The sequence below is a fragment of the Thiothrix sp. genome, assembly GCF_028714775.1.
Lineage (GTDB): Bacteria > Pseudomonadota > Gammaproteobacteria > Thiotrichales > Thiotrichaceae > Thiothrix.
The window spans coordinates 167800-280826 of the sequence record NZ_JAQTLS010000001.1 but is presented as its reverse complement, the minus strand read 5'-3'; the positions used below and the strand labels follow the sequence as shown (position 1 = coordinate 280826).

The following is a 113027-nucleotide window of genomic DNA, read 5'->3' as shown; positions in this document are numbered from 1 at the left end:
CCACATGGTTCCGACGAACTGAATCCACTGTACGTATCAGATGCCGCTGAGCGAACAGCGTTGCAACAAGAAGCTGAAGGATTGCCATCCATTGTCGTTAGCTCTGCCACTGCTGCGAATGCTGTCATGCTCGCTGGTGGCTACTTCAATCCGCTTACTGGCTACATGAATAAAGCTGATGCATTGTCGGTCGCTAATAATATGCATACCACGTCGGGTCTGTTCTGGCCGACACCCGTTCTCAATCTGGTTGAAGATGCTGGTAGTATCAAAGCAGGCGATCGTATCGCGCTGAGAGACCCCAATGTTAGCGGTAATCCGGTTTTGGCTGTGATGGATGTGGAAGCTGTTGAAGCATTCACCGACGAAGAAATGGCTACCATGACCCAGCAGATTTATCGTCCTGCTGAAGGTGAAGCGCATATCGGCGCGGATACGTTCAATTCCCAAGGCAAGGTTTGCCTGTCAGGGCCGATCAAGGTACTGAACTTCTCCTACTTCCAGAGCGAGTTCCCGGATACTTTCCGTACTGCTGTTGAAATCCGCAACGAAATTGCCGAACGTGGCTGGAAGAAGGTCGTTGCCTTCCAGACCCGTAATCCGATGCACCTAGCGCACGAAGAACTGTGCCACATGGCGATGGATCGTCTCGGCTGTGATGGCTTGGTCATCCACATGCTGTTGGGCAAGCTGAAGAAAGGCGACATTCCTGCCCCGGTACGTGATGCCGCAATCCGCAAGATGGTTGAGCTGTATTTCCCGCCGAACAGCGCGATGGTAACGGGTTACGGTTTCGACATGTTGTATGCGGGTCCAAAAGAAGCTGTATTACATGCCGTATTCCGCCAAAACATGGGGGCGACACATTTCATTATTGGTCGTGACCATGCGGGTGTTGGTGATCATTACGGTGCATTTGATGCTCAGGAAATTTTCGATAAGGAAGTCCCTAAGGATGCCCTTAAGATCGAAATCTTCCGCGCAGACCACACGGCTTACTCCAAAAAGTTGGATAAGGTTGTGATGATGTGTGAAGCACCGGATCATAAGAAGGAAGATTTTGTACTTCTTTCTGGTACTAAAGTTCGTGAAATGCTTGGTCAGGGCATTGCACCACCCAAGGAATTTTCTCGTCCTGAAGTGGCTCAGATCCTGATCGATTATTATCAAAGTGAAAACGGCTAAGATCAAAGTCGAAATTAAAATGTCTGGGCACTCTGCAAAGTAAGTTCCCGACAAGTAGTATCGCTGGTGGTAGCCAGCAGGCTTTTGCTTAAAAGGCTGTCGGCTACCGCCGGTTGAGTTTTAGTAACCGAGTGTAGCAATACAATATTTTTTCAAGGAGTTACGCAATGCCTACGTTTGTACGTACTGACAAATGCGATGGCTGCAAAGGCGGCGACCGCACCGCTTGCATGTACATCTGCCCACACAACCTGATGAAGCTGGACGTTGACGGCTCTTCTACTGGTCACGCGATGAAAGCGTTCAACCAAGAGCCAGACCAGTGCTGGGAATGCTATTCCTGCGTCAAAATCTGCCCTCAGAACGCTATCGAAGCACGTCACTATGCTGACGTTGTTCCACTCGGCGGTTCTGTACAGCCTTTGCGCGGTCAAGATTCCATCATGTGGTCTATCAAATTCCGTAACGGCGTTCAAAAGCGTTTCAAGTTCCCGATCCGCACTACCCCAGAAGGTTCCATTGATTGCTACGGCGGCAAGCCTAAAGCTGATCTGGCTAACTTGGGTAAAGCACTGTTGACCCGCGATGTCATGGGCGGCTACCGCGCTGGCAACCCGGCTGAACTGATCTGCAAGTAATTGACGCTTCGTTATTAACTTTTAAGTATTGAGGAAACACAAATGGCAGGTACATTTGGTAATCCAGAGGTTGTCCAAGAAGAAGTCGACATCCTCATCATCGGTGGCGGTATGGCTGCGTGCGGCGCGGCTTATGAAATCATGCCGTGGATCGGCGCTGCGAAAGACGCTGGCGTTGACATCACTGTTAAGCTGGTTGACAAAGCGGCAATGGACCGTTCCGGTGCAGTTGCACAAGGTCTGTCTGCGATCAACACTTACATCGGTCCAAACCAAGACCCAGCGGACTACGCCCGTATGGTCTCCAACGACCTGATGGGTATCACCCGTGACGACTTGGCTTACGACTTAGGCCGTAACGTTGACGATTCCGTCCACCTGTTTGAAGAATGGGGTCTCCCAATCTGGAAAACAGTCAACGGCGAACGTTTTGACGGTGCTCAGTGGCCGAAAGAAGGCGGCAAGCTGTTGAAAGACGGCGGCGATCCAGTCCGTTCCGGTAAATGGCAGATCATGATCAACGGCGAATCCTACAAATGGATCGTTGCTGAAGCTGCTAAGAAAGCACTGGGTTCTGACAACATTCAAGAACGTGTATTCATCGTTAAGCTCGTCAACGACGCTAACGACAAAAACCGCGTTGCTGGTGCTGTTGGCTTCTCTACCCGTGAAGACAAAGTATTCGTTTACAAATTCAAGGCTTGCCTGCTGGTAGCCGGTGGTTGCGTAAACATCTTCCGTCCACGTTCCGTTGGTGAAGGCCAAGGCCGTGCATGGTATCCAGTATGGAACGCAGGTTCCACCTACACCATGGCTGCTGAAGCCGGTGCAGAACTGACCATGATGGAAAACCGTTTCGTTCCAGCACGTTTCAAAGACGGCTATGGTCCGGTTGGCGCATGGTTCCTGCTGTTCAAAGCTCAAGCGACTAACGCCTACGGCGAAGTCTACATGACCAAGAACAAAGAATTGCTGAACGACTATCCTCCGTATGGTCAAGCAGCAGTTCCAGCATCTTGCTTGCGTAACCACTTGATGCTCAAGGAAATGAAAGAAGGTCGCGGCCCAATCTATATGGACACCGTTACCGCTCTTGCTAAACTGCGTGAAACCCTGACTCCTCGTGAAGTAAAGCACTTGGAAGCAGAAGCGTGGGAAGACTTCCTTGACATGTGTATCGGTCAGTGCGGTATCTGGGTTGGTGAAAACATCGAACCAGAAAAGAAAAACTCTGAACTGATGCCTACCGAACCGTACCTGCTGGGTTCACACTCAGGCTGCTGCGGTATTTGGGCTTCTGGTCCAGATGACGTTGGCGCACCAACGACTGAAGAACATCCAGATAAACACCTGATCCCTGCTCATCTGCCAGAAGGCTGGAACTGGGGCTACCGCTCCATGACTACGGTACGTGGTCTGTTCACAGCGGGTGACGGCGTTGGCGCATCTGGTCACAAGTTCTCTTCCGGTTCACACACTGAAGGCCGTATGTGTGCACAGTCTATGGTTAAGTTCGTTATGGACAACAAAGACTGGGTTCCTACACTGGACACTTCCGTTGAAGACTTGGTTAACGAAATCTATCAACCAGTACGTACTTTCCTTGAGCACAAGGATTACACCACTGCGATTGATGTGAACCCACACTACATCACTCCACGTATGTTGCAGTTCCGTCTGCAAAAAATCATGGACGAATATGTAGCAGGCGTTGCGACTTACTACACCACCAACGGTCACATGTTGGCAGTGGCAGAAGAGAAGCTGGGTATGCTGAAAGAAGACGCGAAGAAGATGCGTGCAAAAGACCTGCACGAACTGCTCCGCGCATGGGAAAACTACCACCGTATCCTGACGGCGGAAGCTCACATGAAGCACATCCAGTTCCGTAAAGAAAGCCGTTACCCTGGTTTCTACTACCGTATGGACTACAACCTAGTAGACGAAGAAAACTGGCATTGCTTCGTAAACTCTGTTTACGACAAAAACACCAAGACTTGGAACGTGTTCAAACGCGCTCACAAAGACCTGGTAGACAAGTCTAAGCTGTTCAAGCCAGCCGCCCACTAATTAAGGGCTTGCTTAGAAATAGCACTAAACCTTAATATCGGGTTTAGGCCAAATCAGGGCATCTCATGATGCCCTGATTTATATCCACAGTAGCAAAGTTTTGGAGAGGAGTTTGCGTATGAAAGTAATCCTATTAGGAGGCCCCGGCGCGGGCAAAGGAACCCAAGCTGGGTTCATCAAAGAAAAATACAACATCCCTCAGATTTCCACAGGCGACATGTTACGTGCCGCCGTTAAAGCGGGCACTGCGATGGGCATTGCCGCGAAAAAAGTGATGGACGCAGGCGGCTTGGTTTCTGATGAAATCATCCTTGGTCTGGTCAAAGAGCGTACTGCGGAAGCAGACTGCGCCAACGGTTTCCTGTTTGACGGTTTCCCACGCACTTTGGCGCAAGCTGAATCGCTGAAAACCCAAGGCGTGGACATCGACGCGGTAGTAGAAATTGCCGTTGATGACGCTGAAATTGTGCGCCGCATGAGCGGTCGCCGTGTGCATGTGGCCTCAGGCCGTACTTACCACGTCGTTTTCAACCCACCGAAAGTTGAAGGCAAAGACGACGAAACTGGTGAAGACCTGATCCAACGTGCGGACGATGCGGAAGAAACCGTATTGAAACGTTTGGAAGTCTATCATGCGCAAACTGCGCCGCTGATCGGCTATTACTCTGCGTGGGCAGCGTCTGGCGAAGCCAAAGCACCGCGTTACATCCGTATTGAAGGTATTGGTTCAGTTGACTCCATCCGCGACAATATTTTCGCGGCATTGGGTTAACCGTTCAGGTTGTCGGGCATTAGTCCGACAACCGCCACCCCAACCATTAGGAACGACAATGACTGCATCTCCCGAAAAAGTGGCTGCTGGTAAAGTAGTCCAGTTCACTTACCGCATTGCTGACCGTCATGGCGACATCATGGAGCAAGTGGATTTGCCCTTGAGCATGGTGTTCATGCGTCATAACCGCTTGTATGACGTGGTAGAAAAAGCCTTGGTCGGTTGCCGCGTGGGCGATGAAGTATCGGTTGACGTTCCGGCTGTCGATGGCGCATGGGGCGAAGCCGATGCTGACCTGATTTTGGTGCAAGACATTGAGCATGTACCGCCACCCTACCGTCGGGTTGGGGCAGAAGCGCAGTTTCAAAGTGAAACTGGCGAAATCAAAACATTCAAAGTGACTAGCGTTACCGATGAAAGCGTAACGCTGGACGCTAACCACCCATTTGCTGGGCAAACCATGACTTTCCACGTCAAGGTTATTGCTATCCGTGATGCGAGCAAAGATGAGTTATTGCATGGCATCGCTTCCGGTGCGCCCGACGTTGGTGGTGCAACCATCCATTAACCGTAAGGCAAGGTAGCAGGCAGCATGGCAATCCCGGATTTTTCTGCATACGAGAAAACAATCATCCAGCAGACTGTTGATGAGCGTTGGGGCAAAGGCAAGGTTACGGTCGAAGAGGTGGAAGTCGAGCTTCGCCTGTACAAAGACGACCGCGACGTAACCCTGTGCCCGGCGATTTATTGGCTGCACGAAGATTGTAACTTCGTCATCGCCAAGGTATTCGAGCGCCAAAGCACCGATGAGCGCCGCTACCGTTCGCAGTTTTTCTATTCCGCCAAAGACCAGTATGGCACTGGTATTGAAGAATATACCGATTTGGGCGACTGCGTGCTTTATCTGCTGCGTTTGCAGGCAGACCACGAAAGTGAGCGCAAACAACATTTTCCCACAAGTTAGTTTGAGTTTTTGAATATAGGAGTTCTGTTATGACCGTCAAGAATGCCTTTTACGCACAGTCGGGTGGTGTTACCGCCGTGATCAATGCTTCGGCCTGCGGTGTGATTGAAACCGCCCGCCAACACAGCGACAAAATCGGCACAGTATATGCCGGGCAAAACGGTATCATCGGTGCGCTGCTGGAAAACCTGATCGACACCAGTAAGGTTTCCGCCGAAGACGTAGCTGCGCTGCGCCATACCCCGTCCGGCGCGTTCGGTTCTTGCCGTTACAAAATGAAAAGCTTGGAAAAGAACAAGCGCGAATATGACCGCCTGATCGAAGTGTTCAAAGCGCACAATATCGGCTATTTCTTCTACAACGGCGGCGGTGACTCCGCAGATACTTGCCTGAAAGTTTCTCAGCTTGCTGATGCAATGGGCTTTCCGATCCAAGCAATCCACGTACCGAAAACTGTGGATAACGACCTGCCAGTGACTGACAACTGCCCTGGTTTCGGTTCCGTTGCCAAGTACATCGCGGTTTCCACCCGTGAAGCCAGCTACGACGTAGCTTCCATGTGTGCGACTTCGACCAAGATTTTCGTTATCGAAGTTATGGGCCGTCACGCAGGTTGGATTGCCGCAGCGGGCGGTTTGGCAGCAGATGCCAACAACGATATTCCGATTGTTATCCTGTTCCCGGAAGTCGAATTCAACCAAGAAAAATTCCTCGCGACGGTTGATGCCAAAGTTAAAAAGCACGGCTACTGCACCATCGTGGTTTCTGAAGGTTGCCATTACCCAGACGGGACATTCTTGGCGGAACAAGGCACTCGTGACTCCTTCGGTCATGCGCAATTGGGTGGTGCGGCTCCGGTTGTTGCCAACATGATCAAAGATGCGCTGGGCTATAAATTCCACTGGGCGGTTGCCGACTACCTGCAACGTGCTGCGCGTCATTTGGCTTCCAAGTCTGACGTTGAACAGGCGTATGCGCTGGGCAAAGCAGCGGTCGAGCTGGCGCTGGAAGGCAAAAACTCCGTCATGCCTGCGGTTATCCGTGATTCCAACAACCCGTACACGTGGCACATTGGCTCTGGTGAGTTGAAAGACATCGCCAACGTCGAAAAAATGATGCCGATGGATTACATCACCGAAGATGGCTACGGTATTACTGACGCTTGCCGTGAATACCTGCAACCACTGATCGAAGGTGAAGATTATCCACCTTACGAAAATGGTATGCCGAAGTATGTCACGCTGAAGCACGAGCTGCTGCCGAAGAAATTGCCTGCATTCGAGCTGTAAGATAGCCCGCTGCCCCTACGAAAGCTGCCTCTGTTTGCGAACAGGGGCAGTTCTTTTTATACTTCCCGTTTTACACAGTACACACCCCGGTAACGATTATCATGGCTGAAAAACTCGACATTCCAGAGGAATTCCAAAGCTCCCTCATTCCTGAACTGCTGACGGATGACACCACCATCCAGTTTAACTGCCACCCCGGTGTTTCCTGTTTCAATATTTGTTGTAAAGCGGCGGATGTAACCCTTGCGCCGTATGACATCCTGCGTTTGAAAAAGCGTTTGGGGATGACTTCCAGCGAGTTTCTCGACAAGCATACCGTGCCGTTTGAAGCGGATGGGCAAGGCACACCCGGCATCAAGCTGCGTACTGACGACAACAAAACTTGCCTGTTTGTGCGCGAAGAAGGGTGCAGCGTGTATGAAGACCGTCCGGCGGCTTGCCGTTATTACGGGCTGGGGCTGCTTTCGCACCGGGCGGAAGGTTCATCCGATGATGTGCAATATTACTTCCGTAACAAGGAAGCCCATTGCCAAGGCTGGAACAGCGAACAGGCAATCACTGTCCGTGATTACCGCCAGCAACAAGGCGTTCCCGAATACGACGAAATCAACCGCGAATGGATGCAGTTGATGCTGAAAAAGAAATCAGCAGGCCCTGCGATTGGTAAGCCAGACCCGCTCAGCTTCCAGTTGTATTTCATGGCGAGTTTCGACATTGACCGTTTCCGCCGCTTTGTGGAAAGTCCGGCGTTTGCCAAAGTCTACATCGTGGGTGACGAAATCAACGCGGCGTTGCAAGATGACGTTGCTTTGCAAAAATTTGCCTTCCGTTTGCTACGCCAAGTGCTGTTTGATGAGCAAACCATCCCGACCCATGCGAATGTGTTGGAAAAACGTTGGGAAGAACGTAAAGACATCATTGAGTTACGTCACAACGCTGCGGTTGAGCTGCATCTGAAAAAGGCTGAGGAAGAACGCCAAGCAGCGTTGGAAAGCGGTGCTGACAAGGGCAATGACCTGTGCGGTTCGGATAACTGCTCAATATAATTGTGTTTATTCTGGGTTGTGGGGTTCCCACCGCCCAGAATACCTGTATACTGGTTCTTTTCATCTATCGTTTCTAACGAGCCTGAAGGCATCCTGCCTGCATCCTCTTAAACGGTTCTCTAAAACCCTTAGGAGGTCATATGAGTACAAAACTTTACGTCGGCAATTTACCGTATTCCATCACTAAACAAGCGCTGCAAGATGCGTTTGGTCAGTGCGGCACTATTGATTCCGTCAACCTAATTACTGACCGTGACACAGGACAAAGCAAAGGTTTTGCTTTCGTCGAAATGTCCAGCAACAGCGAAGCACAAAAAGCTATCCAAGAACTCAATGGGTTCAATATGGATGGTCGTGCGATCAAAGTTAATGAAGCTAAACCACAAGCTCCGCGTGAAAACCGTGGCTTTGGCGGCGGCGGTGGCGGTAGCCGCTGGTAATACCAGCCCTCCTGCTTCGGCATGAATACAAAACCCCGGCCTTGTGTCGGGGTTTTGCTTTTAATTCCCTGAAACTTGCGCATCATCTGACATCACGCGACAATCGCGCCCAAATATAAGCTTTTAGGGTAAACCAATGAACGTTTCTGTTGCCATTATTTCCGATACGCATGGGCATATTGACCCGCGCATTATCGACATTATCCGCGAGTGCGATTACGCCATCCATGCGGGTGATATTTGCGGGGAAGATGTATTAGCTGCCATGCAGCCCAAGAGTTCCATCGTGATTGCGGTGGCGGGGAATAACGAACCACGCTGCATGGTGGATTTCCCCCTGCCGATGGTCAGCGAGTTGGCATTACCGGGCGGTAAAATCTGCATCGAACACGGGCATGAACACGGGCATCACACCCCTTGCCACGATTCGCTGCGCCAGCAACATCCCGATGCGCGGGTCATTGTCTATGGGCATACCCACAAGATGGTGCAAGACCGCAATGGGACGCCGTGGGTGGTGAACCCCGGTGCGGCAGGGCAGACCCGCAACCACGGCGGGCCTTCCTGTTTGGTGCTGAGTGCCAATGATCAGGAATGGAATATTAAGGAAATCCGCTTCGCTGATTAAGGTCGGGCGGGGGCGTTACTTGCCCAACGCCTGCGCGTGCCACGCGATGTGCTCACCAATGAATGTCGCAATGAAGTGGTAACTGTGGTCGTAACCTTCCTGCATCCGTAGTGACAACGGCTGCTTGAGTTGCAAACAAGCGGTTTGGAACACTTCCGGTAGCAATTGTCCCTCAGCGAGGAATTCATCTGCTGTGCCTTGGTCAATCAATATTTCCGGCACATGCGCACCCGCTTGCACCAAGCACGTCGCGTCATACGCTTCCCACAAGTAAGTGTTGTCACCCAGATACGCAGAGAAACAACCCTTTCCCCATGCACCGTTTACCGGATTGCAAATCGGCGCGAAGGCAGAAACCGAGCGGTAAGCGCCCGGATTCTTCAGTGCGCAAATCAATGCGCCATGCCCGCCCATCGAATGCCCACTGATGGATTTCACGCCGGGAGTCAGCGGCAAGTGATTTTCCACCAGTGCAGGCAACTCTTCCGCCACGTAATCGTACATGCGGTAATTTTTCACCCACGGTGATTGAATGGCATTGACATAAAAGCCCGCACCTTGCCCCAGATCGTAGCGGTCTGATACATCCGGCACGGAGTCACCGCGCGGGCTGGTATCGGGGATAATCAGGGCAATGCCGTGTTCGGCGGCGTAACGTTGCGCCCCTGCTTTCACGCGGAAATTGTCATCGGTGCAGGTCAAGCCAGACAACCAATACAAAGCTGGCACATTGCCGTGCGCGGCTTGCGGCGGTAAGTACACCGAAAAGGTCATGGGGCAAGCACACGCTAGTGAATCATGTGTGTAACGGTTGAGGTAGCCGCCAAATTCCTTGATGCTTTCAATCAACTTCATGCCAATACCTGTTAGAAAATAATCACGGAACGGATGCTTTCGCCGCTGTGCATCAAATCAAATGCGCGGTTAATGTCGTCCAGCGGCATGGTGTGTGTAACCATGCTATCCAGCACGATTTCACCGCTCATGTAACGCTCCACGTAACCCGGCAATTCCGTGCGGCCTTTCACACCACCGAAGGCTGAACCTTTCCAAGTACGCCCCACCACGAGGTTGAATGGGCGGGTGGAAATTTCTTGCCCCGCGCCTGCCACCCCAATTACGGTGGAAACGCCCCAACCCATGTGCGTGCATTCCAGTGCATCACGCATGACGTGGACATTACCGATGCACTCGAAGGAGTAATCCACGCCGCCGTTGGTGATTTCCTTGATGTATTCGCTGATGGAGCCGTTCACGTCTTTGGGGTTAACGAAATCGGTAGCGCCCAGTGCTTGCGCCATTGCCCACTTGCCGGGGTTAATGTCGATGGCAATGATGCGTCCAGCTTTTGCCATGACCGCGCCTTGAATGCACGACAGGCCGATGCCGCCCAGCCCGAATACGGCAACGGTGGAACCCGGCTCGACCTTGGCGGTATTCAGCACTGCACCAATCCCCGTGGTGACACCACAACCAAGCAAGCAAACTTTATCCAAGGGTGCGGCAGGGTTGATTTTCGCCAACGCAATTTCCGGCACAACGGTGTATTCCGAGAACGTGGAACAGCCCATGTAGTGGTAAATCGGTTGCCCTTTGCAGGTGAAGCGGCGCGTATGGTCTGGCATGTAACCTGTCCATACGGTCGAGGCGATGGATTGGCACAGGTTGGATTTGGTGGAGTGGCAATATTCGCATTCGCCGCATTCGGGGATGTACAGCGGAATTACGTGGTCGCCGGGTTTGAGGTTTTTCACGCCGGGGCCGCATTCTTCGACAACACAACCACCTTCGTGACCGAGGATGCAGGGAAATGCGCCTTCTGGGTCATCGCCTGAGAGGGTGAAAGCATCAGTGTGGCACACGCCGGAGGCTACTACGCGCAACAGCACTTCGCCTTCGCGGGGTTTTTCGACTTCGATTTCTTCAATCACCAGTGGTTTTTTTGGCTCCCACGCCACGGCTGCACGGCATTTCATACGGCTCTACTCCTGATTTATTTTCCCTTGCTCCCCTCGCCCTTTGAGGGACGCCCCTGCAAGGGGCTGGGGGTGAGGGGTTACTAGACATCAAAAGTAGAATGAATGTTCATTTCTGTCAATTGCTATTTCCTAAGGTATTGGCTAGGCTTGCGTTTATGCCATACCTGAAAAAGTGCCCACCTGTCCCTGAACCGATTGATTGCCGTATCCTCACCGCAGCGTTGGATTTGTTTGTGGAAAACGGCTACCACAATGTTTCCATCCATGAAGTGCAAAAGCGGGCGCAGGTCAGCATCGGCTCGATTTACAACCATTTCGGCGGCAAGGAAGGCGTGGCTCAGGCGCTTTACAAGCACATCCTCAATGAAATGGATGAGTTGGTGGATGCGGTCATCGCGGCACACGCTTCCCCGTGGCAACAGTGCGCCGCCATCATCAGCGAATTGTTTGCCCACACCGAAACCCACCGCAATATCATCGCGTTTGTGTTCCACGCCAAGCACACCGAGTTTATTTCGCAGGAACCGCTGGCGTGCAATTCCGCCCCTTTCACCAAAATGCGTCATATTGTGCTGCAAGGCATTGAATGCGGGGATTTCGTCGCCCTTGACCCGTGGGTGGTGACTTCCAGCGTGTTTGGCGGCGCGATCCGCATGATCCAACTGCGCTTGGATGGTATGATTGAGCGCCCCTTGCCGGAGTATGAGGCGATGTTGCTGCAAACTATCCGTGCAGGTGTAATCCGTACTGCGTGACTTCCGCGATCGAAGGAGCTTAACCATGTGCCTTGGCATTCCCGGCCAAATTACCGAAATTATCGACGCTGACAACCTGATCGCTAAGGTCGATGTCGGCGGGGTGAAACGCGAAGTCAACATTGCCTGCATCGTCGATGATACACACACGGTGGCAGATTGCGTGGGCGATTGGGTGCTGGTACACGTCGGTTTCGCCATGAGCCGCTTGGATGAGGAAGAAGCCGCCCGCACGCTAGCCTTACTGGCAGAACTCGGCGACATGCAAGCCGAACTCGACATGATGCGCCAAATGGAAAGCGGTACGGAGAGCGCCGTATGAAATACATCGACGAATTCCGCGACCCCGCCACTGCCCGCAAGTTAGTCGAGGAAATCAAACGCCTTGCCCCCGTCGCTCGTGGGCAACGCGAGATGCCGCTGCAAATCATGGAATTCTGCGGTGGTCATACCCACACCTTGTTCAAATATGGCATCGAATCCATGCTGCCTGCCGACATCGAAATGGTGCATGGTCCCGGCTGCCCGGTGTGCGTATTGCCGATGGCGCGGGTGGATGATTGCGTAGCGATTGCGGAACAACCCGGCGTGATCTTCACCACCTTTGGCGATGCAATGCGTGTCCCCGGTACGCGCAAAAGCCTGCTGCAAGCCAAGGCTGATGGCTGCGACGTGCGCATGGTGTATTCGCCGATGGATGCGCTGGCACTTGCCCGCAAAAATCCCGACCGCGAAGTGGTATTTTTCGCACTGGGATTTGAAACCACCATGCCCAGCACCGCGCTCACCCTATTGCAGGCGTACCGCGAAGGGCTGCAAAACTTTTCGCTGTTCTGCAATCACATCACCACACCTGCGACCATGCGGGCAATCCTCACTGACCCAGATTTGCGGCTGGATGGTTTCCTCGCACCCGGACACGTCAGCATGGTGATTGGCGCACAGCCGTATGATTTCGTGACCCGCGATTACCACAAGCCGTTGGTGATTACTGGCTTTGAACCACTCGATATTTTGCACGCCATGTGGATGTTGATGAAGCAGCTTGCGGAAGGCCGTTGTGAAGTTGAAAACCAGTATGCGCGGATAGTGCCGCAAGCGGGCAATGTCGCGGGTCTGAAAGCCATCAACGAAGTCTACGAAACGCGGGAACACAGCGAGTTTCGCGGCTTGGGGAATATTGGCGATGCGGGGATACAGATTCGGGAAACGTATGCGGCTTACGATGCGGAGAAGAAGTTTAAGCTGCAAGCTGCCGTCAGTACCCACGACCCGGAACACCTCAAATGTGCGGATGTGTTGCGTGGGGTGATGAAACCGTGGGAATGTCCGGCGTTTGCTAAGACCTGTAACCCGCAGACGCCGCTGGGGGCGCTGATGGTGTCGCCGGAAGGTTCGTGTGCAGCGTATTATGCGTATGGCAAACTGGCAAAACGTTCTTGAACTAGGATTTTTGGGATGGACAGGATTGGGGAATGCAGATGGGCAGGGCATCTGTTTCCTGACGATCCTTTAATCTTGTAAATCCCAGTTCAGACAAAAAACGGATTAGACAAGCAGCATAAAAACCCCTATAAAAACAGAATCCATTGCTCTAACGATTGCGAGCCAAAATCATGCCGAAAACCATCCTGTTTCTCGCCGCCAGCCCGACTGATCAGGCCAAGCTGCGGTTAGATGTGGAAGAGCGGGAAATTGGCGAAGGTTTACAGCGTTCCCGACTTCGCGATGAATTCATTCTCGTTAATAAACCTGCTACCCGCCCCAAAGATATGCTCCGCGCCCTGATGGAACACAAGCCGTGGATCGCTCACTTCAGCGGTCATGGTGGCGGTGATGAAGGTTTGGTCTTGGAAAATGACGACGGTCATTCCAGTAAAGTCCGGGGTGATTCCGAAGCTGCCCGCAGTCTGGGCATTGATACCTCCGCCCCGTTCGCCAGTCATAGCAAGCAATCCGCGCTGGACGAGATTTTCAGCCTGCTGGGCGGCAAAGTGGAATGCGTGTTGCTGAATGCCTGCTATTCTGAAGTGCAGGCGCGGGTCATCGCACAACACATTCCCTGTGTGATTGGGATGAAACAGGCTGTGGCGGATACGGCAGCGATCACTTTTTCAGCGGCGTTTTACGATGCGCTGGGCAGCGGTGAAAACCTAGAACAGGCGTTTTACTGGGCGAAAGCAGCGGTGCACATGGAACACGGTTCCGGGGCAGACATTCCGGTGATGTTTCTGCGTGGACAGATGGTGACGCAAGAGCCTGCTTCTGCCGAGTTACTGCCTGCCGATGCGACTACGCGGAGTGGTGGGGCGAAACAGCCTGCACCCGATTTCCAGTACGATGTTTTCATCAGCTACCGTTTCACTCAGCGCGATTGGGCGGAGGCGCTGGCGCACAATCTGGTGGCGCAAGGCTATAAGGTGTTTATTGATGCGTGGGAGTTATACGGCGGGCAGCATTTCACCCAAGTGATCGAACAGGCGTTGAAGGCTTCGCGCTGCGCCATCCTGATTGCCACGCCGGAAGCGGCGGATTCGGGTTGGGTGCAGCATGAATACGAAATGATGTTTAGCCTTGAGAAAAAGGCGACGGGTTTTTTCTTTATCCCGGTGGTGTGGGGCGAGTTCCCGGATTTTCCGTTTCTGGAAACGCTCCATGCGGTGGATTTTGGCGACAGTAATGAGGCCAAATACCGTGAGGCTTTCCAGCGGTTGCTGTCGGCTTTGCAGAAACAGGCTCCCGGCTCTGCACCGTATTTTGACGGCTTGCTGAAATTGCCAGTAGCGGCAGCGATTCCCGCAGCACCCGTGAAGCTGGCGCAGAAACAGCGTTCGTTTGTGGATGACATTTTCACCTACGTCGATGGCGGGATGCCGGTGATGGTGCTGGCGCAGGAGGGTTTCAATACCCAGCATTACGCGCAGGCGCTGAAGGAAAAGGCCGAGGCGCGTTACGGGGAAAACAATGTGCTGCACCTGTTCCCGCCTGCCAGCCTCAAGGCCAGCAGTGACCAGTATTTTGCACGGTTGGGCAAACAGTGCGGGTTTGAGTCCAACATCACCAGTAGTTGGGAATGGGCAGAGGCGCTGGAACAGCGTCTGCTGGATGGTGACGAGCTGTTCTTGCTAGTGACGGGGTTCGAGAATGGTGCGGAAGATGCGCGGCGCGATTTGGCGGGGGAATTGCGTGGCTTGATCGAAGCGCACCCGCTGGAGTTCCGGCTGGTGATGATCGGCGGTGAGCGCCTAGCGGCGATGAAATACGAGCAGGGCGCGATGTCATTTCTCAACAAGCTGGAGGAAGTGCCGTTGCCGTCGGTGTGCATGGAAGATGTGCGGGCGTTGTATCTGGCACGGCAGGGCGAATTGCCGGTCAGTGATGCGGTATTGGCGGAAGTGTTGGCGTTCAGCGGGCAACACCCGCGCTTGGTCGAAGCCTGTTTGCGGGCATTAGAACGCGGGCAAGACGATTGGCAAGCGGCAGTGATGGCAAGCAGCCTGCCAACCCAACTGTTTGCCCGCTTCCGTGAGGCGGCGGAACAGGGGGCAATGTGCGCCAACCTCCAACGCGAAGAACTGGGCTGGTATTCCACTTGGCCGCAGGATGCGCTGATACGGCGGCTGTATTGGCAAAACCTGCTGCGCGGCAATGACAAGGGGCGGTTGGTGTGGCGTTGTACGTTGATTACCCGGATTGGCAAGGAGTTGCTGGGATGTTGAAAAAAATCCTGCTGGTATTATTACTTAACCTGTTGTTCCCACTTACCTACGCTAGCCTCATCGATGACAATACTAGCCCTAGTCGCCCCGAAGAAAACCCTAAACCTATCCTTGATGCTCCGTCACTGCGCATCCCCGCCGCACCCGCCTATCACACCACCCTCAAGGAACTCGGCTACAAGGATGTGGACGACCTGCTCAAACAGACCCTGCAAGCGCAAAGCCGCGTGAATTCAGTGGCGTTTGACGGGGGGGGGCAACTGGCGTCCGGCTCCTCTGACGGCACGGTGAAGCTGTGGGATGTGAAAAACGGCGAACTCAAACAGACCCTGCAAGCGCAAAGCCGCGTGAATTCAGTGGCGTTTGACGGGGGGGGGCAACTGGCCTCCGGTTCGTATGACGGCACGGTGAAGCTGTGGGATGTGAAAAGCGGCGCACTCAAACAGACCCTGCAAGCGCAAAGTGGCGTGAGTTCAGTGGCGTTTGACGGGAGGGGGCAACTGGCCTCCGGTTCGTATGACGGCACGGTGAAGCTGTGGGATGTGAAAAGCGGCGCACTCAAACAGACCCTGCAAGCAGGCGGTTCAGGATATAGTCCTGTTGTTGTGGCGTTTGACGGGGGGGGACAACTGGCCTCCTACTCCTCTGACGGCAGGGTCAAGCTGTGGGATGTGAAAAGCGGCGAACTCAAACAGACCCTGCAAGCGCAAAGCGGCGTCTTGTCAGTGGCGTTTGACGGGGGGGGGCAACTGGCCTCCGGCTCCTCTGACGGCACGGTCGAGTTGTGGGATGTGAAAAGCGGCGAACTCAAACAGACCCTGCAAGCGCAAAGTCGAGTAAATTCGGTGGCTTTTGACGGTGGGGGGCAACTGGTCACAGGTTCCTCTGACGGCACGGTGAAGCTCTGGGATGTGAAAAGCGGCGCACTCAAACAGACCCTGCAAGCGCACACCGATTGGGTAAGGTCAGTGGCGTTTGACGGGGGGGGGCAACTGGCCTCCGGCTCGGATGACGGCACGGTCAAGCTGTGGGATGTGAAAAGCGGCGCACTCAAACAGACCCTGCAAACAGGCAGTCTAGTCTGGTCAGTGGCGTTTGATAGGAAGGGGCTACTCGCTTCGGGGTTAGATGACGGTTTAGTCAAGTTGTGGGATGTAGAAACGGGTGAATTGAAGAAAACTCTAGAGGCAAAGAGCCGAGTCCTCTCAGTTGCATTTGATGGGACAGGGATATTAGCTTCGGGTACAGATGATGCTACAGGAGTAGTTGAAGTATGGGACGTAGAAAGTGGTAGGCGAAAATATCTATTAGAAGATGGTGGCTTAGTAGGTGGCTTAGTATTTGATGGGAAAGGATCATTAGCTAACAGTTCGACGGATGGTAGGATTAGACTATGGGATGTGAAAACTGGATTACTCAAGCATGTGTTGCCAGTGTATGAAGGTGACATTGCTCGTCTAGGCGGCAGTGTGCCTATAGTATTTGATAATATGGGACAACTAATTTCCGGTTCGGATGGTAGTGCAATCAATCTGTGGGATGTAAATACAGGAAGTCTGAAAAAGTCTTTTCAGACACATCATGAGAGGGTAGTGTCATTAGGTTTTGATGGAAATGGGCATCTTGCTTCGAGTGGATTTGATGGCATAGTTGGGATATGGAATATACAAAATAGTGAATTACTTAATGTGCTAATTACGAATATTCGAGGTGATAATTGGGTAACAATTTCAAATGATGGTTCGCTCTTACGAGCTGATACTGACAGCCTGTATCTCCCTGTTCCCGATAGCAGTTCAGTCACTTGGAGTCTACAACTGGATTCCGGCAGTGTTGATTTACAGGCAGGCAAGGATGGTGAAGCCGCCACTTTCACCCTGAGTCTAACCAACACTGGTAGCCAACCCGTTCACCGCCCGCATATCCTGCCGATGGCTGATGCCGATGGAGTTTTGCAGGTGATCCCAGCCAATCCAGAGCCCACCTACCCGCAAACTGAAGCCATCTACTCCAGCACCTCCCTAATCCCACCCGGACAAACTATCAAACTGGCGGCAAGAATTATCCCGGCTACAGATAATCCTGCCAAATCCGGTCAATACACCTTGCCTATCAAGGTTGCAGTATCCGGCGGCGCAAGCAAGCAAGCCGATCTAGTGGTCAACCTTAAAACCCCGGATGTAGCTGTCACTGGCAGCGATTTCAGCAGCGACACCAACACCCTGAGCATCCAGCTCAAAAATCAAGGCACGGCTGACCTGCCCAAAACCGATTTTTACCTGACCGACCCACAAGGCGAACTTGACCTGCCGCGCCAGTCGCTGGAAACCATCCGCGCCCAGACCGATGCGCCGCCCTTGGCATTCACCCTGCCCAAAGACATCAGCCGCGAGCAGCGGGACCGTTTGCAACTGGAAATCCGCCCGATGCGCCCGCCGCTTTACACCCAATGGCGCGTACCGCTGGAAATCAACGCCATGCCCGCCCACCTGCAAATCCTGCTGGTGCTGGTAAGTCTTGGCCTGCTGGGTTTCACGGCCTTCTACTTCCGCCGCTATCGCCATCCGCTAGTGTTGGAACTGGGCGCACAACCACAAGCCCTGTACCGCCTGTCGCTGGAACAACTCCCCGAAGCCCACCAACGCCTGCAACAAACCGGGCGGCTTAACAGCGTCCTCGACACTGCCGAAGTCAGCCACGACAGCTTCAAACATGCGCTGGATTTCCAGCAGGCGAGTGCGGAACAAAAAGCCCAATGGCTCGCCATGCGGCTGGGTGGGCAGTTGACGAATGGTGGAAACGGAATCGCCAGCGAGGCTGGCTCCTACGAAGCCCCTCTTACTCCCCCCTTTGCCAAAGGGGGGCTGGGGGGGATTTTCTCCCTAAAACTCCCCCCCACCTTCCCCCTAAACGTAGACCGCCTCCTCCTCTACTTCCCCGCAGTTGATGCGCAGGATGTTTTCACCCACCTGCAAGCGATCCCCCAAGCCGAAGGCCGTATCACCCTGATCATCGGCGCGGATAGCGCCTACCAGCGCAAACTGCTGACCACAACAATGGACTTGAGCAACAAATACGTTGCCCCGCAGAGCAAACAAATCACCGAGCTACTGCTCAGTCCCCATGCAGAAACTGCGCTGGCAAAAATCATGTCCGAACAGCTTTCCCTTAAGCAAATTTCCCCTTACCAGATTGGCGGGGGCGTGAACAAAGAAGCCCTATTCTTCGGGCGGCGCGAACTGATTTCCCAGATCGTCAACCGCGACCCCGCCAATTACCTGCTGGTCGGTGGGCGTCAAATGGGCAAATCCACCCTGCTCAAGGCACTGGAACGCCGTTACGCTGACAACCCGCAGGTGCAATGCCACTACCACACGCTGTCCAACGAAGTCATGGTTCCACGCCTCGCCCGCGCCTTACAGTTACCCGATACCGACAGTGCCGAAACCTTCGCCGCCGTGCTGGAGCAACGCATCCGCGACACCGGCCAGCGCTACATCTTCCTGATCGACGAAGCCGACCGTTTCATCGAACACGAACAGGCACAAGGCTACCCCATTCTCAACGTGTTCCGCCGCCTCAGCGAACAGGGCAATTGCAGCTTCATCCTCGCCGGTTTCTGGCAGCTTTACCAACACGCGGTACTCGACTACCAGTCACCGCTACGCAACTTCGGCGAAGTGCTGGAAGTCGGCGCACTCGAACGCGATGCCTGTATCCAGCTTGCCATCCTGCCGATGCAAACCATGAGCCTCGGCTACGCCAGCGACGCCATTGTGCAAAACATGGTGCAAGCCTGCGGACAACGCGCCAACCTGATTGCTTACGTCTGCCACCAGTTGATCCAGAACCTGCCCGCCCAGCAACGCACTATTACTGCCGGGGACATCCATCAAGTACTAAGCAGCCGCGACATGGGCAAACGCTTTGAAGGCTGGTCAGTCGGCAACAATGAACAAGAACAGCGTTACGACCGGCTGGTGGTCTACTCCACCATCGGCAAGGAGGGTTTCAGCACTGGCGAATTGATCAAACAGCTTGAGGAACAAAATCTGGTGTTTGATGCCGCCGAACTGGAACGCACCCTGTCACGGCTGGAACTCGCCTTCATCCTCACCCGCGAAAGCAACCGTTGGCGTTACCGTATACCCTTGTTTGTGGAATACATGCAGGCGGATGACCCGGACGTGAAACTGGCGACACTGTTGAAACAGTGGTGAAATAGCCGAAAGCAATACAAACACACCAAAGGACTTTCATGAACCTTACCGGCACAATCACCCTCGCCCACGGCAGCGGCGGACGCGCCATGCACCAACTGGTCGACGACCTGATCCGCAGCACCTTCAGCAATCCTTTGCTGGAAGAGGGCGAAGACCAAGCCCGCATTCCTTTGGCGGAATTGGTGGCGCAAGGCGACCGTCTGGCCTTCACCACCGATTCCTACGTCGTCACCCCGCTGGAATTCCCCGGTGGCAATATCGGCACACTTGCCATCAATGGCACGGTCAACGACCTCGCCGTTGGGGGCGCAAAACCGCTATACCTGAGTTGCGGTTTCATTATCGAAGAAGGCTTGCCGCTAGAAACCTTCGCCCGCATTCTGCAAGCGATGCGCTTGGCGGCGGATGAGGCAGGTGTGCAAATCGTTACGGGCGATACCAAGGTGGTGCAACGCGGTGGCGCGGATAAGCTGTTCATCAATACCGCTGGCGTAGGCGTAATCCCGGCAGGTTTTAACCCTTCAGCAGGGCGGGCGCAAGTGGGCGATGCCATCATCGTCAACGGCTGGTTGGGCGATCACGGTGCGGCGATCCTCAATGCACGCGGCGATCTGGCGCTGGATGCCGATATTGAAACCGATTGCGCCCCACTCAACCGCTTGGTGGAGGCGATGTTTGCCGCTTGCCCCGACATCCACTGCCTGCGCGATGCCACCCGTGGTGGGCTGGCGACGGTGCTCAACGAATTCGCGGAACGTTCCGACGTCGATATGATGCTCAAGGAAGAAAGCCTGCCGATCCGCACCCCGGTGCGTGGCATGTGCGAAATCCTCGGCCTCGACCCGCTCTACCTTGCCAACGAAGGCAAATTGGTCGCAGTCGTCCCAGCGGATGCGGCGCAAGTCGTGTTGGAAGCGATGAAACGCATCCCCGAAGGTTATCATGCCTGCATCATCGGTACGGTAGCCGCTGGTGATGGGCATGTAATCCTGCAAACAGGTTTCGGCGGTGAGCGGATTGTTGATATGCTGCCGGGCGAACAGTTACCCCGCATCTGCTGAACGCACCCGGAGCAATGGATGAAAACCAAGAAACCCGCCTACGGCAAACCCCAGCGCCTGAAGTTTCCTGCCGATGAGGCCGCAAACCAGTGGCTGGGTTACGCCTTCGACGCTTATTACCGCGCTGACGTGGGTGTCGCCAAAGGTATACAGCAGGAAGAGCGTCAGGGCAGGAAACTCGCTTGCGCCAAAGGCTGTTCCAGTTGCTGCAAGAGCCACACCACCATTCCCATTTTTCCGTTGGAATTGCTGGGGCTGTATTGGTACGTCACCAAAATCATGCCCGCCGACCTGCGTTCCCGCCTCAAACCGCAACTTGCCAACCACGTTGCGGGAACGCAGTGCCCATTCCTGCTGGATGGTGCGTGCGCTGTCCACCCCATGCGCCCGCTGGCTTGCCGCCATTTCAACGTGTTTGATCAAGTCTGTGCGGAGGGTGAGGATGCTTTCTTTTCGCGCCGTGAAGACGTGCTGACCCCGTTGAAGTTCCATCAGGATGCCGCTTACGAAGCCATGTTACCGTTTCATGGTTTTGTGACGCCGGAACAGAAAAAGGCTGCGATGCAGCAGTCTTATGTGCAAAATCAAGCGCGGGTATTACAGGACGTTGACTGGGCGCATTTGGCGGCACGCATTGAATAGTAGGCTATTCTCAGAATGCCTGCTCCCCGGAGCAGTAATGCTTCCGGGGTAGGTGTAATGCTGCTTACTGCTTCACCCAGTTAATCATGCCAATATCGTAGGTGGAGGTGCGGTAGATGCTGCTGATGGTGTTCTTATCTGAGTTGTCCATTTGCCCAGAAATTGTGTAAACCGCGTAGTCAATGTAGCTGGTTTTAGCCGTTGTGAGAGTACCACTCACGGCACAAGTTGTGTTTACCGACAACTTGCCTGTTAATTTGGTGCTGAAGGTGCCAAGTCCTGTGCTAGTGGGGACAACAAAGCCGATACTTGACTTTGTAGCGTCAACAACCCCTGTTGAAGAAATGACTACAGTGCCTTTGGCAACGCCTTGAAAGTTATTATTAGTGCCGCCCAAGATAATCCATGTGCCAGCAAGGTTAGATGCGGCGCAAGCAGCAAAGACAGGTTGGGTAGACACTAATCCCAGCGCTAAACCGAGGATGAGTTTTTTCATGGTGTTCCTTTATTGTTGGATTGATTTAGGGGCTATGGACTCCATTTAAAGGCACTTGTTCAGGTGGCAGCAAGCGCTAGCCGACAAGTGGTGTAATGTGAGGCAAACGCAAGATTGATCTGATTATCCTGTTCGCACAGTATGGTTATTCACCTGCTAACCCTGATAGGGTCTATAAGGAAATCTTTGAATAGGCGAGCAATTTCAAGAAATTTCGCTCTATTTAAATGTACAATTAGCTATCCCAACCGCGAGGAAACCATTCAATGAAAACACTAATTACCACCTTAACCCTGACCGCCGCGCTCGGCTTTGCCCTGCCTGCCGTTGCTGCACCTGCCAAAATTGACAGCATTTACACCAGCCTGAAAACCACAGACTGCAAAACCCTCGAATTCAACGAAAACGAGGGTGGCTCGTACAAAGGCCGTTGCCCCGGCACGGCAGGCTATCAACTGTTGTCGATGGAAGGCGATTTGCGCCAATCCCTGACGGTGATTGACCCTAAGGGCAAAGAATTTCCGCTCGACCTGTGGACAAACGTGTCCGGCGGTTTTTCTGCCTTGGGTGAAAAAGCCGAATGGCGCGTGAAAAAAGAAGGCAGCAAAACCAAGCCTATCGCGCTGATCGTTCGTTTCAACGTCAGCGAAGACCCGGAAAAGCCGGAAAAAACCACGTCTTATCTGGTGGTCAGCAAAATTACCCCGACCGAAATTTGCGTAACAGATGTGGTTAAACCCAGCAGTAGCGCCAACGAGCAGGCACGTACCCTCGCAGACCGTGCAGCCAGCAAGGCATGTAAAACCCCGCCGCAATGAGTGCTTGCCGCATCCGCATAACCGGGCTGGTGCAAGGCGTTGGGTTTCGCCCCAACGTCTGGCGCTTGGCACAGGTGTGCGGGATCGTGGGGACGGTACGCAATGACAGCGCGGGCGTGCTGATTGAGGCGTGGGGGGAAAACTCCGCGTTGGCTGATTTCCAACAGCAATTACACTCCGATATTCCGCCGCTGGCACGGATCGACAGTATCCAAACCACCTCATTGGAAGCGTCTTGCCCACACGATGATTTCCGCATCGTCGCCAGTGTCGGGGGGGAAATCCATACGGGCATCGTGCCCGATGCGGCGATGTGTCCCGCTTGCCGCGCTGACATTTTTGACCCACAAAACCGCCGTTACCGTTACCCATTTACCAACTGTACCCATTGCGGGCCGCGTTTGAGCATTGTGCGTGGGATCCCCTACGACCGTGCTAACACCAGCATGGCAGCTTTCGCATTCTGTCCCGACTGCCAGCAGGAATACACCAACCCGGCAGATCGCCGTTTTCATGCACAACCCAATGCTTGCCCAGTTTGTGGCCCGCACGTGTGGTTGGAAGATATGCGTGGGCAAGGCATCGAACCCGCCGCAACCGAGCGTGATTGCATTGATACCGCCAGCCATTTACTACGTGAAGGCAAAATTCTGGCACTGATGGGATTAGGTGGTGTGCATCTGGTCTGTGACGCAACGAACGAAGCAACGGTAGCGGAACTGCGCCGCCGCAAACGCCGCCACCAAAAACCGCTGGCACTGATGGCTCGCGATGTGGATGTGATCTGCCAATATTGCCACGTGAGAGATGCGGAAGTGACGTTACTGCAAAGCAAGTACTCGCCGATTGTATTGTTAGAAGAAACCCCTCCTAACCTCCCCTTATCAGGGGAGGAACAAGACAGCAGCACCTTCTTGCTCCCTCCCTTGATAAGGGGAGGGTTGGGGAGGGGTTTCGGCTTCATGCTCCCCTACACCCCCCTGCACGCGCTGTTGCTCGAAACGTGGGATACGCCACTGATCATGACCAGCGCCAACCTCAGCGAAGAGCCGCAATGCATCACCGTGGAAGAAACCCGCCAACGGATGCAAGGCATCGCCGATTACCTGCTGCTGCACAACCGCCCCATCATCAACCGCGTCGATGATTCTGTCGCTCGCGTGCTGGTAGGCAAGCCCCGCGTCTTACGTCGCGCCCGAAGCTATGCCCCGGAGCCATTGCAATTACCACCTGAGTTCGCAAATGCGCCACCGCTGCTGGCGATGGGCGGCGAACTGAAAAACACCTTTGGTCTGTTACGTGATGGTCAAGTGGTGTTGTCGCAGCATCTCGGCGATCTGGAAGATGCGCGTACTTGGAAAGAGTATGAGCATACCTTGCGTCTGTATCAGCAATTGTTCGAGCACCAGCCAACCGCCATCGTCGTGGATAAACACCCCGGCTACCGCTCGACGCAGTTGGGGCAGCAATGGGCGCGGGAACAAGGCTTATCCTTGATCGAAGTGCAACACCACCACGCCCACGTCGCCGCTTGCCTCGCAGAAAACGGCTGGCCTCTGGATGGTGGCAAAGTACTGGGTATCGTGCTGGACGGTCTAGGCTACGGCGAGGACGGCCCAATCTGGGGCGGCGAGTTCCTGCTGGCGGATTATCGCGGGTATGAACGGGTAGGGCATTTCAAACCCACCCCCATGCCCGGCGGCACGCAAGCCATCCTGCAACCGTGGCGCAATACGTGGGCGCATTTGCACGCATTAGGCTGGGCAGATGTGGCAACACAGTTTGCCGAATTGGAACTGATCCAATTCCTCCAACAGCAACCGCTGGCAACCTTGGAAACCATGTTGGCTCGCGGCTTGAATTCCCCGCTGACCAGTTCCTGCGGGCGCTTGTTCGATGCCGTTGCTGCCGCGCTGGGATGCAGCCGCACTAAGATTAGCTACGAAGGCCAAGCTGCGATTGAACTGGAAGCCCTTACCCCGCCGGTACTGCTGGCGTATGTCGCAGGCTATCCGTTTGGTTTGGAGCGAAATGCGCAGGGTTTGTGGGAAATCGACCCCGCACCGTTGTGGTACACCCTGCTGCATGACTTGCAAACGGGCTACGACCGGGGCAGTGTGGCGGCGCAATTCCATCGCGGTTTGATGGATGTGTTGGTGGAAACTGCGCAGCGGCTGCGCAACGATTACCCCGATATTCAGGCGATTGCCCTATCCGGCGGGGTATTTCAGAATGCTTTGTTGTTCACGGGTTTGCTGGAAAAGTTGCAAGCCGTGGGGCTACCGATATTGACGCACTCCAACGTGCCGACCAATGACGGTGGCCTTGCCTTGGGGCAAGCTGCCATTGGTGCGGCACGTTATCTGTGATTTTTACTGCGACAGGTCAACCAGTACGCGACCCTGAATGCGTCCTGCCACGATGTCTTGCGCGGCTTGCGGCACAGCTTCCAGTGCAATGGTTTGACCGATGTCGTGGTAAGCACTTTCCGGCAATTCGGCAGCAAGGCATTCCCACGCACGGGTACGGCGCTCCAGCGGGCAACTGACGGAATCAACCCCGCGCAGGCTGACATTGCGCAAAATGAATGGCATGACCGTGGTATTCAGCTTGAAACTGTTCGCCAAACCACACGCAGCCACCGCCCCGCCGTAATTCATTTCGGCAATCACCCGCGCCAAAATATCGCCACCTACCACGTCGACTGCCCCCGCCCAACGTTGGGTTTCGAGTGGGCGGGCAGGCTGGCTCATGGTTTCGCGGCTGATGAATTCTTTTGCGCCTAAATTGGTGAGGAAAGCGTGTGATTCCGGGCGACCCGTTACCGCTACGACGTGGTAGCCACGTTGCGCCAACAGCAATACTGCCACACTACCCACGCCGCCCGCCGCGCCCGTCACCAGCACTTTGCCGGATTCGGGTTTTACCCCGGCTTCTTCCAACGCCATCACGCACAGCATCGCGGTGAAACCTGCCGTGCCAATGATCATGGCTTTACGCGCATCCAAGCCCGCAGGCATGGCAACCAGCCAATCCGCCTTGACCCGCGCTTGCTGTGCATAACCGCCCCAGTGCTGCTCACCCACACCCCAGCCTGTAAGGATCACGTGATCGCCGGGTTGGAATCGTTCGGAAGCAGATTCAGCCACCGTCCCCGCAAAATCAATGCCGGGAACCATTGGGAAGCTACGGATGATTTTGCCCGTGCCTGTAACTGCCAACCCGTCTTTGTAGTTGAGCGAGGAATAGGCAATATTGACCAGCACCTCACCTGCGGGTAAGTCGCTGGTTTCAAGCTGGCGGATGTCGGCGGTGGTGTTGCCGTCAGCTTGGTTGAGGACTAGGGCTTTGAACATGAGTTTCTCCTGATCGTGGTGATTTATGAGCCGCCACGCAGCTTTTGTTCGATGGCACGGAGGGTGTTTTGGAGTTCCCGTTCTTTTAGTTCGGGGTCAATGTCTTGGATGTGTTCGATCAATTACTCCGCAACATTAATCTACGTCCGGGCAGTGTAGCATAGCCTTTTTTATATGCCGAAAACGGATTTTACAAGCGCACAGATTATCTTGTACACTTAAATCATATCATGTACATAAAGAGGTGCAACATGAGTGATTGGACGATAGCGAGCGCCCGCCAAAACTTTTCCAGTTTGTTGGACGCCTGCCGGGAGGGCATACAACCGATTTACCGTCGCCACCAATTGATCGCGGCGGTAGTGGATGTCGCCACCTACGAACGCTTGCAAGCGCAGGCCAACAAACGCCCAACCTTGGCGGATTCCTTCCGTGAGTTGCGGCAAATTCTGGCGCAAGAACCCACGGATACCGCAGAGCTGGCGACCATGCCACGCCTCGACCGCCATAATGCTTTCCTCGATGTGTTGGGGGATTGATGCTCTGCGATACCAATATCATCAGTGAACTGGCACGTTTGCAGCCCAATCCCGGCGTGTTGGCGTGGTCAAGCAGCGTCACTGATATTCATTTGAGCGTCATTACGCTGGATGAAATCCATTTTGGTCTGGCATGGAAAGATAACCCGCGTATCCGCCAATGGTTCGAGCAGTTTTTACAGCAGCACTGCACCGTGCTGCCCGTGACAGCACCGATTGCCCGACTGGCTGGGGAATTGCGCGGAAACTTGCAAGCACAAGGCCAGATACGTACCCAAGCCGATATGCTGATTGCAGCTACCGCCGCTATTCACGGATTACCGCTGGTCACGCGCAACAGCAAGGATTTTGGTGGTTGTGGTATCAGCTTGATCAATCCGTTTAACTGATGCTGTTTACACGGCGGGCTTACGTACCAATAGCCACGCGACCAACGCCCCGGCTACCCCGCCGAATAAATGCCCATCCCACGACACGCCTTGCTGCCACGGCGATATGCCCGCCAGCAAAGTTGTGCCGTAAGTAAAGGCGACGAAAATGCTGACCAGCAGCGGCACGGTGCGCTTTTCCAAGATACCAGAAACGATCAGGAAGGTTGCCAGCCCGAACACCAACCCGCTTGCACCGATATGCAGCGAATTTCCGCGCCCGAACAGCCACAGCAATAGCCCTCCGAGTATTGCAACTAACATCACTGTTACCCGCGAATCCGCCCGTGATCCCGCCAGTAAGGTCAACAGCACGATCAATGGTACGGTGTTGTTCATCAAGTGATTGAGGTTGGCGTGCAGGAACGGCATGGTGGCGATCCCGATTAGCCCGCCCAAGTCACGCGGAACCAACCCCAAACGTTCCAACGGCAAGATGAGGTCGAGCAGGAATACGCCCCAAATCGCGGCGATGAACAGGAGAACTGCCGGTAATTCTTCGCGGATGCGGTGGGTATGGTTTTGCATTAGCTGTTATCCGTGCCTTGTTGCAAACAAGCGTCCAGCACCTTGCGGTGATGTTCCGCCCCCAGCGCGTTCATGGTCTGGATATTGCGCTCAGGGATGCCATCCGCATCCGGGTAAGTGGCAATCGCCTGTTCCAGATTTTCCTCGCGGATCAGGTGTAGCATCGGCCACGGCGAACGGTTGGTGTAATTCTCCGCGTCTTCCGGGCGCGTGCCTTCAAACTGGTAATCGGGGTGGAAACTGGCAACCTGAAATTCGCCCTCATACCCGCATTCGCTCAGCAGCATGTCCACAAGGTCGAAAAAGTCGTTGTATTCCAAGAAATCTTCCAACACACCGGGGTGGATCAGCAGGGTAGTTTCGAGTTCATCCGCCGGGGTAGCCCGCAAGTGATCCAGTTCCTGCTGCAAATCTTCCAGCAAAAATTCTGGGCGGGCGGAATCGGTCACGATGTAGCGGATTTGCCCGCCGTGGAAAGGCTTGTGCGCAAATGGGCACAGGTTATGTTTGATGACGACATTTTCCAGCCAGCAACGGGTCTGGGCAATATAAGTTTCATTGTTGTGTTTCATGCGGGCAAATACCTTGCGTGGTAGACTGCCCTGAATCTTATCACATTGGGAGCAAGGCAATGCGTTTGGGGATAATAACGTTAGTGTTGGCGGGCTTACTGGGTGGGGCATTACCCGCACAGGCGGCAGGCAATATTCAGGGAATGCGTTTCGGTGATTGGGGCGGTAATTGCGACGGGCAAGTGTGTTTCGTGCAGCAAGTGCTCAGCCAAGATGACAAACCGCTGATGGTGACAGTGATTGGTTATGCGCCGGGGAAACCTGTGCCGACCATCATTTTCGAGTTGCCAGCAGGGAGTTATATCAAAGCGGGTGTGCAGTTGCAGGTCGATAATAACCCGTCGGTCAAGTTCACGGGCAGTTGCGACAAAGACTATTGCCGTGCTGGTTTCGCATTGGATGAACCCATGCTTCAACAATTCCGCAAGGGTAGCAAAGCCAGCGTAACGTTTACGCCCGCGCCAAAGAAAAAGCCCCTTGCATTGCCTTTGTCGCTGAATGGGATAGGTAAAGCTTTAGATTCGTTGAGGTAAGGGATGCAGTTATCGGCTTACCGTTTGCTGCTTTACCCTTTGCAGGAAACTGGCGTGTCCGTTACGCCGGTATTGCAAACCTTGGGTGTGTTAGGTGCGCCGCTGGCAGCAGGGGTGTTCGCCACGGGTGAACATTTCCTCGACCACCTCTGCTTCCTCGGCTGTTCGCCCGATATTGAACTGGAACCGCAGGACAACAAACCGTTTTGCTACATCCGCGTGCCGATGGATGGGGAAATAACAATATTCCAGCCCATCCGTAAACCCGTGTTGCATTTGCAGCAATGGGTGGTGGTCGGCAATATCCATGAGGCGGAAGCCGTGCCGGATGCCGCCCTGCTGACTGCGCTGGAAACGGCATCCGGTTGTCGCTGGAAGTTTGCTTACTTGAAACCCTAAGCGGGGATTACTTTGCTGCGTCCGGCATGACGTAGTATTCCTGTTCGCTTGCCGCTGCCTTGCCTTTTTTGCCTTCGACAGGCGCTGGGGCGGAAGCTGGTTTGGCTTTGGATTTGACCGCAGGTACTTCCACTTTGGTATCGTCGGCAGCTTCAGGCGCGGGTGTATCTTGCGCCATCGCCACTTGCTTGGGTGCTTCGGTCATGAAAGCGCTGATGCTTGCTACATCCTTATCGTTCAATGTGCCTGCTGCTTGACGCAAGGTCAGGGTGCTTTGCAGGTAAGTGTAACGGGCGCTGGCATAGTCGCGGCGGGCTTTGAACACGTTACGCAGGGAATTGAGCACGTCAACGGCGGTACGGGTTCCCACTTCAAATCCGGCTTGGGTCGCTTCCGCAGCGGTTTCTGCTGCTGCCAGTGCTTGTTTGTTGGCTTCAACTTGGCTGATGCTGGATTGGACGGTCAGGAATGCCGAACGGGTTTGCTGCTCGGTTTGGCTGCCTTGCAGGTCGTATTCCTGTTGCGCTTGCTGGAACTTGTCCTGTGCTTCGCGGATTTTGGAAGACGTTGCGCCACCTGTGTACAGTGGGACGCTGACACTGAGGCCGATAGCCGAATCATTCGTCCGTCTGTTTTTGTAAACGTCGTTGTCCAGATAAGACCCAGTGTGGTTGGCATACAGGTCAAGTGTTGGGTAACGTCCCGCCCGCTGTGCTTCCACCTCTTTTTGTGCTGCCGTAATGCCGTATTTGCTGGCGCGGAGCAAATGGTTATTCTGTTTGGCAGTGTTTACCCATGCCTCAATGCTGTTGGGGGTAGGAACGCTCAGCGGCATATTATTGCGTGGTGCAAGCAGGTTGGGGTAAAAACCGCCAGTCTGCACCCGCAACAGTTCGCGGGCGATGTCCAATTGCTGGGTAGCATTGATTTCTTGTGCTACTGATGCGGCGTAACTGGCTTCAGCTTCTTTGACATCAGTAATGGCAGAACGTCCTGCGTCGAAATAGGCTTGAGTTTGTTCCAGTTGATGGCTGATGGCGTCTTTTTCCGCCCCGGCAAAGATCACATTCTCTTGTGCTAGGAGCGCTTTGAAGTAAGCGTCCGCTACTCGCATGATCAAATCTTGCCGATAAGATTCCAGCGCGGCGGTAGATTGCCCTATCACCGCATCGGTTTTGCCGATGTTGGCGCTGATACCCTTGTTGAAGAGGGACTTACCCATTTGCAAGGTATAGTTCGCCGCATCGCCGTTCACGGTAGCATTGTTGGTGAGGGTGTCGCGCGATTCGTTGTAAGCCGCCTTACCCGAGAGGCTGACTTGTGGCTTGAGTGCCGCCAATGCCTGTTGCCGCTTTTCTAAGATGGCTAAATGGCTGCTTTCTTGCGCTTTGAACTGTGCGTCGTGGCCTTTGGCTTGCTGGTAAACTTGTAACAGGTTTTCTGCCGAGGCCGTGTGCGCCAGTGTTGCCAATGAAGACGCGATCAGAAGTGCCAGTATACGTGTTTTCATGATACGTTCCGAAAAAGTCAGTAAAGTGGCATGTCGAGGTCAATTTCTTTTGCCCACCGCGCAATGCCGCCTGTTAGGTTGATCGTTTGAAAGCCGTTACGTTCCAGAAAATAACAAGCGTGTGCGCTACGGATGCCATGATGGCAGACCACTAGCAAGTCTTGTGATGGATTTAACTTGTCCATTTCCTGTACCAGCTTACCCAAAGGGATCAGGGTTGATCCCTCAATATGGGCAATATCGTATTCCCAAGGCTCGCGCACATCCAGTATTTGTAATGGCTGTTGGGTATTTGAGAAATATTCGTCCAGCTCTTGGGGTGTCCAGTGACGCATGTTAGAAGGTAAAGCTGCTTCCGCTAGCTGCCCCAACCAAAGGCTTCAGGCCGGTTTCAAACAGCATGGTACGGCTGAAATCACCCTCTGGCTGGCGCGTTACCAACATTGCCTGCATCGAAGCAGCCGTGCCGACCACGATGAACAGCCGTCCACCGGGAGCCAGTTGCTCTTCAAAACGCGGCAAGTAAGCAGGGACAGAACCCGTGACCACGATGACATTGTACAGTTGGGTGGAAACCCAGCCGCGTAGCGCATCACCCGTGTGCAGGCTGTAATTGGTCAGTTCCCGGCTCAGCAGGCGCTCTTCCGCCTGTCGGGTAAAGTCCTCATAAATATCGACGCTATCCACATGTTTGCTAAGATGCGCAAGACAAGCAGTGACAAACCCGCTGCCTGTGCCAATTTCCAGACAACGGTCGTCGGGGGAAATGGTCAGAGCCTGTAACATCCGCGCTTCTACTCTGGGATGCATCATGAATTCGCCGTTGCCTAACGGGATTTCGATGTCGGCAAATGCAAGGTTTTTCCACTGGGGCGGCACAAATGCTTCGCGGGGGATAAAACCAAATGTTGCTAGGACTGTCTCATCCAGTACATCCCAAGGACGTATCTGTTGTTCGATCATGTTAAAGCGGGCTTGTTCCAAGTTCATGTGCAGGCTCCAGACAAAAGGATGCGGTAAGGGTACGGATTACTGCGGTTTGCCGCAAGCTATTGAGTGTTATCAAAAACAAATCCATCTGCGAGGTCGTTATGAAAAAGTCAGGAATGCTGCTGGCGGGGAGCATGTTACTGGCAATCTTGTTGTCAGGTTGCAGCCGCTCAGACGCGCAGGAAACTACTGTCCCCAACGCGAATAGGGCGCTGAATGCCTTTACGGAATGCCGCGAACCACGCCCAGAAATCTGCTACGAAATCTACGCGCCAGTGTGTGCGTCGCGGGATACCGGCATCCGTTGCATTACCGCGCCCTGTCCGTCGGAAGAGCAAGTGATGTTCTCGAATGACTGCACAGCCTGCGCTGATCCGCGTGTGCGTGGGTATGCGCCGGGGCAATGCGGCTAAAAATAAGGGCGAACCTAAGGTTCGCCCAAACTGCTGGCAATGTACCCAGCAGGAGTTAGGAAACGCCGTTACGCCAGACCTTCGTTGCCATCCACGTTTTTCAATTTCGGGGTGTTCAGCTCCACTTTGCCGATGGTCTTTTTGCTGCGCAGGTAATCCGCGACCACTTCCCAGATTTGCTTATTCTTCGGCACTTCTTCCTGCACGCTCGCCCAACCCGCGACCGGATAGGTTTTCTTCGGGTCAAGCGGTTTGCCATCCAGTTCCATGTCGGATACACGGCTGCCCATCTTCGCGGTGGGGTCGAAACTGAATTTCAGGCCACCGACGCACACCATGTCGCCGCCCTGTTGGTAGTACGGGTCAGGGTTGAAGAGGTTATCCGCCACGTCTTCAAGGATGTTTTTGACTTGCTCGCCCGACATTTCATTGCGCGTAACCGTGCCGTAGGTGATCGCGGTTTGGTCAGCCACATGCTCAAAGGTAATCGGTTGCCCCGGCAATACGCTCGTGCCCCAACGGAAGCCGGGTGAAAATGCCATCGGCGCATCCAAGCCTTCCATCAGCGCGTTACAGATCAATTGGTCGAATGTGCCGTTGAAATTGCCCCGGCGGTACAAAGTGTCGTCACACACGGCGAGTTCTTCCGCCAATTCTTTCTTGTACGGTTCGCGGATTTTGTCGATCAGCGCTTGCATGTCCTTGTGTGGTTCGAGCAGGTTGGAGAAGACTGGCAGTAATTTGTAACGGTAATCCGCCACTTTGCCATCTTTCACATCAAGGTCGAGCACGCCGAGGAATTTGCCGTTGGAACCGGCATTCGTAACCAGTGTTTTGCCGCCCTTGTTTTCTACCACCACGGGTTGGAATACGCCGTCATGGGTGTGACCGCCCATGATCGCGTCAATGCCGCTGACTTTGCTGGCCATTTTTAGGTCAACATCCATGCCGTTGTGGGACAGCACGATAACCACTTTCGCGCCTTTACCACGGGCTTCGTCGACCACTTTCTGCATATCATCGTCGCGGATGCCGAAGCTCCAGTCAGGCACTAAATGCTTGGGGTTGGCAACGGGTACATATGGGAAGGCTTGCCCAATAATGGCTACCGGAACCTTGTTTATTTCCTTGATGACAAACGGTTCAAACACGCGCTCGTCAAAGTCGTTGCTGAACACGTTTTGCGCCACGAAGTCGATCTTGCCCGCGAAATCTTTCTCGACGATTTCCTTCACGCGGTCAGCACCGAAAGTCATTTCCCAGTGAGGGGTCATGACGTTTACACCCAAGGCAAGTTGTGCGTCCACCATGTCTTGCGCATTGGTTTTCAGCGCTGTCCATGAGCCTTGCCACGTATCGCCGCCATCTAACAGTAAACTGCCGGGGCGTTGCGCTCGGATTTGGTCAACCAGTGTTTTTAAGTGGGCAAAGCCGCCGACCTTGCCGTATTTTTTCGCCGCTTCCGCAAAGTCCAGATAGGTGAAAGCGTGGGCATCCATCGAACCCGGCGCAATGCCGTACTTTTTCAGGAAGTGCTCGCCGACCAAGTGCGGGGCTACGCCTTTCATGCTGCCAAGGCCAAGGTTGACGTTAGGTTCGCGGAAATAAATCGGTAGCAATTGTGCGTGGCAGTCGGTGTAATGCATCACTGACACATTACCGAATGCGGGCAATTCATACGGGTTGGTGGGGGCCTTGGTGTCGGTTTTGCTACCTTCTTGTTTGGCATCATCCGCAAAAGCAGTGTTCAGCCCGAAACCAACGGCACTGGCGGCTGCCAATATTTGCAGGAACTCACGGCGGGTCAAACTCATTTCTTTTCTTCCTCAAACGGTTCGTTATGATGTGCGCTATGGGTGCATGACGGGGTAGCCAACGAAATATTCCGTATTTATGGAATATTTTTTTACTTTCTGCATCCTATAAGCAATGAAATACCGGGGACACGCATGTTCAGCCACTATTTCCGTTTTAACCGCTTCGGCAATAAATTGGGGGAACACCGCCCCAGATTGCATCGCATGGCCTTGGCATGGTGCAGCGATCCCGCATTAGCTGATGATTTGGTGCAGGACACGCTCGCCAAAGCCTTGGAAAAGCAAGATCAGCTCAAAGATGAGGAGCGTTTGGGGGCGTGGTTATACAAGATCATGCACAATTGTTGGATGGAATACTTGCGCACCCGTAAGCCGGAAGTGGACATCGACGACATTGAGCTGACGTGTACCGATTGCCCGGAACGGCGTTTTTCTGAGCACCAAATCATTGAGCAAGTGCAAGTGGCGATTGAGTCTTTGCCCTTGACGCAACGCCAAGTCATTACGCTGGTTGATCTGGAAGGGTGCAGTTACGAACAAGTGGCGCTGATTTTGGACATTCCACAAGGAACGGTCATGAGCCGCCTCAGCCGTGCGCGGGAAACGATGAAAAAACGCCTGCAAAATACGCGCAATCAGGACAATGTTCACTATCTAAGGAGAGTGAAGTGAAACAAGAACAATATTCTGCCAATGAAATGCTGCACGCTTTTGCCGATGGGCAATTGGATGCCGCGCAAAGCCGCGACGTGCTGGCGTTGCTGGAAACCGACTTGGGTTTGCAAAAGGAGCTGTGTGAAATCCAGCGCCTCAAACATTTGGTGCAATCAGCTTACCCGCTGCCCTCGGCGAGTAATGTTGCTGTTGCCCGCTACCGTCCACAGGTTTGGCAACGGGCGGCGGTGTATGTGTTGGCGTTTGCCCTGACTTTCCTTGCAGGCGCTGGTAGCCAATACTTGCCACGCTGGTGGGAACCGGAAGGCGTCGCCTTGGCAGGAGCATCTGCGGCACACGATAACCGTTTCATTGTGTTCTTGGATTCACACGAACCCGTCAAGCTGGAAAAAGCCTTAAGTAAGGCCGAAAACCTCGCTGCGCAAGTGGCGGATAAGGATGGCAGTGTTTATGTTGTGACCAGTGCGGATGGCATTGATTTACTGCGTTTGGGCACGTCCGAGCACGAAGGCCGCATCCTGCACATGAGCCACGCCTATCCGCATCTGCGCTTCGTGGCGTGCAGCAATACCCTGTATTCCTTTAAGCAGCGCGGTGAATTGGTGGCCTTGGTGGATGAGGCCGAAGTTGTTCCGTCTGCGGTCGAATTTGTGGTGCAACACATGCGTGATGGCTGGCGCTATATTTCGATTTAATCCTGTACTCCGGTCACACCCATTGATGTGACCGGATGTTGGGTCAGGCTGCCGTTATTCGGCTTCTGGTTCCGGTTTCAGGTCGACGCCTTCCAGATTTTGCTCAACCGTATCGGCTTTGCAGTCCACGGTTGCCAGCAATTCGCCATTTTTTTCCACATGCACGCCTGCTTCAACAGCGTGCTCATCGGTCATGCGGTCAACGCCCCAGAATACCCGGTACAGGTGATCACCGTTAGGGATGTTGACGGTGTAGGACATATAGCGTCCAACCCCATTCCACTGCCACGTTGTTACGTCATCACGTGGGACAGAAAGTGCCAGTTCCGCTTTTTTACCCGGTTTGCCGAAAGAGTAATCAATGGTTTTGCCTGCGTCGCAAACTTCAATTTGCTTGCCATTTTTCTGTGCGATGCAGTGGAACAGGGTTTTGCTGCCGCCAGTACAAGCCGCGTAAGCACTGTTGCTTAGGATTGCGCCTACGAGCAGGGCAGCAAAGGTTGATTTCGTGTAAGTCATCGGTATTCCTCGCAGTTAAAATCGGTCGATCAGTTCCAGCACATCAGGGAAGCGGGTGAAGCCGTGATCCCCGCCCTGAAACACCAATTGATGTGCATCACGGTAGTAGCTGGCGGCATCACGCCAATCCAGTGTGGTGTCACCTGTTTCCAACATGACCAGCAAATTCGCAGGGTGGGCAGGCGCGGATTGGTCGAGTGCAGCCAATTCATCCAGATGTGCTTGGGTAAAGCGGTAAGTGCTATCGCCGTGCCAGTTCTTTTGTTCAGTTCCCAAGGCCGGGCGGAAGAGAAGTGCGGGATGCACCGCCGGATTAACCAATACGGCTTTCAGGCCAAACGCACCCGCCAAATGGGTCGCGTAAAAACCGCCGAGTGAACTTCCTACCAGTTTGGGCGTGATCTCAGCGGAACGGATGATGTCAGCCAGTATGGCAATGGCTTGCGCCGGACGGTGCGGCAAGTCGGGGCAAACCCATTCGTGCCCGCGCCCGCGTGCCGTTAGCCAACGTTTGGTTTCCTGCGCTTTGCCGGAAAGCGAGGATGAATTAAAGCCGTGGATGTACAGTATCATGCAGGCAGTATAACAAGGTTGCTGGAAACCGGGAGTAGCCTCCTGCCGGAAAAATGGCAAAAAAAAGCCCGACTCTACGTCGGGCTTACCGCCATATACCACGACAAGCCTAGCTTTCTTATCGTGGAGACTACCCTCTCTAGCGGTTGGAAGCGGTGATCAATGTTTTGTGGAAATTGATAATTGTCAATGTGCAGAATTGCCGGGCGAATGTCAACAAGTAGTTGATATTTAAAATATTATGATTTTCTAACGTTGCGCTGCACAAAAGCCGTATGATGTTGATGGGTTTTCGCTAGCTAAAAATGTATTCATGCGCGTTTTCCCGTAGAATCCAGCTTGCCACTTTTAAACAGAAACCGCCTACGATGTTTGACTATATCGACAATGCCGCTAAGCTCACTGATTTGCTGACCCGTCTGGATAAGGCCGAATGGGTCACGCTCGACACCGAGTTTATCCGCGAAAAGACTTATTACCCGCGCTTGTGCCTGATCCAGATTGCCAGCGCGGATACCCTTGCCTGTATCGACCCGCTGGCAATCTCCGACCTGCAACCGTTTTTGGATTGGCTACAAGACCCCAAGCGTTTGAAAGTGCTGCACGCCGCGTGGCAGGACATGGAAATTTTCCACTATTTGGGGAATGGCAAAGTGCCTGCGCCGATTTTCGATACCCAAGTGGCAGCAGCGGTGTTGGGCATGGGCGACCAGTTGGGTTATGCGCGTTTGGTGGAAGCGACATTGGGGCTGACGTTGGATAAATCTCAGTCGCGCACTGACTGGTCGCGCCGTCCGCTGACCAAGGCGCAATTGGAATACGCCATCGACGATGTGCGCCATTTGCGCGAGGTGTACCTGATGTTGCGCGAGCAACTGGAAACCTTGGGGCGCATGAAATGGCTGGAAAAACCGTTCCAGAAATTGGCAGATCCGACAACGTACACCGTTGACCCGCAGACGACGTGGGAGCGCGTTAAGGGGCTGCAAATCCTCAAGTCGCACCACCTTGCTATCTTGCGCGAACTGGCAGCATGGCGCGAGCAGCGTGCCTTACGCAAAGACATTCCGCGCCGCTGGATACTTTCCGACGAAATCCTACTCGATATGGCTCGGATGCAACCCGAAAGCGCCGCCGACTTGCGTCAGATTCGCGGCTTGAGCGACGAACAGATCGAGCGCGGTTCCGGCGAATGGCTGGCTTGCATTGCACGCGGTAAAGCCATCCCGAAAAGCGAATGGCCACAACTCCCCCGCCGCCGTAAGCTTGACGCCAACATGAGCGTGGTTGCCGACCTGCTGATGACTTTGCTCAACCAAATCGCCAACGAAAACGGCATTTCCGCACAGATGATCGCCACCCGCCAGCAGGTTGAAAAGATGCTGGAAGAGGGGCGCACTACGCTTTCCGACGATTGGCGCGGTGCATTGGTCAACGATATGTTCGGGGAGGTGCTGTCTGGCAAAGCTGCTATCCGCGTGCGTAATCAGCAGGTAGTGGTGGAAAGCTAAGTATATGACAATAATTGGCGTAATATCCTATACTCAATGTATCAATATTACGTTGAAATTAGTTATATGCATAACCGGATCATCAGCCAATACCTGCAACAGAAAGCCAATTCCCGTTTCGGGCGTATCACGGTACTGACGGGCGCACGCCAGACTGGCAAGACCACGCTGGTGCGCCAACTGTTTCCCGATTACACCTACATCACCTTGGATGACCCGGTAACGCGCCCCGATTATGCCCGCATTGCCGCCGCGCAATGGCAGGAACGTTACCCGCTGGCGATTCTGGATGAGGTGCAAAAACTGCCTGCCCTGATTGATTCCATCAAGGCCACTTACGATGTGTATCCACACACCCGCTACATCCTGCTGGGTTCAAGCCAGATTCTGTTGTTGGAAAAAGTGCGGGAAACCTTGGCAGGACGCGCGGCCTTGGTGGAGTTGTACCCGCTGACCTTGCCCGAGCGCCAAACCATGGATTGGAGTGACGCCATCCCACCGTCACGCTTGGTGCATTTGTTACAGGGGGAGCCTGCCGGTATTTTGCAGGGCATTCCGCGCACCGATACGGCCTATGCTAAGGCGGAAAGCGCGTGGTCGGATTATCTGGAATACGGCGCAATGCCTGCGATTGTGGATGCCAACCTTACCGTCACCGACAAACGCGAATGGTTACACGACTACATCCGTACTTACCTGCAACGCGATGTGCGTGATCTGGGCAATTTGCGCGAACTTGAACCGTTTGTCCGCGCCCAGAAATCGCTGGCGGCATTGAGCGGGCAGTTGCTCAACATCAGCGAACTGGCAAAACAGGCGGGGATTGCCACCGCGACTGCCAAACGGTTCATTACTTACTTGGAAGTCAGTTATCAGGTCATCACGCTTGCACCGTGGTTCCGCAACCTCAATAAGCGCTTAGCGAAATCGCCCAAAGTGCATTTTCTCGACCCCGGCATCCAGCGCGTGTTGCTCAACCGCACGGGTACGTTGACGGGCAATGAATTGGAAAGTGCGGTGGTTGCCGAGGTTTATAAGCAAATTAAAACCCATGCTTTGCCCGTGGATTGTTATCACTTGCGCACGGTGGATGGGCGTGAGGTGGATTTGCTGCTGGAACTGGAAAACGGTTACGTTGCGCTGGAAATCAAGGCAAGCCAGCATGTGAGCCACAGTGATGCGCGGCATTTACACGACTTGGACAGTTTGCTGGATAAGCCCTTGCTCCATGCTTTGGTCGTCTCGAATGATCCGCAAATCCACCAGTGGGGGGCGGTAACGGCAGTGCCATTTGCGTGGTTGTTGGGATAGATCATCGCGCCCACTGTGTTAGAATCCAAGCAAACTCACTGTTACAGGTTTAGCTATGACCGAACGTACTGCCAGCGTGGAACGCAACACGCTCGAAACCAAAATCCGTGTCACCATCAATCTCGATGGCACGGGTAAAGCCCGCTTTGACACCGGCATTCCCTTCCTCGAACACATGCTGGATCAGGTCGCCCGCCACGGCATGATCGACCTCGACATCGAATGCAAGGGCGACAAGCACATTGACGACCACCACAGTGTGGAAGACATTGGCATTACCTTGGGTCAAGCCTTCACCAAAGCCCTCGGCGACAAGAAAGGCATCCGCCGTTACGGGCACGCCTATGTGCCATTGGACGAGGCACTTTCCCGCGTGGTCATCGACTTTTCCGGCAGACCGGGGTTGGAACATCACGCTGACTACCTGCGTTCGCACATCGGTGCATTTGACACCGACCTGTTTTACGAATTTTTCCAAGGTTTCGTCAACCACGCGCTGGTGTCGTTGCACGTCGATAATATCCGTGGGCGTAACGCGCACCACATTGCCGAAACCATTTTCAAAGCCTTCGGGCGGGCGTTACGCATGGCGCAGGAACTCGACCCGCGCATGGCGGGCATCATGCCATCCACCAAAGGGAGCTTGTAATGCAAACCATCGCCATCATTGATTACAACATGGGCAACTTGCACTCCGTGGAACGCGCCGTCGCGCACGTTGCCGGTGCGAATGCCAAAGTTGCGATCACCGCCGACCCGGATTTCATCCTTAAAGCCGACCGCGTGGTATTTCCGGGGCAGGGTGCTGCGCGTGACTGTATGCGCGAACTCGAAACCCGTGGCATGGCGGAAGTAGTGCGCGAAGTCATCCGCACCAAACCTTTCCTCGGTATTTGCATGGGGATGCAGGTGTTGATGCAACACTCAGAAGAAAATGGCGGCATCGAATGCCTCGGCCTGTACGAAGGCAACGTGCGCTATTTCGGCAACGTCCATCAGGAAATCGGCGTGCGTTTGAAGATTCCGCAAATGGGTTGGAACCAAGTTTGGCAGCAAATGGAACATCCGCTTTGGAAAGGCATTGCTGACGGGGCACGGTTCTATTTCGTCCACAGTTATTACGTTGAACCTGTCACGCCCGACTTGATTGCAGGTTCCACCGAATACGGTATCAGTTACGCCTCTGCGATTGCTAAAGACAATGTGTTTGCGATCCAAGCGCATCCAGAAAAATCCGCCGATGATGGTTTAAAGCTGCTGGAAAACTTCGTGAACTGGCAGGTGTAGGCTTAGCGGGGTGTGAGCAAACATCCCGCTTTTCTGCTGGTGTAATCCTCTTATCTGCTTTGTCTTGACGATGGCTGCGGCGAGCCTAAGAATCGAGCACGCCATACGTCTAGGCATCAAAAATTAAGGAGGAATCCATGGAAAACGAACACCCTTCCAATGCGGTAGAAACGCACGATACACCAGAAGTTAACGATACCCTGCCAGCAGAAAACAATGTGGTGGAAGCGCCAACTGACGTTCCATCCACTGAGACTGTCGTGGAAGAATCAACGGACGTTCCATCCACTGAGACTGTTGTGGAAGAAGAGTCAGCCGATGTTCCACCCACCGAGACTGTCGTGGAAGAAGCATCAACCGACGTTCCACCCACTGAAAATGTTGTTGAAGAAGCATCAACTGACGCTCCACCCGCTGAAACTGATGTGGTAGAGGAAACAGTGGTTGAGCCTGAGCAGCCCGCCGCAGAACCAACTGTTGCCGCCGCAGAGCCAGAACCAGAAGCCGTTCCCGAGCCATCGCTGTTGTCACGGGTTGAGGCGGCTTATCACACATTGCAAGGCAAGCTTACTGGCAACCAGCAAGTCATTCAGGAAAACCGCACCAAAATCGCTGCCTTACGCAGCCGGATGCGGGAGCTAGCTGCTGATAGCCAAGCTGACTCACACGATGGCGAAGACGAGTTGCATAACGGCAAGTTGCTGGTTCAGCATGACAGTTGCGGTACGTTGATCAGTCAGGCTGAGCAAATCCGCGAACACATTTACAACAACAGTGGTCATGCCGAATCATTGTTGGCTCCGCTCAAAGCCAGCGTCGAGCTGTTGGACTTGCGCCTGCAACACGTCCGGGGCATTGAGCAATTACTGGAAAATGTAAAAACGGGTATGGCATTGCAAGACCGTTTGCTGGACATTGACCTGATCGTTGAATCACTCGCTAACAAGCTTGAAGTAGCATAACGCATCGACCTAGCCGCTGGTGGTTGCCCAAGCCACCAGCGTTTGCCGGTTTTCCCCGCCAACAACGCCTTTCGGTTAATGCCTAAGCTGCCATTAGAGCGCCTTCCTTGTTGATAAGTAAAATCTATAAAAGGCAATAAATCTTTTTATTGATTACTTGACCTACATCAAGCACTATCGGGTTATACTGTATTTCAGTAATTCCTTATTTAGTTACGTACTGATATGACCACACAAGCAAACCAGTCGACAGAAATCAAAAGCACCACATGCTATATGTGCGCGTGCCGTTGCGGCATCAATGTCCACCTCAAAAATGGCGAGGTGAAATACATTGAAGGCAACCCCGACCACCCGTTGAACCGGGGCGTTATCTGCGCCAAGGGTTCTTCCGGCATCATGAAGCAATATTCCCCCGCCCGCCTGACCACGCCGTTGCGCCGCAAAGCCAATGCAACCCGTGGTGAAGGCCAGTTTGAGGCGATTACGTGGGAAGAGGCTTTCGATACGCTGGAAACCCGGTTGCGCCACATCCGCGCGACTGATCCGAAGCGCTTCGGCCTGTTCACCGGGCGTGACCAGATGCAGGCGCTGACGGGCTTGTTCGCCAAGCAGTTTGGTACGCCGAACTACGCGGCACACGGTGGTTTCTGCTCGGTGAACATGGCGGCGGGGATGATCTATACCATCGGCGGTTCCTTCTGGGAATTCGGCGGCCCCGATCTGGAACATGCCAAGCTGTTTGTGATGATCGGTACGGCGGAAGACCACCATTCCAACCCGATGAAAATCGAGTTGGGGCATTTCAAACGCCACGGCGGGCGCATGATTGCGATCAATCCGGTGCGTACTGGCTATGCGGCGGTGGCGGATGAGTGGATTCCGATCCGTCCGGGGACGGATGGCGCATTGTTGCTGGCGATTATCCGCGAAATCATTGCGCAGGGTCTGTATGACCGCGACTTCGTGGTGAATTACACCAATGGCCCTGAACTGGTCAATATGGATCCGAAAAACAGCGAATACGGCATGTTCCTGCGCTTTGAAGTGCCGTTGGAAGAGGGCTGTTTCGACCCGCAAAACAAGCTGTGGTGGGATAGGGAGCTGAACAAGCCGATTTCTACTCATACCCCCGGCGCTGACCCGTTCCTGACCGGCGAATTCAAATTGAAAGACGGCACGCCCGTGAAGCCCTCTTTCCAATTGCTGCGTGAACGGGTAGAAGAATATACCCCGGAATGGGCGGAAGACATTACCGGCATCCCGGCTGCGACCATCCGCCGTTTGGCACATGAGATGGGTATCACCGCACGTGACCAGAAAATCGAATTGCCGATTGCGTGGACAGATACGTGGGGCAATGAACACGATCATGTGACCGGCAACCCTGTGGCGTTCCATGCCATGCGGGGTTTGGCGGCGCATTCCAACGGCTTCCAAAGCATCCGTGCGTTGAGTATTTTGATGTCACTGCTGGGGACGATTGACCGTCCGGGTGGTTTCCGCCACAAAGCGCCGTACCCGCGCCCGATTCCGCCTTGCCCTAAAACCCCGACTTCGCCAGAAGATGTAAGACCAAACACGCCGCTGGAAGGGATGCCGTTGGGCTGGCCTGCTGACCCGGATGATCTGTTCGTCGATGATGCGGGTGAACCCGTGCGCATCGACAAGGGCTTTTCGTGGGAATACCCGCTGTCGGTACACGGCTTGATGCATAACGTCATCACCAATGCGTGGCGCGGCGACCCGTACAAACTCGATACCTTGCTGATTTTCATGGCAAACATGGCGTGGAACTCGTCCATGAACACCACCGAAGTCCGCGACATGCTCAAGGATAAGGACGAAAACGGCGAGTACAAAATCCCGTTCCTCGTGGTCTGCGATGCCTTCCATTCGGAAATGACTTCCTTCGCTGACCTGATTTTGCCGGATACCACCTATCTGGAACGGTACGATGTTATGTCGATGCTCGACCGTCCGATTTCCGAATTCGACGGCCCGGTGGATTCCGTGCGTATCCCGATTTTGCCACCGACTGGGCAGTGCAAGCCGTTCCAAGAAGTGCTGATCGAATTGGGTTCACGCCTTGGTTTCCCCGCGTTTGTGGATAAGGAAGGCAAGCGTAAATTCCGCGACTACCCGGATTTCATCGTCAATTTTGAAACCGCACCGGGTTCCGGTATCGGCTTCTTGAGTGGCTGGCGCGGGCAGAGCGGTGAAAAGACCATGCGCGGCGCACCCAACCCCAACCAGTGGGAACAGTACGCCAAGAACAATTGTATGCACCACCACGTGATGCCGCGTTCTTACCAATACATGCGCAACTGGAACATGGGGTATTTGCAGTGGGCAAAATCTAATGGACTGACCCGTCATGCTGAGCCGATCAATATCCACCTGTATTCCGAGGTGTTGCACAAGTTCCGCCGCGCCGCACAGGGCGTTTCGCACGGCAAACAGCCGCCGGATCGCTTGCGTAAACGGGTGGAACGTTTCTTCGATGCGCTGCCGTTTTACCATGAGCCGCTCGAAAACGAGATGATCAACAAGCGTGATTATCCGCTGAGCGCGTTGACCCAGCGCCCGATGGCGATGTACCACTCGTGGGATTCGCAGAATGCGTGGTTGCGCCAAATCCATGCGCACAACTACTTGCACATGCACCCCAGTGTGGGCGAGAAAAACGGCTTTGAAGACGGCGATTGGGTGTGGGTGGAATCTGTCCACGGGCGCGTGCGCTGCCAAGCGCGTTACTCGCAATCGGTCGAACCTAACACGGTGTGGACGTGGAATGCCATCGGTAAAGCCTCCGGCGCGTGGGGTCTGGAAAAGGACGCCAACGAATGCACCCGTGGCTTCCTGCTCAATCACATCATCGGTGAAGAGCTGCCCAACCAAGCGGAAGGTGAACACCTTTCCAACTCCGACCCGATTACCGGGCAGGCGGCGTGGTTTGACGTGCGCGTGAAAGTGTACAAAGCCAGCAAAGCGGAACAGGGTTCCACCTTCCCGCAGTTCCCGACCCAACCGCGTTACCCCGGCATGGCGAAACCTGTGGGTAAGTGGCTGACTTTCATCGGTGGGAGCGGCAAATTCAAGAATATGTTCAAGGGGGGGCGTTAATCATGACCCAGTTGGCATTGGTTATTGACCTGAATGTGTGCGTGGGCTGTAGCGCCTGCGTGACCAGTTGCAAGGAATGGAATACCTCCGGCGAAAGTGGCGGCGGGATGTCTGACAAGAACCCGTATGGCAAAGACCCGACCGGGACATTCTTCAACCGCGTGCAGACCTTTGAAGTGGGCGAATACCCCAAAACCGAGACGGTGCATTTCCCCAAAAGCTGCCTGCATTGCGAAGACCCGCCGTGTGTGCCGGTGTGCCCCACAGGGGCAAGCTACAAGCGCAAGGAAGACGGCATCGTGCTGGTCGATTACGACAAGTGCATCGGCTGTAAGTACTGCTCGTGGGCTTGCCCTTACGGTGCGCGTGAAATCGACGAAAAGCAGAAGGTGATGAAAAAATGCACCCTTTGCGTTGACCGCATTTACGACATGAGTTTGCCGGAATCGCGGCGCAAACCGGCGTGCGTGCTGGCTTGCCCGACCAGTGCGCGGCTGTTTGGCGATGTGCATGACCCGGATTCTGCGGTGTCGGTGGCGATCAATGAACGCGGCGGCTACCAGTTGCAACCGGAATGGGGTACGCGCCCTGCCAACCATTACTTGCCACGGCGCAAGACCAAGGCGAACGTGAGCGACGAAGCGCTGCACCGCGTAGACAACCCATTGAAGAAAGAAGAACAGCGTGCCCCGGTCAGTTCCGACCTGCCGACGCTCGACGACTTCCTGTTCTAAGGAGATTTGGTTTTATGCATCCTGCATTTTCGGTAATTTTTCTGACCACGCTGATTGGCGCGGGTCAGGGCTTGTTTCTGGCGCTGTACACGGGTCAGGTTTACGCGACATTCGGCGTATTGGGCGGGGAAATGCCGCCGGTAGCGCTGTACGTGACGGGTTCGTTGCTGGTGGCTTTGTTGATGGGCTTGGGGTTGTTTGCATCCTTTTTCCATCTGGGGCGACCGGAACGCGCATGGCGTGCGGCGACTAAATGGCGCACGTCGTGGCTGGCGCGTGAGGTGATCGTGTTGCCTGCGTTTAGCGGCATAGCGGTTATCTGGGGCGCACTGTATTACTTCGGTATTGACCCGGTGGTGTTGGTGGCGGGGGCGGTTTCCATCCATTTGTCTTTGGTGGTGGGGGCGTTGGCGACGGCGCTGGCGTTTTTGTTGTACCTGTGCACGGGGATGATTTACGCCGCAATCCGTTTCATTCAGGAATGGGCAACGCCGTTGACGGTGGTGAATTACCTGCTGCTGGGCGGCGCGTCTGGCTTTACGCTGTCGGCGGCGTTGGCAGGCTCACAAGACAGCGGGTTGGTGACATTTTATGCAATGTGGGCGGTGATCATTACCCTGATCGGTTTTGTTACCCGCATGTATTCCTTGCGCCGGAATGCCAAGCTGAAAATGAAAAGCAGCGCTTGCACCGCAATTGGTGTGCGCCACCCGAAAATCAAACAGATTTCGCAGGGGGCAATGGGTGGCTCGTTCAATACCCGCGAATTTTTCCACCATCAAACGCCGCAATTCATGCGCATGATCAAGACGCTGTTCCCGATTGCGGTATTTGTGTTGCCAGTGGCCTTGCTGGTGATCGGTTGGGGCAATGGCAGCGTGCTGCTGCTGGCACTGGCGTTTGTGGTGCAATACTTGGGGCTGTTGGCGGAACGCTGGTTCTTCTTCGCACAGGCTAACCATCCGCAGAATATTTATTATCAGGCAACGTAAGCCGCGTGCTTGCTTGGTCAGGATAGGACGCCCGCGATTGCGGGCGTTTTTGTGTATGACGAATTTTGGGTAGGCTCCGTCCAAAAGCATTAGACCATTACACGGTGATGGTGGCTTATTCATTCGTGTTAGTATCCGGGCATTTCTTCTCAACAGCACAGCAAACAGGGGTAACCGTGGCAATCAAACCAACCATCTATAAAGCCAGAATTGCGTTATCGGATATGGAACGGGATTACTATGACTCCCTGAATCTGACCATTGCCCAGCATCCATCCGAAACCATTGAACGCATGATGGTGCGTATTCTGGCCTATTGCCTCAATGCACAGGAAGGGATTGAGCTGACCAAAGGGCTGGAAGATGCCGAAGAACCAGCAGTCTGGGTACGCACGATGGATGAGCAAACCGCGCTGTGGATTGACTTGGGCGAGCCGACCCCAGAACGGGTAAAAAAGGCGACTAACCGGGCGAGAAAAGTAAGCGTCTACAGCTTTAACAGCAAGTCGGATGTCTGGTGGTCACAAAATGTGAAAAAGTTTAGCCAGTTGAACGCCTCTTTTTACCGCTTCCGGTGGGAGGAAATCGAAGCATTGGCTGCCTTAGTGAGCCGCACCATGGATTTGTCGATCACGATTACTGGCGATTCCGCTTATATCGCGGGTGATAAGGGCGAGGTGGAGGTTCACTGGGAAGTGTTGCAGGCACGGTAGAGTTTTCTTCTTGATCAAGAAAGCAACTATAGGCGACACTCGCAAAACCTATCTAACAATTGTGATGCCACAGGAATAGTTGATGCCACTCCAGCCTCTCCGTTCTGGCTTATATGACCTCATCCTAACGGATGTACTTAAGCAGAAAATACAAGCGGTTACATCTCAACAAGCCAGCTTGGAAAATCTGGATACTGCTAATAGTCATGAACGACTCGCTGAAGCTGTTGGACGGCAGTTGGCGTTAATTCTGGAAGACATTTCAGGACAAGATGATCAGAAGCTACTGAACCAACTCGCACTCGTCAATGACCTGTTGCTTGATTTACGCCAGCGATTATCCGGTTCTGCTGAAGTAGTTGAGTTGTTGGCAAGCCCCGTACAGCGCTTAACATCCATACATTCGCAGCACCAAACACCACAAGCACCTGAAACCGGGTTATCTACCCCATGGTTATTCACAGCAGGAAAAGATACACCGTCATTGCTCCATGAGCTTAGGCGGGAACTCGCCAATTGTGATCAAGTTGATATTTTGGTCAGTTTTATAACTGTTTCCGGTGTTCGACGCTTATACGATGTCTTACAAGCGATTACGGCTGTTGATGCGAGAGGAACAAGTCGCACCCAGATCCGCATTCTCACCACAACGTATACCGGGGCAACAGATCAGCAAGCACTCAATGACTTGGCACGTTTAGCGGGTTGCGAAGTGAAAGTTTCCTTGGATGGACGCCGCACTCGACTTCATGCCAAAGCCTGGATTTTTAAACGTAATACTGGCTTTGGGTCTGCCTACGTTGGAAGTGCGAACCTTTCCGGCGCAGCCTTGCTGGGAGGCTTGGAATGGACGACGAAATTTACCGAGCATGGTCAAGCCGACTTGTTTATTCGTGCCCAAGCCCATTTTGAAACGCTGTGGGAAGATGGCGAGTTTCAAACATATGACCCAGAAAACCCCGTTCACCAACAAGCCTTGAAAGTGGCTTTGGCACGTGAAGCAGGTACCAGTCTATTAGCAACGCCCACTTTTTTTGATCTACAGCCAAAACCCTATCAAGAAGAGATGTTGGAGCAATTGCAATACGAGCGCGAACATGGCCGGATGAAGAATCTGGTGGTTGCCGCGACTGGCTCCGGCAAAACGGTGGTAGCAGCCTTTGACTACCACGCTACCTGTCGGAAACACGGTGGGCGTCCGCGCCTGTTGTTTGTAGCGCATCGGGAGGAAATCCTACGGCAGTCATTGCGGACTTACCGAGAAGTTTTACGTGATCAGAGTTTCGGCGAGCTATTAGGTGGTGGGCAAGAAGCTGATCAATACGATCATCTTTTCACCACGATAGATAGCCTAACCAGTCGCCGCTTGGTCGAGCGCTACGGCGCAGATTATTGGCATACCGTCGTGGTGGATGAATGTCATCGTTTGGCGGCAGATCGGTTTGATGCTTTCGTGCGTGCTATACATCCGTCGATACTGCTTGGTTTGACCGCTACTCCCGAACGTAGTGACGGGAAGCCGATTTTGCCTTATTTCGACTGTCGCCCCGATGGGAGTCCTGCCGTCGAATTACGTTTGTGGCACGCTTTGGATTTACAACTGCTTGCCCCGTTTGAGTATTACGCTTGCGACGATGAGACTGATTTTAGCCAGATACCTTGGCAGCAAAGTGGGGAAGCCAGTGCATTGGATAAGTTGCTAACAGGTGATCATGTCCGTGCCCGCTTGGTTATCAACGAATGGCGTCGTTTAACCGCTAATCCTCGCGAATGCAAAGCCTTGGTGTTCTGCGTATCGGTTGCTCATGCCCAATTCATGACAAGTTTCTTGAATGCAGCCGGTTTCCCTGCTGCTTGCGTGGTGGGCGAAACACCCACTGAGGAACGGCGCTTAGCCCCTCAGCGTTTAAATCGTGGCGAATTGTGCGCTTTGGTGACGGTTGACCTTTATAACGAAGGTGTTGATTTACCCATGGTGGATACGTTGCTGTTGTTGCGTCCGACACAAAGTCCGGTATTGTTTCAGCAGCAAATTGGCCGGGGTTTACGCCTCTCGCCCGGCAAAGAAAGCTGCTTGATATTGGATTTTGTGGGGCAACATCGTGTGGAGTTTCGGTTTGACAAATTGCTGGGTAGCCTAACAGGGCAATCACGTCGCCAGTTGATGGATTCTGTGGAAAATGGCTTCGGTTCATTACCTGTCGGATGCCATATCCATTTACAGAAACGCGCTCGCGATCAAGTTCTGCATAGCTTGCGCTTATTGACACAGCAAGGGTGGCGTAACTTACGCCGTGAATTACAGGCTTACATTGCTTTGCACAGTAATCGCCACGTTTTATTGAAAGATTTTCTGCGTGAACAGCTTATTGATTTATCAGATATTTATCGCTCAACAAAACCCAGTGGCTGGACTAGCTTGAAGCGTGGTGCGGGCTTACTTCAACAACCTCAAGGTGGTGAGGAAAGCTATTTTAGTGAGCGTTTTGCTGATCTACTGCATATTGATGACCCGATACAGCTAGATTTGCTGCAACGCATTGCTGAAAGCAGTGGGTGCTACACGGTACAAAATGAGCAGGAAGAACGCCGTTTACAAATGTTGGCTTACCAAGTTGATGGACAACAGACGCGGGTTGGACACTACCGTGATTTCCTACAACGTTTAGCATCACACCCTGTCCTTTGCGAAGATTTACAGGAGCTATCAGAAGTCCTGCAAGCACGTAGTCATTTACCTAATCGACCCATCGCAGGTTTGGAAGATACACCACTTTGCTTACACGCTGCGTATGGTGTGCGTGAAATTCTGACGGCTGTAGGCTGGTTGACGGCGGAACGTCGTTCCCCGTTTCAGTCTGGTGTTCTACCTCTGAAAACACGTAAAACTGAGCTTCTGTTTGTGACGATTGATAAAAGTAGCGGCTATCATGCCAGCATTGCGTATCATGATTACGCTATTAGTAGTGAGTTGTTTCATTGGCAGACTCAAAATACGGCGGGGGCAGATACTAAAACAGGGCGGCGTTACCTAGAAAGCCCTGATAATGGCTGGCAGTTCCAACTCTTTGTGCGCAAGGACAAAACCAGCCCCTATCGGGCTTGCGGTGCTGTCACGTTGGTGGATGTGAAAGGTGATCGACCAATGAGTATTCGCTGGAAATTACAGACACCACTCCCGGTGCGGTTATTTAGAGAGTTCAGCGTGTTACGTGATGGCTGATTTTGGCATAAGAGTGCTGTACTCAATATACATCCAGTGCAGCATTCAACACATCCCAATTGATGCCAATTTCCGCATTATGAGTTCGATCAATGAGCGCGAACAGCTTTCTAGCTCTGTCGCTGCTAATTTCTTCCTCGGTTAAGTCTTCAAAGTCACCATGAGACCAAACGCTGGCAATCATTGGGTAATCGGCTCCACGATTGATCGTATATCGTGCAAGTTTGGCAAGGTAGTAGGCCGCATTGCTCGGTCGTTCTGATTCGGGTACGGATAGTAATAGGGTAAGTAATCTATCCAATTGATTCATAAGCTCAGTCGTGTTTTGGCTATTGGTGTGGTTGTCCATATTTTTCCGCTAACTCGTGGAATCTAGTCAAGGAAGTGGCTGACGCTAGCTTTGATAATAGATCGAAAACGCGCGTTGGTTAGCGACAAATTTCTAGCAGCATGTCGCCGCACACAAAAGCCTGACGCTTGCCCCGTTTTGCGGTAGCATTCAGCCTTCACAACCAAGGATTGAACGATGCTGCTGATCCCCGCTATTGATTTGAAAGACGGCCAATGTGTGCGTTTGCGCCAAGGCCGGATGGAAGACACCACCGTATTCGCCAGCAACCCCGTCGATATGGCGCAACGCTGGGTCGATTTAGGCGCTCGCCGCCTGCATCTGGTTGATTTGAACGGTGCATTTGAAGGAAAACCAGTCAACGGTGATGTGGTTCGTGCCGTGGCTGCGCGTTTCCCCAATGTTCCCGTGCAAATCGGCGGTGGCATCCGTGATGCAGCAACCGTGGCGGCGTATCTGGATGCGGGCGTGCAATACTGCATCATCGGTACGAAAGCAGTGCAAGAGCCGCAATTCGTCATTGACCTGTGCAAGCAATTCCCCGGTCACATCATCGTCGGTATTGATGCGAAAAACGGCATGGTCGCAACCGATGGTTGGGCGGAAGTGTCTAGCGTTTCTGCAATAGAACTCGCCAAGCAGTTTGAGCAAGCAGGCGTCAGTGCCATTGTTTACACCGACATTTCCCGCGATGGCATGATGAAGGGCGTGAATGTGGAAGAAACCGCAAAACTGGCCTCCAGCATCAGCATTCCCGTGGTGGCATCCGGTGGTGTGACCAATATGGATGACATTACTGCGCTGTGTGCGGTGGAAAGTACGGGCATTATGGGCACAATCCTCGGCAGGTCGATCTACGAAGGCACGATTGATCTGGCGGCAGCGCAACAATACGTTGATTCGGTGAAATGATATGGGCTTAGCCAAACGCATCATCCCCTGCCTTGACGTGGACAACGGTCGTGTCGTCAAAGGCGTGAACTTCGTCGACATCCGTGACGCAGGCGACCCGGTGGAAATCGCCGCCCGCTACAACCGCGAAGGTGCAGACGAAATCACCTTCCTCGACATCACCGCCAGTTCCGACAACCGCGACACCATTATCCATGTGGTAGAAGCGGTGGCTTCGCAAGTTTTCATTCCACTGACTGTCGGTGGCGGCATCCGCAAGCCCGAAGACGTGCGCCGGATGCTTAACGCGGGGGCGGATAAGGTCGGCATCAATACTGCTGCTGTGTTTAATCCCGAATTGGTTAGAGAATGTACGGATTATTTTGGCTCGCAATGCATCGTAGTAGCTATAGATGCCAAACGTGTCAACGAACCGGGCGAACCTGACCGTTGGGAAGTATTCACCCACGGCGGACGCAAACGTACTGGCATTGATGCGGTCGAATGGGCAGAAAAAATGGCGCAATACGGCGCGGGCGAATTGCTCGTGACTAGCATGGATCGTGATGGGACAAAGGTCGGATTTGACCTTGGCCTTACCCGTGCTATTACTGACCGCGTGGGTATCCCGCTGATTGCCTCCGGCGGGGTGGGTAATTTGCAGCATTTGGCGGATGGCGTGCTGAAAGGCGGTGCGGATGCCGTGCTGGCGGCGAGCATTTTCCATTTCGGCGAATATACCGTTGGGGAAGCTAAACGCTACATGGCGGCACAAGGGATTGAAATGAGGTTATAATGCCGCATGATGAATGATACCGTACTCACCCAACTCGCCGCCGTACTGGAAAGCCGTAAACAGGCGGAACCGGATAGCTCTTACGTCGCCAAGCTCTACGCCAAGGGGCTGGATGCGATCCTGAAAAAGATCGGCGAAGAAGCCACCGAAACCGTGATGGCGGCGAAAGACGGCGAAAAAGACAAGATTGTGTATGAAGTCGCGGATTTGTGGTTTCATACGCTGGTATTACTGGCACAGCAGAACCTACACCCCGACGATGTGCTGAATGAACTCGCACGCCGTTTCGGCATGTCAGGTCTGGTGGAAAAAGCCAACCGACCCTCGTAACAAAAAGGACAGAAAGACTATGCACGCTCCCGGTATTTTCCCACTGCTCGTGGTGTTGATCATTGTTATCCTGCTGTTTGGCACTAAAAAGCTGCGCAACATGGGCGGTGACTTGGGCGAAGCCTTCAAAAATTTCAGGAAAGCCATCAAGGATGGGGATGATGCTGAAACGTCCAAGGTTGACCAGCAAGTTTCCCAACAAACCCCGCAAGGCCGGGTAATTGATTCGGAAGCTAAAGAAAAGGATAAGGTCTAAAGACCCCCCATGTTTGAAAGCAGCTTTCTCGAAATGGTCATGATCGGCGTGGTTGCCTTGCTGGTAATCGGGCCGGAACGCTTGCCAACCGTAGCACGGACGATTGGCAAATGGATTGGCAAAGTTCGCCGTTTCGTGGCAACCACCCGCGCAGATATTGAGCGTGAGCTGCACACGGAAGAATTGCGCACCATGCTCTACAAACAAGAAGAAGAATTGCGCAATCTGCGCGGCATGATGGAAGAGAAGAGCGACGCGGTGCGTAAGGCATTGGAGCAGCATGACAAACCCCAGTGATAATGCTCAAGAGGTCGGTTTTAAGGCGTTTCTGGAACACCTGATTGAGCTGCGTGACCGCCTGCTGCGTATTGTTATCGTGTTGGGCGTGGTTTTTATCGCATTAAGCCCTTTTGCCCAAGACTTATACAACTGGTTATCTGATCCACTCGTCCGCCAGTTGCCGCATGGCGAAAAGCTCATCGCTATCGGGATTGCGTCCCCGTTCCTGATCCCTTTCAAACTGGCGCTGATGGTCGCGTTTTTGCTGACCTTACCTTATACCTTCTACCAAATATGGGGGTTTATTGCTCCCGGCCTGTATCAGCATGAGAAGCGGTTGATAACGCCATTGCTGGTTTCCAGTGTGGGGCTGTTTTATATTGGCATGGCGTTTGCCTACTTCGTTGTTATTCCAATGATTTCCAAGGCAGCGGTGGCGTTTGCACCGAGTAATGTCAACCCTACACCGGATATTGCCACCTACCTAGATTTTACTGTGGCGATGTTTTTGGCCTTTGGTCTTAGTTTTGAAACGCCCGTGGCAACCATCCTGCTGATCGGTATGGGTGTGGTAAGTGCCGAAACACTTATCAAAGCACGCCCCTATATTATCGTGGGGGCATTCGCGGTCTCTATGTTCCTGACGCCGCCGGATGTGGTGTCACAAACGCTGATGGCAGTGCCAGTTTGGTTGTTGTTTGAGTTGGGCTTGTTCCTGAGCCGCGTATTTGCCAAGCATTTGGAACGCTTCCATGTGGAAAAGGAAGCGCATGAAGCGCAACAAAACAGTGGTAGCAACTTGCCGGTAGTTGCCGCAGGTGCAGCCGCCGCAGCGACGACAGGCACTGCGTGGGAAGATGATAAGCACGTTTTTGAAGAAACGGTTGATGTGCAATCCACCGATGACGAGGAATTCCGCCCCTTGACCGAAGCGGAAATGGAGGCGGAATTGGAGCGTATGGATGCCGAATTCAAACGCATGGAAGAAAACTTCCGCAAAGAAGCTGAAGATAAAAAAGACCCGTAGCGTGCCTTAAGCGGAAGAACGGGCGCGGGGCATTTTCCGTGTATTATTCGGTGGTTCATCCTCAGGGGGTTCCACCGGATCGAACGTGTCGCGGAAGCTTGCGTAATTAGCGCTCGCTAATACCGGGATCAACACCAAATACCCCAGCCCGAAAGCAAACGACGCTATGAATCCCAATATCAGCACCATCACGCCAAACAGGGTCAGTGGGATAATGTTTTTCAGGCAAGCCAGCAAGCTGTTGGTGACGGCATCCAGTGGTGCTTGGTCTTCAAACAATACGAGCGGGGTGGCGTAAAAGAAAGCCATCAGCACCAGCGCAATTACCCCCATTTGTAACAACAGGCTGACCGGCGATGATTGTTCCATTGCCACTAATGTTGCCGCGAGGTGGGTGTCGCTTTGCGTGGTGTAAGTGGCTTTGAGTGCCTCTAGGCTCAGCGGGTATAAGGCGATAAAAATCAACAGTGTGCCCAGCGCCATAAAGCTCCCGAGTTGCAATAGTGGGCGGCGCAAGCGGTCATCGTTGAAGCCCATCAGCATGTCTTCAACACGTGCGAGCGAGCCAACCAGCGAACGGTGCGCAGACACCAGCAATCCGGTTAACAAGAAGGGCATGAACAATGCCACGAACAGAATTCCCACGAAAGGCAGAATGCCCAGCAGCATTAACGTGATTAAAAATAAGATCGACAGCACCAGCCACGCGCCCAGATTGGATTTGAACGCAAACCAGCCCGCCCCAAGCCAGACGAAGCATTGCCTGAAAGCAACCAATTGTATTTTCATGATGTAGCCCTTTACCGTTAAGATTGCTTGTAATAGTTGTATGGATAATAAATTTTAAGGTAATAGTTCTTATGCCGTCCTTGGTAACGTAAAAAAACCTGAAAGTCAATTGTGCTGCGAAAATTAAGCAACGTTCTGTTACAATGCGCCGCTTCATGAAGGTTTGTAGAAATAACGAGGCCAATCAATGAGACACTCAACCGTTCCCCGCCGTCGGACGATCTTAGTCATTCTCGACGGTTTCGGGGTGAATCCCAGCAAAAAATTCAACGCCGTTTATGAGGCCAACACGCCCCGGCTGGATGAATATTTCGGTAAGCACCCACACACAACCTTGCAAGCATCAGGGCGTTCGGTCGGCTTGCCGGACGGGCAAATGGGCAATTCCGAAGTGGGTCACATGACCATCGGTTGCGGCATGATCCTCAAGCAGGATTTGGTGCGCATTGACGATGCCATTGACGATGGCAGTTTCTACAAAAACCATTCGCTCTTGCATGTATTGGCTGAGGCGAAACGCGAAAACCGTCCCCTACACCTGATTGGGCTGGTATCTGATGGTGGTGTCCACAGCCACATTAATCACCTTGCCGCACTGTTGAAAGCCTGCATGGAACACGGCGTCAAGCCGGTATTGCACGCGATTACCGACGGACGTGATACCTCCCCGAAGGTTGCCCGCCAGTTCATCAAGCAAATCACGGATTTGATGGAAAGGACAGGCGGTGAAATTGCCACCATCAGCGGACGCTTTTACGCAATGGATCGGGATAACCGTTGGGATCGAATCAAAATCGCGTGGGATGCAATGGTGCGTGGTATTGGCGTGCCAGCCGCTAGCCCCTTACAGGCGATTGAAGATGCTTACGCTGCGGGTGAAGCTGATGAATTCATCAAGCCGCGTATCCTGCCGAATGCCGAATTGATCCAGAGCAGCGATCCGGTGCTGTTTTTCAACTTCCGTAATGACCGCCCGCGCGAATTGGCTAAAGCCTTGGCGATGGAAGAGTTCGATGAATTCGACCGGGGTGATTTCGAGACAGTCGCGCTTACCACCATGACCGAATACGACAAGCGTTTGCTGGTGCGGGTCATGTTCCCACCCGAGCGCCCTGCGACCAATTTGGCGCAGACCATCAGTCTGGTGGGGTTGAAACAGTTACATTGCGCGGAAACCGAGAAATACGCCCACGTCACCTTCTTCTTCAACGGCGGGCGTGAGCGTACCTATGCGGGTGAAGACCGCATCGTGATCGAATCCCCCAAGGTGGAAACTTACGACTTGCAACCGGAAATGAGTGCCAAAGAAGTCGCGGATACCGTGATTACGGCGATGGGGCAACAGCAGCATTGTTTCATCGTGGTGAATTTTGCCAACGGTGACATGGTGGGGCACACGGCGGTTCCGGCCGCTGTGATTAAGGCAGTGGAAGCGCTTGACCATGAAGTCGGGCGGGTGCTGGATGCGGCAATGGCGAATGAGTATTCCGTGATCCTGACCGCTGACCACGGCAACTGCGACGAATACGTTGATCCGTTGACCGGGGAGCCGAATACCCAACACACGGTTTACCCTGTGCCTTGCTTGATCATCGACAAGTCCAATTGGCGGCTTTCCACGGATGGCGGTTTGAGCAACCTTGCGCCGACCGTGCTGCAATTGATGGGTATTTCTAAGCCAGAAAGTATGAAAGGCAAAACCTTGTTGCTGGAAGAATTGGCTCCCGGACAAGGTGCTGGCGTGTACTAAGGCGGAAAAATAAAAGCCCCGCAGGGGGATGCGGGGCGTGAGGGAGACTGAGAGAGATACGCTTTTATTAATTCGCCAGTGCCAAAATACTTTTTGTGCTCATGAATGTCCGCTTCCTTACGCTTAGGGGTATTGTTCCATTGTCGTTGACATTCTTCTCATTTTGCACTGGTGTCTTCGGTATAGAGTGTAGGTAATGCTTGGCTGCTTGTCGGGGGAAGAATGAGCAGGCGGTAGGGTTTTGCCCTATAAACGGTTGCCGCTTATCGGTTGATGCCTGCGTTACCCCCTTCCTTTGCTAAACTGGACAAAGCCCGATTAACCATTGATAACAATAATGCCATGAATACCGGACTCATCATTTTCTTTTCCCTGTTGGGTGGCCTGCTGCTGTGGGGCATCTTGTTGTACAACCAACTTGTGGTGCTGAAAAACAATACCCAGAAGGCGTGGAGCAATACCGACATCCTGCTCAAGCAGCGCAATGAGGAACTGCCCAAACTGGTAGCTGTGTGTAAAGAACACATGCAATACGAACAGGAAACCCTGCAAAAAGTCATGGAAGCCCGCAACTTGGTTGCCAGTGCCCTCCAGTCCGGCAATATGAATGCGTTGGGTGCGGCGGAAGACCAGTTGCGTATCGGTTTAGGTAATTTGTTTGCGGTGGCGGAAGCCTACCCAGAATTAAAGGCCAGCGAGTCCTTCCAACACTTGCGCGAGCGTGTCACTGGCTTGGAAGACAGCATTGCTGACCGGCGCGAGTTCTACAATGATTTCGCCAACAACAATAATACCCGTATTGAACAGTTTCCCGATGTCATCATCGCCAAGGCATTTAGCTTCAAGCATTTCCGCCTGATGAGCTTTAGTGTTGAGGAAACCCGCGATGTGGATGTCGCCGCGCATTTCAGCTCCTAACTAGGCGCGACCGTGTTACCACAAGCGGCTAGTAATTTCGACTGGTTCCAAATCGCGGATCACCAGCGTTACGCGGTCTTACGTCGCGGTGGCTTGATGAACCTTGCGGCCTTACCCAGTTTTGCCTTGGTTTGGGGGGCGGTTTGCCTGCTGGTCTACACCAAACTTGAACATGCATGGCTGTTACTGCCCGCCACGATCAGTTTGTGGTTTGCCTTAGGCTTGTTTCGTCGTTACCGCCTGATTGTGGATACCCCAACTTCCAGCCTAAGCAGCAGTGCGCAAGGTTACGTGGAATTGGCGGGGACTGTGCATTTGCCGGAAGGGGAAAGCTACCGGGGTTTGCCGAATTTGCCTGCGACGGTGTGGCTGCCCGGTTATGTGGAAAACGAACCCTTCGTGCTGGATGATGGTTACGGGCGTTGCCTGCTGTTCCCACAAAAAGCTGAAATCATTACCCGCCCCGGCAATACGCATTTCTCTTGGCTGCACGCCATTTACCCCGGTCAAACCTTGTATGCCTTAGGCGAATTACGCACCCACGGTGGCGACAATATCCGCGTTAACCGCAGCGCCCGCTTGGTGGAGGTGCTGGCGGAATGGAAAGCCAAACCCCAACTGTTACTGCAATCTTTTGACGCCAACAGCAATGGGCAGATTGATCCTGAGGAATGGCAAAGCGTGCGCACGGCTGCTGAGCGTTGGGTAGAGGAAGATATTCACGAACAAAAGCTCGCGCCGGGGATGCACATCATGGATGGGGCAAACGCGGGGCAACTGTTCCTGATTACCAACATCTTGCCGGAAGTATTGGCAGCGCGGTATCGCTGGGCGTCATTGCTGCATACGCTGGCGTGGTTGGGCTTGATGCTTATAGTGCAAATCGGCTTTTAAAGCCAAAAAGAAGCCGGGCGAACCCGGCTAATCCATCTACAAAGAGAGTCGAGAAATTCTGTACGCCTCAGTTTCACTGGGCAGTGGGGCGATCCTGATATTGGTTGGTGTCGTAGGAAGCACGGACTGCCATTACTGGGTAGCTTGCTGGCGCTGGTGCGTAGTTGTCACGATACTGCGCCGCTGCTTGGTATTGGGGTTCCTGATAAACGGGTTCCATCGGTTCGTTGTAACTCCGATAATCGGCAGATTGGCCTTGGTAATTTTGTACGGCATCCATCCAGTAACCACGATAATCGGCAGATGCGCTGTTAGAAATCATTTGAAAAAGCACCAGTGCAACCCCGGCAGCTTTTGCTAACAATTTGGTTTTGTTGTTGTTTTTCATGGTTTCGTCCTCGTCTTTGTTTTTGTTACTTGATGAGTCTTATATTCCCATAAGCCGGTTCGATAAGAACGACCGACGGAGATAACTGGGAAAATAGAGGCGATAACCGGAACAAGTGGTGGTTTGGCGGGGATAAGCGGTGCAAAAAAGGCCGAAAATTGCGGATGGACGGTCAAGCACGGTGTAAAACACTGGCCTGACCGGATAAGCGGTGCTAATTGGTGCGGGGTATCAGGCGGCGGCTTGCTGCATATTGGCTTGCAGGGTGGCGCGGCCTTGCTTGAGCATACTGTCGATTTCGATGTAGATGAAACGCTTCTGAATCGCGGGCTTTAGCCCTGATGCACGGGTGATGGCTTCTTGCTGGGTGAGGATGAAACTTTCCACAATCAGGCTACAGACGGTCGCCTGTACTTTCTGCAAGATTTGGATGGCTGCCAAGGCTTCTGCTGCGGGCAACTCCTCCAGCAAACGGGTTTGCAGGAAGTTGATGATCCAGCCCCACATGCTCAGCATCGCGGAGTTGGGGATATTGTGTTTGACATGGACAATGCCGACCAGTGCCTGCCACGTCCAGTAATGGTTATCGAAATGCCCGCTGGTGGTGATTTTATACCACTCGCGCAAGGTGTTTTCCCGCGCCGGACGTTCCGCTGGGTTCAGGTGTCCTTTGGTGCTGGCATCACTGAAAGCAACATCATAGAAGCCTTTTACCACAGCCTCTTCGTGCTGCTTGAAAAACTTTTGGTAACGGCGGATCAGGTCGCCATCCGCTGCTGTTGGGATCATCGCCTGAGGAATCTTACTCAGAATCTCAGCGGTCATTGTGGATAAATCCATAGGGAATTCCTCTGTGCGGTGCTATCAGTGGGTGATGCGCAGTTGGTGTTCGTTGGCGTCGATGAAATCGCATACCGCTTGCAAGGCTTGTGGCGTGTTCATCTGTACTGGTACATGAAAACCCATGACGCAATCATCGTTGACCCGTGCAATCGCGTAGTAGTGCTCGCCCATGCAAATGATCATGCCTTGGGGGATGTTGGCATCCAAATGGCTGGCAAGGTTACGCGCCGCGCTATACAGCATCGCGGTCAAGGCGGAAACGGTATCTTCATTGCGCACGGGGGTATCGGCGTGCAAGGTCAGCCCGTCTACGGTCATGATTTGCATGTTTTCCACGAACGGCGCGTGCTGTTGCAGGTTGCGTGCAAATTGGTTAACAGTTTGTTGTGTCAGCATGGCGTATTTCCCCTTATCGGTTTGTAAAAGTAGCGTGTTATTGACGCTGGGTGACGTTGTGTTCTGATGGGGGGCGCATGATAGCGGGTTGCGGGAGGGATAGAAGTAAAATCACGGCGTTACCCGTAACGCGCTGATTGTTACAATCAGTTACTTAATTTGCATTGTGGCTGTTACCTTGTGCGTATTATATTTGCGCCCACGGGTAAGCTTAGTGTCACAAAATCGTCATAATGCCTTTTCAGGCGAAGCAGGATAGATGGTTAACAAGGATAGTGTTCGTCAGGAACTCGAAAAGTTACTGGCAAGCCGCGTATTCGAGGCGAAAAAACAAGCGTGTAATTTTCTGGAGTATGTCGTTGCCGAAAAATTGGCAGGACGTGGCAGCAAAATCACCCAATACGGTATCGCCGTTGAGGCTTTGGGCAAGCCAACGGATTACTGCCCCACGGAAAACCCGGCGGTGCGTGTCGAAGCGGGGCGTGTACGCAAGTTGCTGGAAGAATATTACCTTGCTGACGGCGAAGGCAGCCTGTTACGCATCCAGTTACCTGTGGGCAGTTATGAGCCGGTATTCCTTCAAGTGGGAGCACCACGCATTGCGCAGCAGCCGGGTTGGGAAGAAAAAAGTATCCAGTCAGTCGGCCCGCGCGTTTACATCAGTTGCCAAAATCCGGCGTCGATCCGCGATGATACGGCGCGTAATCTGGTTTACAGCCTGTACTCTGGCCTACCCGTGATTTTAGGGCGCTTCCGCGAAGTACGGATTGCGCTGGCGGATCATGCGCACACTTCCCGTCATGCTGAAGATGAGCTGGAATACGCTTGGCAGCACCATCGGGCAGAGTTCATCCTCAAGTGTGACTTACAGATTGAGCCGGATGGGTTCCTTGCCAGCCAAGTGTTGCTGCATACCCTGACCCACGAAGTGGTGTGGTCGGGCAGTTTTTCTATCCCGCGTCTGTATGATCCCAAATTGCTGGAAACTATCTCCGCGCAAATGGTGATGGAAGCCTTCAGCCTCAACCGGGGCGCGGCGTTGGCGTATTGGAGCCGTTACTGGCGTAGCCAAGACACCATGCCTGCGCATTATCAGGTGTTGGTCGAACACATCCATTTCTTGCAGGAAGACGTATCCGAGCGCAGCTTCCGGGCGTTTTTGCAAGCTTGCCGCGAACGTACCCGCCAGTACCACGACGATGCCTTGGCGCACCTGCATTTCGCGGTACTGTGCTTGTATGCGCGGCTATTGGCGTTTGAAGGCTGCACCTTACTGACCGACCAATGGCGGCAATTGACCCTGAAAGCCCTCGCGTTAAACCCAGGTAACGCCCTTGCCCACGGTGTTTTTGCGCTGGAGTGTTACCAACGCGGTGATTTGGAGTTGTGTCAGGTAGAAATGAATACTGCCCGCCAAACTAACCCGTTTGATACGGCTTGTGGGCATTTGTTGGCAGTTGGTTTGTGTGCGCTGCGGGGTTGGGAGCGATCTTTCATGATGCTCGGTGATGTATTGGGTACGGAATCACGCCACCCCGAGCCTTTCCGCAGCATTCCTTGTTTGTATTATTTCCGGCAGGGCAATTTCATCAGCGCGTCTGAAGATGCGGAAAGTTTTCGTCAGTTAGGTGGGTGGGAAACCTTTGGTAAATTGACCGGGCATTGCCGCGCGGAAGATTGTCAGGGTTGCATCCGCACGCTGGGGCAAGCGGTTGACCGGGTTGCCACGCAAATGGAAAGCCGCCATGCCCCTGCCAGCCAATTGTGGGAGCGCATCCAGCACAGTTTGGTAGCATCCGCTGAGCAACAGTCAACTTCCGGGGCTTGGTAAGCAATAAGCGCTGGATGCACCTGTAACCACTTCGTATACTTGACGCTCTTGTTCCCGGTAGATTGAGAAGCGATGAAAGATGTGATCATTGTCGGCGGCGGCATTATTGGTATGCTGACCACCCGTTTCCTGCATGATGCGGGGCTAGATGTCATGTTGGTTGAGCAAGGTGAGCTTGGCCACGAATCCACATGGGCGGGCGGCGGCATTTTGTCCCCCTTGTACCCGTGGCGTTACAGCCCCGCGATTTCAACCTTATCGCGCTACGGTCAGCAGCGTTACCCCGCGTTGTGTAAGGCGGTGCAAGCGGAAACGGACATTGACCCGCAGTGGATACGTTCCGGCCTCGTTTTCACCGATGACCGTGAATTGCCAGCCGCGCAAGCATGGGCGCAAACCTTCGGTTACGACCTGCAACACTTAGCTACTAGCGCTGCCTTGCACGAATGCGAGCCGCAACTGGCGGATATTTTCCAAAGTGGCATGTTCTTGCCGGAAGTGGCGCAAATGCGTAACCCACGTATTGCCCACGCGATGCGCACCAGCTTGCGCATGTTACCCATTACCTTGGCGGAATTTACCCGTGTTACCGGCTTGGAAAGCAGTGACGGGCGGATTGTGGGGGTGCGTGTCGGCGATGAGGTATTCAAAGCCCGCAAAGTGGTGGTGACGAGCGGGGCGTGGACGGGGCTGTTCCCGGAAATGCAGGCGGTAAACATCAATGTCCGCCCGGTATTGGGGCAAATGATCCTGTTCCGAGGGCCAAAAGGTCTGCTGAAACGTATCGTGCTGCACGAGGGGCGCTACCTGATCCCGCGTAAGGACGGGCGCATCCTGTGCGGTTCCACGCTGGAAATGAACAGTTTCGACAAGCACACTACCGACGAGGCACGCGAAACCTTACGGGAAATTGCCTGTAATGTGATGCCCGCCTTGCGTGATTTGCCAATCCAAAACCATTGGAGCGGTTTGCGCCCCGGCTCCCCGGATGGCGTGCCGTATGTGGGCGAACACCCGGATATTGCTGGCTTGTATGTGAATGCGGGGCATTACCGTTACGGTGTTACGATGGGGCTGGCGTCCGTGCAGATGCTGACCGATATGATGTTGGGGAAAGCGCCTGAGATTGACCCGACGCCCTACCGTTTGGATGCCGTGCGCACCCCAACGGTAGAGTGGGTGTAAGGTACTTTATTGGATGCCGAGTAACTCGACATCAAATACCAGCGTGGCGTTTGGTGGAATCACGCCACCCGCGCCGCGAGCGCCGTAACCCATTTCTGGCGGGATAACCAATGTGCGTTGACCGCCGATTTTCATGCCTTGCACGCCTTGATCCCAACCTTGGATGACGCGACCGCCGCCTAATGGGAATTGGAACGGTTCGCCACGGTCACGGGAACTGTCAAATTTCATGCCGTGCTTGTCGGCAGCTTTTTCGTCATACAGCCAGCCGGTGTAATGCACAGCGACCATTTTACCAGCGACTGCTTCTGCGCCATCGCCTACTTTTACATCGGTTTTAACCAATTCTGCCATTTTACTTGCCTCAGTTGTTGCGGGTTTTGCTTCTGCTTCGGGGCTTTTCGCTTTGTCGGAACAGCCTGCCATGAAAACGCTGGTGGATAATGCCAAAGCCAGCGGAAGGATGAATGCTTTCACGTGGATTATTTCCTGCTATTTTTTAACCAAAGAAAAAGGGGCATTATGCCCCTTTCTCCCTAAACGTGCGATAAATGCTTATTTACCGCTTATTTGTCAGCAATCCCGCGCAATTCCTTGGATTGGATGATGTTGCCATCCAGCGCGGAATCGGTTGCAGAGCGACCAAATGCTACGTCCATCAACTGGCTGTAGTACATGACCGGCATACTGAAGTTAGTGTTGAAACGGGCGTTGATGTCATCTTGGTAGATTTCAACGTTCGCTTGGCACAGTGGGCATGGGGTAACGATCATGTTCGCGCCGTGGTCGTAGGCGGATTCGATGATGTCTTTCACCAGTGCTTGGCCTTTTGCCGGTTCGGAGAACATCAGCGCACCGCTACAGCAGGCAACTTTCTTCTCGTACTTGGTCAGGGGTTCTGCACCGAGGGTTTCCACCATTTTGTCCAGATACATCGGGTTCTCGAACGATTCACCGTTGATACCGAATGGACGGTTGGTTTGGCAACCGACATACCCAGCAATTTTTAGACCTTCCAGTGGTTTCTTGACCTTGCCAGCCAGTACGTCGTAACCGATGTCTTCGATCAGCACTTCGACCATGTGGCGGACTTTCTTGTTGCCGCTGTATTCCAGCTTGACCGACTGCAAAGCAATGTTGGTTTCTGCTTTCAGTGCTGGGTTGTGGTTGAGGCGTTCCTGCACTTCGCGGGTGTTGAGCCAGCACGCTGCACAGCTTGCCACCACGTCTTGGTCAGGGTGGTGCTTTTCGGACAAGGCCAAGTTACGGGCAGAAAGGGTCATGCGCGGCAGTTCACCACCGCCTGCATAGCCGATGGATGCGCCGCAGCAGTTCCAGTCTGGAATTTCATTCAACTGGATGTCCAATTCCTGACACAGGGTTTGCACCGAACGGTCAAGGTTGGAAGAGGACGCGCCCTTCTGTGAAGAACAGCCGGGGTAATAGGAATATTGACGTTTTGCCATTTGAATCTCGCTCCTTACTTCGCGTCTGCGTTAGCGCCGACACGCGCTGCTTCCAGTTCTTCGGCCTTTTTCAGCATTGCATGGAAACCTGACGCATCGCTGACGCCATGCCCGCCGAGGATTTCCATCGCGGACATGCGCTTGGCTTTCATCATGTTCATGCCGAGCTTTTGGTTTGCCATGGCAACTTTCACGCCTTCAGCGAAACCGTCTTTGAAGTACAGCCCCAGACCCAGCTTGAGTTCGTTGACCCGGCCTTTCTTGACCAAGTTGTTCCAGAACATCTGACCGAAACGTTCAGTTGGCTGGTTTTGTGCCTTCAAGCCCAGACGCTTGGAGTAGTGCGCCAAGCCGTGCATGATGTGGGTAATCGGCAAGCCGCGTGGGCAGCGGGCGATACAGTTGTAGCACGAGGTGCACATCCACATGGAGGTGGAAGACAGCACTTCTTCACGCTTGTTTGCGCGGATCATCATGAAAATTTCTTGTGGCGGATGATCCCAGTGCGGCCCCAGAGGGCAGGAGCCTGAACAGACCCCGCACTGCATACACATCTTGACCCAAGAGCCTTCTTCGACGTTATCCGTCACTTCTTTCAGGAAGTTGCCTTTGTATTTGGCAACCATCGCTTGATTGGTATCCGTCATAACCTCATCCTCCTTAGAACTTGAACGGGCTCATACCGACACGTTGAATGGTTTCAGCCATTTCTTCGATCAAACGCGGGGCGCGTTCAATGTCGGTAATCGCCACTTCATGCACGGCTACGCGCTCGGACTCAAGCCCCATAGTTGACAAGGTGTCCCCAATCTTTGACATGCGAACATGCGCCATTTCTGAGCCTTTGACAAAATGGCACTGATATTCTACGCCTTTTTTGCAACCCATCATGACCACGCCGTCATAACCACAGCCCAAGGCATCCTTGATCCAGATGGTATTGACCGAGCCTAAGCAACGCACAGGGATAACGCGGCTAAAGACGTTGCTTTCCGTGCGGTTCATCGCTGCCATGTCGAGTGCCGGGTAGGCATCGTTTTCGCACGCGAGTACCAGAATACGTGGCTTTTCGGAGAATTCATCCGGGATTTCAACCGCTTTAAGCTGTGCGCCAACGGTTTCAATGGAATAGTTCTTGAAGGAAATGACCTGTACTGGGCAAGCACCCATACACGTACCACAACGGCGGCAGCGGGCTTCGTTGTACTGCGGGTAGCCTTTCTCGTCTTCGTTGATTGCGCCGAATGGGCATTCTACCGTACAGCGTTTGCACTGGGTGCAACCTTCCTTACGGAAAGACGGGAAGCTCAAGTCACCGGAACGTGGGTGGGCTGCACGGCCTACTGCTGCGTTTTCGATGGCTTGGATGGCTTTCATCCCCGCACCCATCGCATCCGTTTGCGCTTGGTTGCCATCCATTGGACGGCGTACCGGGCCTGCGGTGTAGATACCAGTACGGCGGGTTTCATACGGGAAGCAAATGAAGTGCGAATCGGTAAAGCCGCTCACCAGTTGTGGTACATCCGGCCCCTGACGGTATTGCAGGTTGAGGATGGATTCGACTGGGATTTTGACTTCGCCGTTTTCGTCCTTGTCAGCCATGGTTTCGATGTTGACGCCGGAGTTAGGAACCATGCCGGTTGCCAATACCACGAGGTCAGCGCCGAGGTTAGCGTCTTCGTCAAGGATCAGGTCTTTGAAGTTGACCTTCAGTTCGCTGCCGTTAGCATCAACGGTGGAAACCTTACCCTTGCGGAATGTAACCATCTTGTCTTGGGCGCTACGGTAGAAGTTTTCACCGCCAGCACCGGGGGTACGCAGGTCATCGAACAGGATGGTGGTTTCAACGTCAGGGTTACTGTCTTTGAAGTACATCGCCTGCTTGATGCTGGTGGAGCAGCAGTGGCCTGAGCAATAAGACAGTTGGCCTTCCTTGTCGCTACGTTGGCCTGCACATTGTACAAACACCACGTTTTCGACCACTTTGCCGTCGGCACGTTTGATCGGGCCGTCGCCTGCGGCTTTGGCTAGTGCTTCCAGCTCAAGCTGGGTCACAACATTGGCAGATTTGCCGTAGCCGAGTTCAGGCAGGTTGTTGGCGTCGTAAGGGGTGAAGCCGGAGGCTTGCACAATCGCACCGAATTCAGCTTGTGTGCCTGCGCCAACGGTGGAAGCGATAACCACATTGAAACGCCCCGGTGCGCCGCTGGTGCTAGCAACTTTGGCGTTCAGGTGAACCGTGATTTTGTCGTTTGCTTCAATCGCCGCAATCAGTGCTGCCACGCCGGTGTCTTGCGGGTCTTTGAAAGGGCTGTGTTCTGGATGGCGTTGTTTGAGTTGCCCCATTACGCCGCCCAAGCTGTCACTTTTTTCCACGATGGTGGCAAAGTAACCGGCTTTAGCCGCTTCCAGTGCTGCGGTCATGCCAGTGATGCCGCCGCCAACCACCATGATGTGTTTGTTGAGCTGCTGTTCACCGCTGGCTTCAGCTTGGTTCATGGCCTTGATTTCGGCACAACCCATGCGCACGTAGTCTGCTGCCATTTCTTGGGTCATTTCGTCATCAGAGCCTTCAGGGCGAACCCAGACCACGCCTTCGCGTAAGTTGACGCGGGACAGCGGGGTAGCGCCGAAGTTGAAACTTTCTGTCTTGGCACGGCGGGAACAAGCGATAACCACTACGCGGTCAACTTTGTCGTCGCCTGCGGCAGCTAAGTCCGCATTGATCATTTCCACGCCTGCGCTACCGCACAGGAAGTCGTGGGTTTTGCAGAAGGCGATACGGCCTTCGCGCACCGCTACGGTTTCAAGGGCTTTGACATTCAAACGGTCGCCGATGCCGCAACCTGTACACAGATAACCACCTACTTTCATCTTATGCTCCTGCTACCTGGTTGACGACCTGCACCGCACGCAAGGCGCTGGCAGTGGCGTGTTGCACTGAGCGGTTTACGTCATAGGCATCCGCTGCGCATCCGGCTGCGAAAATGCCGCCGTTGCTTTCGTCGTGTTCAATGAAGCCTTCCGCGTTGACCAAGAGTTTGATCGGGAAGGTGGAAACGTCCACGCTCGGCTGCATACCGACTGCCAATACCACCAGATCGTGCTGGTTGGCATAACGGTGGTAGCCTTCCGTATTGACGCCGTGCAGTACTGGGTTGCCAGTAGCGCGGTCTTCTTCAATCTTCGCCACTTTGGACTTGATGAAGCTGACATTCGGATTGGCTTGTACGGCTTTGTAGAAGTCTTCAAAGCGGTCAATCGCACGGATGTCGATGTAGTAAACGGTGGACTTGCCTTCGTCACCGAATTTCTCGGTCACGTAGTTGGTTTGCTTGAGGGAAGCCATGCAGCAAATGCGTGAGCAATGTGCCAGATGGTTTTTATCCCGCGAACCGGCGCACTGGATGAAAGCGATGTTTTTCGCTTCTTTGCCATCGGAAGGGCGCAGCAGTTTGCCACCTGTTGGGCCGCGTGGATCCATTAGGCGCTCAAATTCAACGTTAGTAATGACGTTGGCGTAACGGTCATAGCCGTAAGCTTGAATCTTGTTCGCGTCGTATGGCTGCCAGCCGGTTGCCCAGATGATTGCGCCTGCTTTCAGCTCCAGCTTCTCTTCCTGCATGTCGAGGTCGATAGCGCCGTATTTGCAAGCGGCTTTGGCTTTCTGGCCTTCGTCAGTGCCAGCAATGCGCGAGTCAATCACGTACCATTGTGGGAACGCCATTTCGTTAGGGATGTATGCACCCTTACGCTTGCCCAGCCCGTAGTTGTATTCGTCGTCGAATTCAGTGCTGACCGCTTTGTTACAGTCGCCACACGCCGTACAGTTGTTGTTCACGTAACGTGGAGTCAGGGTAACAGTCAGGCTGTAATCGCCTTTGTCACCGCTGATGTTGGAAACTTCAGCCTGCGTCAGTACGGTCAGGTTCTTGTTGAACTTGATGCGGCGCTGGTTGATTTCTTGCCCACAGGTCGGGTGGCACATCTTAGGGAAGTACTTGTAAAGCTGGGAAACACGACCGCCCAAGTAAGGGCGTTTTTCCAGCAGGATGACCTGCTTACCTGTTTCAGCAGCTTCGAGCGCAGCGGTCATCCCGCTGATACCGCCACCGACGACGATAATGGTCTGGTTTGTTGCAACGACATCCGTCATTGAGGCTCCTCCGTCAAACGACAGGTTATTCTCGGATTCTTTCATTCAGTATCCGCCAGCCCCAGCGTGTACGTAGAGGCAGCAAGTACAGAAAATACTGGGCAGTGAGGATACTATATTTTTTGCCCCGGATACCACCGCCTACCACCTTGTGGATATGTGTAATTTTTAATTTTCAAATAAATTTATTTTATAGATGCAACAAAACTTGATTAATGTCATATACCCTTCGGTGCGGCCTTAATTTGTCTGGTGTTTTGCCCTGAAATGTAAGAAAAAATATGTCTTGACGCCAAATGCTGGCCTATGATTGTCTAGGAGCTAGCCTGTTGCGTTCAGTCATCACAGTAGGCGCATCAGGTCTCTTATAATTATTACCATAGTTTATGGAGGTGTACTGATGTCGACAGGATTGGCAGTTGCTATTTTATGTGCGCTCGCAGCGCTGGTTTACGGTGTATTCACGATCCGATGGGTGCTGGCAAAACCCGATGGTAGCGAGAAAATGCGCAGCATTGCGCAGGCAATTCAGGAGGGGGCGCAAGCCTACCTGAACCGGCAATACACCACCATCGGCGTGGTTGGTATCTTACTTTTCGCAGTTATCTTTATCACCTTGGGTTGGAAAACGGCTGTTGGCTTTGCCATCGGTGCGCTCCTGTCCGGTGCGACGGGTTACATCGGCATGAACGTTTCAGTCCGCGCCAATGTGCGCACGGCGGAAGCGGCGAAAGATGGCCTGAATGCGGCACTGGATGTGGCCTTTAAAGGTGGTGCGATTACCGGCATGTTGGTCGTTGGTTTGGCGCTGCTCGGTGTGGCTGGGTATTACGCTGCCCTGATCATGATCGGCACACCTGCTGACGAAGCAACCCATGCGCTGGTTGGTCTGGCGTTCGGCGGTTCCCTCATCTCCATCTTTGCCCGTTTGGGTGGCGGTATCTTTACTAAGGGTGCTGACGTGGGTGCTGACCTTGTGGGTAAAGTGGAAGCTGGTATCCCGGAAGATGACCCGCGCAACCCGGCAGTTATTGCCGACAACGTGGGTGATAACGTCGGTGACTGCGCAGGTATGGCGGCTGACTTGTTTGAGACTTACGCTGTTACCATCATTGCCACCATGTTGCTAGGTGGCTTGATGCTGGGTAGCTCAAATGCCATCGTTTACCCACTGGTGCTGGGCGGCTTTTCCATTTTGGCTTCCATCTTAGGGGCAATGTTCGTCAAGGCACGTGATGGCGGCAAAATCATGAATGCGCTGTACCGGGGCTTGGCAGTGGCGGCTGGCGCTTCACTGATACTGTTCTACCCGATTACCTACATCATGATGGGCGGAAACCCTGATCCTCTTTATTCTGTCAATGCCCTGTACGGTTCTGCCGTCATTGGTTTGGTGCTGACCGCCGCAATGGTGTGGATTACTGAATATTACACGGCTACGGAATATTCCCCGGTACGCCACATTGCGCAAGCTTCCACCACGGGGCATGGCACAAACGTCATCGCCGGTTTGGGTGTTTCCATGAAAGCGACCGCAGCGCCAGTATTAGCGGTGTGTTTGGCAATATGGGGCGCGTATTCCTTGTCAGGTCTGTACGGGATCGCGGTTGCTGCAACTTCCATGCTGTCAATGGCAGGGATTATCGTGGCGCTCGACGCTTACGGCCCGATTACTGACAACGCGGGCGGGATTGCGGAAATGGCGGGCTTGCCGGAAGAAATCCGTAACATCACTGACCCACTGGATGCAGTCGGTAATACTACCAAAGCGGTTACGAAAGGTTACGCTATCGGTTCGGCAGGTTTGGCGGCACTGGTGCTGTTTGCGGATTACACCCATGCGCTTTCCACCAACCACCCCGGCTTGACCTTTGACCTGTCTAACCACATGGTCATTATCGGCTTGTTCATCGGCGGCATGGTTCCTTACCTGTTCGCGGCAATGGGCATGGAAGCAGTTGGGCGTGCCGCTGGTTCCGTGGTGGTGGAAGTTCGTCGTCAGTTCAAAGAGATTCCCGGCATTATGGAAGGTACGGGCAAGCCGGAATACGGTACTTGCGTTGATATGCTGACCAAAGCGGCGATCAAGGAAATGATCATTCCGTCCTTGCTGCCTGTCGCGGTTCCGGTGCTGGTGGGCTATTTCCTCGGGGCGCAAGCATTGGGTGGCGTACTGGTCGGTACAATCGTAACCGGCATCTTCGTTGCCATTTCCATGACCACAGGCGGTGGCGCATGGGATAACGCCAAAAAGTACATCGAAGAAGGTAACTTCGGTGGCAAAGGTTCCGAAGCGCACAAAGCTGCCGTGACGGGCGATACCGTTGGTGACCCGTACAAAGATACCGCAGGTCCTGCGGTTAACCCGCTGATCAAAATCATCAACATTGTTGCCTTGCTGATTGTGCCATTGCTGGCGTAATCTTCCACAATACCGTTCTCCCTATTTCCCCTCTTACTCCCTTCCCCCCTTTGCGGGGGAAGGGCTGGGGATGGGGGAAGCCTCCTTCCACCCAACTAAATAAGATTCCATGAAAACAGCACCTCGCGAAATCGCCACACCTTGCCCACAAATGAGCCTGAATGTTCCGCAAGGGATGACGCAGGTGGAATTCTTCAACAGCCCTGCCAACCTGAAAAATCTGGCGGAGGAAAATGGCCTGTTCCGCACCCCCGAAGACTTGCTGATGTACCGCAAGCTGGTTGGGCATAGCGTGGAATTTGACACGTCCATCATTCTTGACACCTCGCGCCGCATCCTTGACCCCTTGGGTCGCCCGGTACGCCGCGACCAAATGAAGCGCCAAGAAAAGAAAGTCTGGTCGAAGATGACGCAAATCATCTGCGATTACATGTTTGAGAAATACCCCGATCCGGCGGAACACCTGATCCTCTGCGGGGAGGCTAGCCTTGATTCCACTTGGCCTTTGAACAAGCCGGGTGTGCCCAGCATCCGCATGATCCACAACCACTTTATGGCATTCCCCATGGAGCAGTTGCGCAATGCGAAAGAAGCTGACCCCAGCAACCCCAACCTGACCGACAGCGGGCATAACACCCTGTTCTTGCGCCAGTTGAGTGAGGTCTACCGCAAGTTTTTGGAAGTGTTGGATTTGCAAATCCTCAGCCTGTTACCGGCGGAAGATGCCGCGCTTAACCTGACAGGCTACCCACAAGGTTTGCCGTGCTGGGAGGTCAAAGGTGGTAACGATAAGCTCAAAGACCAGTATTTCTGGTATGAATACGAGCAAGTGTTACGCGGTTTCCTCGATTTCTACCGCACTTTCTTCTCACTGGTGGCGACCGGGGAAGAGCGTGTGCCTGAAAATTCCAATTTCCCCAACCAGATTGATGATGTGCTGTTGGGCAACTCGCGCTTCCTGCGGGTAGCACGGGATTTACGCGAGCGCGTGATCCAAGACCCGCAGTTTGCCAATGAAATCCGCTGGCGGCCTGCTTACAAACAAATCCTGTTCCGCGACGATAATGGACGCTTGATCGTGACCATTTCGCAGAACTCGGTAGGTAATGCCATCACCGAATTGCTGGGGATCGTGGTGAAACGCCAAGTGGATTCGGATGCCTATGCTGCCGTTGAGGAAGGTTTGGTCAGTCGTTTGCTGGAAGTGCGTGAACGTTTGCTGGCAGCCAATCTGGGTGAGGCGATTTCCGCACCGTGCTGGCCTAACGGTAAGTATCAAGCTTGCCGTTAAGGGCGATGGCGTGAACGTTCCCTTGTGTGCGGAGTCCAACCTTGTAGGACATCAACACAAGGAGTGAATCATGCAAATCCGTATACTTACAGTGGTGCTGGGTTTAGCACTTAGTGCCAGCGCATTTAATGCTTATGCCACCGCCGATGGCCCTGATTTCTACGCCGTCACACGGGTGATGGGGACTGACAGTTTGGCATTGCGCAGCTCACCTGCCAGCAGTGGACGGGTACTGACGTACATCCCGTTCAATGCCGTGAAGGTGCAAAACAAGGTGGAACGCAGTAATGGTTGGTGCAAAGTCGCTTATGCCGGTAAAACGGGCTGGGCAGCGTGCAAATATTTGGCGGAATCGGATGGCAACCGCTATTACGCGACCCACGGTTACACCGACCGGCTCAATATCCGTAAAACCCCCAGTACCAGCGCCGCTGTGGTGGGCACAATCCCGCCTGAAGAAACTGGCTTGCAAGGCACGGGGGAATGTTCCGCCACGTGGTGTCCGATTAACTACCAAGGTAAGCGCGGCTGGGTCGGGCGGCGTTATCTGGGGAGTTGGAGTTTTTAGGGCTGCTCGCTTGCTGGTGGTTCCCCTGTTACCACAATGACGCTGGCGAGCACTTTGTCGATGCGTGTGCCATCCATGTCCACAACTTCCAGCCGCCAGCCTTCCCATTCGCAGTGGTCGGCGGTTTGGGGTAAACGCCCCAGCAGCAGCATCAACATGCCGCTTAAGGTGTGGTAGCGGCCTTTGTCTTCTTCGGGGACGCTGCGCAAGCCGAGGCGGTCTTTGAGTTCCGGCACGGGAATCAGGCCATCCAGCAACCAGCTTCCGTCTTCACGCTGCACCGCCCATGCATCTTCCAAGTGTTGCGGTTTGAATTCGCCGGTAATCGCTTCCATCATGTCGTGCAGGGTGACGATGCCTTGTACTTCGCCGTATTCGTCGATGATGAACACCAGTTGCCCGCCAGAATCCTTGAAATTTTCCAGCAATTCCATGCCCGTGAGCGATTCGGGGACGAATACCGCCGGTTTGAGGTTTTCGGTAAGGCTGGGCTGTTCGCCGCGCAGCATCTGGTTAAGTAATTGGCTGGTGCTGACAATGCCCAAGACTTCTTCCCAATTGCCGCGTACTACCGGGAAGCGCGAATAACGGCTTGCTTCCACATGGCTGAGGTTGTCTTCCAGCGACTTTTCCACGTCCAGATACACCACATCGTTGCGCGGAACCATGAATGAGGCGATTTGGCGATCGTCTAGGCGGAATACGTTACGCACCATTTGGTGTTCTTGTGCTTCGATCACGCCAGCGTCGGAGCCTTCACTTAGCAGTAAATGGATGTCTTCTTCAGTCACGCTGGCACTGCCATCATCTTTCACGCCTAGCAGGCTCAACAGTAAGTGGGTGGAACCTGATAGCAACATGACAAACGGTTTGGCAATGATCGCCAGCCACAACATTGGGCGGGCAACGAAACGGGCGATGGCTTCCGGGCTGATTTGCCCAATGCGTTTGGGGACAAGTTCACCCAGCACGATGGAAAAATAGGTGATGCTGACGACCACTAGCCCGATGGCGAGCGGATTGGCAATGTCGGCAGCCATGCCCCAGCTTTGCAGCCAAGTGCTGAACGGCGGGCTGAGTGCGGCCTCACCCACGATACCATTCAGTACCCCAATGGAGGTGATGCCGATTTGCACTGCCGACATGAAATACGTGGGGTTAGACCCCAAGCGCAGCGCGGTGGCAGCCGCTTTGTCACCTTGTCCGGCAAGGTTTTGCAGGCGTGTTTTGCGGGCTGCGACGAGCGCAATTTCCGACATGGCGAAAAAGCCATTGAGCAAGATCAGGCCAAACAAAATGGCAATATCCACAGTTTAAGAATCCTATTATTGAAAGTGATGGCAAGATTGTACTATCGGTTGATACTATTTTGATGATTTTCCACAATATTCCAATAGAGAAAAGTATGAAACTTGGAACGTGCCTGTACAAAAATCAAATTTTCGTCTGTATCGCCCAAACGGATGGGGTGCTGATCCCTGCACTTGACCCCACTTTCGACCACGCAGCATGGCGCGATATGTTGGTGCTGATCGGCAGCAATACGGATTTACACGCTCTGCTTGACCACGCTAGTGCCGCGATGCACGTAGCAGCGACGGATATTACCTTGCTTGCGCCGATTCCACGCCCACGCAAAAACGTGATGTGCCTCGGTCTGAACTATCTGGAACACGCCGAAGAAACTGCCAGCCAAATCGGGCGCACGGGCAAAGCGCCGCAATACCCCATCGTGTTTACCAAATGTCCTACCAGCGTGACTGGGCATGAAGCAGACATTCCTTTCGACCCCGATACCTGTTCCCAACTCGATTGGGAGGCGGAATTGGGCGTGGTATTGGGCAAAGGTGGCAAAAAGATTACCCGCGAAAATGCGTTGGCACACGTTTTCGGTTACACCGTGATCAATGACTTGAGTGCGCGGGACATCCAGTTGAACCACAAGCAGTATTTCCTTGGTAAAAGCCTTGATGGTGGTTGCCCGATGGGGCCGTGGATTGTGACGGCAGATGAAATTGCCGACCCGCAGGATTTGGACATTACCTGCCGCGTGAATGGCGTCACCAAGCAAGCGTCCAACACCCGCAATATGATTTTCGACGTTGCCAGCATTATCGAATGGCTGTCGCGGGGCATGACGCTGGAAGCAGGGGATGTGATTGCCACGGGAACGCCGAGTGGGGTGGGTTTCGTGCGTGAACCGCCAGAATACTTGCTTCCCGGCGATGTGGTCGAGTGCGAAGTGGCAGGTGTCGGCGTATTGAGGAACCACATTGCGCAAAGCTGAACTCATTGCCGCGTATGCTGCCACCCATTACCACATTCACTGGGTGGAAGGCGCATTCATGCTGCGGGTGGGCGAATACTGCCCGTCGCTAGCGGCGTTGTATGCGCGGCGTGGTTACAACAGCGCGGCTTTCCTGACAGCTTGGAATCCGTACAGCCAACTTGCTAGCCCCGCCGAAAACCACGCCGCACAACAAGCCCTGTTGGCAGACTTAGAACGCCACGATTGCTGGATCATTCCCGGTATTGGCCTTGATCCGGCGGGGCTATGGATGGGTGAGGAAAGTTTCCTTGCTATTGGCTTAGGGTTGGCGGATGCACAACGCTTGGGTAGGCAGTATCGGCAAAACGCTATCTTGTGGATGGGGGAAGATGCCGTGCCTCGGTTGGAGTGGTTAGCTACAGCGAGCCTTACATCGCCGCTAACCGATCCAGCGCCCGATAACTGAGTGCTTCGGTCAAGTGCGCGGTACGGATGTCACCGCTTTCCGCCAAATCCGCCACTGTCCGCGCTACTTTGAGGATGCGGTGGTAAGCGCGTGCTGACAGTTTGAAACGTTCCATTGCGTGGTTCAGCAGCTTTTGGTCTTTTTCTGCGAGAACGCAATGGTGGTCGACTTCACGTCCGCTCAGCGAATTATTAATCTTGCCTTGGCGGGCGTGCTGGCGTTTGCGGGCAGCTTCCACCCGTTGGCGCACGTCCGCACTGCTTTCGCCGTGTTTGAGCGATTGCAGGTCTTCTTGTTTCACCCGAGGCACTTCGATTTGCAGGTCGATGCGGTCGAGGAATGGTGCGGAAATGCGGCTGCGGTGCTTGCGTTGTTGTTCCGGCGAACATTCGCAGTTATCGCGTAAATCACAGGCGCGGCCTTGCGGGCAAGGGTTCATTGCCGCCACCAACTGGAATTTGGCGGGGTATGTTGCTTGGCGGGCAGCACGGGATAGCGTGATCTTGCCGGTTTCCAGCGGTTCGCGCAGCACGTCGAGTACGCTGCGGTCGAATTCGGTCAGTTCGTCGAGGAACAAAATGCCGTGGTGGGCAAGTGAAATTTCCCCCGGTTTGACTTGCGAGCCACCGCCAACCAAAGCCACGCCGGAGGAGGTGTGGTGCGGCTCGCGTACCGGGCGTTGCCCCCAGCGGCTGGCGTCGAAACCGTGGTGGCTGATGGAAGCAATCGCGGCGGATTCCAGCGCTTCAGTTTCGTCCAGTGGCGGCAAAATGGTGGCAAGGCGGTTAGCGAGCATGGTTTTGCCGGTTCCCGGTGGGCCGACCATCAGCAGGTTGTGGCCTCCGGCAGCGGCGATTTCCAGCGCCCGGCGAGCCATGAATTGCCCTTTCACATCGCTGAGGTCAAAGGGGTAATGGGTTTCTGCCGTTTTGATGTCCTGTTCCCAACGCACCAGCGGTTCGCTGCCGTGCAGGTGTTCCACCACGTCGCTGATGGTGTTGGCAGCGTAGACTTTCAAGCCACGGATCAGGCTGGCTTCGGCGGCATTTTCCTGCGGCACGATCAAAGCGCGTCCGGCTTGCAGGGCGGCAAACGCAGTGGGTAACACCCCACGCACGGGGCGCAATTGCCCACCTAACGATAACTCGCCGATGAATTCGTAGTTTTGCAGGGCTTCATCGGGAATTTGGTCGCTCGCTGCCAGCATTCCGATAGCAACGGGCAAGTCGAAACGCCCGCCATCTTTGGGAATGTCCGCCGGGGCAAGGTTGACGGTAATTCGTTTGAGCGGAAAATTGAAGCCGGAATTGACCAGCGCGGCCCGCACCCGGTCGCGGCTTTCTTTTACTGCGGTTTCCGGCAAGCCGACGATGGAAAACTGGGGCATCCCGTTAGCGAGGTGGACTTCCACGCTGACCAAAGGTGCATCTAATCCGCTGTTGGTACGGCTGTAAACGATTGCAAGGCTCATGGCTGGCTCATTGTTATAGTTTGGTTGCGTACCGATTGTGCCGTCAGCGCCGCGCCTGCTCAAGGATATGTCGACAAAAGGAGGCGGCTACTCAGTCGGAGCTGGCTGCGACAGTATGCTTGGGGTGTTCCTCTGCATCAAAACGGCAATCGGCGCGGGGGCGTTCAGTAGGATTGTTCAGGAACTGGATAAACAAGGCATTGGCGCATTCCTTGCTGTCCATAACGCTGTGGGCAACCCCGGCGAAGCGGAACAAATGGGTGGTATTTTCGGAAAATTGCTGTGCGGCGGCTTTGACTGCCCACGCAGTTGGCGTGATCGGGTCATCTTCACCCGAAAAGATCAGGCTTGGCGTCTGGCGCGGCGCTTGGGGAGCTTGCAAGCCCTGCTCTTGGGGGGCTGCGTTCCACACATCGCAAACATCGTAATCGTGCGGCAGGTAATAGCGCAATTCAGGGTAGGCGTTGATTTTGGCATCCCTATTTTCACGCGGAACTGCCGGGTTATCGCGGCATTCGACCGACCAGAATACTGGCTCGCGGAAGGCGTCATCAAACTGGTGGTGCAAATAGTTTTCGATAGGCTCTTGGGCAAGTTCCGGGTGGCCTTCCTGCAAGTGACGGATCATGTCCGGCAAGCTCGCCAACGCATGACTGGTGTATTGCGCATCGAACAGGATTGCCAACAGGATTTCATCATTCAAACGTAAGGTTTGCAGGTTCCCAGGGTATTTGTCGGTGACAGGAATCAGCAGTGGTTCGGCACGTAATTTTGCCATGAGGCTTGCATAGCGTTGGCGGATGTCGCCATTTTCCAGTTGGCAACGTTCATGCTGGTCGCAATATTGGAAAATGCGTTGGATGCTTTTATCCAGTAACTCAGGCCAATCGCGGAACAGGTGTTCGCCGGGTGGGTAAAGCGAATCCAGTGACAGGCTGCGTATTCGTTGCGGGAATTGGCGTTGGACTTCCAGCGCTAAACGGGTTCCGTAAGATATGCCGAGTAAATTGCCTTGTGGGTAATCAAGCAGTTCCAGCAGGTCGTTGACATCTTGGGCGCTATAGCCCGTTCCGAGTGCTGCCAAGGGCAGGTTGGCTTGCGTCAGGCGGTCGTGGCATTGTTGGCTGACGGTGCGGTAACGGCTGGCGTTTTCTTCCGGTGTACCGGGGTTGGATAAGATGCTGGCGCTTAATGCGCGGTATTCGTCGCAATTCAGAGCGGGTTTGCTCAAGCCAGTGCCGCGTTGGTCAAACAGGATCAGGTCGCGTTTCATGTCCGCTTTTTGTTTAAACCAGTCTAGCCAATAGCTTTCGATACCTTGCTTGTCCAAACCGGCAGCAGCGCCCGGTCCACCCGCCAGATAAACCAAGGGATCAGGCTGATGCTCCATGCCAGTGTGGCGCATGATAACGACGGGTAGTTGGAAAGCGGAGGGGTGTTTGCTATCAGCAGGGGCAGTGTGCAGCCAGCCGCATTGGATAGCGGTATTGTCGCCCGTGTCGAACCAGCAAGTTTCCGGTACGAAACGTGCGCCATTAGCGAGTGTTTTGCCAGTAATGGTGTCAAGTGGTGCTCGGTGCACGGATGCAATCCCCAAGCCTGCGACGATAACCATAACGACGCATCCCAGCAGTAACCAGATTATTTTCCGCATTTGGATGAAGTTAGTTTGCCCAGTTATTCCCAGCGGTCATTCTGGGATTGTGAAGCAATACCTAAGCTGAATTTATTTTCTAATTTGTTACCGAATGGTGATAGGGGCTAAAAAGAAAAGAGGCGGGTTGTTACCCGCCTCAAGTCGACTCGGAGGAGAAGTCAGTTGCAGCACGCCAATCGAATGGCGTGCCACCACACTGCCCTTATAGGGAGTAAGCGCGTTCGCCGTGGGACACAGTGTCCAGACCTTCGCGTTCTTCGTCTTGCGTAACACGCAGACCCATCGTGTATTTAATCAGGGTAAACAGTACGAAGCTGACCAGACCAGACCAGATCACGACAGTGCCAACGCCTTGCATTTGCACCCAAACTTGGTGCGCCATGTCAAACTCAGTAGCTACTGCACCCGTGGCATAGTCAAAAATACCAGTACCGCCCAGTGCCGGGTTAACCACAATGCCTGTACCGATTGCACCGATCATGCCGCCGATACCGTGGACGCCGAATACGTCGAGGGAGTCGTCATAACCCAGCATGTGTTTCAGGCCAGTAACACCCCACAAGCAAGCAACACCTGTGATCATGCCCAGTACGATAGCGCCCATCGGGCCTGAGAAACCTGCCGCTGGTGTGATGGCAACCAAACCAGCAACTGCACCGGAAGTGACGCCCAGCAGTGAAGGTTTGCCGCGCAGCAACCATTCTGCGAACATCCATGACAAGCCAGCCGCAGCGGTTGCCAGAATGGTGTTAACCATTGCCAGTACTGCCGTGCCAGTTGCTTCCAAGTTGGAGCCAGCGTTGAAACCGAACCAGCCAACCCACAGTAAGGATGCACCGACCATGGTCATTACCAGTGAGTGCGGGGTCATAGGGTCACGACCGTAACCAACACGTTTGCCAACCACGATGGAGCCAACCAGTGCTGCCATTGCCGCATTGATGTGGACGACCGTGCCGCCAGCGAAGTCCAACGCACCTTTAGCAAACAGGAAGCCAGCCGGAGCGTCATACGCCGATGGACCGCCCCAGAACCAAACCATGTGTGCCATAGGCAGGTAAGACAGGGTGAACCACAATACAGAGAACACCAACAGTGCAGAGAACTTGATACGTTCCGCAAAACCACCCACGATCAGCGCGGTAGTGATGGCAGCAAAGGTCAACTGGAACACCATGAACAGCATTTCATGGATAACCACGCCCTTGCTGAAAGTTTCTACTGTGATGGCGGTATCGACGCTTTTCAGGAACAGCTTGCTGAAGCCGCCGATAAAGCTGTTCATGCCGCCGCCATCAGTAAAGGCCAGCGAGTAACCGTACACCACCCACAGAATGGCGATGACGCAGAAAATGGTGAACACTTGTGCCAATACGGACAGCATGTTTTTAGCGCGTACCAAACCGCCGTAGAACAGTGCCAAGCCCGGAATGGTCATCATAATAACCAGCAAGGTGGAAACCAGCATCCACGTGGTGTCGCCTTTGTCAGGCACAGGAACCGCAGCAGCGGCAGCATCAGCAGCCGGATCAGCCATTGCGATGCCGGACAAGCCCAGCAAGGCGACCAGCATCATCAAACCTAGACGAAAATTCATAGTAACCCCCTTACAGCGCTTCAACGCCGCTTTCACCAGTACGGATACGGACTACTTGCTCGATTGAACTGACGAAAATTTTTCCATCCCCAATCTTGCCCGTGTTAGCAGATTTGCTGATGGCCTCAATGACCGAATCAACCTGACCGTCATCAACGGCAGCTTCGATTTTGATCTTGGGCAGGAAATCCACGACATATTCAGCGCCGCGATAGAGTTCGGTATGGCCTTTTTGGCGTCCGAAACCTTTCACTTCTGTCACTGTAATGCCTTTAATGCCGACTTCGCCCAACGCATCACGCACATCGTCGAGCTTGAAAGGCTTGATAATGGCTGTCACCATTTTCATAAAAATTTACTCCTTGCTTTAAATGCCCCGCCCTTAGCAGGCAGGGCGACAGGATGGGCTTAGAAATCGAAAGATTTTTTCCAGCTCAGACTGACTTTGGCATCGTTGGCCTTGGTGTCATTTAACGCTATAGCGTCTTGACCGCTAGTTTTGTCTACCGCTAATGTGAAATCTCCGGCTTTGCCAACAGTTTTAGTCAGTGACAGTTGCGTATTGCCATAATCATCCCCGGTTGGGTCATCAAAATTGTATTTGCCCGTTTTGATCGCGTATGACCAATCATTTGCCAGCTTGCCGTTGTAGCCGATCCCGTAGTAAACATCTTTCTTTTTGTAATCGACAGGATCAGTCGTTAAACTTTTTTTGCTGATTGTGTAGTCAACTTCAGCACCTACACCCTTATAAGCCACTTTGCCATAGGCTTCCGCAAACTCCCGAGAGACAGCCTTTGGGTGATACCCGTAATTGACGACGCCCACGTCGTAGCTCAATCCTGATTCCAATTCTTTTGCATAACCTGCGTACAAGTCCAATTCTGTGCCTGCCACGCCAGCAAATTTGGCATTGGATGTCCATGTGCCTACGTAGAAGCCATTGTCAGCTTTATAATCGAGACCAGCTTGCACTGCACCGCCATCTTGTGTCTGGGTGATGCCACGCCACAGATAGTTGCTGGTTGCACCGATGTTTGCACTAGCACCAGCCAGCGCTTGCGTGCTGACAAACAAAGAGCCCAGTACAGTTGCAGTCAACAAAACGCGAATTTTCATCTCAATATCTCCTGTTAAGAAAACTTTGTGTTTAACAGTGACTATCTAGCAATTGCCGTGCCAACCATCGAAATGGCTGATGACAGCGTGATGAATACATACACTGTGGTGAAAAAGCTGCATTTGTTTGTTTTTTGTGCCGTATCTTGCTTGTGTGGCGCACGATAAAAGTGCATTAGTTATCGCTGATGCACTAAATCAAAGATCAGCCATCGCAGGCTTGCTGTAGTGCTACAATCTGGGGCACATAAACCACCGATACGAGGAATCTCCCATGCAAAACTTTGGCAATCTGGATGATCTGGCGAAGAAGCTTTCCGCACTTCTCCCCGAACCTGTACGTCACATGCAGGAAGATATGGAGAAGAACATGCGCGGTCTGCTGGAAGGGGGTTTGCAGAAGATGAATCTGGTGACGCGGGAAGAGTTCGACATCCAGTCGGCAGTGCTGTTGCGCACCCGCGAGAAGCTGGAAGCGTTGGAACAGCGGCTAGCGGTACTCGAATCGCAACAGTCCAGCGGTCACACGCCCTCTATCCAGTAAAGAATTCCGCTCGTCCTGCTGCACACCACATCTTCAAGCCCCCTCAACTACACCTTTAAGCAGGTCGAGGGGGAAATCTCACAGACGCAAGCCACAGAATCCTCCTTACTCATAAATGTAATCAAATATGTAATGAGGAGTTTTCACTTATGAAAAGCACTACACAGAAGAAAATTTATTTTTCCGTTGCTAGCGGCCTTGGTCTGCTTGGTTCTTTTTCTGCATATGCCGATACAACAACTAATGATAACGATAGCATTATTCTAAATGTTAATCAGGATAGTGGCTTTATTGGTAGCGTAATTGTCAATGATAGTGGGGCGGCAGGGGCTGACCCTGGACAATGGGTTTTCGATGCTGAGAATGGTTTTTCTAGTAGACCTAGCTCTGTTGCAGGCACATCCACATTAACCCATACCTCGACTGGAGGAGTGAATGTTACGGGGACAGGAGCTGCTGCCGATATTAAATCAGTTTCAGGAGCGAACCATACAACCATCAATCATGCTAAAGCTAGCGGGAGCCATACGGTTGGTCCAAAATCAAATACGTGGTTTTTTGATGAGACAGGCTCAAGTGTAAACGTTGCCGATGGTGCGAACACCACGGTTAGTAACCAAACGGGTACTGCGCAATATAACGAAGCGGCTGGTGGCGGAAGCGTTGCTTCTCGTAATCAAACCCGTTTTGGTCAAACCGATAGCGTGGTCGTGGGGGCAAGTTCCAATACAATGGCACGACTGATAGGCAGCACAACTAATACGGTAGATGACGGTGGTGGGAACGCAACACGTGTTACCCAAGATACCCTTGATGTTGTGACAGCTACGGATGGTGGTGTAGGTGCGAGCGGGGCGGAAATTGCGGTTAGGCGTTCCGGCGGTGCTGGCAATACGCAAGCGACAGTACTTGTCAGAAACGCCGCTGGCAACACGCATGGCCTGACCGTCGGCGAAAGTAGCACTACCCTCAGTGGCGGCACTAACTCAACAACGCTTACCTTGGATGATAACGGCGCGAAATTTAACGGTGTAGGCGGTGCGCCCGCACGTGTCACTGGCGTTGCTGATGGTGCAGCCGATTTCGATGCCGTCAATTTCCGCCAGTTGAATAATCTGGATAAGAATTTAACCAAGAAAATTAATGAAACGGGAGCAATCAGTGCCGCCTTTGCCCAGTTAGGGCAGGCGCAAACGCCCGGAAAATCTACCTTCGGTATTGCTGCTGGTGGTCAAGGCGGTAAATCGGGCTTGGCGATTGGCTTTAGCCACCGTCCTGTCACCATGAAACCTGTCGTCATTAAGGCCAGCCTCGGTGCATCCGGCAGCACGACATCCGGCGGTGTTGGCGCAACGTGGGAGTTCTAATTCTCCTATCAAACCAGCAGGCACGTGCACTGCGTACCTGCTGGCTTTGCCTTATTTAATGGTGCTGCTCAATCGTAGTCCCTTCATCCCCATCCAGTTGCACCTGCTCAAGCACCCGTCCGCGCAAGATTGCTCGCCCGCTGCGCCGTTCCACGCCTTGTACACTGTATTCAAACCCGTAAGTCCGTCGCCACACCAGATGCCCTTGGCGGTTTCGTGCTGGTTTGAGGCTTTCCAGTACCACCGTTTGGTCTAGCAGTTGCACATTAACTTCGCTGCAAGCTCGTGCTGCGGCGGCGATAGCCCGTTCCCGCGCATTCATGGAGTCAATCCAGAACCACACGCCTGCGCCGATAATGGCTAATAAAAGCAAATTTTCCATTGTTGCCCTTGGAGGTTGTAAAATAGTGCCCATTATTACGGAAACTCAACGGTAGGCACAAAACGAATATGGAAACTCCTAAATTGGTGCAAAAGCCAACCACCATCACTTTCATCGGCGCAGGCAATATGGCACGCAGCCTGATCGTCGGTTTATTGCAGGATCAGGCTAACGTCGCCTTGCGCGTTGCTGACCCTGATCCGCTGCAATTGGATGCCATCCGCAAGCATTGGCCGGAGGTTTATACTTCCACCGACAATCTTGAAGCCATGCAGGGCGCGGATGTGGTCGTGCTGGCGGTCAAGCCGCAAGTCATGCGCGAAGTGACACAATCGCTGGCGGAACAGGCGCAACGCAACCGTCCGCTGTTCATTTCCATCGCAGCCGGTATCCGCGAACAAGCCCTTAGCCACTGGTTGGGTGGTAATATGCCGATTGTGCGCTGTATGCCGAATACCCCCGCACTGGTGCAAGCAGGCGCAACGGGTCTATACGCTAACCCGCATGTAGCCGAAGCCCAGCGCAGTTCAGCCGAAAGTATCCTGCGGGCGGTGGGCATTACCCGCTGGTTTGATGATGAAAGTAAACTCGATGCGGTGACTGCTGTTTCTGGCAGTGGCCCCGCCTACTTCTTCCTCGTGATGGAAGCGATGCAAGCAGCGGCGGAAAAGTTAGGCATTCCGGCGGAAGATGCCCACTTGCTGGTGGTGCAAACCGCCCTCGGCGCGGCGCGTTTGGCACTGGAAAGCAATGACCCGCCCGCCGAATTACGCCGCAAAGTTACTTCCAAAGGTGGTACGACCGAGGCGGCGCTGAAAGTGCTGAATGACGGTGGCCTTCCTGCATTGTTTGACGAGGCGTTGCACGCTGCTGAAAACCGCTCGCGTGAACTCGCCGCTGCCAATAGCTAAACCCTTAAGGATTGCCCATGACTGCTTTACAAAATGTCGGTATTTTTTTGGTGGGAACCCTGTTCTCGCTTTACATCGGGGCGGTTGTCATCCGCTTTTTGCTGGCTTGGTCGCGGGCAAACTTTTATAACCCGCTGTCGCAATTTCTGGTCAAAATCACCAACCCCTTGCTGGTTCCGTTGCGGCGCATGATTCCGCCTGCTGGAAAAGTGGATACGGCGGCGATTGTGCTGGCGCTGGGTTTGACCGTTATCCAAGTGCTGTTGTTGGTTGGCCTGATGGGGAAGCCTGTCAGCCTTATCGGCATTGTGTTGTATGCGGTATTTGAATTGCTGCGCACTGTTATCCATATCTACATTTTTGCCCTGATCGTGCAAGCGGTGATGAGTTGGGTGGGGAACAGTTATGGCAACCCCTTGGCAGATGTGCTGAATAGCCTGACCGAACCGTTGTTGCGTCCGATCCGCCGGGTGGTTCCAGTGATTGGCATGGTTGACCTAGCGCCGATGGCGGCATTATTGCTGCTGTACATCGTCTTGATTGTGCTTCAGTCCTACGGGCTGTAACGGGTGGCGGGGTTTTACCGTTGGGAAGGGAATGTGTTGCACCTGTTCGTGCGGGTGCAGCCGAAAGCGAGCAAGGATGAATTTGCTGAAGTGCAGGAAGATCGTATACGAATAAGGATTACTGCTCCGCCAGTGGATGGCAAAGCCAATGAGTATCTGATTAAGTTTGTGGCGAAAGCTTGTGGCATTGCCAAATCAAACGTACAGATCAAGAACGGTGAAACTGGGCGGAATAAACACTTATGTATTATTGCCCCGCTTAACCTACCAGCAGGAGTGTTAAAAGCAGGCTGACAGGAAACCCTGTCAGCCTAGGCGAATTAGAATTCGCGCTTGCGGAAACCGCCGCCGTCACGGCTACCGCCGCCAAAGCCGCCACGGTCGCCACCACGGCTACCACCGCCGTCACGGCTGCCGCCACCAAAACCGCCACGGTCGCCGCCGCTGCTACGACCGCCGCCGAAGCCGCCGCCGTCACGGCTGCCGCCGCCGAAGCCGCCGCCACCGCTACGACCACCGCCGCCGGTACGTGGACGGTCTTCGCGTGGTTTTGCTTCGTTAACTTTGATGTTGCGGCCTTGAACCGGCTTTTCATTCAACCCCTGGATAGCAGCACTGGCTTCAGCAGCGTCAGGCATTTCGACAAAGCCAAAGCCTTTGGATTGCCCTGTCATTTTGTCTTTAACCATGCTAACGCTTGATACTTCGCCATAAGCTGCGAACAGTTCGCGCATGTCAGTATCGGTGATTTTGTAGGGCAGATTACCAACGTAGATATTCACTGTTTATCGTCTCGTAAAATCATGTGCTGTTTGAAAAATACGTCAGAAGGCAACCAGTCACACGAATTACCTGATAACGATCGGCCAGTGTTGACCCGATAGGTTATGCGCTCTTGAGACTTGGAGTGAAACGTGGCAGCGAAAACATCACATCAGCGCACGAAAACTTTCAAGTATCAGGCAAGTTATTAGCAGTGTACCCCAGTTTTCTGTCGCTGGTAACAAAAATCGGATGATTGTACGGTTAATTTTTTGTGTCATTTGAAGTGCCTGCAAAGTAAGCCTCTAAAAAGGCATCCAGTGGCATTTGTTTTTCACTCTCCAGCGCTTGCTGTTGTGCTAATGACTCGTCTGCCATGCGCCTAAATTCTTGTGCGATCTCTGCGGAAAGCGGGCGATTGAGGAAATAGTCACGGTGTTCCAGTGACTTGCGTTGGGCAAAATCGAAGAAACTTTCATCGTTGCTGCGCATTTCTTCCAGCATCCGTGCGGAAGGGGTGATGTCTGGGTTCCACACCAGTTGGGCTTGGCTGTCGAGGCAGTCGGTGTAACAGTCTTCGTTGTGGACGGCGTTGAGCAGTTCGGCGACCGGGCGCATGGCTTGCAGCAATTCTTTGGCTTTATCGCGCAATAACACGCTGTTGCCGTGGCATTCCAAGCGCACTTCGGGGTCACGCCCACGGTGGGCAGTGAGCATTTGGTTTTGGTTGATGGCGCGGTATTCATCCGCCGTGACCAAGGGGCTTTCTTGTAATAGGCAAAAATGCATAAAGGTTTCGAGGAAGAACAGTTGTTTGCGGGTCAGTCCGGCGGGGTGGAAGGCGTTTACGTCAATCGAGCGCAATTCCACATAGGCAATGCCGCGCTGCTCGAGGGCGTCGGTGGGTTTCTCGAAACGGTTCAGTGGCTGCTTGGGGCGCACGGTACTGTAGTATTCGTTTTCGATTTGCAGGATATTGGCGTTCAGTTGGCGGTATTCGCCATCGACGTTGATGCCGATTTTGGCGTATTCCGGGCAAGGTGTGGAAATGGCGCGGCGCAGGCTGTTGACGTAGGTTTCCAACGTGTTGTAACAGACCTTGACGCCGGTTTTGCTTTCCTTGCTGTTGGTGTAGCCGATGTTGCCCATGCGCAGCGATGTGCCGTAAGGCTCGTATAAGCTGTAGCGGTTGAATTCTTCCATGCCTGCGGGGGGCTGTCTGCCGTTGAGGAAGCTTTTGCAGATGGCGGGCGATGTGCCGAACAGGTAAATGATCAGCCAGCCGTAGCGTTGCAAGTTGCGCACCATTGCCATGTAACCAGCATCACGGAAGCGGCGCAGTTCGCCCGTATCACCTTGCAGCGCTTGCCACGGTTGCCAGAAGGCTTCGTCGATGGAGTAGTTGAAATGGATGCCCGCAATCACCTGCATGGCTTTGCCGTAGCGCCACGCCAGCCCTTGGCGATAAATGTGTTTCATGCGTCCGGCGTTGGATGTGCCGTATTCAGCAATGCGGATGTCGTCTTCTCCGGCAAGGGCGCAGGGCATACTGGTTGTCCACAACAGTTCGTCGCCGAGTTGCTGGTAGACGAAGGTTTCGACATTGAGCAAGAAATCCAGTGCTTGTGCTGCGCGTTCTTGCGGTGGGGTGATCAGTTCCAACAGCGATTCGGCGTAATCGGTGGTAATCCACGGGTGGGTAAGCGCGGAACCGAGTATCTTGGGGTGATCTTGTTGCGAAAGCCGCCCGGCAGTGTTGACGCGCAGGCTTTCTTTTTCCAGCCCGGTGCGGGCGTTGCGCAGGAATGGCTGGAGTTGGTGGGTATCAATCTCGCGCAGGCGTTGTTCCAGCAGGTGGTACACTGATAGCTTCCTGTTAGGGTGAAACGGGGATTAGAGCATAGAACCGCTGCCGTGCAAATTTCCTTGGATGTCTGGATGCATAATATTCACATATTGTGAATTATTGGGGGTGTTGCTATAGTTCACATATAGTGAAGTAGGAGCGTCATTTTGCACGTTATATCCAGAAAACCGTTTAACGAGGCGAGCCGGAAATTTCCCAATGATGCCCTTGCGATAGAGTCGGCTTACAAGACACTGCGTAACGGTAATTTTGCAACACCTTTGGCCTTGAAAGCAGTCTTTCCGAGCTTGGATAATTTTCGCTACAAGGATAAATGGTGGGTTATCGACATCGGTGGTAATAATTTACGCTTGCTGGCATTTATCGAGTTTCGGGATAGCCGCATGTATGTGAAACACATCGTTACCCACGCCGAATACGATAAGCTTTGTAAAAAATATGCACAGGAGGCGGATTGATGAACTTTGCTGCCGTCAAAACTAAAGCAAAAGACCTTTTCGCTGAAGCCAGCTTCATCAGCCAGATCAGGGGCGAAGCGGATTACGAAAATGCATTGGCCTTAATGGATGAATTGATTGAGGATTATGATGAACATCGTGTGCTCATCAGCGTCCTTGCCAATGCCATTGAGGAATGGGAGGACAATGCCCCGGAATTCGCCGCATTCAATCAGCGGGTTGCGCAATTGGATGATGGGGTAGCTGTCCTTCGGACGCTGATGGATCAGTACCAACTGAAAGCCGAAGACCTGAAAAATGAAATCGGTAGCAAGAGTCTGGTTTCCATGATCCTGAATGGCTCACGCAATTTGACCCGTGAGCACATTCAGGCGCTGTCTTCGCGCTTTAGGTTGAACCCTGCCATCTTTTTCCACATGCCAGCGGTTTCCTTTACTTAAACACCACCGTCTTGTTGCCGTCGACAAACACGCGGTGCTCGGTGTGCAGCTTGACGGCTTTGGCTAAGGCGCTGTTTTCCAAGTCACGCCCAAGGGCGGCGAGGTTTTCCGGGTGGTAAGTGTGGTCAACGCGCTCGACGGATTGCTCAATGATCGGGCCTTCGTCGAGGTCTGAGGTGACGTAATGCGCGGTTGCGCCAATCAGTTTCACCCCACGGTCAAAGGCTTGGTGGTAAGGGCGAGCGCCTTTGAAGCCGGGCAGGAACGAGTGGTGGATATTGATGCACATGCCTTGTAGCTTGCGGCAGGTGTCGTCCGAAAGGATTTGCATGTAACGCGCCAGCACCACCAGTTCGGTTTGGGTATCTTTCACCAGTTCCAGCATCCGCGCTTCTTGTGCCTGCTTGTTGGTTTTATCCACGGGCAGGCAGATGAAACGGATGCCTTCACGTTCCACAATTGAGCGCAAATCCGTATGGTTGGAAATGACGCAGGTAATGTCCATGTTCAGGTCGCCTTTATTGCGGCGATAGAGCAGGTCAACTAAGCAGTGATCAGCTTTAGAAACCATCAGTGCGACCCGCATCGGGCGGCTGGCATTGGTCATGCGCCAGTGCATGGTGAAATGGCTGGCAACTGCCTCCTCAAACTGGCTGCGGATGCTGCCAATGTCGGGTGATAGCACCGTGTCGGGGCGGAACATGATGCGGCAGAAAAACTTCTGGGTCATTTCATCGTCGTATTGCGCCATTTCCGTGATGTAACAGTGTTGTTCTGCCAGAAAGCCGGTGATGGCGGCGACAATGCCCGTTTTCGCCGGGCAGGTGACGGTGAGGATGTAAGTTTTTTGTTCTGTCATGATGGTTGTCTTTGGTACAGTAAATCCCACACCCCATGTCCTAAATTTAACCCCCGGTTCTCGAATTTAGTCAGGGGGCGTGTGTCAGGACGCGGGGAATAGGGCGGATTTTCCGCTAAATTCTGGAAACTGGGGCTGGTTTGCATCACGGCAGCCATGTGTTCGGCGTAATTTTCCCAGTCGGTTGCCATGTGGAATACCCCGCCGTCACGCAGACGCGAGGCGATCAGCGCGGCGAATTCCGGCTGCACGATGCGGCGTTTGTGATGGCGCGTCTTGTGCCACGGGTCGGGGAAAAACAGTTGCACCCGATCCAGCGCATTGGGTGGAATGCGCTTTTGCAGGATGTCGATGGCATCGGTATTCATCACCCGCACGTTCTGCAAACCCTTTTCGCCGATCAGCTTGAGCAAATGTCCAACACCGGGGGTGTGGACTTCAATGCCCAAGAAATCGCGTTCCGGGGCTTCTTGCGCCATTTGTGCCAGCGAGTCACCGTTACCGAAGCCGATTTCCACAGTAACGGGGGCGTCGCGCCCGAACAGGGTGGGCAAGTCCAGCGGGGTATCGCCTTTTTCAATGCCGAACACAGGCCACAGTGCCGCGAGCGCTTCGCCTTGGCCTTTGGTGACGCGGCTTTGGCGCAGCACGAAGCTCTTGATGGTGCGGGGATGTTGTACGTTGCGCATGGGCTTAGAAAAATGTCCCGTCCAATGGTGAGGACGCGGAAGCGTAACGTTTGCGCGGCATCCGTCCGGCAAGGAAGGCTTCACGCCCGGCTTCAATAGCTTTTTTCATCGCAGAAGCCATCAGCACCGGATTTTTCGCGCCTGCAATCGCGGTATTCATCAGCACGCCGTCACAGCCCATTTCCATTGCAATCGCGGCATCGGAAGCCGTACCTACGCCCGCATCGACAATGATTGGCACTTTAGCGTTTTCAATGATTTCGAGGATGTTGTACGGGTTGCGGATACCCAAGCCGGAACCAATCGGTGCAGCCAAGGGCATGACCGCCACACAGCCGATTTCTTCCAATTGGCGGGCAATCAGTGGGTCATCGCTGGTGTAAACCATGACTTTGAAGCCGTCTTTTACCAAGATTTCAGCCGCTTTGAGGGTTTGGATGGTGTCGGGGTAAAGGGTTTTTACATCGCCCAAGACTTCCAGCTTGACCAGATCGTGACCGTCGAGCAATTCGCGGGCAAGGCGGCAAGTGCGCACAGCATCTTCCACGTTGTAACAGCCTGCGGTATTGGGCAACAGGGTGTATTTGTCGAGCGGGATCACATCCAGCAGGTTGGGTTCGTCCTTGTTTTGCCCGATGTTGGTGCGGCGGATTGCCACGGTAATGATTTGCGCTCCGCTGGCTTCGGTGGCAGCTTTGGTTTCCGCGAGGTCTTTGTATTTGCCAGTGCCGACCAACAGGCGTGAGGAATATTCTTTGCCTGCAATAGTGAGGGTGTCGCTAGGAAGGGTGGGGTTTTGCATTGCTAGTTCCTTGTTTTAGCCGCCGCCGATGGCGTGGACGATTTCAACCGTATCGTTGGGTTTGAGCAGAGTAGTTTCAAACTGGCTGCGCGGCACGAGTTCTTGGTTCACTTCCAATGCCAAACGCTTGCCGTGTATCTCAAGGATGGCAAGCAATTGGGCAGCAGTCGTGTTTTCAGGGACGATATGGGGTGTGCCGTTGACGAGTATTTCCATTACGCTATCCGGTTGCTGATGAAAGGTGCATTACACCATAAGCGGGCGGGGCTGTCAGTATTAGGCCGCGCTCATGGACGTTGCTGTTGCAGCCAGTTAAGCCAGCCTTCCATGCCCTCACCACTGGTCGCCGAGACGTGCAGAATTTGGATGTTGGGGTTTACGCGACGGGCGTATTCCTCACATTTCGCTACGTCAAAGCGCAAATAGGGCAGCAAGTCGATTTTGTTGAGGATCATGAGGTTGGCAGCGTGGAACATGTCGGGGTATTTGATCGGTTTGTCTTCGCCTTCGGTGACGGAAAGGATTACGACCTTATGTGCTTCGCCCAGATCAAAAGCGGCGGGGCAAACCAGATTGCCCACGTTTTCGATGAATAAAATGCCGCCGTTGTCGATGGGTAAGGATTCGAGTGCGTGCCCGACCATGTGCGCATCCAGATGGCAGCCTTTACCGGTATTGATTTGCAACGCGGGAACACCCGTGGCGCGGATGCGGTCGGCGTCATTGCTGGTTTGCTGGTCGCCTTCCACCACTGCCATTGGTACGTTGCCTTGCAAACGGGTCAAGGTTTCAGTCAGCAAGGTGGTTTTACCGGAACCGGGGCTGGAAACCAGATTGAGTGCGAGGATGGCGCGGTCGGCAAACCATTGGCGGTTTCGTGCCGCGTATTGGTTGTTCTTGCCGAGGATGTCCTGCTCAATTTGCACCATGCGGGCTTGGGTCATGCCGGGTGCGTGGGAATGGGTATGTGCATGGTGGTGATGCCCACCTGCGCCGCGAATAAACGCATGGGGCGGGAGTTGATGAATGCTTTGGCCTTCCAGTTTAGTGTCACCTTCGCCACAGCCGCAGACAGTACACATTATTCTACCTCCAATTCTTTGATGCGCATTTCATCCCCACGTATAACCTGTAACTGGTAGCTGCCGCACACCGGGCAAGCGTCGAAACGCTGCTTGACGGCGACGCTTTGGGCGCAGTTCAAACACCACGCTTCGGCGGGGATTTCAATAATTTCCAGTTTAGCGCCATCTGCCAATGAGTTGCCAACAACCGCATCAAAACAGAAACGCATGGCTTCGATTTCCACCCCTGACATCGTGCCGATTTCCAGCCACACGCTTTTGACCTTGGTAAAGTTTTGGCGTTTGGCTTCGTCTTCCAGCACTTGCAATACGCCTTCGCACAAGGACATTTCATGCATCGGGGGTAATCTCCAGTTGATAGGCCACGCACGGGTCAAGGGCGGTAATCAGCGCTTGGGCTTGGCGGCGCAATTCCGCTTCATTTGCCGCTTGCAGGCCGGATAGCATTTGGTAAAGCGAGCCTTGTGGGTGGAAATTCCACTCGGTGGGGGCAACGATTTGGTAGTGCTGGATCAGGCCATTGTGTTGTACCACGCGGTGGGTTAGGAGGCCACGGGCGGTTTGTAGCGTAGAAATCCCTTCGGGAAGAAACCCCTCCCGGCCTCCCCTTATCAGGGGAGGAGAAAACGGTGCTGCCAAACTTTGCCAGCATTCCAGCATATCCAGTACCCGTGCTATTAGGCGCGTCATCAGGCCGCTGCCGTACTTTTTTCGCCAGACTTGTAAAGCGGGGTTGTCCCATTGGCGGGTCAGGCTGGAAGTTTCGCAGGCTTGTCCGTCGAGCGTGGGGGTTGCGCTGAATTGGGCAGCATCGCTGGCATCCAAACGTTCCAACCACCATGCGGGGGGCAGTTCGGGCAAGGGGTGAAGTTCGCCATTACCCAAGGGTTCCCAATCGTAACGGCATAAGCTGGTCATCAAATTGCCAATTTTGCCGCGAATGGAAAGCTTCTTGGTATCGCCGCGAGCGCAATAATCTAGCCAGCGTTCCAGTGACAGCCCTAAGAGGCGGGTTTCAAACCACTGCTGGATGTCATCCATCACCGCTGGGTTGGGGGCTTGTACTAGTTCGCGTTTGAGTTTGAACAGTGCTTGTAATTCTTGGGCGGGCGGTGGCTCGTTGGCGAGTGCCGCAGGCCAGTCTTGTGACAGGCGCAACAGGTGTTCAAACAGGGTTTCGATATTGATCTGGGTATCGCGCTGGTGTTCGGTGGCAGCATCCGCCGCTTCGCCACAGGCACGGGCGGAAGCGACCGTTTGCGCCGTACCGCACAGGCTAAACAGCATCCCCACCAGCTTGGGGGCAAGTGCGACGGGCTTACCCTCAAAAAAACGCGAACTTAAGCGCAGGCGGTTGGAGCTAATGTCCACGTGCTCGACACGACAAATACCCGCCTCATTGCTGTAGCGCAGGGAAAGTTGCAATTGACCAGCAAAATTGTCGAGAGGCTGCATAGGGCGAATACTTGGCTTTTAGTAGGAACATCGTCCTAAATAGTAAAGCAAATGCCGTGCCATGCAAGCACGATATGAATTAACGTGTTTTCATGACTTAAGACGGTGCAGCCACGGCTATTTTGGCTTATAAAATAACTTTGGCGAGTGTGTGTATTAATACGGGGCTGATGCTGATGTCTGCTAAATCCTACCTCAATTTTGATTTGTTGCTGAACGAGGCAGGCGACAACTATCAGGTACATGTGATTGATTCTCCTGCTGGTCAGGCCAGCCGCACGTTTACCCTGCCTTTCTCGGCAGTGGAACTGGAAAACTTCATCCTCAAAATCGGGCAAAACCGGGGCAGTGTGCGTAGCCTGTATATTGAGCGGATTGATGTCCCATCCATCCAAAAACTGGGTGGGGCGTTGTATGAGGCGCTTTTTGGTGGGGCAATAGCGGAACGTTTCCGCTCCAGTCTGGCAATTGCGCGGCGTGAAGGCTGCGGGTTGCGCATCCGTTTGCGTTTGTCGGGTGCGCCGAAGCTGATCGACATCCCGTGGGAATTGCTGTTTGACGCCGATAACAACAACTACATCGGCCTATCGGTCAACACCCCCATTATCCGCAAGCTCGACCTAGCGACATTGCCGGAGATACGGCAGGCGCAGGGCGTGTTGCAGGTGCTGGTGATGATTTCCAGCCCCTCCAATTACCAGCAACTGGATGTGGAACGCGAATGGGATCGCATCAATAGCGCCACCCTAAGTTTGCAGAAAGAAGGCAGGATGGTCTTGACGCGGGTGGAACCATCGCTGGTGGCTTTGCAGCGGCAGTTGCGGCGCGGCGAATACCATGTGTTCCACTACATCGGGCATGGCGGGTTTGACCGCACCAACAATGACGGCGTGTTGGTGCTGGAAGACCAACAGAAAAAAGGCCATCTGGTCAGCGGGCAATACCTTGGTACGATCCTGTATGACGAAACTACCCTTCAGTTAGTGCTGTTGAACTCTTGCAGCGGCGGCAGGACATCCGTCACCGACCCGTTTGCTGGGGTGGGGCAAAGCCTGCTGCAAAAGGGCATCCCGGCAGTCATCGCCATGCAGTTCGAGATCACCGACGATGCCGCCATCACTTTCTCACATGAATTCTACGCAGCACTGGTTGATGGCTACTCGATAGATGCCTCCGTCGCCGAAGCCCGTAAGATGATCTACGCCGAAGCCAACCAATTGGAATGGGCAACACCCGTCCTCTACACCAGCATCGACAGCGGTAGTCTGCTGCGCGAACCCACTCCCGAAGAACTCCATGGCATGGAAGAACAACGGCGTCAGCGAGAAGAAGCCAAACACCAAGCGGAATTGAAGCATCAGCAAGAGGAAGAAGCTCGCCAACTCGAATTGAAACGCCAGCAGGAAGAGGAGGCCAAACGTCAATCCGAACTCAAGCGTCAGCAGGAAGAAGCTAAGCGCCAAGCTGAAGTGAAGCACCAGCAGGAAGAGGACGCTAAACGTCAAGCTGAGCTGAGGCGTCAGCAGGAAGAAGCTAAGCGCCAAGCTGAAGTGAAGCACCAGCAGGAAGAGGACGCTAAACGTCAAGCTGAGCTGAGGCGTCAGCAGGAGGAAGAAGTCAAGCGCCAAGCAGAACTCAAGCGCCAGCAGGAAGAGAAATCCAAACGCCAAGCTGAACTGAAGCGGCAAGAAGAGGAAGCAGCCAAACACCAAGCCGAACTGAAGCGGCAAGAAGAGGATGCAGCCAAACGCCAAGCCAAGCTCCAAGCCGAACTCAAGCGCCAACAGGAGGAAGAAGCCAAACACCAAGCCGAGTTAAAGCACCAGCAAGAAGAAATCGAACATCAGGAAGAATTGAAACACCAACAAGAAGTTAGTTATCAAGTAAAGCCGGTGGAGGATGGAATGCAGCAGCAGCCGATAGCAAGTACAAGAAAGTACTTATATATCGGAGCTGCTGTAGGTTTAGTATACGCGATACTCACGTTTGTATTATCGCTTGTTGATGGATTTATGTTCATGCCTAATGGAAATGAGTGGTTGATAGCTGGGGCTGTTGGCGTGGCAAATATTTTGGCAGGCGCAGTTGTTGCAGTAATTAGCAAAGGAAGTTTTAAATTATTTATTGGGGCAATTATAGGGATAGCTATTTTCATGATTATGTATCATATCGCAAATAATATTAACTACGTATCCAAGTTTTTCGTTGGTCTATTTGTTGTTACTCCTCTAGGTGCAGTTATTGGGGTTTTTATCAGTAAGTGGATGCTGTCGCGAAGCGGTTGATGTCGTAAATAAGTCTGTGCGAGGGGTTCATCCATCTTTATCTACGGTTTCCACCTTGCTGGAGGTCGGCATGGGAGTCTGTCAAATAAACTGTGTAACAAATTTTCATAGGGCGGAGAGCGGGACGCGCTCTTCGCCGAACATGAGTAAAAAGGTCTGCAAAGCAGGTTTCCAGTGGTGGATAACCGACCACTTTTGCGAGGCTTCGCGAACCGCCAGATACAGGCTTTTGAGGGCTGAACTGTCACTGGGGAAGATGCGCCGGTTGCGGGTGAACTTGCGCAAACTCATGTTCAGGGACTCAATCGCATTGGTGGTGTAAATCACTTTGCGGATTTCGGGCTGGAACTGGAAGAAGGGGATGACATTCGCCCAGTTGCCGCGCCATAGGCGCACCACCGCTTTGTATTTGCCGCCCCATTCAGTCTCCAGTGCCTCCAGTTCGCGTTCCGCTTCTTCAGCGGTGCTGGATTGGTAAATACGTTTGAGGGCTGCCACCACGCCTTTGGTGTCTTTGGCGGTGACGTAGCGCAAGCTGGCTCGAACCATGTGCACCATGCACAACTGGGTGAGTGTCTTGGGGAAAACAGCATTGACCGCTTCCGGCAAACCGTTTAACCCATCCATGCAAGCCACATAGATGTCCTGTACGCCCCGGTTGCGCAATTCAGTCAGCACTGACAGCCAGAACTTTGCACCTTCATTTTCTGCCAACCAGATGCCCAACACGTCCTTTTCTCCGCGTAGGTTGACCGCCAACACCACATGCGCAGCTTTGTTGATGACCTGTTTATCTTGTTGAACCTTAACGATAATCCCATCGAGCCAAACAATCGGGTAGATGTTGTCTAATGCCCGTGACTGCCAAGCTTTGGCTTCGCCTTGAACGGCTTCGGTCACTTCGCTAATCAGCGTGTGCGAGATGTCGACCCCGTAGAGACGTTTAACCGTGTCTTCAATATCGCGCGTGGTCATGCCTTTGGCATACAGGGTCAGGATGTGCTCTTCCATCCCTGCCAGCCGTATTTGGCGTTTTTGTACCAGCTTTGGCTCAAAGCTGCCGTCACGGTCACGTGGTGTTTCCACCTGCAACTCGCCAAATTCGCCTTTGATAGTCTTGTTGCCTTTACCGTTGCGGGTATTGCTGCGCCGTTGCCCTGCGTCGCTGCGTTCACCCTTGTCGTATTTCAGGTGCGCATCCAGTTCGGCTTCAAGGCTGCGGTTGATCATCCGTTGCAGGAGCTGGCTGTAAAGGTTCTTTACATCAGCGGGCGTTTTGCAATCGGTTAAAAGCTCATCCATCAGGATGGGATCAAGGGTTTCCATGTGACTGCTCCTTGCGGGGGTTCCGCAGTTATATAGCAGTTACACAGTTCAGTTTACAGTCTCCGGCATGGAGGTAGAGGTAGTTCTTATGGGGCTGTTTGGATGCGTATTTTTTGCACTGATTAATCGGAGTTTCCGCTAATGCCTGTCAAATCTTATTTCAATTTTGACTTGCTGTTAAACGAAGCAGGCGACAGCTATGAGGCACGGGTTGTTGACTCGCCTGCTGGTCAAGCTGTCCATCGTTTTTCACTGCCATTTTCTGCGCTGGAACTAGAGGTATTTATCCTCAAAATCGGGCAGAACCGAGGCGGTGTTCGTAGTCTTCATCTTGAGGGCGTGGATGTTCATTCGGTTAAAAAGTTAGGCAGCGCATTGTATGACTGCCTGTTTTCCGGTGATGTAGAAGAGCGTTTCCGTACCAGTCTGGCGATTGCAGAACGGGCGGGTATGGGGTTACGTATCCGCTTGCGTCTGTCGGGTGCGCCATCGCTGATCAATATTCCATGGGAACTGTTGTTTGACGCAGCGAACAACGATTATATCGGCTTGTCGGTCAATACACCTGTCATCCGCAAGTTGGATTTGGCGCAACAGCCCTCCATCCGTCAGGCCGTTGGGGTGTTGCGGGTGCTGGTGATGATTTCCAGCCCGACAGGCTACTACCCGCTGGACGTGAAACGTGAATGGGAACGGATCAATACCGCTACCCAAGGTTTGCAATCAGACGGCAAGCTCATGCTGGAGCAGGTGGAGCCATCCTTGGCAGCCCTGCAACGCGCATTGCGGCGCGGCGAATACCACGTTTTCCACTATATCGGTCACGGTGGTTTTGACAGCCAGAATAACGACGGCCTGCTGGTGCTGGAGGACAAGGACAAAAAAGGTCATCTGGTCAGCGGGCAATATTTGGGGGCGCTCCTGCATGATGAAACCACGCTCCAATTGGTGCTGCTGAACTCTTGTAGTGGCGGCAGGACATCCGCCACCGACCCGTTCGCCGGGGTGGGGCAAAGCTTGCTACAAAAAAGTATCCCGGCTGTCATTGCCATGCAGTTCGAGATTACCGATGACGCCGCCATCACCTTTTCGCATGAGTTTTATGCCGCATTAGCGGATGGCTATCCGATTGATGCAGCCGTCGCTGAAGCCCGCAAGATGATCTATGCTGAAGACAATCAGCTTGAATGGGCAACGCCTGTTCTCTATACCAGCATTGATGGTGGTGGCTTGCTGCGCGAACCGACTCCCGAAGAACTCCTGTACATAGAAAAGCAACAGCGTCAGCGAGAAGAAATCAAACGCCAAGTCGGGTTGCAACCGCAGGCAGAGGAGCGCAAACCTCAAGAAGAACTCATGCATCAAACAGAGTCACACTCTGTAGGTTTACCGCTGCCAACTATAAAAACGATTTCCGAACCATTACTTGTCGCTCCCCAAGTTTTTGCTTGGAAAACTATAGCCATCATAGGTGTGATGTTGATGCTGGGTATCGGCGGATTTGTGTGGAAACGATATTTTGATGTACAGCCGATTGAATCCGAAATGGTCTCCATTCCCGCAGGTACATTCACCATGGGTTGCGTAAAAGGCCGCGATGATGCCAACAATGATTGTGAAAATGACGAAAAACCTGCACACAAGGTTACTCTCAGTGCCTTCCAGATCGGTAAATATGAAGTGACTTTTGATGAGTGGGACGCTTGTGAAAAAGCTAAAGCTTGTCCCCATGCGGAAGATCAGGGGTGGGGGCGAGGAAAACTCCCGGTTATTACAGTTAGTTGGAATGACATTACTCAGAAATATATTCCGTGGTTAAACCAGAAAACAGGTAAGAATTACCGTTTGCCAACAGAAGCCGAATGGGAATATGCGGCGCGAGGAGGTACTGATAAGGCTTACCCATGGGGTAATAATATTGGCAAAAATAATGCAAGTTGCGATGGATGCGGGAGTCAGTGGGATAACAAGCAGACTGCCCCAGTCGGTAGTTTCTCCACCAATGGTTATGGCCTGTATGATACGTCAGGAAATGTTTGGGAATGGGTGGCAGATTGTTACTCGTACAGTTATCAGGGTGCAGCGCCAGATGGCACTGTGAGAAATAATTGCGGAACAAGCATTGATCGCATATTGCGTAGCGGTTCGTGGAATTTCCTCGGTAATAGTTGTCGCTCGGCTAACCGGAACGCTGAGCATCCTGACCTTCGCGACAAATATTCCGGTTTTCGCCTTGCTCTAAGCCGTTAAGCCCAAGTTAGCGAGTAGGATGCTGAAGTCGTAGTCGGCAGGGGGCGTAAATCACGCCCTGCGGTGCAGGGGCAGAGCGCCCCTGCTGCTTGTTCTTTACCTCACCTGAACCTTGATCAGCTCATCCCCATCCGGGTCGGTCACATGCACAGCACACGCAATGCACGGGTCGAAACTGTGGATGGTGCGCAGGATTTCCACTGGCTGTTTCGGGTCGTGCAAGACATGGCCTTTCAGCGACGCTTCATACGCCCCTGCTTGGTTCTGCGCGTCACGCGGCCCGGCATTCCACGTGCTGGGAACGACAGCTTGGTAATTGGCGATCTTTTGGTCTTTGATCACGATCCAGTGCGCCAGTGCACCACGCGGTGCTTCCATGTAACCCACACCTTTGGCGCTGGAAGGCCAACTGGAAGGTTCCCACAACGCATCGTTGAAGGTTTTGGTGTCGCCCGCCTTGATGTTGGCGACGAGGAGGTCGAACCATGTCTGCATTTTGTCGGCGATGATCTTGGTTTCCAGCGTGCGGGCGGCGGTGCGCCCCAAGGTGGAATACAGCGCTTCGATGGGCGCATCCAAGTATTTCAGGGTGTAATCGACCAGCGATTTGGTGTGTTCGTGCCCTGTGGCGTACAGCATCAGCACCCGTGCCAGTGGCCCGACTTCGACTGCTTGGCCTTTCCAACGTGGTGATTTCATCCACGAATAGGATTGGTCTACGTCCAGTTGCTTGTACGGCGGTTTTGGGCCACTGTAATTCAGCTCGGTTTCGCCCACGTAAGGGTGCAAGCCTTTGTTTTTGTCATCGCTGTAGTCGTACCACGAGTGCGCGACGAATTCTTGGATTTGGTCTTCGGCATTCAGGTCAACCGGGTGGATTTTCGACAAATCGCGGTTGAGGATCACGCCGGATGGGATCAGGAACGACGCAGGGTCATCCATGCCTTTTTCCGGGAAATCGCCGTAGGTCATGAAATTGCCCAAGCCTTCACCCTGTTTGAACCAGTCTTTGTAGAAACTGGCAATGGCGAGCGTATCCGGCACGTAAACCTGATCGACGAATACCTGCATTTTCTTGATGATGTCCTGCACTTGCGACAGGCGTTTCATATTGAGTGCGGAATCGGAATTCAGGTCAATCGGGCAAGGCACACCGCCGACGAGGAAGTTGGGGTGCGGGTTTTTACCGCCGAAAATGGCGTGCAGTTTCACCACATCGCGTTGCCATGCCAGTGCTTCGAGGTAGTGCGAAACCGCCATCAGATTAGCTTCCGGCGGCAGTTTGTAGGCCGGATGCCCCCAGTAAGCTTTGGCGAAAATACCCAATTGCCCCGCTTCGACAAACTTTTTCAGCTTGGCTTGCTGGTCAGAAAAATAACCGGGTGTGGAATTAGGCCAATGCGGGGAAATTTTCTGTGCCAACTCAGACGTGGCTTTGGGGTCGGCGCTGAGTGCGGATACCACATCCACCCAGTCAAGCGCGTGCAGATGGTAGAAGTGCATTACGTGGTCATGCACGTATTGCGCCGCAATCATCAGGTTGCGGATCAGTTGCGCATTCGGCGGGATAGTGTATTTCAACGCATCTTCCACCGAGCGGATGGAAGCCATGCCATGCACCAGCGTACATACGCCGCAGATACGTTGCGCGTATGCCCATGCATCACGCGGGTCACGTCCGCGCAGGATGATTTCGATCCCACGTACCATCGTCCCGGCGGAATACGCTTGTTCGATGGTGTTACCGTTCATCTGCGCTTCGATGCGTAAGTGGCCTTCGATGCGGGTGATGGGGTCTACAACGACACGTTCAGTCATGTTGTTATCCTCAAATGTCGTTTAGAAATTGCTCAAGGAGGCGGTATTGGGCTTCGCTTTCCTCGTGCATGGATTCGTCGGCGGCGTCAATGTGCCCACAGGTACGTGCCATCCGCGCACTGGCGGCGGCTTCCCACGCGGGGTTTTTGGCCTGCTTATCGGGTGCAACCAGTGCGGAAGCGGCGCGGGCGACGAAATAGCCAGCCTGTGCTTGCCAATCACTGTCAGAGCCGCAACGGGTATGGCTTTCCAGTGCCGCAGCTTTGGCCTGTTTGAAGGCGATTGCCAGTTCTTCGGCGGAAACGTCTTCGTCAGCGGCAGTTTCCACCACTTTACTCAGCGACAGGTTAAGCGCCAACACATTGCGCACAAATGCTGCCCCGACGCGCCGTTGTTGCGGCAATTCGAGCTTTTCCAGCGTTTGCTTGAAATCGGTGTCGTTGCTGATCATGCTGCACCTCCTTTACGTTCCACCAGATGCTCGGCAATCATTTCGGTCAAACCGACCACAGGGATGTCCATTTGATTGACTTCCAACCCTTCTTCCAACTGGATGCGGCAGTTGGCGCAAGCTGTTACCAGCGTGTCGACGCCGAGTTCATCCAATTGCTTTTTCTTGCGCAGGAAGGCTTTCATCTTCACTTCTTCGGCGTCTTCGTTGGCGCTTACGCCGCCGCCTGCGCCGCAGCACCAGTTAAGTGTGCCGCAGTCGGACATTTCCACAAAGTTTTTCGCCACCATGTTGAGCAAGTTACGTGGCTGTTGCACCACGCCGCCACGCCGTACCAATTGGCAAGGGTCGTGGAAAGTAAGTTTGGCCTCTTCCATGCCTTCGGTTTGCAGCAAGCCTTGTTCGCGCAACTCGTCCAGCACTTCGACAATGTGTTTGGCGGCGAAGGTGTAAGGGCGACCAATCAGGTTGGGGCCTTCCCAACGCAGTGCGGTGTAAGCGTGCCCGCATTCGGGGCTGATCACGGTTTTGACTTTGAGTTTTTCGGCGGCATTCACCACCCGGCTGACTAACTCCCTCGCAATGTCGGACGAGCCAATTTGGATGCCGGAGTTGGTGGCCTCGAAACACTCAGAGCTGAGCGTCCATGTTTTGCCTGCGTTGGTGAGGATTTTCGCTACCGCTTCCAAGTATTCGGGGTAGTTCATGATCTCCATCGACGACAGCATCAGCAGGTATTCCGCGCCTACCTTATCGAAAGGCACTTCCATGCCTGTGGATTTTTCAACATGGCGGACTTGCGCTTGCAGGGCGGGAAGTTTAACCCCCATTGGGCTACCGATTTGTACCGCACGGGTGGAAGCACCAATCAAACCTTCGGGGGCGTGACCGGAAGCCACCATGCCTTCGCGCATCTTACGGATCATGTAAGTAAGGTCGTTACCTACCGGGCAAATCAGGGTGCAGCGTCCGCACAAGGAGCAGTTGTTGTAAACCAGTTCCTGCCATTCGGCGAGTTCTGCGTCGGTAACAGGTTTGCTTAAACCCAGCTTGGCTTTGAGCTTACCGATCAGGGTGTATTCCTGTTCCCACACGCGCCGTAACGGTTCGAGCTTGTAGATCGGTGCGAAACGTGGCTCAGGGTTTTCGGTGTAAAACAAACAGGCTTCCGCACACATCCCGCAAGAGACGCAGGAGCTGAAAAAGCTTGCCATTGGCGCGTCGATTTGCGCCTTGAAAGCGTTAATGCCGCGTTCGAGTGTTAATGAGCTCATGATTTAACCCCCCGAATACCCATAGAAACACCGTTGTACCAGCGTGCCAAGAACAGTGTGAAAGCGTGGGTCAGTTTGGTGAACGGGAAAATAACCAGCAGGAATTCCACACTCAAGATGTGCAAGCCCAACATCAATGACGGCGCGAGCAACAAATGGTGGTAAGCCATGTAACCTGTCAGCACTGGCACGAACGTCGATGCCCACACCACATAATCCGACGGGGTGGAAAGGAATCGTTTTACCGGATGCTGTAAACGGTGCGCCAGCACTGCGATCAGCGTCAGCATGGTGATAACCGCAAACGCATCCACCACGGGCGTTGGCAGGTTAGGCCAGCCAAACCCGATGATGCTTTTGAGCAGGGCAATGTGTGCCGCCAGCAAAAAGACCACCACAAACAGGCCGATATGGAACACATACCCGCCGATAACGGTCAGCAAGGAACGTTGGAAAGTGGCCTTATCCGTGCCGAAACGCCGCAAAATTTCACGCAACCCGCCTTGAACGGGGTCGCTTTTCGGTACAGCGTAATTGACCTTTTTACCCAGCGAGAGGATTTCAAAGAAGCGTAACACCATACCAGCAATGAAAATGACCATTGCGGCGCTGAAAGCAGGCCCTTTGACCCACAGCAGGAAATCAACGTCGTTCATGATTGTGACTCCTGATTCAATTCCTCGACCGTCACGGTTTGGTGCAAACCAGCCGCATCCGCCTTGGATTTTTTGTTCATTGCACCGATAGCAACCCCAGCAGCGATACCGACCGCAGCGGCATACACGGCATTTTTACCCGATGCGCCCGGTGGGATGGAAAGTGCTTGGTAGAAGCCGCCGAAATCCCAGAAATCGGGTTCGGAACAACCGATGCAGCCATGCCCGGATTCAATCGGGAAGCTCGTGCCGTCATTCCATTTGGTGGTGGCGCAAGCGTTATACGTAACTGGCCCTTTGCAGCCCAGTTTGTACAAACACCAGCCTGCTTTTGCGCCTTCATCATCGAAGGTTTCCGCAAACAGGCCGCGCTCGTAAAACGGACGGCGGTAGCAACGGTCATGGATGCTTTGCCCGTAAAAAGCCTTCGGACGACCCAAACTATCCAGTTCGGGAAGCCCGAAGGTTAGGAAATGGGCAATGACGCCGGTAATCACCACCGGGATAGGTGGGCAACCGGGCACATTGATAATGGGTTTGTCCTTGATAATATCGGCAACTGAAACCGCACCCGTCGGGTTCGGGTCAGCTTTCGGCAAGCCACCGTAAGCAGCACACGTACCGACAGCAACAATCGCTGCTGCTCCCGCTGCCGCTTCTTTCAGCATATCCAGGTTACTGATACCCGCGATGGTGGAATAGCCGGGGTTGTCCAGTGGGATGGAACCATCCACCACCAGCACATACTTGCCGTAGTTTTCCTTCATCGCCTCAGCACGCGCTTCTTCCGCACCGTAGCCGGAAGCGGCTTGTAAAGTGTGGTGGTAATCCAGCGAAATCGCGTCGAAGATCAGCCCTTCAATGCTGGGGCTGTGCGAGCGGGTAATGGATTCGGTACAGCCTGTGCATTCTTGGAAAGAAAGCCAGATCACCGATGGGCGTTTGGCATTTTCTAATGCTTCTGCGATTTTTGGGATCAACGCTGGGGAAATCGCCATCGTCGAGGCCAGCAAGCCACAGAATTTCAGGAAATCACGGCGCGAGACGCCGCGTTCATGCAGGTATGCGCCCAAAGCGGAGGTGGGTGCACCTTCGATAGGGACTTCATCCTTTACAATGATTGGGATTTCACCAAGCCTCATAAGACAACCTCCAAACTGTGTTTTTGCCACGGTGGATGTTTTTCGACTTCCCACTTTTGCAGCAGGGTGGCAGCCACGCGGGCAGCAAGCGGGATATTGCGTTTCACGGCGGGGGTTAACTCTTCGCCCCAGCCAAACGTTTCATACTGGATACCGATCAGGGCGCGGTGCTTGGGCAGATGCCCAGAGAGGCGGGCAATGTCCATCAAATCCAGCAAGCCAACCTCGTGGGCACTGCGCTTGGTTGTACCGAGGAAATGATCCATTGCCTCATCTTCGTAACAACAAAGCGTGCCTGCACGGGCGTGCAGCTCCACTGCATCCAGCACCAACAGATGGTCATGTTCTTCGATCTCGCCTGCAAGGGTGAAACTGAGCGTACCACCATCCAAGTAGCTCACATCTGGAAAAATCGGGAAGTGTTTCTGCATGAATTTCAGCAGATGCACTCCGATGCCCTCGTCTTGCAGCAGGATATTACCAATACCTAGCACCAACATGGCTTCTCACTTATCGGTTTAGTTATTCTAGCCCTATTGTGGGCACTTCCTGTCGCCTGCGTTTGACATTGGTCAACACACAGGGGTGTCAAGTGCGTAACATGCAGAAATATTGATATTGATTAGGAAAAGACATGTGTTTGGCGATCCCGATGCAGATCATTTCACTGGATGACAGCGGTTTAAGCGCCCGGTGTGAAGCACGCGGCATTGAACGCGAGGTCAGTCTACTGATGATGCTGGGCGAAGAACTCGCGGTGGGTGATTACGTCATGATCAGTCTGGGGCAGGTCATGCAAAAAGTATCCGCCGAAGATGCGCAGGTAACATGGGCGCATTACGACGAAATTTTCGCAAGTCTTCCGCCGCAGTAAGGGTGCACGACGACACCCTTACTGGTTTTGGCAGCTTATATTTTTTCCAGATTGGCGTAGCCTAACACTAGCCATTTGCTGCCGACTGCTTTGAAATTCACCTGTACCCGTGAGTGTGCGCCGGAACCTTCCGATGCAGTAATTATCCCATCACCGAATTTAGCGTGGCGCACGCGCTGCCCGATACGGTAGCCGGTTTCGGCTTCGGCGTATTTGTTGGGGACGCGAACGGGTGGTGGTTCGGCGGGGCGGAACTTGTTGCCTTGATAACCTGTGGGGTAGGTTTTCACTTTCGGGCGCACTTCTTCCACCAATTCTTCCGGCAATTCGCGCAGGAAACGTGAAGGTGGGTTGAATTGCGTCCGTCCGTGCAACATGCGTTGTTCCGCGTAGCTCATCACCAATTCGCGTTCGGCACGGGTAATACCGACGTAACACAGGCGACGTTCTTCTTCCAACCGTGCGGGGTCATCGGCGGACATTTGGTGCGGGAACAAGCCTTCTTCCAAGCCCGCCAAGAACACCAGTGGGAATTCCAAGCCTTTCGCCGAATGCAGGGTCATCATTTGCACGCAGTCTTCGCCCGCTTCGCCTTGGCCTTCGCCAGCTTCCAATGCGGCGTGGGAAAGGAAGGCGGAAAGTGCGTCCATTTCCGGCATATCGTCGGTTTGCACATAGGTGTAACCGTGCGCGGCTGTAACCAATTCGTTCAAGTTGTCGACCCGCGCTTGGCCTGCTTCGCCTTTTTCTTTGGCGAGGAAATGCTCTTTCAATCCGGCAAGGTCGATCACTACCTGCACTTGTTCCGCTAGTGGTAAGCCTTGGGTTTCGGTCGCCATGCGGTTGATGAGGTGGATGAAAGCCAGTGCGGCGTGGGCAGCGCGTGGGGTCAATTCACCGCAGGTTGATGCGGCACTGGTGGTTTCCCACAGCGATTTATTGTCAGCGCGGGCTTGGGTGCGCAGGATGTCCACGGTGCGTTCGCCGATGCCGCGTGGCGGATGGTTGATCACGCGCTCGAAAGAGGCATCATCAACGCGGTTACTGGTCAGGCGCAGATACGCCAGTGCGTCTTTGATTTCCGCCCGCTCGAAGAAGCGCAACCCGCCATACACGCGGTAAGGGATGCGGTTTTCGTTGAAGGTGCTTTCAAATACCCGCGATTGCGCGTTGGAACGGTACAGTACTGCGACTTGGCTGCGTAGCCCGCCTTGTGCTTGCCATTTCTGGATGCGGGCAGCGACGAAACGCGCTTCGTCCAACTCATTGAAGGCGGCGTACAAGTGCAGGCGTTCGCCATCCTTGCCGTCTGTCCACAGCTTTTTGCCCAAACGCCCTTTGTTATTGTCGATCAGCGCATTGGCGGCATTCAGGATGTTGGCGGTGGAACGGTAGTTTTGTTCCAGCCGGATGGTTTCGCATTCCGGGAAATGCTTGGTGAAATTGCGGATGTTTTCGATTTTTGCCCCACGCCAGCCGTAGATCGACTGGTCGTCATCACCGACCGCGAATACCGGGTTTTGGTCGCCCGCCAACAAGCGCAACCAAGCGTATTGCAGTGAATTGGTATCCTGAAATTCGTCCACCAGAATGTGGCGGAAACGGTTGCGGTAATGCTGTTGCAGTTCCGGGTTGTCACGCAGCAGTTCCAGCGAGCGCAGCAGCAGTTCGGCGAAATCCACCACGCCGTTGCGCTGGCAGGTTTGTTCGTACACCGTGTAAATCTGCACCATCTGGCGTTGGTTGAAATCACCCCGGTCTTCGATGTGCTGCGGGCGCGAGCCTTCGTCCTTGCGCGAGTTGATGAAACTGGCGACTTGGCGCGGCGGGAAGCGGGTTTCATCCAATTCCAACGATTTCAAAATCCGCTTGATCATGCGTATCTGGTCTTCGGAATCGAGGATTTGGAAGGTCTGCGGCAATTTCGCCAGTTGCCAGTGCAGGCGCAGCAAACGGTGCGCCAAGCCGTGGAACGTGCCGACCCACATGCCACCGCTGGGTACTTGCAGCAGCTCTTGGATGCGCCCGCGCATTTCCGCCGCCGCTTTATTGGTAAAGGTCACGGCAAGGATGCTGAACGGCGAAGCATTTTCAACTTCAATCAGCCACGCAATGCGGTGCACCAGCACGCGGGTTTTGCCGCTGCCAGCACCTGCGAGCACGAGGATCGGCTTGGGTGGGGCGGAAACGGCCAGCCGTTGCTGGGGATTTAGGGGTTCTAGTATTGGTGATATATCCATAGACGGATTGTAACGGAAAAGCACATGACATTCAGAACAACAATTATTCTGCAACACCATACAATTCGGCTTCACCCATCCAATAGCACAGCAACGGTGCGGGCAAGCGCATGATGTTAATGCCTTCCGGTGTTCCTGCTAGCAACCCAAAGTCATCCAGTGACTTGGTAACGACGTAGCCGCGACCGATAGCTTTTTGCTGGCACAATTCCATCAACCCCTTGAGTTCACGCACGCCGGTGTGCTGGGCGCGGTATTTGACCTCGAACGGGACAATTTGCCCGCCAACCTCAGCTACCAGATCAACTTCACGTTCTTGCTTTCCGCGCCAGTAAGTAAAGCGCACTTGCTGGGCGTAATAGCGGGCGAACAAATGGCGGAAAACAGCCGTTTCGGTGGCAACACCCAGAGCGGTGGGGTCATCCAGAATATTCTTACCTTTCAGCAATACAGCGGATGAAATTGCCGCATCTGCTAGATAAATTTTGTAACGCGCCCGCAACACGTCTTTGCCGTAGCCAAACGGAGGCAGGCGATAGATCAGGTGGGTGGCTTCCAGCAATTCGATAAAATGTTGCGCTGTCGGACGTTTGACTTGCAGGTTGCTGCACAAATCCGTCATGTCCAGCAGCCCGCCGTCGTGCATACACAAGTACAGGAAGGTATGTTCCAAATCCAGCACCCGCCGCACCCCAAACAAGGCGGTCATGTCCCGTTTTAGCACTTTGTCGATAATGTCTTCCCGCAACAAACGCTGGGCTTGTACCACGCTATCAATCTGCGCGGTTTGGGGGAAACCGCCGCGTACCAAATATTCATGGAAATGCCCGGTATACGGCACTGCCAATTCTGTTACGCGGTAAAAGTCTTGCGCCGTCCAATCGAATAGGTAGCGCAAGGAACGTAGCGGCGGTAAGGCAGGTAAGTCGAGCTGCTTGATTTGCAGGTACTCGTAGAATGATAGCGTAGTCATGCGGATGGCGTGCCAACGCCCAACGCCAGATTCTTGTTCGGCTTCCAGTAATGGTGTGGCTGAACCCGTAAACACAATGCGCCGATCTTTGATGAAATCCGTTTGGTGCTTGACCCACGTCCCCCAGTCGCGGATGAATTGGGCTTCATCCAAAAACAGGTACTCAATGCCATCAGCACGCGGTTCACGCTCACGCCATGCAGCTAACACCGCATCAATACCACCCAGCTTGAGCATGGGATGGTCAAAAGTGACGTAAAGGATATTAGCGGCGGGTACGCCTTGTTGCAGCAGGTCTTCAATGCACTGTAGCAGCAAGGTGGTTTTGCCCACCTGACGTGCGCCTGACAGCAAGACCGCACGGTGAACCGGGGGCTGTGTTACCCATTCGTTGAGTTCATGCCATGCGGCACGTTTCCATGTAGGTAAGCTGGGTATGCGTCCGCCACGCCACCACGGGTTAAACTGCGCAAGGACACTGATAAGTTCTGATGGTGATATTTTCATGGGAATGACACTAAAATTCTTAATTAGTTAAAGTATAGTTTACCTAATTTAGTATTTTTAGTCATTTCTCGCCTTTTTTGCACGCTTTTCAGCAAGCGTTTTGCAGCCGCGCCCAGCGCTCAATGGTGCTATGCAGGTCGGATAGCACATACGGTTTGGTGAGGTAATCATTCATCCCTGCCGCTAAGCAGCGTTCGCGTCCCCCGGCGATGGCATGGGCGGTGAGGGCAATAATCGGCAGGGTGGCAAAGCGCACGTCGGCGCGAATCCGCCGGGTGGTTTCGTAGCCATCCATCTCCGGCATACTTACGTCCATGAATACGATGTCGATGGCTTGCTGTTGCAGTTGTTGGATGGCTTCTGCGCCGCTGGCGGCGGTGGTGACTTGTACGCCGAGGGTTTGCAGCAATTCGCGCCCGAAAAACAGGTTCATGGGGTCATCATCGACCAGCAGGATGTGTGTGTTTGTACCCGACAAATTCCCTTTCAACCCATTATCCGGTGTTTCTGCGGCACGGCGAGGAATATGCAAAGGAAAGGCGAGGGCAAAGTAAAAACGGCAACCTTCGCCGGGCGTACTCTCCACGGTCAGTGTACCGCCCATGCGTTCCACCAGTTTGCGGCTGATGGTAAGGCCAAGGCCAGTGCCGCCGTAGCGTCGGGCAATGCTGGCGTTGGCTTGGGCAAAGGGTTCAAACAGGCTTTCCTGCTGTTGTAGTGAAATGCCCATGCCGGTATCAACGACTTCAAACTGAAGCAAGGCTTTGCCGGTTGCTGGTTGCATGACTTCCCGGATAAACAGGTCAACCCGCCCGTATTCGGTAAATTTGATGGCATTGCCCAGCAAGTTCAGCAGGATTTGGCTCAGGCGCGTTGCATCACCTCTGAGAGGGGTATTCTCAGGAAACCACGTCTGCAAATTCAAATGTAAACTTTTCTGGCGGGCTTGGTCGCCCAACAGCTTATCCAGATTTGCCAGTAATTCGCTGAGGGTAAAGGCGTGGTTTGCCAGCTCCAGCCGATGGTTTTCGGTGCGGGACAAGTCCAGAATGTCATTAATCAGGTTCAGCATGTGGTTGGACGCCGTTCCCAGCCTATCCACATAATCTTGTTGCTGCGGGTTGAGTGGTGTTTTTTGCAGCAGCGTACCCGTACTGATGACAGCATTCATCGGGGTGCGCAATTCATGGCTCATGGTGGTGAGAAATTCGCCTTTGGCGTGGCTGAGGGCTTGGGTGTGCTGCATCTGTTCGCGCAATAGGCGTACTCGCTCGGCTTGCACGATGGATAGCAGCAGGATGAAAATCACATGCCCCACAGGTATTCCGACGACATAAAAGGCGTGGATATTCCAGCTATCCTCCCCCAACACCAGTACCAGCAGCGCGGGTGCGATGAACAGGGTAATCAGCAAATAGATGCTGGCGAAATATTTCGCAATCCGGTCGCCCCGCCTTGTTGTCACCAGACTGGTAATAAACACGCTCACCAGCATGACCAGCGCCAGTGCATGTGCTAGTGCCGTGCCCCTGTGAATCCAGCCAGTCACTGCGGTCAGCACTACCGCTAAACTTTCGAGGCTTTTCAGGGTGCGGTCAAACGTGGGCAAACGTGTTTTGGTTTCCAATACCACGCGGGTAAACAGGCTTAATGAAATCATCGCGATATAAACAGGTGCAGTGAAAAAATGCGAACCTGTATTGTTCACAAAACTGAGGAAGCTAAAGGTAGGTGCAAGGACATGGATGGCGGCCATCATCGCCAAAATATGCACGACGAGGATCAAATAACGGGATTCCCGCAGGGAAAAAAACAGCAGCATGTTGTAAGCCGCCAGTGCCAACAACGCCCCGTAGACACTGCTGTACAAGCGATAATTATCTTTGGTGCGTTCCAACATGGTATCTGCCGTCAGCAGTTCCACTGGCATGTTCAGTATCGAATCGCCATTGGTGGCGCGGATGTAAGCTTGCAAGGGCTGACCCTGAGGCAGCGTCAGTGACCAAGCTGGGCGACGGTAATCCTCCATTTTATGCGCATACTTCGCGGTCACTTCTTGGCTGCCTGAAAGCAAGTGCAAATCATACTGGTCGCCCAGTACCGCATCCGACAACAGAAACCACTTCAAGTCCGATTGGTTGAGTAAGTTAAAGCGTACCCAGTAAGCTGAATGGGTTCTGCCGAACTGGGGCATATCTTGGGTGTTGGCAACAAACCGCGCATTGAATTCCTGCCTTGTTACCTCTGTTAACCCCAATTGCCGGGTTGGGTCTTCGAGGATTTCCATAAAGGGGGCGGCGGATAGGGTGGTCGCATCATTTTTCAGCACAAGTGCAGGCAGAAGTGCATCGGCACTGGCAGCAGGGATGATTCCGACTTGCCAAAACAGCACTAACAGCAAGAAAACGGGTGGAAAAGCGCGGAACAGGTGCATGGGCTTCTTCGGATAAGTCATGTGCCTGTATTAAAGACGGAATGAAAGAAAAAAACCAGCCTCCACCCGTTGAGGGAGTAGGCAGGGCTGGTCACAGAGGAAGCGTAAAAAGACAACCTGACTGTTTATTGAAATGGCGCATTCAGTCAGGTTGTGTAAAATCGTATCAGTCTTTTTTATCAAACTCTTCTTGCCATAAAACGTTGGCGAGGCTTTCCAGTTTGACGAAATCGTCCGATTCGCGGAGGTGCTTGTACAGGCTGCTGTGTAGCATTGCCGCCGCTTCAATATAAGGGGTAACGGGGTTTGTGGATTCCCCCGTCCCCTCTGTTATGGTGTCCCCAAATTTTTTGTGTTCTGCATCTGCCCACTTGGACTCCGCCAAGCTTGCTTGTGTTGTCAGTAAAACCGTAAGACATACACTGTACGGCAGCAGTTTTTTTATCAGTATCATTATCCTACTCCTTATCGCAAACCGTGAGCGTCCTGCCCACGCAGTAACTAACTGAATAGGAGCTTAATAGCGGAAGTGGGGAATTGTCACGCAAAAAACTGTCACAAATTGTAACAATTTGCCGTTACTGGTGAGCCGCAGTATTTCTATCTAATTGATAAGTAATTAATTATTTCTTCTTCAGTTGTCGACAATTGCTGTTTGAGGCTGTCGGTGAAGTGTGGCGTGTGGATATGTTCTATGTCCTTGCGGATGATCTTGTCCAGATGTTCAAGCAAATCGGGGGAGCCATACAAATTCACGGTTCCCTTGATGCTGTGTGCTTGGGCAGCGGCTTGTTGCCAATCTTGTACTGACAAGCAGGCGAGCAAGGCGCTGTTGCGTTGCTGGATGTGTGGGAGGGAAAATTCCAGAAAGCGTTTCGCCCCTTCCTCCCCTAATGAGTCGGTCAGTATTTTCATGCTGTTTGCCGTATTTCACAGGATAAAACGGTAGCCTTTGCGCCAAACGGTTTGCAAATGCTTGGATACATCAATGGTGTTCCCGATCCTTTTTTTCAGCCGATTGATCTGCATGTCTATCTTTCTGTCCAGTGGGTTGTGTTCATTGCCGTGTAAGGCG

113 protein-coding genes (2 of these 113 only partly in view) are annotated in these 113027 nt (G+C 53.5%); 62 read left to right on the top strand and 51 right to left on the bottom strand.

Going from position 1 to position 113027, the window contains the following annotated elements:
• The 10 genes from sat to PHE17_RS01385 all read left to right on the top strand — a co-directional run.
• Positions 1-1185: the 3' portion of a sulfate adenylyltransferase gene (gene sat, locus PHE17_RS01430; RefSeq protein WP_301014020.1), read on the top strand. It extends 18 nt beyond the left edge of the window; 1185 of the gene's 1203 nt are visible here — the last part of the coding sequence; its start codon lies beyond the left edge, outside the window; it ends in the stop codon at positions 1183-1185.
• 167 nt (positions 1186-1352) lie between these two features.
• Entirely contained in the window at positions 1353-1823 is a 471-nt protein-coding gene (aprB, locus tag PHE17_RS01425; RefSeq protein WP_301014019.1) for an adenylyl-sulfate reductase subunit beta, read from the top strand.
• A gap of 42 nt (positions 1824-1865) precedes the next feature.
• Complete coding sequence (gene aprA / locus PHE17_RS01420) at positions 1866-3893, top strand: adenylyl-sulfate reductase subunit alpha (RefSeq protein WP_301014018.1); 2028 nt, start codon at positions 1866-1868, stop codon at positions 3891-3893.
• 118 nt (positions 3894-4011) lie between these two features.
• Positions 4012-4665, top strand: coding sequence for an adenylate kinase (gene adk, locus PHE17_RS01415; protein WP_301014017.1), 654 nt, complete (start codon positions 4012-4014; stop codon positions 4663-4665).
• A 58-nt stretch (positions 4666-4723) separates the two neighbouring features.
• Positions 4724-5233 carry a hypothetical protein gene (locus PHE17_RS01410; protein WP_301014016.1) on the top strand — a complete coding sequence of 170 codons (510 nt, stop codon included), beginning with the start codon at positions 4724-4726 and terminating at the stop codon, positions 5231-5233.
• Positions 5234-5257: 24 nt separating this feature from the next.
• Positions 5258-5629 (top strand): hypothetical protein, encoded by a 372-nt coding sequence (locus PHE17_RS01405; RefSeq protein ID WP_301014015.1) that lies wholly within the window; start codon positions 5258-5260, stop codon positions 5627-5629.
• 29 nt (positions 5630-5658) lie between these two features.
• On the top strand, positions 5659-6918 hold the full coding sequence (locus PHE17_RS01400) for a 6-phosphofructokinase (RefSeq protein ID WP_301014014.1): 1260 nt from the start codon (positions 5659-5661) through the stop codon (positions 6916-6918).
• A gap of 101 nt (positions 6919-7019) precedes the next feature.
• Positions 7020-7964 carry a YkgJ family cysteine cluster protein gene (locus tag PHE17_RS01395; protein WP_301014013.1) on the top strand — a complete coding sequence of 315 codons (945 nt, stop codon included), beginning with the start codon at positions 7020-7022 and terminating at the stop codon, positions 7962-7964.
• A gap of 140 nt (positions 7965-8104) precedes the next feature.
• A complete protein-coding gene (locus tag PHE17_RS01390) occupies positions 8105-8404 on the top strand; it encodes an RNA-binding protein (protein WP_301014012.1) in 300 nt (99 codons plus the stop codon).
• Between the two features lie 136 nt (positions 8405-8540).
• Positions 8541-9032 carry a metallophosphoesterase family protein gene (locus PHE17_RS01385; protein WP_301014011.1) on the top strand — a complete coding sequence of 164 codons (492 nt, stop codon included), beginning with the start codon at positions 8541-8543 and terminating at the stop codon, positions 9030-9032.
• A gap of 15 nt (positions 9033-9047) precedes the next feature.
• Here the strand turns inward: PHE17_RS01385 and fghA are convergent, their stop codons facing one another.
• A complete protein-coding gene (gene fghA, locus PHE17_RS01380; RefSeq protein ID WP_301014010.1) occupies positions 9048-9887 on the bottom strand; it encodes an S-formylglutathione hydrolase in 840 nt (279 codons plus the stop codon).
• Between the two features lie 11 nt (positions 9888-9898).
• Positions 9899-11008 (bottom strand): S-(hydroxymethyl)glutathione dehydrogenase/class III alcohol dehydrogenase, encoded by a 1110-nt coding sequence (locus tag PHE17_RS01375; RefSeq protein WP_301014009.1) that lies wholly within the window; start codon positions 11006-11008, stop codon positions 9899-9901.
• Between the two features lie 158 nt (positions 11009-11166).
• On the opposite strand from PHE17_RS01375, the gene PHE17_RS01370 reads away from it, so the two are divergent.
• From PHE17_RS01370 to PHE17_RS01340, 7 genes are all read left to right on the top strand, one after another.
• The gene (locus tag PHE17_RS01370) at positions 11167-11766 is read left to right on the top strand and encodes a TetR/AcrR family transcriptional regulator (RefSeq protein WP_301014008.1); all 600 of its coding nucleotides are present in this window, start codon (positions 11167-11169) and stop codon (positions 11764-11766) included.
• 25 nt (positions 11767-11791) lie between these two features.
• Complete coding sequence (locus PHE17_RS01365; RefSeq protein ID WP_301014007.1) at positions 11792-12088, top strand: HypC/HybG/HupF family hydrogenase formation chaperone; 297 nt, start codon at positions 11792-11794, stop codon at positions 12086-12088.
• Positions 12085-13209, top strand: a complete 1125-nt coding sequence (hypD, locus tag PHE17_RS01360) for a hydrogenase formation protein HypD (protein ID WP_301014005.1) — start codon at positions 12085-12087, stop codon at positions 13207-13209. Before PHE17_RS01365 ends, hypD begins: the two co-directional genes overlap by 4 nt.
• Positions 13210-13382: 173 nt before the next feature.
• Positions 13383-15485 carry a TIR domain-containing protein gene (locus tag PHE17_RS01355; protein ID WP_301014003.1) on the top strand — a complete coding sequence of 701 codons (2103 nt, stop codon included), beginning with the start codon at positions 13383-13385 and terminating at the stop codon, positions 15483-15485.
• Positions 15479-19705 (top strand): AAA family ATPase, encoded by a 4227-nt coding sequence (locus tag PHE17_RS01350; protein ID WP_301014001.1) that lies wholly within the window; start codon positions 15479-15481, stop codon positions 19703-19705. The genes PHE17_RS01355 and PHE17_RS01350 overlap by 7 nt, the downstream gene beginning before the upstream one ends.
• Positions 19706-19743: 38 nt before the next feature.
• Positions 19744-20769, top strand: coding sequence for a hydrogenase expression/formation protein HypE (hypE, locus tag PHE17_RS01345; protein WP_301014000.1), 1026 nt, complete (start codon positions 19744-19746; stop codon positions 20767-20769).
• Between the two features lie 18 nt (positions 20770-20787).
• Positions 20788-21411 (top strand): YkgJ family cysteine cluster protein, encoded by a 624-nt coding sequence (locus PHE17_RS01340; RefSeq protein WP_301013999.1) that lies wholly within the window; start codon positions 20788-20790, stop codon positions 21409-21411.
• 64 nt (positions 21412-21475) lie between these two features.
• Here the strand turns inward: PHE17_RS01340 and PHE17_RS01335 are convergent, their stop codons facing one another.
• Positions 21476-21907, bottom strand: coding sequence for a hypothetical protein (locus PHE17_RS01335; RefSeq protein ID WP_301013997.1), 432 nt, complete (start codon positions 21905-21907; stop codon positions 21476-21478).
• A gap of 266 nt (positions 21908-22173) precedes the next feature.
• On the opposite strand from PHE17_RS01335, the gene PHE17_RS01330 reads away from it, so the two are divergent.
• Both PHE17_RS01330 and hypF read left to right on the top strand, forming a co-directional pair.
• A complete protein-coding gene (locus PHE17_RS01330; RefSeq protein ID WP_301013996.1) occupies positions 22174-22725 on the top strand; it encodes a hypothetical protein in 552 nt (183 codons plus the stop codon).
• Positions 22722-25094: a carbamoyltransferase HypF gene (hypF, locus tag PHE17_RS01325; RefSeq protein WP_301013995.1), complete on the top strand. Its 2373-nt coding sequence runs from the start codon at positions 22722-22724 to the stop codon at positions 25092-25094. Before PHE17_RS01330 ends, hypF begins: the two co-directional genes overlap by 4 nt.
• A 3-nt stretch (positions 25095-25097) precedes the next feature.
• Here the strand turns inward: hypF and PHE17_RS01320 are convergent, their stop codons facing one another.
• A complete protein-coding gene (locus PHE17_RS01320) occupies positions 25098-26081 on the bottom strand; it encodes an MDR family oxidoreductase (RefSeq protein WP_301013993.1) in 984 nt (327 codons plus the stop codon).
• Between the two features lie 251 nt (positions 26082-26332).
• Between PHE17_RS01320 and PHE17_RS01315 the strand changes: the two genes are divergently transcribed.
• Both PHE17_RS01315 and PHE17_RS01310 read left to right on the top strand, forming a co-directional pair.
• Complete coding sequence (locus PHE17_RS01315; protein ID WP_301013992.1) at positions 26333-26620, top strand: type II toxin-antitoxin system Phd/YefM family antitoxin; 288 nt, start codon at positions 26333-26335, stop codon at positions 26618-26620.
• Positions 26620-27009, top strand: a complete 390-nt coding sequence (locus PHE17_RS01310; RefSeq protein ID WP_301013990.1) for a type II toxin-antitoxin system VapC family toxin — start codon at positions 26620-26622, stop codon at positions 27007-27009. The genes PHE17_RS01315 and PHE17_RS01310 overlap by 1 nt, the downstream gene beginning before the upstream one ends.
• Before the next feature lie 6 nt (positions 27010-27015).
• On the opposite strand, the gene PHE17_RS01305 is transcribed toward PHE17_RS01310, so the two are convergent.
• Positions 27016-27576 (bottom strand): rhomboid family intramembrane serine protease, encoded by a 561-nt coding sequence (locus PHE17_RS01305; protein WP_301013988.1) that lies wholly within the window; start codon positions 27574-27576, stop codon positions 27016-27018.
• The gene (locus PHE17_RS01300) at positions 27576-28148 is read right to left on the bottom strand and encodes a DUF1415 domain-containing protein (RefSeq protein WP_301013986.1); all 573 of its coding nucleotides are present in this window, start codon (positions 28146-28148) and stop codon (positions 27576-27578) included. Before PHE17_RS01300 ends, PHE17_RS01305 begins: the two co-directional genes overlap by 1 nt.
• A gap of 59 nt (positions 28149-28207) precedes the next feature.
• Between PHE17_RS01300 and PHE17_RS01295 the strand changes: the two genes are divergently transcribed.
• Together PHE17_RS01295 and PHE17_RS01290 are read left to right on the top strand one after the other, a co-directional pair.
• Positions 28208-28681 carry an invasion associated locus B family protein gene (locus tag PHE17_RS01295; protein WP_301013984.1) on the top strand — a complete coding sequence of 158 codons (474 nt, stop codon included), beginning with the start codon at positions 28208-28210 and terminating at the stop codon, positions 28679-28681.
• 3 nt (positions 28682-28684) lie between these two features.
• Positions 28685-29080, top strand: coding sequence for a hypothetical protein (locus PHE17_RS01290; RefSeq protein ID WP_301013982.1), 396 nt, complete (start codon positions 28685-28687; stop codon positions 29078-29080).
• 7 nt (positions 29081-29087) lie between these two features.
• On the opposite strand, the gene PHE17_RS01285 is transcribed toward PHE17_RS01290, so the two are convergent.
• The 3 genes from PHE17_RS01285 to PHE17_RS01275 are packed head-to-tail and all read right to left on the bottom strand — an operon-like array spanning position 29088 to position 31580.
• The gene (locus PHE17_RS01285; protein ID WP_301013981.1) at positions 29088-30590 is read right to left on the bottom strand and encodes a TolC family outer membrane protein; all 1503 of its coding nucleotides are present in this window, start codon (positions 30588-30590) and stop codon (positions 29088-29090) included.
• 17 nt (positions 30591-30607) lie between these two features.
• Positions 30608-30925, bottom strand: coding sequence for a rhodanese-like domain-containing protein (locus tag PHE17_RS01280; protein WP_301013980.1), 318 nt, complete (start codon positions 30923-30925; stop codon positions 30608-30610).
• Between the two features lies 1 nt (position 30926).
• Positions 30927-31580 carry a protein-L-isoaspartate O-methyltransferase gene (locus PHE17_RS01275; protein WP_301013979.1) on the bottom strand — a complete coding sequence of 218 codons (654 nt, stop codon included), beginning with the start codon at positions 31578-31580 and terminating at the stop codon, positions 30927-30929.
• Between the two features lie 101 nt (positions 31581-31681).
• Between PHE17_RS01275 and PHE17_RS01270 the strand changes: the two genes are divergently transcribed.
• Complete coding sequence (locus PHE17_RS01270; protein ID WP_301013978.1) at positions 31682-31993, top strand: hypothetical protein; 312 nt, start codon at positions 31682-31684, stop codon at positions 31991-31993.
• 68 nt (positions 31994-32061) lie between these two features.
• Here PHE17_RS01270 and soxB read toward each other — a convergent pair whose 3' ends face one another.
• Positions 32062-33807 (bottom strand): thiosulfohydrolase SoxB, encoded by a 1746-nt coding sequence (soxB, locus tag PHE17_RS01265; protein WP_301013977.1) that lies wholly within the window; start codon positions 33805-33807, stop codon positions 32062-32064.
• A gap of 135 nt (positions 33808-33942) precedes the next feature.
• On the opposite strand from soxB, the gene PHE17_RS01260 reads away from it, so the two are divergent.
• Positions 33943-34482: a sigma-70 family RNA polymerase sigma factor gene (locus PHE17_RS01260; protein WP_301013976.1), complete on the top strand. Its 540-nt coding sequence runs from the start codon at positions 33943-33945 to the stop codon at positions 34480-34482.
• Positions 34479-35180 (top strand): hypothetical protein, encoded by a 702-nt coding sequence (locus PHE17_RS01255; RefSeq protein ID WP_301013975.1) that lies wholly within the window; start codon positions 34479-34481, stop codon positions 35178-35180. The genes PHE17_RS01260 and PHE17_RS01255 overlap by 4 nt, the downstream gene beginning before the upstream one ends.
• Before the next feature lie 54 nt (positions 35181-35234).
• On the opposite strand, the gene PHE17_RS01250 is transcribed toward PHE17_RS01255, so the two are convergent.
• Positions 35235-35699 carry a hypothetical protein gene (locus tag PHE17_RS01250; RefSeq protein ID WP_301013974.1) on the bottom strand — a complete coding sequence of 155 codons (465 nt, stop codon included), beginning with the start codon at positions 35697-35699 and terminating at the stop codon, positions 35235-35237.
• 15 nt (positions 35700-35714) lie between these two features.
• On the bottom strand, positions 35715-36272 hold the full coding sequence (locus PHE17_RS01245; protein ID WP_301013973.1) for a YqiA/YcfP family alpha/beta fold hydrolase: 558 nt from the start codon (positions 36270-36272) through the stop codon (positions 35715-35717).
• A 368-nt stretch (positions 36273-36640) separates the two neighbouring features.
• On the opposite strand from PHE17_RS01245, the gene rnd reads away from it, so the two are divergent.
• The 10 genes from rnd (at position 36641) to PHE17_RS01195 (ending at position 50131) form a co-directional block, all read left to right on the top strand.
• Complete coding sequence (gene rnd / locus PHE17_RS01240; RefSeq protein WP_301013972.1) at positions 36641-37783, top strand: ribonuclease D; 1143 nt, start codon at positions 36641-36643, stop codon at positions 37781-37783.
• Between the two features lie 66 nt (positions 37784-37849).
• Entirely contained in the window at positions 37850-39094 is a 1245-nt protein-coding gene (locus tag PHE17_RS01235; RefSeq protein ID WP_301013971.1) for an ATP-binding protein, read from the top strand.
• Between the two features lie 55 nt (positions 39095-39149).
• On the top strand, positions 39150-39743 hold the full coding sequence (gene hisB, locus PHE17_RS01230; protein WP_301013970.1) for an imidazoleglycerol-phosphate dehydratase HisB: 594 nt from the start codon (positions 39150-39152) through the stop codon (positions 39741-39743).
• The gene (gene hisH / locus PHE17_RS01225; protein WP_301013969.1) at positions 39743-40381 is read left to right on the top strand and encodes an imidazole glycerol phosphate synthase subunit HisH; all 639 of its coding nucleotides are present in this window, start codon (positions 39743-39745) and stop codon (positions 40379-40381) included. Before hisB ends, hisH begins: the two co-directional genes overlap by 1 nt.
• Positions 40382-40518: 137 nt before the next feature.
• The gene (locus PHE17_RS01220; RefSeq protein WP_301013968.1) at positions 40519-41343 is read left to right on the top strand and encodes a hypothetical protein; all 825 of its coding nucleotides are present in this window, start codon (positions 40519-40521) and stop codon (positions 41341-41343) included.
• A 225-nt stretch (positions 41344-41568) separates the two neighbouring features.
• Positions 41569-44469 (top strand): molybdopterin oxidoreductase family protein, encoded by a 2901-nt coding sequence (locus tag PHE17_RS01215; RefSeq protein WP_301013967.1) that lies wholly within the window; start codon positions 41569-41571, stop codon positions 44467-44469.
• A gap of 2 nt (positions 44470-44471) precedes the next feature.
• Positions 44472-45203, top strand: a complete 732-nt coding sequence (locus PHE17_RS01210; protein ID WP_301013966.1) for a 4Fe-4S dicluster domain-containing protein — start codon at positions 44472-44474, stop codon at positions 45201-45203.
• 14 nt (positions 45204-45217) lie between these two features.
• A complete protein-coding gene (locus PHE17_RS01205) occupies positions 45218-46195 on the top strand; it encodes a DmsC/YnfH family molybdoenzyme membrane anchor subunit (protein WP_301013965.1) in 978 nt (325 codons plus the stop codon).
• Positions 46196-46371: 176 nt separating this feature from the next.
• Entirely contained in the window at positions 46372-46908 is a 537-nt protein-coding gene (locus tag PHE17_RS01200; RefSeq protein ID WP_301013964.1) for a YaeQ family protein, read from the top strand.
• An 82-nt stretch (positions 46909-46990) separates the two neighbouring features.
• Entirely contained in the window at positions 46991-50131 is a 3141-nt protein-coding gene (locus PHE17_RS01195; RefSeq protein WP_301013963.1) for a DUF3427 domain-containing protein, read from the top strand.
• A 22-nt stretch (positions 50132-50153) separates the two neighbouring features.
• On the opposite strand, the gene PHE17_RS01190 is transcribed toward PHE17_RS01195, so the two are convergent.
• Complete coding sequence (locus tag PHE17_RS01190; protein WP_301013962.1) at positions 50154-50480, bottom strand: hypothetical protein; 327 nt, start codon at positions 50478-50480, stop codon at positions 50154-50156.
• A 177-nt stretch (positions 50481-50657) separates the two neighbouring features.
• Between PHE17_RS01190 and hisA the strand changes: the two genes are divergently transcribed.
• From hisA to tatC, 6 genes are read left to right on the top strand one after another with little or no spacing between them, the layout of a single operon-like run.
• Entirely contained in the window at positions 50658-51392 is a 735-nt protein-coding gene (gene hisA, locus PHE17_RS01185) for a 1-(5-phosphoribosyl)-5-[(5-phosphoribosylamino)methylideneamino]imidazole-4-carboxamide isomerase (protein ID WP_301013961.1), read from the top strand.
• Between the two features lies 1 nt (position 51393).
• Positions 51394-52167: an imidazole glycerol phosphate synthase subunit HisF gene (gene hisF / locus PHE17_RS01180; protein WP_301013960.1), complete on the top strand. Its 774-nt coding sequence runs from the start codon at positions 51394-51396 to the stop codon at positions 52165-52167.
• A 9-nt stretch (positions 52168-52176) separates the two neighbouring features.
• A complete protein-coding gene (locus tag PHE17_RS01175; protein ID WP_301014051.1) occupies positions 52177-52497 on the top strand; it encodes a phosphoribosyl-ATP diphosphatase in 321 nt (106 codons plus the stop codon).
• Between the two features lie 19 nt (positions 52498-52516).
• Positions 52517-52753: a twin-arginine translocase TatA/TatE family subunit gene (tatA, locus tag PHE17_RS01170; protein WP_301013958.1), complete on the top strand. Its 237-nt coding sequence runs from the start codon at positions 52517-52519 to the stop codon at positions 52751-52753.
• Positions 52754-52762: 9 nt separating this feature from the next.
• Complete coding sequence (gene tatB, locus PHE17_RS01165; protein WP_301013957.1) at positions 52763-53050, top strand: Sec-independent protein translocase protein TatB; 288 nt, start codon at positions 52763-52765, stop codon at positions 53048-53050.
• Positions 53034-54059: a twin-arginine translocase subunit TatC gene (gene tatC, locus PHE17_RS01160; RefSeq protein ID WP_301013956.1), complete on the top strand. Its 1026-nt coding sequence runs from the start codon at positions 53034-53036 to the stop codon at positions 54057-54059. Before tatB ends, tatC begins: the two co-directional genes overlap by 17 nt.
• A gap of 6 nt (positions 54060-54065) precedes the next feature.
• Here tatC and PHE17_RS01155 read toward each other — a convergent pair whose 3' ends face one another.
• Entirely contained in the window at positions 54066-54848 is a 783-nt protein-coding gene (locus tag PHE17_RS01155; protein WP_301013955.1) for a BPSS1780 family membrane protein, read from the bottom strand.
• Positions 54849-55035: 187 nt separating this feature from the next.
• On the opposite strand from PHE17_RS01155, the gene gpmI reads away from it, so the two are divergent.
• From gpmI to PHE17_RS01140, 3 genes are all read left to right on the top strand, one after another.
• Positions 55036-56598, top strand: coding sequence for a 2,3-bisphosphoglycerate-independent phosphoglycerate mutase (gene gpmI / locus PHE17_RS01150; RefSeq protein ID WP_301013954.1), 1563 nt, complete (start codon positions 55036-55038; stop codon positions 56596-56598).
• A gap of 342 nt (positions 56599-56940) precedes the next feature.
• The gene (locus tag PHE17_RS01145) at positions 56941-57516 is read left to right on the top strand and encodes a LemA family protein (RefSeq protein WP_301013953.1); all 576 of its coding nucleotides are present in this window, start codon (positions 56941-56943) and stop codon (positions 57514-57516) included.
• Positions 57517-57528: 12 nt separating this feature from the next.
• Complete coding sequence (locus PHE17_RS01140) at positions 57529-58410, top strand: hypothetical protein (protein WP_301013952.1); 882 nt, start codon at positions 57529-57531, stop codon at positions 58408-58410.
• A gap of 73 nt (positions 58411-58483) precedes the next feature.
• Here the strand turns inward: PHE17_RS01140 and PHE17_RS01135 are convergent, their stop codons facing one another.
• The 3 genes from PHE17_RS01135 to PHE17_RS01125 all read right to left on the bottom strand — a co-directional run bounded on the left by PHE17_RS01135 (position 58484) and on the right by PHE17_RS01125 (position 60037).
• Positions 58484-58798, bottom strand: coding sequence for a hypothetical protein (locus tag PHE17_RS01135; protein ID WP_301013951.1), 315 nt, complete (start codon positions 58796-58798; stop codon positions 58484-58486).
• A 231-nt stretch (positions 58799-59029) separates the two neighbouring features.
• Positions 59030-59638: a protoglobin domain-containing protein gene (locus PHE17_RS01130; RefSeq protein WP_301013950.1), complete on the bottom strand. Its 609-nt coding sequence runs from the start codon at positions 59636-59638 to the stop codon at positions 59030-59032.
• Positions 59639-59662: 24 nt separating this feature from the next.
• Positions 59663-60037 carry a roadblock/LC7 domain-containing protein gene (locus PHE17_RS01125; RefSeq protein ID WP_301013949.1) on the bottom strand — a complete coding sequence of 125 codons (375 nt, stop codon included), beginning with the start codon at positions 60035-60037 and terminating at the stop codon, positions 59663-59665.
• 259 nt (positions 60038-60296) lie between these two features.
• Between PHE17_RS01125 and PHE17_RS01120 the strand changes: the two genes are divergently transcribed.
• Together PHE17_RS01120 and PHE17_RS01115 are read left to right on the top strand one after the other, a co-directional pair.
• Positions 60297-61868 carry a hypothetical protein gene (locus tag PHE17_RS01120; protein ID WP_301013948.1) on the top strand — a complete coding sequence of 524 codons (1572 nt, stop codon included), beginning with the start codon at positions 60297-60299 and terminating at the stop codon, positions 61866-61868.
• A gap of 72 nt (positions 61869-61940) precedes the next feature.
• Positions 61941-63053 (top strand): FAD-dependent oxidoreductase, encoded by a 1113-nt coding sequence (locus PHE17_RS01115; protein WP_301013947.1) that lies wholly within the window; start codon positions 61941-61943, stop codon positions 63051-63053.
• A gap of 6 nt (positions 63054-63059) precedes the next feature.
• Here PHE17_RS01115 and PHE17_RS01110 read toward each other — a convergent pair whose 3' ends face one another.
• The 5 genes from PHE17_RS01110 to PHE17_RS01090 all read right to left on the bottom strand — a co-directional run bounded on the left by PHE17_RS01110 (position 63060) and on the right by PHE17_RS01090 (position 68720).
• Positions 63060-63530 (bottom strand): FKBP-type peptidyl-prolyl cis-trans isomerase, encoded by a 471-nt coding sequence (locus PHE17_RS01110; protein ID WP_301013946.1) that lies wholly within the window; start codon positions 63528-63530, stop codon positions 63060-63062.
• A gap of 89 nt (positions 63531-63619) precedes the next feature.
• Positions 63620-64519 carry a CoB--CoM heterodisulfide reductase iron-sulfur subunit B family protein gene (locus tag PHE17_RS01105; protein ID WP_301013944.1) on the bottom strand — a complete coding sequence of 300 codons (900 nt, stop codon included), beginning with the start codon at positions 64517-64519 and terminating at the stop codon, positions 63620-63622.
• Between the two features lie 14 nt (positions 64520-64533).
• Entirely contained in the window at positions 64534-65166 is a 633-nt protein-coding gene (locus tag PHE17_RS01100; protein WP_301013942.1) for a 4Fe-4S dicluster domain-containing protein, read from the bottom strand.
• A gap of 13 nt (positions 65167-65179) precedes the next feature.
• Entirely contained in the window at positions 65180-67393 is a 2214-nt protein-coding gene (locus PHE17_RS01095; RefSeq protein WP_301013940.1) for a hydrogenase iron-sulfur subunit, read from the bottom strand.
• Between the two features lies 1 nt (position 67394).
• Positions 67395-68720: an FAD-dependent oxidoreductase gene (locus tag PHE17_RS01090; protein WP_301013939.1), complete on the bottom strand. Its 1326-nt coding sequence runs from the start codon at positions 68718-68720 to the stop codon at positions 67395-67397.
• 355 nt (positions 68721-69075) lie between these two features.
• Here PHE17_RS01090 and PHE17_RS01085 point away from each other — a divergent pair, with 355 nt between their 5' ends.
• From PHE17_RS01085 to PHE17_RS01075, 3 genes are all read left to right on the top strand, one after another.
• Positions 69076-71097, top strand: a complete 2022-nt coding sequence (locus PHE17_RS01085; protein WP_301013938.1) for a sodium-translocating pyrophosphatase — start codon at positions 69076-69078, stop codon at positions 71095-71097.
• A 109-nt stretch (positions 71098-71206) separates the two neighbouring features.
• Positions 71207-72388: a hypothetical protein gene (locus tag PHE17_RS01080; RefSeq protein ID WP_301013937.1), complete on the top strand. Its 1182-nt coding sequence runs from the start codon at positions 71207-71209 to the stop codon at positions 72386-72388.
• Between the two features lie 70 nt (positions 72389-72458).
• Positions 72459-72956, top strand: coding sequence for an SH3 domain-containing protein (locus PHE17_RS01075; protein WP_301013936.1), 498 nt, complete (start codon positions 72459-72461; stop codon positions 72954-72956).
• On the opposite strand, the gene PHE17_RS01070 is transcribed toward PHE17_RS01075, so the two are convergent.
• Positions 72953-74266 carry a hemolysin family protein gene (locus PHE17_RS01070; protein ID WP_301013935.1) on the bottom strand — a complete coding sequence of 438 codons (1314 nt, stop codon included), beginning with the start codon at positions 74264-74266 and terminating at the stop codon, positions 72953-72955. The genes PHE17_RS01075 and PHE17_RS01070 overlap by 4 nt on opposite strands.
• Positions 74267-74361: 95 nt before the next feature.
• On the opposite strand from PHE17_RS01070, the gene PHE17_RS01065 reads away from it, so the two are divergent.
• Together PHE17_RS01065 and PHE17_RS01060 are read left to right on the top strand one after the other, a co-directional pair.
• Positions 74362-75243, top strand: a complete 882-nt coding sequence (locus tag PHE17_RS01065) for a fumarylacetoacetate hydrolase family protein (protein ID WP_301013934.1) — start codon at positions 74362-74364, stop codon at positions 75241-75243.
• On the top strand, positions 75230-75691 hold the full coding sequence (locus PHE17_RS01060) for a DUF3293 domain-containing protein (RefSeq protein ID WP_301013932.1): 462 nt from the start codon (positions 75230-75232) through the stop codon (positions 75689-75691). Before PHE17_RS01065 ends, PHE17_RS01060 begins: the two co-directional genes overlap by 14 nt.
• On the opposite strand, the gene PHE17_RS01055 is transcribed toward PHE17_RS01060, so the two are convergent.
• From PHE17_RS01055 to PHE17_RS01035, 5 genes are all read right to left on the bottom strand, one after another.
• Positions 75654-77162 (bottom strand): YifB family Mg chelatase-like AAA ATPase, encoded by a 1509-nt coding sequence (locus PHE17_RS01055; RefSeq protein WP_301013931.1) that lies wholly within the window; start codon positions 77160-77162, stop codon positions 75654-75656. The two genes, PHE17_RS01060 and PHE17_RS01055, sit on opposite strands and share 38 nt — an antisense overlap.
• A gap of 91 nt (positions 77163-77253) precedes the next feature.
• A complete protein-coding gene (locus tag PHE17_RS01050) occupies positions 77254-78777 on the bottom strand; it encodes an alpha/beta fold hydrolase (RefSeq protein ID WP_301013930.1) in 1524 nt (507 codons plus the stop codon).
• 244 nt (positions 78778-79021) lie between these two features.
• On the bottom strand, positions 79022-80416 hold the full coding sequence (locus tag PHE17_RS01045) for an ammonium transporter (RefSeq protein WP_301013929.1): 1395 nt from the start codon (positions 80414-80416) through the stop codon (positions 79022-79024).
• A 10-nt stretch (positions 80417-80426) separates the two neighbouring features.
• Positions 80427-80765: a P-II family nitrogen regulator gene (locus tag PHE17_RS01040; protein WP_301013927.1), complete on the bottom strand. Its 339-nt coding sequence runs from the start codon at positions 80763-80765 to the stop codon at positions 80427-80429.
• 59 nt (positions 80766-80824) lie between these two features.
• The gene (locus PHE17_RS01035) at positions 80825-81535 is read right to left on the bottom strand and encodes a TorF family putative porin (RefSeq protein ID WP_301013926.1); all 711 of its coding nucleotides are present in this window, start codon (positions 81533-81535) and stop codon (positions 80825-80827) included.
• A 274-nt stretch (positions 81536-81809) separates the two neighbouring features.
• On the opposite strand from PHE17_RS01035, the gene PHE17_RS01030 reads away from it, so the two are divergent.
• Both PHE17_RS01030 and PHE17_RS01025 read left to right on the top strand, forming a co-directional pair.
• On the top strand, positions 81810-82079 hold the full coding sequence (locus PHE17_RS01030) for an accessory factor UbiK family protein (protein WP_301013925.1): 270 nt from the start codon (positions 81810-81812) through the stop codon (positions 82077-82079).
• A gap of 149 nt (positions 82080-82228) precedes the next feature.
• Entirely contained in the window at positions 82229-83446 is a 1218-nt protein-coding gene (locus PHE17_RS01025; RefSeq protein ID WP_301013924.1) for a YadA-like family protein, read from the top strand.
• Between the two features lie 55 nt (positions 83447-83501).
• On the opposite strand, the gene PHE17_RS01020 is transcribed toward PHE17_RS01025, so the two are convergent.
• Entirely contained in the window at positions 83502-83828 is a 327-nt protein-coding gene (locus PHE17_RS01020; protein ID WP_301013923.1) for a DUF3301 domain-containing protein, read from the bottom strand.
• Positions 83829-83896: 68 nt separating this feature from the next.
• Here PHE17_RS01020 and proC point away from each other — a divergent pair, with 68 nt between their 5' ends.
• The 3 genes from proC to PHE17_RS01005 are packed head-to-tail and all read left to right on the top strand — an operon-like array spanning position 83897 to position 85599.
• Complete coding sequence (proC, locus tag PHE17_RS01015; protein ID WP_301013922.1) at positions 83897-84739, top strand: pyrroline-5-carboxylate reductase; 843 nt, start codon at positions 83897-83899, stop codon at positions 84737-84739.
• A gap of 17 nt (positions 84740-84756) precedes the next feature.
• Positions 84757-85305 carry a YggT family protein gene (locus tag PHE17_RS01010; protein WP_301013921.1) on the top strand — a complete coding sequence of 183 codons (549 nt, stop codon included), beginning with the start codon at positions 84757-84759 and terminating at the stop codon, positions 85303-85305.
• Between the two features lie 33 nt (positions 85306-85338).
• Entirely contained in the window at positions 85339-85599 is a 261-nt protein-coding gene (locus tag PHE17_RS01005; protein ID WP_301013920.1) for a DUF167 family protein, read from the top strand.
• A gap of 26 nt (positions 85600-85625) precedes the next feature.
• Here PHE17_RS01005 and PHE17_RS01000 read toward each other — a convergent pair whose 3' ends face one another.
• Positions 85626-86087: an RNA-binding protein gene (locus tag PHE17_RS01000; RefSeq protein ID WP_301013919.1), complete on the bottom strand. Its 462-nt coding sequence runs from the start codon at positions 86085-86087 to the stop codon at positions 85626-85628.
• A 244-nt stretch (positions 86088-86331) separates the two neighbouring features.
• A complete protein-coding gene (gshA, locus tag PHE17_RS00995) occupies positions 86332-87930 on the bottom strand; it encodes a glutamate--cysteine ligase (RefSeq protein WP_301013918.1) in 1599 nt (532 codons plus the stop codon).
• Positions 87931-88080: 150 nt separating this feature from the next.
• On the opposite strand from gshA, the gene PHE17_RS00990 reads away from it, so the two are divergent.
• Both PHE17_RS00990 and PHE17_RS00985 read left to right on the top strand, forming a co-directional pair.
• Positions 88081-88392, top strand: a complete 312-nt coding sequence (locus tag PHE17_RS00990) for a type II toxin-antitoxin system HigB family toxin (RefSeq protein ID WP_301013917.1) — start codon at positions 88081-88083, stop codon at positions 88390-88392.
• A complete protein-coding gene (locus tag PHE17_RS00985) occupies positions 88392-88832 on the top strand; it encodes a transcriptional regulator (RefSeq protein WP_301013916.1) in 441 nt (146 codons plus the stop codon). The genes PHE17_RS00990 and PHE17_RS00985 overlap by 1 nt, the downstream gene beginning before the upstream one ends.
• Here PHE17_RS00985 and purU read toward each other — a convergent pair.
• The 7 genes from purU to PHE17_RS00950 form a co-directional block, all read right to left on the bottom strand.
• Positions 88825-89691, bottom strand: a complete 867-nt coding sequence (purU, locus tag PHE17_RS00980; RefSeq protein WP_301013915.1) for a formyltetrahydrofolate deformylase — start codon at positions 89689-89691, stop codon at positions 88825-88827. The genes PHE17_RS00985 and purU overlap by 8 nt on opposite strands.
• Entirely contained in the window at positions 89688-90380 is a 693-nt protein-coding gene (gene trmB, locus PHE17_RS00975) for a tRNA (guanosine(46)-N7)-methyltransferase TrmB (protein WP_301013914.1), read from the bottom strand. The genes purU and trmB overlap by 4 nt, the downstream gene beginning before the upstream one ends.
• Before the next feature lie 4 nt (positions 90381-90384).
• Entirely contained in the window at positions 90385-91182 is a 798-nt protein-coding gene (locus PHE17_RS00970; RefSeq protein ID WP_301013913.1) for a thiazole synthase, read from the bottom strand.
• A 15-nt stretch (positions 91183-91197) separates the two neighbouring features.
• Positions 91198-91398, bottom strand: a complete 201-nt coding sequence (gene thiS, locus PHE17_RS00965; protein WP_301013912.1) for a sulfur carrier protein ThiS — start codon at positions 91396-91398, stop codon at positions 91198-91200.
• Between the two features lie 71 nt (positions 91399-91469).
• Complete coding sequence (hypB, locus tag PHE17_RS00960; protein ID WP_301013911.1) at positions 91470-92264, bottom strand: hydrogenase nickel incorporation protein HypB; 795 nt, start codon at positions 92262-92264, stop codon at positions 91470-91472.
• Positions 92264-92605, bottom strand: a complete 342-nt coding sequence (hypA, locus tag PHE17_RS00955) for a hydrogenase maturation nickel metallochaperone HypA (RefSeq protein WP_301013910.1) — start codon at positions 92603-92605, stop codon at positions 92264-92266. Before hypA ends, hypB begins: the two co-directional genes overlap by 1 nt.
• Complete coding sequence (locus PHE17_RS00950) at positions 92598-93722, bottom strand: nickel-dependent hydrogenase large subunit (protein ID WP_301013909.1); 1125 nt, start codon at positions 93720-93722, stop codon at positions 92598-92600. The genes hypA and PHE17_RS00950 overlap by 8 nt, the downstream gene beginning before the upstream one ends.
• Before the next feature lie 176 nt (positions 93723-93898).
• On the opposite strand from PHE17_RS00950, the gene PHE17_RS00945 reads away from it, so the two are divergent.
• On the top strand, positions 93899-96007 hold the full coding sequence (locus PHE17_RS00945; protein ID WP_301013908.1) for a CHAT domain-containing protein: 2109 nt from the start codon (positions 93899-93901) through the stop codon (positions 96005-96007).
• A 105-nt stretch (positions 96008-96112) separates the two neighbouring features.
• On the opposite strand, the gene PHE17_RS00940 is transcribed toward PHE17_RS00945, so the two are convergent.
• Positions 96113-97333: an IS256 family transposase gene (locus PHE17_RS00940; RefSeq protein WP_301013907.1), complete on the bottom strand. Its 1221-nt coding sequence runs from the start codon at positions 97331-97333 to the stop codon at positions 96113-96115.
• Positions 97334-97474: 141 nt separating this feature from the next.
• Here PHE17_RS00940 and PHE17_RS00935 point away from each other — a divergent pair, with 141 nt between their 5' ends.
• Positions 97475-99583 (top strand): SUMF1/EgtB/PvdO family nonheme iron enzyme, encoded by a 2109-nt coding sequence (locus PHE17_RS00935; protein ID WP_301013906.1) that lies wholly within the window; start codon positions 97475-97477, stop codon positions 99581-99583.
• Between the two features lie 96 nt (positions 99584-99679).
• Here the strand turns inward: PHE17_RS00935 and PHE17_RS00930 are convergent, their stop codons facing one another.
• From PHE17_RS00930 to PHE17_RS00905, 6 genes are read right to left on the bottom strand one after another with little or no spacing between them, the layout of a single operon-like run.
• Positions 99680-101401, bottom strand: a complete 1722-nt coding sequence (locus tag PHE17_RS00930; protein WP_301013905.1) for a nickel-dependent hydrogenase large subunit — start codon at positions 101399-101401, stop codon at positions 99680-99682.
• 10 nt (positions 101402-101411) lie between these two features.
• A complete protein-coding gene (locus tag PHE17_RS00925; protein ID WP_301013904.1) occupies positions 101412-101852 on the bottom strand; it encodes a hypothetical protein in 441 nt (146 codons plus the stop codon).
• A complete protein-coding gene (locus tag PHE17_RS00920; protein WP_301013903.1) occupies positions 101849-103126 on the bottom strand; it encodes a (Fe-S)-binding protein in 1278 nt (425 codons plus the stop codon). The genes PHE17_RS00925 and PHE17_RS00920 overlap by 4 nt, the downstream gene beginning before the upstream one ends.
• A complete protein-coding gene (locus tag PHE17_RS00915) occupies positions 103123-103782 on the bottom strand; it encodes a hypothetical protein (protein ID WP_301013902.1) in 660 nt (219 codons plus the stop codon). The genes PHE17_RS00920 and PHE17_RS00915 overlap by 4 nt, the downstream gene beginning before the upstream one ends.
• Positions 103779-104924 (bottom strand): hydrogenase small subunit, encoded by a 1146-nt coding sequence (locus tag PHE17_RS00910; RefSeq protein WP_301013901.1) that lies wholly within the window; start codon positions 104922-104924, stop codon positions 103779-103781. Before PHE17_RS00910 ends, PHE17_RS00915 begins: the two co-directional genes overlap by 4 nt.
• Positions 104921-105424, bottom strand: coding sequence for a HyaD/HybD family hydrogenase maturation endopeptidase (locus PHE17_RS00905; RefSeq protein WP_301013900.1), 504 nt, complete (start codon positions 105422-105424; stop codon positions 104921-104923). Before PHE17_RS00905 ends, PHE17_RS00910 begins: the two co-directional genes overlap by 4 nt.
• Positions 105425-105558: 134 nt before the next feature.
• On the opposite strand from PHE17_RS00905, the gene PHE17_RS00900 reads away from it, so the two are divergent.
• A complete protein-coding gene (locus PHE17_RS00900; protein ID WP_301013899.1) occupies positions 105559-105798 on the top strand; it encodes a HypC/HybG/HupF family hydrogenase formation chaperone in 240 nt (79 codons plus the stop codon).
• Between the two features lie 35 nt (positions 105799-105833).
• Here the strand turns inward: PHE17_RS00900 and uvrD are convergent, their stop codons facing one another.
• From uvrD to PHE17_RS00870, 6 genes are all read right to left on the bottom strand, one after another.
• Positions 105834-108038 (bottom strand): DNA helicase II, encoded by a 2205-nt coding sequence (uvrD, locus tag PHE17_RS00895; RefSeq protein WP_301013898.1) that lies wholly within the window; start codon positions 108036-108038, stop codon positions 105834-105836.
• 43 nt (positions 108039-108081) lie between these two features.
• Entirely contained in the window at positions 108082-109518 is a 1437-nt protein-coding gene (locus PHE17_RS00890; RefSeq protein WP_301013897.1) for an ATP-binding protein, read from the bottom strand.
• Between the two features lie 88 nt (positions 109519-109606).
• Complete coding sequence (locus PHE17_RS00885) at positions 109607-111952, bottom strand: hybrid sensor histidine kinase/response regulator (RefSeq protein ID WP_301013896.1); 2346 nt, start codon at positions 111950-111952, stop codon at positions 109607-109609.
• A gap of 166 nt (positions 111953-112118) precedes the next feature.
• The gene (locus PHE17_RS00880; RefSeq protein ID WP_301013895.1) at positions 112119-112406 is read right to left on the bottom strand and encodes a hypothetical protein; all 288 of its coding nucleotides are present in this window, start codon (positions 112404-112406) and stop codon (positions 112119-112121) included.
• A 146-nt stretch (positions 112407-112552) separates the two neighbouring features.
• On the bottom strand, positions 112553-112867 hold the full coding sequence (locus PHE17_RS00875; RefSeq protein ID WP_301013894.1) for an Hpt domain-containing protein: 315 nt from the start codon (positions 112865-112867) through the stop codon (positions 112553-112555).
• 15 nt (positions 112868-112882) lie between these two features.
• Positions 112883-113027, bottom strand: partial view of a response regulator transcription factor gene (locus tag PHE17_RS00870; RefSeq protein ID WP_301013893.1) — the 3' portion only. It continues 563 nt past the right edge of the window; only the last 145 of its 708 coding nucleotides appear in the window; the start codon falls outside the window, past its right edge; the stop codon is at positions 112883-112885.

Excerpts from the sequence above, each read along its gene's own strand:
- aprB (WP_301014019.1), top strand. The coding sequence starts at position 1,353 with ATGCCTACGTTTGTACGTACTGACAAATGCGATGGCTGCAAAGGCGGC.
- aprA (WP_301014018.1), top strand. The coding sequence starts at position 1,866 with ATGGCAGGTACATTTGGTAATCCAGAGGTTGTCCAAGAAGAAGTCGAC.
- adk (WP_301014017.1), top strand. The coding sequence starts at position 4,012 with ATGAAAGTAATCCTATTAGGAGGCCCCGGCGCGGGCAAAGGAACCCAA.
- PHE17_RS01410 (WP_301014016.1), top strand. The coding sequence starts at position 4,724 with ATGACTGCATCTCCCGAAAAAGTGGCTGCTGGTAAAGTAGTCCAGTTC.
- PHE17_RS01405 (WP_301014015.1), top strand. The coding sequence starts at position 5,258 with ATGGCAATCCCGGATTTTTCTGCATACGAGAAAACAATCATCCAGCAG.
- PHE17_RS01400 (WP_301014014.1), top strand. The coding sequence starts at position 5,659 with ATGACCGTCAAGAATGCCTTTTACGCACAGTCGGGTGGTGTTACCGCC.
- PHE17_RS01395 (WP_301014013.1), top strand. The coding sequence starts at position 7,020 with ATGGCTGAAAAACTCGACATTCCAGAGGAATTCCAAAGCTCCCTCATT.
- PHE17_RS01390 (WP_301014012.1), top strand. The coding sequence starts at position 8,105 with ATGAGTACAAAACTTTACGTCGGCAATTTACCGTATTCCATCACTAAA.
- PHE17_RS01385 (WP_301014011.1), top strand. The coding sequence starts at position 8,541 with ATGAACGTTTCTGTTGCCATTATTTCCGATACGCATGGGCATATTGAC.
- fghA (WP_301014010.1), bottom strand. The coding sequence starts at position 9,887 with ATGAAGTTGATTGAAAGCATCAAGGAATTTGGCGGCTACCTCAACCGT.
- PHE17_RS01375 (WP_301014009.1), bottom strand. The coding sequence starts at position 11,008 with ATGAAATGCCGTGCAGCCGTGGCGTGGGAGCCAAAAAAACCACTGGTG.
- PHE17_RS01370 (WP_301014008.1), top strand. The coding sequence starts at position 11,167 with ATGCCATACCTGAAAAAGTGCCCACCTGTCCCTGAACCGATTGATTGC.
- PHE17_RS01365 (WP_301014007.1), top strand. The coding sequence starts at position 11,792 with ATGTGCCTTGGCATTCCCGGCCAAATTACCGAAATTATCGACGCTGAC.
- hypD (WP_301014005.1), top strand. The coding sequence starts at position 12,085 with ATGAAATACATCGACGAATTCCGCGACCCCGCCACTGCCCGCAAGTTA.
- PHE17_RS01355 (WP_301014003.1), top strand. The coding sequence starts at position 13,383 with ATGCCGAAAACCATCCTGTTTCTCGCCGCCAGCCCGACTGATCAGGCC.
- PHE17_RS01350 (WP_301014001.1), top strand. The coding sequence starts at position 15,479 with ATGTTGAAAAAAATCCTGCTGGTATTATTACTTAACCTGTTGTTCCCA.
- hypE (WP_301014000.1), top strand. The coding sequence starts at position 19,744 with ATGAACCTTACCGGCACAATCACCCTCGCCCACGGCAGCGGCGGACGC.
- PHE17_RS01340 (WP_301013999.1), top strand. The coding sequence starts at position 20,788 with ATGAAAACCAAGAAACCCGCCTACGGCAAACCCCAGCGCCTGAAGTTT.
- PHE17_RS01335 (WP_301013997.1), bottom strand. The coding sequence starts at position 21,907 with ATGAAAAAACTCATCCTCGGTTTAGCGCTGGGATTAGTGTCTACCCAA.
- PHE17_RS01330 (WP_301013996.1), top strand. The coding sequence starts at position 22,174 with ATGAAAACACTAATTACCACCTTAACCCTGACCGCCGCGCTCGGCTTT.
- hypF (WP_301013995.1), top strand. The coding sequence starts at position 22,722 with ATGAGTGCTTGCCGCATCCGCATAACCGGGCTGGTGCAAGGCGTTGGG.
- PHE17_RS01320 (WP_301013993.1), bottom strand. The coding sequence starts at position 26,081 with ATGTTCAAAGCCCTAGTCCTCAACCAAGCTGACGGCAACACCACCGCC.
- PHE17_RS01315 (WP_301013992.1), top strand. The coding sequence starts at position 26,333 with ATGAGTGATTGGACGATAGCGAGCGCCCGCCAAAACTTTTCCAGTTTG.
- PHE17_RS01310 (WP_301013990.1), top strand. The coding sequence starts at position 26,620 with ATGCTCTGCGATACCAATATCATCAGTGAACTGGCACGTTTGCAGCCC.
- PHE17_RS01305 (WP_301013988.1), bottom strand. The coding sequence starts at position 27,576 with ATGCAAAACCATACCCACCGCATCCGCGAAGAATTACCGGCAGTTCTC.
- PHE17_RS01300 (WP_301013986.1), bottom strand. The coding sequence starts at position 28,148 with ATGAAACACAACAATGAAACTTATATTGCCCAGACCCGTTGCTGGCTG.
- PHE17_RS01295 (WP_301013984.1), top strand. The coding sequence starts at position 28,208 with ATGCGTTTGGGGATAATAACGTTAGTGTTGGCGGGCTTACTGGGTGGG.
- PHE17_RS01290 (WP_301013982.1), top strand. The coding sequence starts at position 28,685 with ATGCAGTTATCGGCTTACCGTTTGCTGCTTTACCCTTTGCAGGAAACT.
- PHE17_RS01285 (WP_301013981.1), bottom strand. The coding sequence starts at position 30,590 with ATGAAAACACGTATACTGGCACTTCTGATCGCGTCTTCATTGGCAACA.
- PHE17_RS01280 (WP_301013980.1), bottom strand. The coding sequence starts at position 30,925 with ATGCGTCACTGGACACCCCAAGAGCTGGACGAATATTTCTCAAATACC.
- PHE17_RS01275 (WP_301013979.1), bottom strand. The coding sequence starts at position 31,580 with ATGAACTTGGAACAAGCCCGCTTTAACATGATCGAACAACAGATACGT.
- PHE17_RS01270 (WP_301013978.1), top strand. The coding sequence starts at position 31,682 with ATGAAAAAGTCAGGAATGCTGCTGGCGGGGAGCATGTTACTGGCAATC.
- soxB (WP_301013977.1), bottom strand. The coding sequence starts at position 33,807 with ATGAGTTTGACCCGCCGTGAGTTCCTGCAAATATTGGCAGCCGCCAGT.
- PHE17_RS01260 (WP_301013976.1), top strand. The coding sequence starts at position 33,943 with ATGTTCAGCCACTATTTCCGTTTTAACCGCTTCGGCAATAAATTGGGG.
- PHE17_RS01250 (WP_301013974.1), bottom strand. The coding sequence starts at position 35,699 with ATGACTTACACGAAATCAACCTTTGCTGCCCTGCTCGTAGGCGCAATC.
- PHE17_RS01245 (WP_301013973.1), bottom strand. The coding sequence starts at position 36,272 with ATGATACTGTACATCCACGGCTTTAATTCATCCTCGCTTTCCGGCAAA.
- rnd (WP_301013972.1), top strand. The coding sequence starts at position 36,641 with ATGTTTGACTATATCGACAATGCCGCTAAGCTCACTGATTTGCTGACC.
- PHE17_RS01235 (WP_301013971.1), top strand. The coding sequence starts at position 37,850 with ATGCATAACCGGATCATCAGCCAATACCTGCAACAGAAAGCCAATTCC.
- hisB (WP_301013970.1), top strand. The coding sequence starts at position 39,150 with ATGACCGAACGTACTGCCAGCGTGGAACGCAACACGCTCGAAACCAAA.
- hisH (WP_301013969.1), top strand. The coding sequence starts at position 39,743 with ATGCAAACCATCGCCATCATTGATTACAACATGGGCAACTTGCACTCC.
- PHE17_RS01220 (WP_301013968.1), top strand. The coding sequence starts at position 40,519 with ATGGAAAACGAACACCCTTCCAATGCGGTAGAAACGCACGATACACCA.
- PHE17_RS01215 (WP_301013967.1), top strand. The coding sequence starts at position 41,569 with ATGACCACACAAGCAAACCAGTCGACAGAAATCAAAAGCACCACATGC.
- PHE17_RS01210 (WP_301013966.1), top strand. The coding sequence starts at position 44,472 with ATGACCCAGTTGGCATTGGTTATTGACCTGAATGTGTGCGTGGGCTGT.
- PHE17_RS01205 (WP_301013965.1), top strand. The coding sequence starts at position 45,218 with ATGCATCCTGCATTTTCGGTAATTTTTCTGACCACGCTGATTGGCGCG.
- PHE17_RS01195 (WP_301013963.1), top strand. The coding sequence starts at position 46,991 with ATGCCACTCCAGCCTCTCCGTTCTGGCTTATATGACCTCATCCTAACG.
- PHE17_RS01190 (WP_301013962.1), bottom strand. The coding sequence starts at position 50,480 with ATGGACAACCACACCAATAGCCAAAACACGACTGAGCTTATGAATCAA.
- hisA (WP_301013961.1), top strand. The coding sequence starts at position 50,658 with ATGCTGCTGATCCCCGCTATTGATTTGAAAGACGGCCAATGTGTGCGT.
- hisF (WP_301013960.1), top strand. The coding sequence starts at position 51,394 with ATGGGCTTAGCCAAACGCATCATCCCCTGCCTTGACGTGGACAACGGT.
- PHE17_RS01175 (WP_301014051.1), top strand. The coding sequence starts at position 52,177 with ATGAATGATACCGTACTCACCCAACTCGCCGCCGTACTGGAAAGCCGT.
- tatA (WP_301013958.1), top strand. The coding sequence starts at position 52,517 with ATGCACGCTCCCGGTATTTTCCCACTGCTCGTGGTGTTGATCATTGTT.
- tatB (WP_301013957.1), top strand. The coding sequence starts at position 52,763 with ATGTTTGAAAGCAGCTTTCTCGAAATGGTCATGATCGGCGTGGTTGCC.
- tatC (WP_301013956.1), top strand. The coding sequence starts at position 53,034 with ATGACAAACCCCAGTGATAATGCTCAAGAGGTCGGTTTTAAGGCGTTT.
- PHE17_RS01155 (WP_301013955.1), bottom strand. The coding sequence starts at position 54,848 with ATGAAAATACAATTGGTTGCTTTCAGGCAATGCTTCGTCTGGCTTGGG.
- gpmI (WP_301013954.1), top strand. The coding sequence starts at position 55,036 with ATGAGACACTCAACCGTTCCCCGCCGTCGGACGATCTTAGTCATTCTC.
- PHE17_RS01145 (WP_301013953.1), top strand. The coding sequence starts at position 56,941 with ATGAATACCGGACTCATCATTTTCTTTTCCCTGTTGGGTGGCCTGCTG.
- PHE17_RS01135 (WP_301013951.1), bottom strand. The coding sequence starts at position 58,798 with ATGAAAAACAACAACAAAACCAAATTGTTAGCAAAAGCTGCCGGGGTT.
- PHE17_RS01130 (WP_301013950.1), bottom strand. The coding sequence starts at position 59,638 with ATGGATTTATCCACAATGACCGCTGAGATTCTGAGTAAGATTCCTCAG.
- PHE17_RS01125 (WP_301013949.1), bottom strand. The coding sequence starts at position 60,037 with ATGCTGACACAACAAACTGTTAACCAATTTGCACGCAACCTGCAACAG.
- PHE17_RS01120 (WP_301013948.1), top strand. The coding sequence starts at position 60,297 with ATGGTTAACAAGGATAGTGTTCGTCAGGAACTCGAAAAGTTACTGGCA.
- PHE17_RS01115 (WP_301013947.1), top strand. The coding sequence starts at position 61,941 with ATGAAAGATGTGATCATTGTCGGCGGCGGCATTATTGGTATGCTGACC.
- PHE17_RS01105 (WP_301013944.1), bottom strand. The coding sequence starts at position 64,519 with ATGGCAAAACGTCAATATTCCTATTACCCCGGCTGTTCTTCACAGAAG.
- PHE17_RS01100 (WP_301013942.1), bottom strand. The coding sequence starts at position 65,166 with ATGACGGATACCAATCAAGCGATGGTTGCCAAATACAAAGGCAACTTC.
- PHE17_RS01095 (WP_301013940.1), bottom strand. The coding sequence starts at position 67,393 with ATGAAAGTAGGTGGTTATCTGTGTACAGGTTGCGGCATCGGCGACCGT.
- PHE17_RS01090 (WP_301013939.1), bottom strand. The coding sequence starts at position 68,720 with ATGAAAGAATCCGAGAATAACCTGTCGTTTGACGGAGGAGCCTCAATG.
- PHE17_RS01085 (WP_301013938.1), top strand. The coding sequence starts at position 69,076 with ATGTCGACAGGATTGGCAGTTGCTATTTTATGTGCGCTCGCAGCGCTG.
- PHE17_RS01080 (WP_301013937.1), top strand. The coding sequence starts at position 71,207 with ATGAAAACAGCACCTCGCGAAATCGCCACACCTTGCCCACAAATGAGC.
- PHE17_RS01075 (WP_301013936.1), top strand. The coding sequence starts at position 72,459 with ATGCAAATCCGTATACTTACAGTGGTGCTGGGTTTAGCACTTAGTGCC.
- PHE17_RS01065 (WP_301013934.1), top strand. The coding sequence starts at position 74,362 with ATGAAACTTGGAACGTGCCTGTACAAAAATCAAATTTTCGTCTGTATC.
- PHE17_RS01055 (WP_301013931.1), bottom strand. The coding sequence starts at position 77,162 with ATGAGCCTTGCAATCGTTTACAGCCGTACCAACAGCGGATTAGATGCA.
- PHE17_RS01050 (WP_301013930.1), bottom strand. The coding sequence starts at position 78,777 with ATGGTTATCGTCGCAGGCTTGGGGATTGCATCCGTGCACCGAGCACCA.
- PHE17_RS01045 (WP_301013929.1), bottom strand. The coding sequence starts at position 80,416 with ATGAATTTTCGTCTAGGTTTGATGATGCTGGTCGCCTTGCTGGGCTTG.
- PHE17_RS01040 (WP_301013927.1), bottom strand. The coding sequence starts at position 80,765 with ATGAAAATGGTGACAGCCATTATCAAGCCTTTCAAGCTCGACGATGTG.
- PHE17_RS01035 (WP_301013926.1), bottom strand. The coding sequence starts at position 81,535 with ATGAAAATTCGCGTTTTGTTGACTGCAACTGTACTGGGCTCTTTGTTT.
- PHE17_RS01030 (WP_301013925.1), top strand. The coding sequence starts at position 81,810 with ATGCAAAACTTTGGCAATCTGGATGATCTGGCGAAGAAGCTTTCCGCA.
- PHE17_RS01025 (WP_301013924.1), top strand. The coding sequence starts at position 82,229 with ATGAAAAGCACTACACAGAAGAAAATTTATTTTTCCGTTGCTAGCGGC.
- PHE17_RS01020 (WP_301013923.1), bottom strand. The coding sequence starts at position 83,828 with ATGGAAAATTTGCTTTTATTAGCCATTATCGGCGCAGGCGTGTGGTTC.
- proC (WP_301013922.1), top strand. The coding sequence starts at position 83,897 with ATGGAAACTCCTAAATTGGTGCAAAAGCCAACCACCATCACTTTCATC.
- PHE17_RS01010 (WP_301013921.1), top strand. The coding sequence starts at position 84,757 with ATGACTGCTTTACAAAATGTCGGTATTTTTTTGGTGGGAACCCTGTTC.
- PHE17_RS00985 (WP_301013916.1), top strand. The coding sequence starts at position 88,392 with ATGAACTTTGCTGCCGTCAAAACTAAAGCAAAAGACCTTTTCGCTGAA.
- purU (WP_301013915.1), bottom strand. The coding sequence starts at position 89,691 with ATGACAGAACAAAAAACTTACATCCTCACCGTCACCTGCCCGGCGAAA.
- trmB (WP_301013914.1), bottom strand. The coding sequence starts at position 90,380 with ATGCGCAACGTACAACATCCCCGCACCATCAAGAGCTTCGTGCTGCGC.
- PHE17_RS00970 (WP_301013913.1), bottom strand. The coding sequence starts at position 91,182 with ATGCAAAACCCCACCCTTCCTAGCGACACCCTCACTATTGCAGGCAAA.
- thiS (WP_301013912.1), bottom strand. The coding sequence starts at position 91,398 with ATGGAAATACTCGTCAACGGCACACCCCATATCGTCCCTGAAAACACG.
- hypB (WP_301013911.1), bottom strand. The coding sequence starts at position 92,264 with ATGTGTACTGTCTGCGGCTGTGGCGAAGGTGACACTAAACTGGAAGGC.
- hypA (WP_301013910.1), bottom strand. The coding sequence starts at position 92,605 with ATGCATGAAATGTCCTTGTGCGAAGGCGTATTGCAAGTGCTGGAAGAC.
- PHE17_RS00950 (WP_301013909.1), bottom strand. The coding sequence starts at position 93,722 with ATGCAGCCTCTCGACAATTTTGCTGGTCAATTGCAACTTTCCCTGCGC.
- PHE17_RS00945 (WP_301013908.1), top strand. The coding sequence starts at position 93,899 with ATGTCTGCTAAATCCTACCTCAATTTTGATTTGTTGCTGAACGAGGCA.
- PHE17_RS00940 (WP_301013907.1), bottom strand. The coding sequence starts at position 97,333 with ATGGAAACCCTTGATCCCATCCTGATGGATGAGCTTTTAACCGATTGC.
- PHE17_RS00935 (WP_301013906.1), top strand. The coding sequence starts at position 97,475 with ATGCCTGTCAAATCTTATTTCAATTTTGACTTGCTGTTAAACGAAGCA.
- PHE17_RS00930 (WP_301013905.1), bottom strand. The coding sequence starts at position 101,401 with ATGACTGAACGTGTCGTTGTAGACCCCATCACCCGCATCGAAGGCCAC.
- PHE17_RS00925 (WP_301013904.1), bottom strand. The coding sequence starts at position 101,852 with ATGATCAGCAACGACACCGATTTCAAGCAAACGCTGGAAAAGCTCGAA.
- PHE17_RS00920 (WP_301013903.1), bottom strand. The coding sequence starts at position 103,126 with ATGAGCTCATTAACACTCGAACGCGGCATTAACGCTTTCAAGGCGCAA.
- PHE17_RS00915 (WP_301013902.1), bottom strand. The coding sequence starts at position 103,782 with ATGAACGACGTTGATTTCCTGCTGTGGGTCAAAGGGCCTGCTTTCAGC.
- PHE17_RS00910 (WP_301013901.1), bottom strand. The coding sequence starts at position 104,924 with ATGAGGCTTGGTGAAATCCCAATCATTGTAAAGGATGAAGTCCCTATC.
- PHE17_RS00905 (WP_301013900.1), bottom strand. The coding sequence starts at position 105,424 with ATGTTGGTGCTAGGTATTGGTAATATCCTGCTGCAAGACGAGGGCATC.
- PHE17_RS00900 (WP_301013899.1), top strand. The coding sequence starts at position 105,559 with ATGTGTTTGGCGATCCCGATGCAGATCATTTCACTGGATGACAGCGGT.
- uvrD (WP_301013898.1), bottom strand. The coding sequence starts at position 108,038 with ATGGATATATCACCAATACTAGAACCCCTAAATCCCCAGCAACGGCTG.
- PHE17_RS00890 (WP_301013897.1), bottom strand. The coding sequence starts at position 109,518 with ATGAAAATATCACCATCAGAACTTATCAGTGTCCTTGCGCAGTTTAAC.
- PHE17_RS00885 (WP_301013896.1), bottom strand. The coding sequence starts at position 111,952 with ATGCACCTGTTCCGCGCTTTTCCACCCGTTTTCTTGCTGTTAGTGCTG.
- PHE17_RS00880 (WP_301013895.1), bottom strand. The coding sequence starts at position 112,406 with ATGATACTGATAAAAAAACTGCTGCCGTACAGTGTATGTCTTACGGTT.
- PHE17_RS00875 (WP_301013894.1), bottom strand. The coding sequence starts at position 112,867 with ATGAAAATACTGACCGACTCATTAGGGGAGGAAGGGGCGAAACGCTTT.